This is a genomic window from Pseudomonas sp. S3_G06 (assembly GCF_054667565.1).
Map to the genome: position 1 here is coordinate 4,457,187 of NZ_CP162738.1, position 115,343 is coordinate 4,572,529.

Below are 115,343 nucleotides of genomic sequence, written 5' to 3' on the forward strand. Positions count from 1 at the left end.
AAGATCGCCGAACAGGCCGGGATCACAGCGCTGGCCGTACATGGCCGTACGCGCGCCGATCTGTACACAGGGGAAGCCGAGTACGACACGATTGCCGCGATCAAGCAGGCGGTGTCGATCCCGGTGTTTGCCAATGGCGATATCGATTCGCCGGAAAAGGCCCGATACGTGCTTGATGCGACCGGTGCCGATGGCCTGCTGATAGGCCGTGCCGCTCAAGGGCGGCCATGGATTTTTCGCGAGATCGATCACTTCCTGCGCACCGGCGAGAAATTGCCCGCGCCGGAACTGAGCGAAGTGGAACGCATCCTGCTGGAGCATCTGGCTGCCCTTCACGCCTTCTATGGCGACGTGATGGGCGTGCGCATTGCCCGCAAGCATGTGGGCTGGTATCTCGCAACCTTGCCGGGCGCCAGGGAGTTTCGCGCCCGTTTCAATCGTTTGGATGGTACGGAAACACAATGCGCCGACGTTCGGGAGTTCTTCGCCGAGCGTTACAAGAGCCTGACAGGGGACGAAGAAGGGGTGGCCGCATGACGATGATGACCGAGACTTTAGTGAGTGGAACAACACCCGTGAGCGACAACGTGAATTTGAAACAGCACCTCAACACGCCGAGCGAAGAAGGCCAGACCCTTCGCGGGAGTGTCGAGAAGGCGCTGCACAATTATTTCGCCCACCTTGAGGGCGCGTCCGTCACGGATGTGTACAACCTGGTGCTGTCCGAAGTCGAGGCGCCCCTGCTCGAAAGCGTGATGAACTACGTCAAGGGCAACCAGACCAAGGCCAGTGAGCTGCTGGGACTGAACCGCGGCACGCTGCGCAAGAAACTCAAGCAGTACGATCTGCTGTAAGCATTCAATCAAACCAGAAAGGCGCCCGCGTAAAAAACGGTCGCCTTTTTTGCTGACTTCCTTTGCTTTTGATGGAAATTGAGATGACCGACCAGACTACCCGCCTGCCGATCCGCCGCGCCTTGATCAGCGTTTCCGACAAGACCGGGATCCTCGAATTCGCCAAGGAGCTTGAAGCTCTGGGCGTCGAGATCCTCTCCACCGGCGGAACGTTCAAGCTGCTGCGTGACAACGGCGTTGCCGCAGTGGAAGTCGCGGATTACACCGGTTTCGCCGAGATGATGGACGGTCGGGTGAAAACCCTGCACCCGAAAATCCACGGCGGCATCCTCGGTCGTCGCGGTACTGACGACGCGATCATGAACGAGCACGGCATCAAGCCGATCGATCTGGTAGCGGTCAACCTGTACCCGTTCGAAGCGACCATCAACAAGCCAGGCTGCGACCTGCCGACCGCCATCGAGAACATCGATATCGGCGGTCCGACCATGGTCCGTTCCGCAGCGAAAAACCACAAAGACGTAGCCATCGTGGTGAATGCCAGCGATTACGCCAACGTCCTGGAAAACCTCAAGGCCGGCGGCCTGACCTACGCTCAGCGTTTTGACCTGATGCTCAAGGCCTTCGAACACACCGCCGCCTACGACGGCATGATCGCCAACTACATGGGCACCGTGAACCAGGCCGCTGAAACCTTGAGCACTGAAGGTCGCAGCGAATTCCCGCGCACCTTCAACAGCCAGTTCATCAAGGCTCAGGAAATGCGCTACGGCGAGAACCCGCACCAGAGCGCGGCGTTCTACGTGGAAGCCAAGCCTGCCGAAGTCGGCATCGCCACCGCGACCCAGCTGCAAGGCAAAGAATTGTCGTACAACAACGTCGCCGACACCGACGCGGCGCTGGAATGCGTGAAGAGCTTCGTCAAGCCAGCCTGCGTGATCGTCAAGCACGCCAACCCGTGCGGCGTGGCGGTCAGCCCGGACGCTGAAGGCGGCATCCGCCAGGCTTACGAACTGGCCTACGCCACCGACACCGAGTCGGCGTTCGGCGGCATCATCGCCTTCAACCGTGAACTGGATGCCGAGACCGCCAAGGCGATCGTCGAGCGTCAGTTCGTTGAAGTGATCATTGCGCCAAGCGTCAGCGAAGAAGCCCGCGCCATCGTCGCGGCCAAAGCCAACGTACGCCTGCTGGCCTGCGGCGAGTGGTCGGCTGAGCGCGCCGCTGCCTGGGATTACAAGCGCGTCAACGGTGGCCTGCTGGTGCAGAGCCGCGATATCGGCATGATCAGCGCCGATGACCTGAAAGTGGTGACCAAACGCGCGCCGACCGAACAGGAAATCCACGACCTGATCTTCGCCTGGAAAGTCGCCAAATACGTCAAATCCAATGCCATCGTCTACGCCAAGAACCGCCAGACCATCGGTGTCGGCGCCGGCCAGATGAGCCGCGTCAACTCGGCGCGTATCGCTGCGATCAAGGCTGAACACGCCGGTTTGCAGGTGGCCGGTTCGGTCATGGCGTCCGATGCATTCTTCCCGTTCCGTGACGGCCTCGACAACGCGGCCAAGGTCGGCATCACTGCGGTGATCCAGCCGGGCGGCTCGATGCGTGACAACGAAGTGATTGCTGCTGCTGATGAAGCCGGCATCGCAATGGTATTCACCGGCATGCGCCACTTCCGTCATTGAAGCAGCCGCAAGTTTCAAGCTGCAAGCTGCAAGAAAGAGCAGACAGGTGTCGCTCCCTCTTGCAGGTGCAGCCTTATTAATTCAAAGCCGTAAGCTGTAATTGAGCGCCACGCAGTCGCTCTTACTTGCAGCTTGTAGCTTGCAGCTTTCTCCGAAGGAGTCTCTCTTTGAATGTTTTGATCATTGGCAGCGGTGGCCGTGAACACGCTCTGGCCTGGAAAGTGGCTCAGGATCCGCGTGTGCAGAAGGTTTTCGTTGCACCGGGCAACGCTGGCACCGCTATTGAAGCCAAGTGCGAGAACGTCGCCATCGACGTGCTGGCGCTGGAGCAACTGGCTGACTTCGCCGAGAAAAACGTTTCCCTGACCATCGTCGGCCCGGAAGTGCCGCTGGTGGCTGGCGTGGTCGATCTGTTCCGCTCCCGTGGCCTGGACTGCTTCGGTCCAACTGCCGGTGCTGCGCAACTGGAAGGCTCGAAAGCCTTCACCAAGGATTTCCTCGCCCGCCACAAGATCCCGACCGCCGATTACCAGAACTTCACCGAGATCGAGCCGGCCCTGGCTTATCTGCGTGAGAAAGGCGCGCCGATCGTGATCAAGGCCGATGGCCTGGCTGCCGGCAAAGGCGTGATCGTCGCCATGACCCTGACCGAAGCCGAAGACGCCGTGCGTGACATGCTCGCCGGCAACTCGTTTGGCGACGCCGGTTCACGTGTGGTGATCGAAGAATTCCTCGACGGCGAAGAAGCCTCGTTCATCGTCATGGTCGACGGCAAGAACGTGCTGCCGATGGCCACCAGCCAGGACCACAAACGCGTCGGCGACGGCGACAGCGGCCCGAACACCGGCGGCATGGGCGCCTACTCCCCTGCCCCGGTGGTCACCGCCGACGTGCATCAGCGCGTGATGGATCAGGTGATCTGGCCGACCGTGCGCGGCATGGCCGACGAAGGCAACGTCTACACTGGTTTCCTCTATGCCGGTCTGATGATCGACAAGGCCGGTAACCCGAAAGTCATCGAGTTCAACTGCCGCTTCGGCGATCCGGAAACCCAACCGGTGATGCTGCGTCTGCAATCGAGCCTGGTGCTGCTGGTCGAAGCCGCATTGGCGCAAGCGCTGGACAAGATTGAAGCGCAATGGGATCCGCGTCCGAGCGTTGGCATCGTGCTGGCCGCTGGCGGCTACCCGGGCGACTACGCCAAAGGCGCAGCGATCAACGGTCTGGACGCGGCGGCAGCTCTGGAAGGCAAAGTCTTCCACGCCGGCACCGCGCTGAAAGACGGTCAGGTCGTTACTGCCGGTGGTCGTGTACTGTGTGCCACTGCCATGGGCGCCACCGTCGGTGAAGCTCAGCAGCAGGCCTACAAACTGGCCGCTGCCATCGACTGGGAAGGCTGCTTCTACCGCAAGGACATCGGCTACCGCGCCATTGCCCGTGAACGCGGCGAAACCCAGGAGTAAGCGATCCATCAGGCCCGGCGCGGGATGCCATTCCTCGCCGGGCTGTTCGGTCGTCGCGCATCGTTATATTCTGGCATCAACCTACGAAGGGATTTCGCCGTGCGCTGGCTCAGGATTGCCATAAGCTTCACCGTCACGCTGATGACCTTGCTCTGCATGCTCCCGGCCCAGGCCGCGCAAGGCAGTGGCTGGTCGGTATTGCTTGACGATCAGGGCATCCTGCAACTGAGCGACATCCGCTCCGCTCGCTACACCAATCAATTCAGTCCCATCGAGCTTGACCGCCTGACCGCGGCCGAACCCGACGGCGCCCTGTGGCTGCGCTTCAAACTGGCGCCGGGCAAGCACGAACAAGTGCTGCGCATCTTTGCCCCCGACCTGTCCCAGCTCAATCTCTACGTGCTCGACGGCGACCGGCTGATCGAGCAACGCAATACCGGCAACGAACGGCCCCAGGCCGAACATCCGTTGCCGAGCAGCGATTTCATGCTGCCGCTGCCCCAGGCCGACAAGCCGCTGGACGTCTACGTACGCATGGTTTCCGGCCATCAGCTGCGCCCGCACATCACCCTGCAAGCGGCAATCGAAGGCGCCGCCGATCAGAAGCAGACGCTGATTTTCGGCCTGCTGTTCGGCTGCCTCGCCATGCTCCTGCTGCACAACTTGGTGCGCTACGCCTACTCGCGCTCGCGCAGCAGTCTGTGGCTGGCGATCTGTGAAGGCCTGCTGGGGCTGAGTCTGTTTCTGTTGCTCAACCTTGCCGGTCCGTGGCTGCCGAACTGGCAAGCCATTCAGACGCCGGGCGCTTATCTGGCACTGCTGCTGACGGCTCCAGCCGGGTTGATGTTCGCCCTGCGCTTCTTTGCGCCACTGGGCCAGCACGCGCTGAACAAACTGCTGTGGGGCGACATTCTGTTGATCGTCACGTGCAGCCTGTTGCTGCTGTTCGTCAACACCTTGCCGCTGAACATCATCACCTACGCCCTGGTCGCACTGGCCGGCCTGAGCATGTTGCTGGTGGGCTTCTATCACTGGCAAAAAGGCTATCGCCCGGCGCGTCTGTTCGTCGCCGCCATGGTCGTGTTCAACATCGGCACCCTGGTTATCCTGCCGGCGCTGCTGGGGCTGACACTGGTCACGCCGCAAGGCCTGATCATGACGCTGATGGTGTTCATCTGCATCAGCGGCCTGCTGATGAGCATTGCCTTGGGCGAGCGACAGCGCAGCATCACCGAAAGCCGTTTCAGCATCAGCCGCGACCTCGCGGCAAGCAACGCCGAAATCAACGCCAAAGCCGAATTCCTCGCCAAGATCAGCCACGAAATCCGCACACCGATGAACGGCGTACTGGGCATGACCGAGCTACTGCTGGGCACGCCGCTGTCGGTCAAGCAACGTGATTACGTGCAGACCATCCACAGCGCCGGCAACGAACTGCTGACGCTGATCAACGAGATCCTCGACATCTCCAAGCTCGAATCCGGGCAGATCGAACTCGATGACGTGCAGTTCGACCTCAACGCCCTGATCGACGATTGCCTGAGCATCTACCGGGCCAAGGCCGAGCAACAGAACGTCGAGCTGATCAGCTTCATCCAGCCGCAAGTGCCACGGGTGATCAGCGGCGATCCGACGCGTCTGCGCCAGACCTTGCTGAGCCTGCTGGAAAACGCCCTGAAGAAAACCGAAGAAGGCGAGGTGCTGATCGTCGTTGCATTGGACGAGCGCAGCAGCAAACCGCGCCTGCGCATTGCCGTGCAGGACAGCGGCGTGCCGATGGAGCCGGAAGAGCGCGAGGCGCTGCTGCACGCCGAATTGCACAGCAAGCACTTCCTCTCGGCCAATCGCCTGGGCGGCAATCTTGGCCTGGTGATTGCGCGCCAACTGATTCGTCTGATGCAAGGCGAGTTCGGCATCAAGAGCGGCGCCACTCAGGGCAGCACTTTGTGGCTGACCTTGCCACTGGACCCGGATCGCCTCGAACATCCGACATCCGATCTGGACAGCCCGCTGCAAGGCGCGCGGGTGCTGGTGGTCGACGATAACGACACCTGCCGCAAAGTGCTGGTACAGCAATGCAGCGCCTGGGGCCTGAATGTCAGCGCCGTACCGTCGGGCAAGGAAGCGCTGGCGCTGCTGCGCACCAAGGCGCACCTGCGCGATTACTTCGACGTGGTTCTGCTCGACCAGAACATGCCCGGCATGACCGGCATGCAACTGGCCGCGAAGATCAAGGAAGACCCGAGCCTGAACCACGACATTCTGCTGATCATGCTCACCGGCATCAGCAACGCGCCGAGCAAGATCATTGCGCGCAATTCGGGGATCAAACGGATTCTGGCCAAACCGGTGGCCGGTTATACGCTCAAGACCACGCTGGCGGACGAACTCAATCAGCGCAACAAGGGCCAGGTGGTGTTCCAGCCGCAAGTCGTTACGGCGGCCACAGCGGCCAAGGTGCCGAGCGACTTCCGCATCCTCGTCGCCGAAGACAACACCATTTCGACCAAAGTGATTCGCGGCATGCTCGGCAAGCTCAATCTGCAACCGGATACCGCGAGCAATGGCGAAGAAGCGCTGCAAGCGATGAAGGCCCAACGTTACGACCTGGTGCTGATGGACTGCGAAATGCCGATCCTCGATGGCTTCTCCGCGACGCAGCAACTGCGCGCCTGGGAAGTCAGCAATCAGCGCATCCGCACACCGATCGTCGCCCTCACCGCGCACATTCTCGCCGAACACAAAGAACGCGCCCGCCAGGCCGGCATGGACGGGCACATGTCCAAACCGGTGGAGCTGTCGCAACTGCGTGAACTGATCGAGCATTGGGTCGCCGAACGCGATCAGCAGAACCGGGCCACGACCCAGCCGTCGTAAACCGACAGATTGTCCGGTGCCTGATAGACTCCCCCCGACTCCATCGCCAGTGAGCTTGCATCATGCTCCATGTGTTGTTCAGCGTTTATCTGAAGATGCTGGTGCTCTACAGCCCGTTCTTCGTGTTGTCCTGCTTTATCAGCCTGACCCGTGGCTATTCGCGCAAGGAACAGCGGCGTCTGGCGTGGAAGGTCGCCCTCGCCACACTGATTTCCAGTGTTCTGCTGTATTTGTTCGGGCGGGTGATTTTCGATGTCTTCGGCATCACCGTGGACGCCTTCCGCATCGGTGCCGGCAGCGTGTTGTTCATTTCCGCGCTGGGCATGGCCCAGGGCAAACCGGCGGTGCAGGCCGACAATGTGCAGCAGGACGTGACCATCGTGCCGCTGACCATCCCGCTGACGGTCGGCCCCGGCACCATCGGCGCCTTGCTGGTGATGGGCGTCAGCCAGCCGCACTGGGACGACAAGCTCACCGCAATCATGAGTATTGCGCTCGCCAGTTTCACTGTCGGTGTGGTGCTGTACCTGTCCAATCGCATCGAGCGGATTCTCGGCGATCAGGGCTTGCAGATTGTCAGCCGCTTGATGGGATTGTTCGTTTGCGCGCTGGCAGCGCAAATCATCTTTACCGGAGTGAAGGGTTATCTGGTGCCTTGAGCATTGTCGCAGCGCAACCGCCACAACAAAACGCCGCGTACGGTCACCGTTCGCGGCGTTTTGCCGTGCGGAGCGACCTCAGTGCAGCGCTGCGATCACCGCTGTCAGGCTGACCGTGGCCTCGACACAGCGCGCAGTGGCAAAGGCTTGCAGCCCTTGAGCCAGCGTCAAGGTATGTGGCCGCCCGGCGATGGGCAGCATCAGTAGCAGTGGGCGTTGTCCGTCGAAATTGCGCACGATCAGACTGTGTCCGGAGTCCGGATCGGTCAGCACCACATCGTCATCGACCCGCGACATCCACCAATGCCCGCACTCGTCCAGATCCAGATCCAGCAGGCAAGGTTCTGCCGTTTCAGCATCCGAAGCCTGTCGTCCATCGACCACGATGCAATCCAGGCGCTGGAAGGACGCTTGCGACAGCCGATAACCCGAGGTCTGCGCACCGAAAGTCAGCAGCAGCCTGGCAACGTCATCGGGCAACAATGTTTCGATCTCTGTGATGTCATCACCCACCTCAAGCGCCAGGACTTCGGCGTCGCGCTGGGCATAACTGCCGGGCAGCCAGACGCCGTCGTTCGGGCCGGCGCTGAAAATCAACTGGTCGACCGGGTCGAACAGCATCGGCTGCTTCGACCCGCGCGTACCGAGAAATGCCGACCACTGCCCGTCGCTGCGTCCGGCCAGATCGAACAGCCGGTCAAGTTGCGGCAGGTAATACAGGTAGCGTCCGGTTGCACTTGCCACTTGTATGACAGACGCGTGGGCATGTCCGTGCAACAACGCTCGCAGGCGCGCACGTAACTGTTCATCACTCTGACCCGGCACATGAGACCAGCGATTTTCCACGCCAACGATCATTGCCGGCTGGTTATCCAGCAATTGCAGATGCACCCCGTCGAGGGTCTGCGCGACCAGCCCTTCACCCTGGCGTCGCACCTCAGCAAAAGTCCATGACGTCCAGACCTTTTCAGGCCTGCCGAGCGCCTCCGATTTCAGCAAGCGATGGTCCTCGGCAAACACTCCCCGCAGTGCTTCGATCGCCATCAGCGGCTGGCGATAAAGTTGTCCGGTGCTGATTTCAAGCAACCAGACCGCGCTGTTATCCGGGGTCAGACCGAGCAGCGCCAGCTCCTTGCCCTGACCGATATCGGCCACAGCGATTCTGCCATCGACACACCATGCCGCCAGGAACGCCTGACCTGCCACATCACGTAAACCGAAGATCGGCAACGGCAGCAACGGCGCTTTCGTGGCCAGCGCGGGCAATGCGCTCAACCAATCGGGATGTCTCCGCAGCCAACGCGGCCCGACACCGGCGAACCGCAGAATCGACGGCTTATCGGCCTGATCGAGCCACGCCTCATCGCTTCTGTGGGCAAGGGAAGGTACCCCGTACTGAAACACAATTGCGTCGTCGATCGCTGCCGCTGCCGGCACGTCGACGATATCGATTTCGAACAGTCGGCCGTCGTCCTTGGTGGCGATGAAACGCTGATTGGTCTGAGTGACCTCCACCACATCGCGCTCGATCACCACATTCTGCCAATGCCCGACCCGGGGTTCGATGCCGCGGCTGATCGTCCGCTCCTGCGGGCTATAGAACAGCACCGCGTTGTTTTCCGCGCTGGACGGCACCAGCATCAACAAGTCCTCGGGCCAGGACCGGTCCTGCCCGGCCTGAATGCACTTGCCCGTCGCCTTGTTCAGCCAGGCCCGGTCGCGCAGCCGCAACCCGGCATAGCCTTCCACGACAATGAACGGAGCATAAGACCAGCCGCTGCTGCTGGCGGGCGTGTCTGGCGATTCGCGCCTGAACGGGGCATCGATTTGTCGAAGCGCTTCGCGCGGTTCGAACCGATAATCCTCTGCCGCGAAAGTGATCTTGCAAGCCGTCAGCTCCACCTGCTGAGCGGTGATCCGATACTCGATGGTGGTGGTGCCATGCAACGCTTCTGCCGTCAGCCTCTGCGCAATCCGCAGCGCACCATCGGCTTGTTGTTGGCAGCCAATGATCGTCGATCCCCTACGCGGATTTTTCAGTCGGTAGCGATGCTGGACAGTACCGGTCAGCACATCGACCCGCCATAGCGATGGATGATCGGGATGGTAGAACCACGCATGGCGGGCGCTGACGCCTGCCAGAACCACGCCCTCGTTGACCTCCTGCGGCAGGTTACGTGCGAACAGCACCCGATCCCGCGCAGTGTCGTAATAGCCGGTGGTCACCACTGGCTGGCCCGGCGAATTGAACGGCACTCTGAAGTTACGTAACGGCAAATACGCTGCGGTCAGTTGCCCGCTTGTGACCTGAGCGCGCAGATAGCGCAGAACCGCCGCCGGGATGCCGCTGGCTGCCATGTTGGCGCTGCGCTGCTGATCCGCAGCTTCGTTTTCGTAGTCGAGAACAACACCGATCAGATGCAGGCTGAGGCCTGTCCAGTCGATCCGGAACAGCCCCTCGGCCAGCTCGATGACACCGTCGAAACGATTCAACACCACGCCATCGACCAGCATGTCAGGTGCGCTGTCGATGCTGTCCCGTGGCTTTTCCCGAAAGCTGACCTGTTCCACCCGGGCCCAGGCCGCCTGCACCGTCCACGTCACCCGTTCCCAGCCCTGCGCTTGTTCGAAATTCACCGCCAGCAGGCCTGGCACCAATCGAATCCGGTATTGCCCCTGCGGTGCGGTGATCCGGTAGGCAATCTTCTCGCGCCACTCTGGTGGCAGGTCCGGAACCACCAGTTGGCTGACCTCAGCGCTCAACTGCACCTTGATGGTCGTGGCCTTGAAGACCGGATGCAGCTTGTAGAGGATGTGTGGCGCAAACGGCGTACTGAACAGGTAGAACAATCGGTTACCGAGCGCGTCATATTCCAGCTGATGTGCCAGGCGGTCATGCAACCGCGGATAGAGGGTCGTGGAAAAAGGCACGGCCCCGGCGCTGCCGAGCTGATATTCGTAGCCGTAGTAACAGACGGGTGAACAGGGCAGCACCAGCGCCTCGGGCAAGGTCCCCCAGACGCTGCCGACAGCAGGCCGTTGAAAGGCTCTGGGGATGTTGATCGCGGCATGTCGCCTGGCTGGATCATCGTCGTACTGCGGCAGCTCCAGCGCACTGCCTTTCCAGGGGTAAAACTTCTGCCCCTCGAACGCCACCCTTCTGCTGTGCAGATCCACCTCGGTTATCACGGCCAGAGCGGGGAACTGCAAGACCGCACCAGCGCGTTCGTAAGATTGCTGATAAGCGTCGTGAATCTGCGAGAGGTGCTCGCCAATGGCCGCAGCCTTGTCCATGATCTGCCCGAGATTGCTGGCAATCGCGGTGACCCCGATACCCACGCCCAGTAGCGGCACAGCCAGCGCTGCGGCGAACGCGGCCACCGTTCCGCCCGCTGCCAGGGCGACAAGATCCAGACCCAGCGCCGCCGTGTTGAACGCCAGGGACGTGGAGAACCGCGCTCGCTGCTCATGATTCTCTGCCTGCGTCAGGTTGTAGATGTCGAAGCCGATATTGGCCACGGAAAATGCCACACCAACGCCCGTGGCGGCCTGTCCTGCCAGGCGTGCGGCGAATGAGCCCTGCTGCAACGCCCGCTCGGCCGCTGCTACCTGACGCACCAGTTGGACGATCTGCGCAGCATCGCTGGCGACACCAAAGCCCAGCTGTGCATAACTGACGTACACCTGGATCTGCAGAGCAACGGTCAGCGCCGGCACGGTATCGCCAGCGCGGTAATCGCGCTGGCGCATTTCACTGATCAGCGTCTGGATCGCAAAGGCAAAACTTAGCCGGCTGCCCCCGTCGTGGTCAGCCGTCTGCCCGGGCCTGGCCGCGCCGCCCTGCACGAGTCTTTCGACGTACTGCCTGATTTTCTGAAAGCGCGAATCGCGGGTGATCACCGTCAGGGTGTTTTGCGCATTGCGCGGATCGATCAGGGTAATGCTGGGGCCGCCGTCGGCTTTGTTGCCGAGGGTATCGAGCAATGGCACGTAATCACGCGCCAGGTTGTGCTCACGGCGCAAGCGCTCGGTCGCCTGCTCGAACTCGCTGGCCCAGTAGCGTGCATCCAGTTGCGCGAGACTGGCGCCCAGCCGAGCGTTTTCCCCAAGAGACCGGGTACGGGCCAGCGCTTGCTTGTGCCAGATCGACGCTCCCTGCGGATCGGCCAGTGCAACGTTGTGCAGAAAACTGTCCACGCGCAGATCCGATGACAGCCTGCGTTCGGCGATCGCCGAGGTGTCCAGTTCGATCACGTTGAATGGCGCATTGGCCGCATAGCCCAAGCCATAAAGCTTCGCCAGTGCGTTGTCGTCCGCGCTCAGATAACGCTCTACGCCACGCTGCAACTGCGCGCCATCGGCAAACCCATAGAGAGCAAAGTTGGGGTCGTAGAAGCGATAGGCCGCTTCCTCACCGGTTCGCACTTTGGCCAGCAGCAGGGCGTGGTCGCCAGTGTCGAGCAGCAGCACCGCAGGCGTCGCACTGGCGTCCAGCGCGGCCATGATGCTGTCCATGCGCTGCACGCCGCGAGCGCTGCCGACCTCGCCGGTGGGCAAGGCGCGCAGTTCGTCCAGCGCACTGCGCAACGCCTGCGAGCCAAGTTCGTCGGGACTCGCGCCGGCGTTGGCGACATGCCCGACCAACGCCCTTTCCGCCGGCTCGCCAGCGGCAACGGCGGCGCCCATCAGCAGCGCCAGCGGATAACAGCGGCGCCCCGGGTCGCCTGCGTTGTGCTGCAACAGATCCTGCGGCAACTGCTTGACCGACACCGCGCCGGCCTTGAAAAAGACGTCACGCACCTGGCCGCTGCGCTGCAAGATCTGCGTGCGGAACTCCTGCCGGGCGCTGCGCTTGATCTGGCCGATACGCTCGCCCCACTGGCGCAGCGTCAGCGGCTCGGACATGGCTTGCACCTTGAGTTCGCGGGTCGTCGATGTGGCCGTCGGCAGGTCGCGTTCCAGCCCGTTCTCGAACACCGCCGAGCGGCGCTGGCGCACGGCTTTTTCAATCGCATCGTAGCGCGCGAAAGTGCCGTCGCGGTCGGTGGCGATGGCCAGGTCGCGCACCTGTTGCCAGGTATCGGCGAACCCGCCATCGTCCACGCTCGTCGCGCCGAAAATCCCCCCGAGCACGACCCGCATCGCGGGACTCAGTTGCTCCAGCGGCAGCGTGCCGTGGGCGATGCGGCTGAACAGTTCGTTGAGATGGCTGACGGAATCCGCGCCACGGGAACTCGGCACCACGACAGATCCTTGCGCCAGCACCTGTTGGCGGGTGTCGAAGTCGATGACCACGGCTTGATCGAAGGTAACCTCCCCGCTCAGCTTGTCTCGCATCGCTCGAATGAACGGCTCGCCCAGATCATCCATCAAGCGCTGCAGCACCGCTGTCAACAGCACCGGTTTGCCCTCGACAACAGGCCAGCCGCGCTCGAAGATCAGGCTTCGATCGCTGAGCAGGTCGGACAAGCGTCCGGCATAAAGGGATTTGAGCTTGCCCTCGGCCCAGCGGGCGTGTTCCATCTCCAGCCAGTCTTTTTCCGTGCCCCTGACGATCCAGCCGGAAATGGTCTCTTCTTCGGTATTGACGTTATAGCCCTCGCGCAAACGCTGTTGCGCCAACACCTCACGAGTGAAAAACGGATCGCAATTGGCTTCGATGTATTCATGCAATCCGGCGAGGGCCGCGCCCGGGCCGGTGAGCGTTACCGTTCCCCCCGCGTCATTACGAATGCCGTCCTGGTAATAGGTGACAACCGCTTTGAGCAATTGGTAGGCATAAGCTTCATTCCAGTTGGTGAAGTTCGACCTGACCAACATCTCTTCGATGACTGCCGCAGCGACCGTGGTCAGGGTTTCACTGTCGGCCCACCCGGATTCCGAGTTGGCCATGCGTCTTTCAACTTCAGTAAGCACGTCGTAATTAAGCCGAATGACTTGCATGATCGACATCGTCATGCCGCTGCCCGGCTGGGCGATGAAATGTGCATTCATTTCTTCGCCGATTTGCAGCCCCATGCGAAAGCCGTTCTCACCGGCCTCCACGGTTTGTGGCGGCACGAACAGTTCAAGCACGTCGGGTTTGCTGCGAGCAAAATCCTCGAAAAGTTGTTTATGTTGTTGTGGAAGACTGTCGGTTCTGTCGGGGTAATGCTGTGGATCGCGTCCAGGCATCAACTGCGGGTTATTGTTCAACAGAAGTTGCAGAACCGCGATTTTCTGCGTCTGGCTGTAATCGCTGATATCGACACCGCCCAACTTGTCGAGCAGTGGCGGCAGATAATCCATGTCGGTATAACGCCCGCCTTCACGAAGTTCCGCCTGCAAGCGCACTACATCGCTCGCCGCAGCGAAATTGCCACGCATTGACACTTCGCGGCGGTAGACGTCCGCCAGCAAGTCGTCGGCTAAAGCGTGAGTGACATCGCGCAATTGCAGATCCGGACCCTCCATCGCCAGATGGCTGTCGAGGCAGCGCTGACGGAAAGCCTGCAGCGTCGCGCGGTCCTTGCCATACGCACGCACCATCAGATCGATGCGTGCTTCATCGGTTCGCCCCTTCCACTTCGGCTGGCTGAGGTAGTCGAACATCTGCTGTTTCAACACCCGTGCGCGGTCTTCAATCATCGTCGCCAGTCGCCCGGCATGCTTGAGTGCAGCGCCACCGGACGCCATCGCATCAGCCCTGGCACTGTCGAGAATGACCCGGTTCATCTCGAAAGCCAGCAACGCATCGCTGTCGTACCAAAGGTTGAAGCGGTAACCCTCCGCCGCCATCACCTGGCGCCAGATATTCATGTAATCGCGCTGATTGACACCGACTTCGCTGCCGCCAACCCAAACGAAATGGATTACCTTCGGAACCGGCCGGGTCAGCCCCGACAACATTTCCACGGTCGTCGAAAGCCGTGACAGATAACGTTGCAGCCCGCGCGCAATGTCATCGACAGCCACCGGGACAGGGGTTTTCTTGCGTTTGAGCAGCGCTGCAAGTTGCTCTTGAAACAAGCTCGCCAGGGTCAACAACGACACCGGATCGGTCGTTTGACTGGCTTGCTGGTAACAGTCGTTCAGCGCTTGGTACTGCGCCGAGGCAGAGAACTCCCGCAACGTCCTGGAAAGCACTGAATACTCTTGCGCAGATATGAACGCTCGCCCGAACGAATAATCGTTTTTCAAAGCCATTACACACTCCTTGTTTATTAAATGGCTCATTGACCGCGCACACTTTCGCGCCGCTGCAGAGCGGTAGATTGATTTGAACGACACTCGACAAGTGCTGTGAACACAGCACCCTAGTGGGCGGATACGCGCCACACAAACAACAAGGAATACAAAGCTTGTCCCCGGCAATATCTGATAACACCGGAGCAGTACGCTGTAACGGCAGCGAAATAATTAGCGGACCGGCGCGACCGTCAGGCATAAAAAATGGTCCTGCCCTGTGGGACATGACCATTGTTTATTGCTGGTGGAAAACAATTGAAACTTCAATCGGACTTACAACCGCTCAAACTTTCCCGTCGCTGAGAATTGCATGAGCGGAGGGTTTTTCAGGAAAGCGGTTTTTCACCATACCAACGCGGCGTGTACACCCATTCACCGCCCCCGGCACGGGCGAAGGTGCAGGTGGTCGAAGAGCCGATCAACACCATGGTGCGCATGTCCACCTGTTCCGGTGTCAATGCGCCCAGGGTCGTGGTGCGCAGCGTCTGCCCCGGCCGGCCGATGTCCCGACCAAGGACCACCGGTGTTTCAGGCAAGCGGTGATGCGCAACGATCTCCAGCGCCCGGCCCAACTGCCACGGGCGCGCCCGGGAAATCGGGTTGTAGAACGCCAGGGCCAGATCCGCTTCGGCGGCCAGATCCAGACGCTTTTCGATGATCGACCACGGCTTGAGGTTGTCCGACAGCGACATCACGCAGAAGTCGTGGCCCAGCGGCGCACCGGCCTGAGCCGCAGTGGCCAGCGAGGCGGAAACGCCCGGGAGGATTTCCAGATCAACGCTGTGCCACGCCGGATCGTCCGATTCGTGCAGGGCTTCGAGCACCGCAGCGGCCATGGCGAATACGCCCGGGTCGCCCGAGGAAACCACGATCACCGAGCGTCCCTCGGCAGCGAGGCGGAAAGCATGGCGGGCGCGCTGCATTTCTTCGCGATTGTCGGTGCAGTGCTGCACCTGATCATCGCGGAACGGGCCGGCCATGCGCACGTAGGTTTCATAGCCAAGCACATCGGTGGCGCGGGCCAGTTCGGCTTTCACCGCGGGCACCATCAGTTCGGCGGCGCCGGGGCCAAGGCCAATGACCGCGAGGCGACCACGCGGGCGGCCGATCTGCGCGACGTCCAGCGGTTGCTCGGCAATCGCGATCGCCAGATGTTCCGCGCTGATCACCTTCGCCGCAGGCACTGCAACGCGCGCCAACGTCTGAAGATCGTTCTGCGCCGCGACGAAGCGCAGCGGCACGCCCAACTCGAGCGCAGCTTCGCGCAGATTCGATGCGGCCATTTCAGCGTCCGCTGCCACCAGACACGCCAGTGCCGGCACGGCGACGCTGGCCTGGTGCAACGCAGCGCGAATGGCGTTCGGCAGATCCGCCACGTCAGCGCTCACTGCCACCGCCACACTGCGCGGGTAAATCAGCAATTCATCGGCACTGGCCACCCGCTGCGCACTGCTTACATGAATCGACCGCTGCGCCTGCGGATCCTGCGGCAACTGCGCCTGATCCAGCCACGGCGCCGCGCCTTCGATGCGCACACTGTGCCCGGCGAGCAGATCGGAAACGAAGCGTTTGCCCGATTCCAGATCCGCCAGTGCATAGCCGCTCGGCGGATTGAGCAGGCAGGTGCCAAAGCGCAATTCGCCGCTGGTGGTGATCGCCGGCGCCACTTGCAATGCCGCCGCGATCTCCCGCGCCATGACGTTGACCCCGCCGAGGCCACCGAGCAACGGCACCACCGCGCTGCCGTCTTCGGCCACGGCCAGCACAGCGGGTTCGGCGCCTTTCTCCAGCAACAGCGGCGCCAGGGTGCGAATGACAATGCCGGCCGCGCACAGGGCAATGATCGGCGTGTCCTGTTGATACAACGCGCGCAGGGTCGCGCCGAATTCCTCATAGCGGCTGTCGGCGCCTTCAACCCGTCCGGCAAGGCCATGGATTTGCGCCGCCGGGTAGACCTGCTGAATGCGCCGCGCCGTGGCGAGGCTGCCCTGGCCGAGAATGACGATGGCGGGAGTCGCTTGGCTCATCAACCTTGCCACCGTTCGCCCGGGACGATGATCAGCGAGAAGTACGGCGAGGACATCGGCTCGACCTGATCCATCGGCACGATTTTCTGGTTGGCCATGGTCGCGCGCTCGACATACAGCGCGCGCTCGGCGAGACCGAGTTCTTCCAGCACCTGACGCACCTTGGGAAAGTTGCGCCCCAGTTTCATGATCACCGCCGCATCGGCATCGGCCAGACGCCGCTTCAATTCTTCCTGGGGCAGCACGCCGGAAAGCACCGACAGGCTCTGATTGCGATACACCAGCGGCGCGCCGAGCACCGAAGCGCCGCCGAGCATCGAGCACACTCCGGGGACGACTTCGGCCTCATAACGGCTGGCGAGGCGGTCGTGCAGGTACATGTAGGAACCGTAGAAGAACGGGTCGCCTTCGCAGATCACCGCCACGTCGCGGCCGGCATCCAGATGCTCGGCGACCGCCACAGCGGCTTCGTCATAGAAATCGCTGATGACCTGTTCATACGACAGCGGCGCCGGCAACGCCTCGGTGGTCACCGGATAGACCAGCGGCAGCAGATTTTGCGCCTCGACCAGATGCGCCTCGATGATGCCGAACGCATTGCCCTTCTTGCCCTTGGCCACGAAATACGCGACCACCGGCGATTCGCGCAGCAGGCGCAAGGCTTTGACGGTGATCAGTTCCGGATCACCGGGGCCGACACCGAGGCCGATCAGACGTCCTTTGGCCTGCATCATTCGATCTCCGTGGCGAGGGCATTGACGGCGGCGGCGGCCATGGCGCTGCCGCCCAGCCGGCCTTGCATGATCACGAACGGCACGCCGCGACTGTCGGCCGCCAACGCCGCTTTCGATTCGGCAGCGCCGACAAAACCCACGGGGAAGCCGAGGATCAGTGCCGGTTTCGGCGCGCCGGCGTCGAGCATTTCCAGCAAGTAGAACAGCGCGGTCGGTGCGTTGCCGATCACCACCACACTGCCTTCGAGGTGCGGGCGCCACAGTTCCAGCGCGGCGGCCGAGCGGGTGTTGCCCAGCTCACGAGCAAGCTCCGGCACGCTGTCGTCGCGCAAAGTGCAGATCACTTGGTTATTGGCCGGCAGGCGCGCGCGGGTCACGCCTTCGGAGACCATCCGCGCGTCGCAGAGAATCGGCGCACCGGCCGCCAGAGCATCGCGCCCGGCCTTGCCCGCGCCCTCGGAAAATTGCAGACCGTCGACGGCCTCGACCATGCCGCAGGCGTGGATCACCCGCACCGCAAGCTTTTCCAGATCGGCGGGAATGCGCGCCAGATTGGCCTCGCGGCGAATGATCGCGAAGGAGTTGCGATAGATCTCCTGACCGTCGCGGATGTAATCAAGCATCAAGGGGGCTCCGGGAGCGGGCGTCGAGCAGGGTCGCGGCCGCATCAATAGTAAGGTTGCAGGCGTGCAGCGTGCCGAATCCGGGCTGTGCTGCATCGCGAAAATAGAGGTCGTAATGACCGGGGGCGACGGCCAGCAGCGTGGCTGGCGCGCAGTGGGCGGCGGCGCAGGAGCGCGAGCAGCCCGACAGGTGCACGCTGAGCCCTGCGGGCAGCAAAGGTGCCAGTTGCCGGGCATCCTGCTTGGTGTCGGCAAGGCCTTTGCCGCAGCCATCGGCGCCGGTGCAGGCGATCAGCCTTGTCAGCGGTTCGGCGTCGGTCGTCAGCAGGCCCAACGCCCGCAACTGCTCAAGCACGTTGTCGGTATCCGTGGCTTTCACGTTCGGCAGCAGCAGGCTCTGCCACGGCGTGAAGCGCAGACTGCCATCGCCAGACTGTCGGGCCAGTTGCGCCGCGCCACGCAGCATCGCCGGATCAAGTCGGCCCAGTGGCGGCACCACGCCGACGTAGCAGCGACCTTGCGTGTTCTGCTGATGAGCGCCGATGTGCAGCGCGTCTGCCGACGTCGGGCGCTGCCAGTTGCGGATTGCTTTGACCGATACGCGCTCGCGCAACGATTCAAGAAGCGCGAGCCTGGGCAACTCGTCGAGCAGATGGCGCATCCGTGTTTGCTCTGGCCGGGCCAGGTCGAGGAACAGCTCCAGCGCGGCGACCACCAGCGCGTGAGCGTTGTCCTGAGTCACAGCGCCGAGAGGGCGATCGGTCGGGCAACCGGCAAGACCGAATGCCCAGAGGACTTCGCCGTCACGCTCGAATGCCGACAACCACAGATCATGGGGATGTTCGAGCATCGCCAGCGCTTCGCCGCCATCGAGCTGCACGGCGAACTTGGCGCTCAACTCATGGAAGCGCGGATGGCTTTGCAAGGTGTCGAGGATTTGCCCTGCGAGCGGGCGCGTGTCGATCAGCATCTGCCGATCGATGCCGGCGGCCGGGCTGAGCATCAGATTGCGCACATCGTCGCCGGCAGCGTTCTTCGGCCCAAGGCCAGCGGCCAGCAAGCGCTCGATCAGCGCCGCCGATTGCGCACCGATGCCGCGAATCTGCAGGTTGCCGCGATTGGTCGCTTCGATCGCACCGCTCGCAAACGCTTCGGCGGCAGCGGCCACCGCATCGGCCTGATCGGCACTGATCGAACCGCCATCTAGCTTGATCCGACAGATACCGCCGTCCAGTGCCTGGACGATACGCAGCAACCCCGGGCAGGCCGAGGGGCGTAAGGCAGTGGACATCGGGCGTTCGTTCAAGGGGCTGACCGGTTGCGTGGCAGAGGCGCTTCGCGGGCGAAGGCGCGGTATTATGCCTGCTTTGTCCGGCGGCATGAAAAGTCTGCCCGTCGGAACGCCACGTTTTGAGGAATAAAGATGTCACCCTGGCTGACGATCGTGGGAATCGGTGAAGACGGCTTCAAGGGCCTGGGCAAGAATGCCCGGCGTGCTCTGATGGGCGCTTCGCGGATCGTCGGCGGCCAGCGTCAGTTGGACCTGCTGCCGCCGTGCATTGGCGGCGAGCGGCAATTGTGGCCGAGTCCGTTTTCCCTCGCGCCGGTGCTCGAGTCGCGTGGCGAGCCGGTCTGCGTGCTGGCCAGCGGCGATCCGATGTTTTACGGCGTTGGTGCCAGTCTGGCGCGGCAGGTGCCGAGCGCCGAAATGTCGATCATTCCCGCGCCTTCGTCCTGCGCATTGGCGGCGGCGCGCCTGGGCTGGCCGTTGCAAGAGGTGACGGTTGTGTCGCTGGTGGCGCGTCCGTTGGCGGCGCTCAATGCACACCTGTTCAGCGGCGTGCGTCTGTTGTTGCTGAGCAATGACGGCAGCAGCCCGGCCGCCGTTGCGCAATTGCTGTGCGAACGTGGTTTCGGCCCAAGTCGCATGACTGTTCTGGAACGTCTGGGCGGCGACGCCGAACGACGTATCGAACGCAGCGCCAGCGAATGGGGCGATGCGGCGGTCGCCGACCTCAATGTCGTCGCTGTCGAGTGCCTGGTCGACTCCGGTGTTGCCGGCCTGTCGCGCCTCGCCGGTTTGCCCGATTCGGCGTTCCGTCACGATGGCCAGTTGACCAAGCGCGACGTGCGCGCCATCACCCTCGCCCGCCTGGCGCCGAAACCCGGCGAACTGCTCTGGGATGTCGGCGCCGGCAGCGGCTCGATCGGCATCGAGTGGATGCGTGCGCACCCGAGCTGTCGTGCCATGGCGGTCGAGGCCGACGAGGGCCGTCAGCAATTGATCGAACACAACCGCGATGCGCTGGGCGTACCCGGCCTGCAACTGATTCGTGGCAAGGCGCCGCAAGCGCTGGATAACCTCGAACGGCCGGACGCTGTTTTTATCGGCGGCGGCGTCACCCGTGAGGGTGTATTCGAAACCTGCTGGGACCGGCTCAAGCCCGGCGGCCGATTGGTGGCCAACGCCGTGACCCTGCAAAGCGAAGTCACCCTGGTGCACTGGCGCGAACAATACGGCGGTGAGCTGACGCGCATCCATGTCGCCCAGGCGCAACCGCTTGGCGAGTTCGACACCTGGCGTCAGGCATTGCCGATCACCCTGCTGGAACTGGTCAAACCCCTCGATGCGTGACGAAACCGCCGAACAACCCGCGCCCCTGCGCAGCGGCCTCACCACCGGCAGCTGCGCCACCGCCACCAGCCTCGCCGCCGCGCGCCTGTTGCTCACCGGCATCGCTGCCGACGCAGTGCAGATCACGCTGCCCAAGGGCAAACAGGTGCAGATGCGCCTGGAGTTCTGCCGACTGAGCGAGGACGGCGCCGAAGCCGGTACGATCAAGGATGCCGGCGATGACCCTGACGTCACCCACGGCGCCCTGCTCTATTCACAGGTGCGACTGTCCGCCGAACCGGGAATTCGCTTCAACGCCGGTGTCGGCGTCGGCACGGTGACCCGACCCGGCCTGGTATTGGCCGTCGGCGAGCCGGCGATCAATCCGGTGCCGCGCAAGATGATCAGCGATCACCTGGCCTTGCTCGCCGCCGAAACCGGCTACGGCGGCGGCTTCGAAGTCACGGTCAATGTCGAGGGCGGCGCAGAACTGGCGCTGAAAACCATGAATCCACGGCTGGGCATTCTTGGCGGCCTGTCGATCCTCGGTACCAGCGGCATCGTCCGACCGTTTTCCTGCGCCGCTTACATCGCCTCGATTCATCAGGGCATCGACGTAGCGAAAACCAACGGCTATCTGCACATCGCCGCCTGCACCGGCAACGCCAGCGAAGACACCATGCGCCGGGTCTACAACCTGCCGGAAATCGCCCTGATCGAGATGGGTGATTTCGTCGGTGCGGTGCTCAAGCATCTGCGCAAAGTGCCTGTGGATAAACTCAGCCTGTGCGGCGGCTTCGGCAAGATCAGCAAACTTGCCGCCGGGCATATGGATCTGCACTCACGGCATTCGAGCATCGATTTGCCGCAGTTGGCCGAGTGGGCGGCGGCAATTGGCGCGGAGCCGGCGTTGCAGCAAGGCATTCGCGAAGCCAATACCAGCCAACAAGCCTTGGCCATGGCCAGCGCGGCGGGCATTGCTTTGGGAGATGAGGTTTGTCGCCATGCGCTGAATTTCGCTCGCAGCGTAGTGCCGGCGCAGGTCCAGGTCGAGGTGTTTGCCATTGATCGTCAAGGCGGGATTGTCGGCCACGCCGGAGGTTTTGCATGAAACGGATCTTGCTGCTCGGCGGTGTCACTGAAGCGCTGGCGATTGCCCGCACGCTCGGCCCACAACATATCTACAGCCTCGCCGGCGTTGGCCGGGTGCCGAGCGATTTGCGCTGCCAGGTTCGGGTCGGCGGCTATGGCGGCGCTGAGGGTCTGGCGGAGTTCATCGCCGATGAAGGTGTCGATCTGCTGCTCGACGCTACCCACCCGTACGCCGCACAAATCAGCGCCAACGCCGCCCGCGCGGCACGGCTTGCCGGCATTCCCTGCTGGGCCTTGCGCCGCCCCGCCTGGCAGCCGCAAGCAGGCGATGACTGGCGCGAGGTCAGTGACTGGGCCGAACTGATCACAGCGCTGCAACCGTTCCACCGCCCGCTGTTCACCCTCGGCCGCGAACCACTGCAACACCTCGACGAAATCCCCGCCCACCAGTTCTGGACCCTGCGCGCCCTCGACGTCTATCCCGGCAACCCACGCTGCGAAGTGATCGGCGCACGCGGGCCGTTTCTGCTGGAAGACGAGCGAGCGCTATTCGAGCGCCGACAGATCGATGTACTGATCAGCAAGAACAGCGGCAGCACCGCCACCGAGCCGAAGCTGGAAGTGGCGCGTGAGCGTGGCGTGCCGGTGCTGGTGTTGAAGCGACCTGGGTTGCCGGGGGTTGATAGGGAGTTTGGATCAGTCGCTGAAGTCCTCGCTGCCCTTTCCCACTGAATCGGCACGGCCCTTTGTGGGAGCGAGCCTGCTTGCGAAGACGTCAGCACCAGTAGTCTTCCATTGTCTGACACAGCGCTTTCGCGAGCAGGCTCGCTCCCACATGACTCCGGCTCGGCGGAATTTATGTCTCGATTCCTACAACCCGGCCAGACACCACCTACATAAATTCAAAACAACACCGACTTTCAGCGTTCAGGCACACCACTTACCCTTCGGCCTTTGAACTCAAAGGCGTGATATTCAATGTCAGAGAAATTTCTTCCTTTTGATGTTCGGGACTATCTGAAAACTCCTGCCGATCTTGGCCAGTACATCGAAGGATGTGCACTGGAAGATTCGGGCGATGGGCAACTTAACCGAGCAGCGGGTCGAGACGTTATGCAGACCATACGAGCACGAATAGAGACCGATGCGGATTTCGCCCAGGCATTGCGAATCGAAGCCGCTACACTCATTCATAACGGCGAAATCGAAACGGGGCGCAGACTGTTGCAACTTTTGCAGCAAGCACTGCGACACCAAACCGCACGACGCTTTTTTACTTATCGGCCCTGATCAGGCTAAATGGGCCGCGCCTGATCGCCCACCCAACGGACCTGTCCCATGAACCGACGCCGGTTAGCATTTGCCTGGATCGCCTGCCTTGCAGTGCTGTTCAACATGCTCGCCATGCCGCTGAGCGGGGCGATGGCGCAGGCGGCCAGTTCACCGGCCGAGCAGATACTCTGGAGCAGTTTCTGCACCGGCAGCGGCATGAAGATGGTGGCGATCGACATCGGCGCCACGGATCAGAAGGTCCCGCAGAACGACAGCCATTCGAACATGCAGCACTGCTGGTGTTGCTCAGGTGGGGCGCCATTGCTGGCGCTGCCGGGGCATTCGCCGCAGCTGTATTTCGCGCAATTTGAAAGCAACCGCAGCGTTGCGCCCGCCTCCCTGCAAGCCTCGACGCCGCGCCAGCAATGGCCGAGTCTCAATCCCCGTGCTTCCCCTCTGGTCTGATTTGTTCGCGCCACTAATCCGCGTTTCAAATCGTTCTGGAGAACTGCCATGTTGAAGAAACTCTTCGTCCTCGCTGCGCTGCTTTTGCCGGCGTGCTTTGCCCATGCCCACGAATACAAGGTGGGTGCGCTGGAAATCGCCCATCCGTGGTCGCAGGAACTGCCGCCGAATGCGCCGACCGTCGCCGCCTACTTCATCATTCACAACACCGGCAAAAGCGCCGATCGCCTGCTCAGCGTCGACTCGCCCATCGCTGCACAAGCGCAGTTGCACGAGCACGTGATGCAGGGCGATCTGATGAAGATGCAGCAAGTACCGAGCGTGGAAATCCCCGCCGGCGGCACCGTGACCTTCGCGCCGATGGCTTACCACGTGATGCTGCTCAACCCGAGCGATCGCAGCCTGCTCAGCGACGGCAAGCGTTTCCCGATGACCCTGCATTTCGAAAAGGCCGGTGACGTCAGCGTTGAAGTGCCCGTGCAGAAGAAAGCGCCGGAATCCGCTCAGGGCCACGTGCACGCTCAGTAACCGACCCGGCTGACTTCGCCCATGCGCTCGTTGCGCGCCAGGCCCGTCCCGCATCACCGTCAGACTCAAGCGCTGACGCGTGGCAGCTGGATCGCCCTGTTCGCCATGCTGATGATCTTCATCGGTCCTCTGATTTCTCAGTCGATGCCGATGGATCAACACGCCTCGACCTCGATGCCAATGAGCATGGACATGTCGATGGACACGCCCGGCATGGATCACAGCGGCCATGCAGCCCAGCCTGCGGCCGAGCATTGCCCGCCGCAATCTTCGCATCACGTGCTGTGGGAAAAATGCGGCTATTGCAGCCTGCTGTTTAACTGCCCGGCACTGACCGGCGGCGGCGATTTCGTCGCTTTCAACATCCCGCCACCGAACACCTTCACCCCACCCTCCCCGCGTCTGGGCCATGCCCGCCAACCCTTCTTCCCCGGCGCCCGCACCCGCGCCCCGCCCATCGCCACGTAAACACGCACCTCTGATTGCACACGGTTGAGAAGACAGCTCCAGGCTGCCGGCCGTGGTGTTTACGACTGTTCGATGGAAATTGTCATGTCCAGGTTTACTGCTGTCCCCTGCGCGGAATCTGCCCGCGCGCACTTTGCCCTGAATGAATCGCGGATTCGTTGCAGGCACGCGATTGCCGCCCTTTGCGGCCTGCTGCTGACACCGCTGGCGTTGGCTGATGATCACGCGAGCCACGAAAGTGAATTGAGCCCGACGGTGATCACTGCCATCGCCCCGAGCTCACCACTGACGATCGTCACCAACCCCAGGGATCCGCGCCAACCAGTGCCGGCCAGTGACGGTGGCGATTATCTGAAGACCATTCCCGGCTTCGCTCTGGTGCGCAATGGCGGCACCAACGGCGATCCGGTGCTGCGCGGCATGTTTGGTTCGCGGCTGAACATCCTTACTAACGGCAGCATGATGCTCGGCGCCTGCCCTGGTCGGATGGACGCGCCGACCTCGTACATCTCGCCGGAAACCTACGACAAGCTCACGGTGATCAAAGGCCCGCAGACCGTCCTCTGGGGGCCGGGCGCATCGGCCGGTACGGTGCTGTTCGACCGTGAGCCGGAGAACTTCGGCGAGCTCGGCACTCGCGTCAACGCCAGCATCCTGGCTGGCTCCCACGGCCGTTTCGACAAGGTTGTCGACGCGGCTGCCGGCGGCCCTCAGGGTTACGTGCGGGTGATCGGCAACACCGCGCATTCGGACGATTACCGCGATGGCAACAACGACATCGTCGCCTCGCGTTACGACAAGTGGAACGGCGATGTCGCACTGGGCTGGACGCCGGATGCCGACACCCTGATCGAACTCACCGCCGGCAAGGGCGACGGCGAGGCGCGGTATGCCGGGCGCGGCATGGACGGTTCGCAGTTCCTGCGTGAAAGCCTCGGCCTGCGCTTCGAGAAATCCAACATCAGCGAGGTGCTGGAAAAACTCGAAGCGCAGGTCTACTACAACTACGCCGACCATGTGATGGACAACTACACCCTGCGCACGCCCTCCGGCACCGGCATGATGGCGGGACCGATGGCGTCCAACGTCGACCGACGCACCCTCGGCGCGCGAATCAAGGCGACCTGGCGTTGGGCGGACATTCAACTGATCACCGGGCTGGATGCGCAGACCAACGAGCACCGTCAGCGCAGTGCGATGGGCATCGATACCTACAAGGACCTGCCGTACAGCAAGGACGCCGATTTCCATAACTACGGCGTGTTCAGCGAAATGACCTGGTACGCCGCCGAGCGTGATCGCCTGATCACTGGCGCACGGGTGGATCGCGCTTCGGCCAAGGATTACCGGCAGACCACCGGGTCGGGGATGATGTCCCGTCCCAACCCGACCGCCGACGACACCCGCGCCGACACCCTGCCCAGCGGCTTCATCCGTTACGAGCATGACCTCGCCGACAGCCCGACCACGCTCTACGCCGGCCTCGGTCACGCGCAACGCTTTCCGGATTACTGGGAGTTGTTTTCACCCAAGTCCGGCCCGGCAGGATCGGTCAATGCGTTCGACTCGATCAAACCGGAAAAGACCACGCAGTTCGACTTCGGCATGAACTACAAGAGCGCCGACCTCGAAGCCTGGGCCTCGGGTTACATCGGTGTGGTACGCGATTACATCCTGTTCGACTACACGCCGGGAATGATGGGCATGAGCACTTCGCGTGCCGAGAACATCGACGCGCGGATCATGGGCGGCGAACTCGGAGCTGCCTACAACCTGACCGACAACTGGCAAGCCGATGCGACCCTGGCCTACGCCTGGGGCAAGAACAGCAGCGACGGCTCGGCCCTGCCGCAGATGCCGCCGCTGGATGCGCGCTTCGGCCTGACCTACAGCGAGGCCAAGTGGAGCGCCGGCGCACTCTGGCGAGTGGTCGCCGCGCAGCACCGCATCGACGCGAACAAGGGCAACGTGGTCGGCAAGGATTACGCCCAGAGCTCGGGCTTCGGCGTGTTCTCGCTCAACGGCGCGTACCGCATCAACCAGCACTGGAAGGTCAGCAGCGGCGTCGACAACCTGTTCGGCAAAGCCTACGCCGAGCACCTGAATCTGGCTGGCAACGCCGGGTTCGGTTACCCGGCCAATGACCCACAGGCAATTAATGAACCGGGGCGCACGCTCTGGACCAAAGTGGATATGAGTTTCTGACACCTACCCATGTGGGAGCGAGCCTGCTCGCGAAGAGGCCGGCGCATTCAGCAGTGATGTCGTCTGGCATGACGCCTTCGCGAGCAGGCTCGCTCCCACAGGTAAACAGACAACGAAAAGAACCAAGCCAAGCGGAGCACACGTGATGCAAAAGCCTCAACCCAATTTCTACAACCTGGCCTGGCGCTGGCATTTCTATGCCGGCCTGTTCGTCGCGCCGTTCATGGTGATGCTCGCCCTGACCGGGATCATTTATCTGTTCAAACCGCAGCTCGATTCGCTGATGTACAGCAGCCTGCTCGAAGTACCGGCCGGGCACCACACGGTGCCGGCCGATGACTTGCTGCAACGGGTGAAAGCTGCCTATCCGCAAGGCCAGGTCACTCAGTACCTGCCGCCGGTGAATGCCGAACGCAGCGCGCAATTCGTGGTGAAAAACGCCGGTCACGAACTCAACGTATTCGTCGATCCGTACCACGGTGACATTCTCGGCGAGCAGGATGCCAAGCAGAATCTGCAAGCCATCGCCCGTGCGATCCACGGCGAATTGATGATCGGCACGGTCGGCGATCGGCTGATCGAAATGGCCGCTGGCTGGGGCGTGGTGCTGGTGGTCTCGGGACTGTTTCTGTGGTGGCCGCGTGGTCAGGCGGCGGGCATCCTGTGGCCGCGCCTGAGCAGTCGCGGTCGGCTGTTGTGGCGCGATCTGCATGCGGTCACGGGGTTCTGGGGCGCAACATTGCTGCTGGTGATGTTGCTCAGCGGCATGACCTGGACCGGTTTCTGGGGCAAGCAATACGCGCAGGTGTGGAACGTGTTTCCAGCCGCAATGTGGGACAACGTGCCGACTTCCGACATCGAGGCACGCAGCCTCAACAGCGCGACCCGCCAGACCGTGCCATGGGCGATGGAAAACACACCGATGCCAATGTCCGGCGACCACGCCGAACACATGAATCACGGCAATGCCCATGCCGGTCCCGCTGCACCCGAAGTCAGCCTGCAGGATGTGCAAAACATCGCCAGCGAACGCAAGGTGGAGCCCGGCTACAGCATCACCCTGCCGACCACCGCCACCGGCGTGTTCACCATTGCCGTGTTCGCCGATGACCCACGCAACGACGCCACCCTGCATATCGATCAGTACACCGGCAAGGTTCTCGCCGATGTGCGTTTCGAGCATTACGGCACCGTTGCTCGCGCTACCGAAATCGGCGTGATGCTCCACGAAGGCAAGATGTTCGGCACCTTCAACCAGATCGTCGTGCTGCTGATCTGCCTGATGATTCTGCTCAGCGCCGTCAGTGGTGTAGTGATCTGGTGGAAACGCCGCCCCGAAGGTAAATTCGGCGTGCCGCCGCTGCGCCATGATCTGCCGAAGTGGAAAACCGGCGTGGCGATCATGCTGGTGCTGGCGGTGGTGTTTCCGCTGGTGGGGGCTTCGCTGCTGTTCGTGTGGTTGCTTGACCGGTTCGTCTTGCCACGAGTCGCCCGGCGCACCGTCGATCTACCGCGCTGACAGTGTGGCGCGGGCTCAGTGGCCCGCGCTCGACTCGGCATGCGAATTACAACTCATCTCTGATCCGCACGGCACCTTCGGCCGCCGGCTGTTGCCGACGGATTCGCCAACCAGTGCCCAGGTGCCCGGTATGGCGCCAATACGCGCCTGCCACCAACACCTGAAATTCGCCCAATTGCAGGAGTCGGGAGACAAATTGCCCAGGCGTGAGGCGGCTGACCCATTGCCCGTTTTCATAAACGACCGAACGGGTCAGCAGCAGATCCCGTTCGGCGTCTGAGTACACTGGCGTGTATTTGAGCAACTCATGGCCGGGCGTGGAGTAGTAATACCCACGAATATCGAAACCTTGGTTTTTCAACTCGTGGGTGTGTGCATACACCAGCGCGGGTTCGGCGAAATTACTGCGGATCTGTTCGTTGTCAGCGACCAGCAAGGTATTGCCCGACAGGCTGAATTGATGACTGGCCACGACGGCATAACCGTCAGGGAAGCGCGGTGCAGGTCGGCGCCAGTCGGTCGCAGGGTCCTTGGCGGTACGGAAAAGACGCAGACGAAGATTTTCCTCGTTGGCGAACCACGCAACAGGCTCCAGCGGGACAAAGCGCTGGCCGGACTCTTCCCCGAGAACCGCGCCCTCATAGCCGGTCCGACCGAGTATTTCATTGTCGGTCCGTTGCTGGGCATAGCGGGCAGCATCGTCGGAATGCTGGAAGATCGGTCCCAGCGCCGGAACCGGATGATTTTGCCAATGGCGCTCACGAGATATCTCGGCAAGGCCCGGTTGCCAGCCCTCCCCGACCCGACCACGGCGAGACCAGCAGGGGCTGGTTTCAATGACATGCAGGTCACCGGCTCGCGCCATCCGATTTACGTATTCAACAAGGCTGAAGGTGCCCTTGCTGTTGTTGCGTTCATCAATAGCCGCCTGCTCCATTGACACAAAAGCGTTGGGGCGCAATTCCACTTGCCCGAACCGGTCGAAGAATGTGCCGGGCTCGAACGCGTGCAGTTGCAGCCTCAGCAGCGCTCCGTCGGCGCAGGAGAAGTAGATCGGCTTGTAACCCTGTGGCGTACTGGCCCGTCGACACGCCTGCTGGACTTCGCTGGGCATGATCAGCACATGCCGGATATCCCTGGGCCGTGCGCCAAGCGGCGGCAGGACGGCGCGCAGATAAATCGAATCCAGCAGCAAGCCTGATGGCAGTCGCCCTTGCTCGAAGATCCGGTCCAGCGCCAGCGCAGACCGTTGTGCAGTCAGCGGCAGACTGGCAAGAAACACACCGCCGGCCGAGCGCAGGATGACACCGAAAGTCTGCGTATCACGGCTCACCGCCAGCTCATGGACATATCGAGCGGCCGCATCCGCCTGAAGGTATAACGGGCTGCACACCGCCGCAGCAGCGGCTTTGCTGTAATCCGTCACGATCTGCAGATCGGCGGAGAACGGCACCCAGCGCGATACTTGCCGGGGCAGGCCCCACAGGTCACTGCCGGTGACGACCTGCAAATAACCGGTTCTGGCGAGCGAGTCGATCCAGTCGATCGGTTTCAATTCACCGCTGTAAAGGCGCTGCTTGATGGTCTCGCCATCCAGTGATGCGGGCAGGCTATTGCTTGCCGTCAGGGCAATCGACAGATCGGCGCGCAGACGCTCCCACAACCCAGGCTGATAGCGAATCGTCGCACCGTCCGGCGCAAACAGGTATTCATCCCAGACCACAGGCTTGCGCGTGAATGCCGAGTACAAGGTGTCGACCGACAGCATGTTCAAGTAGATCTGTTTGTCGATGGCCGAAAACGCTACCGACAGCTCCCTCGGGACTCTGGAGCGGTAACGCGCAACGATCCGGCAATTTTCTGGAAACAGTCCGGCAGCGCGAGCCTCGTCGGCGATGATCTCGCTACTGTCGAAATTTTCGCGTGTCACTTCAATCGGCAAGGTAGCGACGTAGAGGCCGTCGGAGCGTTTCAGAATGACACCGCCATAGAGCTTGTCGGTGCTCTGCGGCAACAGCGATCGGGCATGCACCGCCGCATCGTCGGCACTGTGAAAAACCGGCCCCAGGGCGCGTCGCTGCAGATTTGCGTAAGGCTGCCAGGTTTTCTTGACCAAACCCGGCCGGTCCCAGCACAGACTCGTACGCAGCACGTCAAGTTGACCACTGTCGACCACGGTGTGCACGAAGTCGGATGGCAACAGCCTTTGCGCAGCGAGATCGTCCTTGAGCGTTTGCAGCGTCGTCTGCGAGCTGTCGTTGTAGAACAACTTGCTGGAGCTGTTGAACACATACCTGAGCAGAGCACCATCACCAGTGGCGATATACAAAGTTCTGTGGCGGCCAGTGGCGACGACCGGGCGCCGCTCGGAGAGATACATGGCAACGGTCAGCGTCTCTGGCGTGACGAAGTAATGCGCGAGCCAGTCCTGGGGATGGCGCAAGGTTTCCCCGATTCGCTGGTGCATGTAATACACGGCATGCAGGTCGAAGCCATCCGGGTACTGATACCAGGGAGCTGTCCTGCTGGAACTGAACACCGACTCCTGACGAAACAGATTAGTGCCGCTATCGCTGACGGGTATCAGCTCGCTGGCGATGTATTCCTCCCGCCCCACGTGCTTGAGAATGAAGCCGAACCAGGTTTTCTTCTCGTCGTGCAAATGCACGTCAGTACTGGATTGACTCAGTGCTGCCTCGTCCGCCGAGGAAAACACCGCACCAAAGAAAATCCTCGCAGGACGCTTCCACGGCATTGTCGTGGCGCCAGGCGCAGGCACTTGCGTTGGCGGATATGGCTGCAAAGAAAGATCTGGCAATGACGGTTTCGGTAACGTCGGCAGCGGCGGCTCAGACTCGCCTGGTTCAGCCACTGACGCTATTGGCAGGCTCCAGTCAGCGCCGATTTGCCCGCGATAGCCCCACAGTGCGTGATCGATCAGGTTGAACAAGACGCCGGCCTGCGCCTGTTCACGCACAAAGGCTTGTGGCCGTTCAGTGCCGTTGCGCAGCGCACTGGCTAGCTCGCCCGGGTGCTTGCCAGTGCCGAGGCGCCTGGCCAGCTCCCTGGCGACGATGGTGGTGTAGGGCTGGAACCTGATCAGGCTGTCACCGGCACCAGAGCAATACAGAGCGATCCCGTCGACCAGGGTCTGCCGCAGCTCGTCAACGTTGAGCATCTGCACATCCAGCAGAGCCTCGGCACGGGTCCAGCGCAGATACCGGATATGCACCGGGTCAAGTTGCGAAAGCGCAACGTGAGCGACATAACGCGCATGCATGGTGTGGTCGTCTGGAAACACCGGCCGACCGTGATTGTCCAGAGGATAAAGCCGCCCCTGGCTGAGCGTATCGATATCCCCGGGCAAGGGTTCGGTCACCACGAAACGCTTGTCGCTACGCTGAAAAACATACCCCGCGTACTGCTGATCACGGCGAATGCCCACGAGCTCATGGGCATGGCGAACCGCATCATCGGCCGCCAGAAAAGCCCGGCTCAATCGCGGCCAGGGGAAATTGGCGAAGGGCTGCCATTGCACATCCACCGGCCCCAGATGCGCCCACAACGCACTGCCGCGCACGACCTCCAGGGTCCCGGCCAGTACCAGCATCGAAACAAATGCGCGGGTATCCAGTGTGCCGGCCAATAGCCTTGCCTGCACACCATTGTCACTGACCGTGCCGTCCGACTGCGTAACGCTCAGTGCCGCTTCGATCGAATCGCCGCTGAAGCGGTACTTCAACATCGCATGATCCTGCGCCCGCATGTACAGCGACAACGCACGCCCTGCTTGCGCCAGATGTTGGCTGCGGGCATTCGCTTCGATAGCGACGGCGATCTCTCGGGGCGTGAAGAAGTTCTCGTAGAGCCACGGCTGAGCGGGCGGAAACTGTGCAGGGTCGGGCCGCGAGGCGAAGTAAAAGCCCTCCAGCAAATAACCCCTGGGCAGCTGCAATTGCCCCTGGGCATCAACCGGAAATATTCGCTCAGGATCCCATGCCGCCAGTCCGGCCGGGCGCGCATGGATGGCGACATACTCCTCGCCGGTCAGTTTTTTCAAGATCAGGCCTGTCGTCTGCGCGCCTCTTGATTTCAACGCGGCCAGCACGGCGCGTTCGGCATTGACGCATACACGGGTCATCAGCGGCAGTTCGGTGACCACACCTTTTGAAAACGACGCGCCGGCCTTCCAGTCCGCAGGTACGCGCCCCACCGAGTAGCCCCAGTCGGCATTCGAAACAATGACTTTGAGTTCACCCACGGTCGCCAGCTTGTTGATCACCGCCATCACGTCATAGGCCCCAGCCGGATGGCCCGACGGCCCGCCGGACTGCTGCCAGAGGAAGTAGTCGCGTTCCTCGGGCGAGCCGCTCGAGACGTATTTGAGCAAGCTGCCATCCGGGCCTGAAAGGTAAGCGCTGCGGAAAAAATCCCGCGCCGACACATCGCCAATGAAATCGCCGCCTGAATAGAAACTCATGAACAGCCGGAGCAGCGTTTCATCCTGACGGCGATTGCCATTGCGGAACTCGGCATGGATCGGCGGATGGCTGTGAACGCTGGCGACGCACCGGTAGCCCAGCGGATGAAGCATGCCGCCAAGGACATCGGTCTGCACAATTGTGCCGAAGTCAAAACCCGTGGCTTGCCCGGCGATGGGTGAAGTGGCGAGCAATTTCCCGTCCGGACGCAGCAGGATCACGCTGCCGTACTCTTTGTCCGGATTCAGTGGAATCCGCGTATGCACCCAATAGGCGGCGTCCTCTTCAGTCAGAAAGGCCGGGCTCAGTGGCGGCAGCTTGAACGTTGCTGAAGAACTTGCGGTACGACCGGATCGGCCTGAGACATGACTCATAAAAACCTGCGCAGAGAATCGGGATGAGCGCGTGAGTGTGGGCCGTCGGTTTTCACCTGCTGTGGTACATGTTTATCGTTTCTGTATCCGCATCTGCGCGACAGCTGCGCCCCAATCTGGCGCAACTGGACGCACCACCGCCCGACTACCGTCCCCTCCTGGTGCACGCCCACAGCGCGCAAGCGCTCTGGCACGACATTTTCTTGCCTGAACGCGACCGGGCACAGCCTTTGCAAAACACACCTTCAGTCGTCCGCATCTGCCAACCAGAAAAAATCGAATGTTCATGGAGATCGCACAATGAAGCGTCGCAGTTTGATCAAGGCTTTCACACTCACGGCATCCATTGCCGCGATGGGCATGACCTGGACTGTCCAGGCCGCCGAGACCATCAAGGTCGGGATTCTGCATTCGTTGTCCGGGACCATGGCGATCTCCGAAACGTCGCTCAAGGACATGGCGCTGATGACCATCGACGAGATCAACGCCAAGGGCGGCGTGAACGGCAAGATGCTCGAGCCGGTAGTGGTCGATCCCGCTTCCAACTGGCCGTTGTTCGCCGAAAAGGGCCGACAGCTGCTGACCCAGGACAAGGTCGCGGTGGTGTTCGGCTGCTGGACCTCGGTATCGCGCAAATCGGTACTGCCGGTGTTCGAAGAGCTCAACGGCCTGCTGTTCTATCCGGTGCAGTACGAAGGCGAAGAGATGTCGCCGAACGTCTTTTACACCGGCGCCGCGCCGAACCAGCAAGCGATCCCCGCCGTTGAATACCTGATGAGCGAAGAAGGCGGCAGCGCCAAGCGCTACTTCCTGCTCGGCACCGACTACGTCTACCCGCGCACCACCAACAAGATCCTGCGCGCGTTCCTGCACTCCAAAGGCGTGGCCGACAAGGACATCGAAGAGGTCTACACGCCGTTCGGTCATAGCGATTACCAGACCATCGTTGCCAACATCAAAAAGTTCTCCGCTGGCGGCAAGACTGCCGTCATCTCCACCGTCAATGGCGACTCCAACGTGCCGTTCTATAAAGAGCTGGCCAACCAGGGCCTGAAGGCTACCGATGTACCGGTGGTGGCGTTCTCGGTCGGCGAAGAAGAACTGCGCGGCATCGACACCAAACCGCTGGTGGGCAACCTCGCGGCGTGGAACTACTTCGAGTCGGTGGAAAATCCTGCGAACAAGAAATTCGTCGCGGACTGGAAAGCCTATGCGAAGAAACACAATCTGCCGGGCGCCGATAAAGCCGTGACCAACGACCCGATGGAAGCCACCTACGTCGGCATCCACATGTGGGCGCAGGCGGTCGAGAAAGCCAAATCCACTGACGTCGACAAAGTGCGTGAAGCGCTGGCCGGGCAGACGTTTGCTGCGCCATCGGGCTACACCCTGACCATGGACAAGACCAACCACCACCTGCACAAGCCAGTGATGATCGGCGAAATCCAGAGCGACGGTCAGTTCAACGTCGTGTGGCAGACCGAAGGCCCGATCCGCGCACAACCGTGGAGCCCGTTCATTCAGGGCAATGACAAGAAGCCGGATTATGCGGTGAAGAGCAACTGAGTCACCGGATGTCAGTCTCGCGCCTGGCGTGAGGCTGATGCAATTCCCTGTGAGAGCGGACCTTTGTGGTGAGGGGATTTATCCCCGATGGGTTGCGAAGCAGCCCCAACGCCATCAGTCGCGGTGTATCAGATCGATCGCGTCGACCGATATCACGACTGCTTCGCAGCCGAGCGGGGATAAATCCCCTCGCCACAAAGGCTCGCTCCCACAATGTCCGCGTCAAGGCGACTGACTATGCCCACTGCCCTTTTCCGATTTATCTGTGCCATCGCACTGTTGCTGCCACTCCTGGCCCGCGCTGGCGATGCCGAAGACTTCGTCGCGGCCAATCCGATGCAACAGGCCAAACTGCTGGAAGCCTGGGCCGCGCAGCCCGATCCGGCGCGTATCGAATTGCTCAACGCCCTGCAGCAAGGCGAGCTGACGATCGACGGCCAAGCGAAAACCCTGCGCCTGAACAATCGCCTGCGGGGTCTGATCGACACCGCGATGGCCAGCCATCAATTGCTCGCCGCTGACAGCAAGATCCGTCTGGGCGCCGCGCAGCAATTGCAGAAAAGCGCGAAACCCGCGCAGCTGAAATTTCTCGACCGGCAGCTCGCCGGGGAAAAAGATGAAAGCGTGCATGCCGCCTTGAGCCTGGCGCTGGCCAATCTGCAACTGGTCGCCAGCGACCCGGCGGTGCGCCTTGCAGCGGTGCGGTTGCTCGGTGAAACCGGCGACCCGCTGGCACGCACGCGCCTTGAAGGTCTGCTCGAACCGGGCGTGGAAAGCGATGCCGGCGTGCGCACCGCCGCCGAAACCAGCCTCGCGCAGGTCAAGCGCAAATTGCTGATCGGCGAAGTGCTCGGCCAGGCCTTCAGCGGCATGTCGCTGGGCTCGATTCTGCTGCTCGCTGCCCTCGGTCTGGCGATCACCTTCGGCCTGCTCGGGGTGATCAACATGGCTCACGGCGAGATGCTCATGCTCGGCGCCTACTCGACCTATGTCGTGCAGCTGATGTTTCAGCGTTACGCGCCGCAGGCCATCGAGTTCTATCCGCTGATCGCGCTGCCAGTGGCGTTCTTCGTCACCGCCGCCATTGGCATGGCGCTGGAGCGCACGGTTATTCGCCATCTCTATGGTCGGCCGCTGGAAACCCTGCTCGCGACCTGGGGCATCAGCCTGATGCTGATTCAGCTTGTGCGTTTGTTGTTCGGTGCGCAGAACGTTGAAGTGGCTAACCCGGCGTGGCTGTCCGGCGGTATTCAAGTGCTGCCGAACCTGGTGCTGCCGTACAACCGCATCGTCATCATCGCTTTCGCATTGTTCGTGGTGGTGCTGACCTGGCTGCTGCTGAACAAGACCCGCCTCGGCCTCAACGTGCGCGCCGTTACCCAGAACCGCAACATGGCCGCCTGCTGCGGCGTGCCAACCGGGCGCGTGGACATGCTCGCCTTCGGTCTCGGCTCGGGCATCGCCGGATTGGGCGGCGTGGCGCTGAGCCAGATCGGCAACGTCGGTCCCGACCTTGGCCAGAGCTACATCATCGACTCGTTCCTGGTGGTGGTGCTCGGCGGCGTCGGCCAATTGGCCGGTAGCGTGCTAGCCGCGTTCGGCCTGGGCATCGCCAACAAAATTCTCGAACCGCAGATCGGTGCGGTGCTCGGCAAGATCCTGATCCTCGCGCTGATCATTCTGTTCATTCAGAAACGTCCGCAAGGCCTCTTCGCACTGAAAGGACGGGTGATCGACTGATGAACCAGCCTCTGTTAGTCACGGCCACACAAAAGGCCGGGCCAAAAGTCACGCTCGCGGTCGGCGGGGTAATCCTCGCGCTGCTGATCGTTCTGCCGCTGCTGTCACTGCTCGCGCCAGACAATGCCCTGCACGTCTCGGCCTACACGCTGACCCTGGTCGGCAAAATCCTCTGCTACGCCATCGTCGCCCTGGCGCTGGATCTGGTCTGGGGTTACGCCGGCCTGCTGTCGCTGGGCCACGGTCTGTTCTTCGCCCTCGGCGGGTACGCGATGGGCATGTACCTGATGCGTCAGGCGGCCGGCGATGGCTTGCCAGCGTTCATGACTTTCCTGTCGTGGAGCGAATTGCCGTGGTACTGGACCGGCACCAGCAGCTTCCTCTGGGCCATGTGTCTGGTGGTGCTGGCGCCGGGTCTGCTGGCGCTGGTGTTCGGTTTTTTCGCCTTCCGTTCGCGGATCAAGGGCGTGTATTTCTCGATCATGACCCAGGCGCTGACCTTCGCCGGCATGCTCCTGTTTTTCCGCAACGAGACCGGGTTTGGCGGCAACAACGGCTTCACCAATTTCCGCACGATCCTCGGTTTCGGCATCACCGAACCGGGCACCCGCGCGGTGCTGTTTCTGGCCACGGTGTTGTTGCTGGTGGCGAGCCTGTTCATCGGCTGGCGCCTGGCGCAGAGCAAGTTCGGCCGCGTGCTGACGGCGCTGCGCGATGCAGAAAACCGTTTGATGTTCTGCGGCTACGACCCGCGCGGTTTCAAGCTGTTCGTCTGGGTGCTGAGTGCGGTGCTGTGCGGCCTCGCCGGAGCGCTGTACGTGCCGCAAGTCGGCATCATCAACCCCAGCGAAATGTCGCCGACCAACTCGATCGAAGCGGCGGTGTGGGTCGCCCTCGGCGGGCGCGGCACGCTGATCGGTCCGCTGCTCGGCGCCGGCGTGGTCAACGGCATGAAGAGCTGGTTCACCGTGGCCTTCCCGGAATACTGGCTGTTCTTCCTCGGCGCGCTGTTCATCGTCGTGACGTTGTACCTGCCCAAGGGCGTGATCGGTCTGCTGAAGAAACGAGGTGAACAATGAGAGTCACAGCGAGTGCTGAATTCATGCTGGAGCCGGCGTTTTTCCCCGTGGAACCGAACAAGGACGAAGGCACCAGCCGCGACTCGATCGGCCTCGGCCAGCGCGTCGGCCCCGGCCTCGATACGCGCCACGGCACGATCCTGACCCTGGAAGACATCAGCGTCAGCTTCGACGGCTTCCGTGCGCTGAACAATCTCAACCTGTACATCGGCGTCGGCGAACTGCGCTGCATCATCGGCCCCAACGGCGCGGGCAAGACCACGCTGATGGACGTGATCACCGGCAAGACCCGGCCCAGCCACGGCAAGGCCTGGTTCGGCGAAACCCTGGATCTGACGCAGATGAGCGAAGTGCAGATTGCCCAGTCCGGCATCGGCCGCAAGTTTCAGAAACCGACGGTATTCGAAGCCTTGAGCGTGTTTGAAAACCTGGAGCTGGCGCAGAAGACCGACAAGTCGGTGTGGGCCAGTTTGCGTGCGCGCTTGAGTGGCGAGCAGAAGGATCGCATCAGCGAAGTGCTCGAGACGATTCGCCTGACCACCTCGGTCAATCGCCAGGCCGGGCTGTTGTCTCACGGCCAGAAGCAGTTTCTCGAGATCGGCATGTTGCTGATGCAGGACCCGCAATTGCTCCTGCTCGACGAACCGGTGGCGGGCATGACCGACGCCGAAACCGAGTTCACCGCTGAGCTGTTCAAATCGCTGGCCGGCAAGCATTCGCTGATGGTGGTCGAGCACGACATGGGCTTTGTCGGCTCGATTGCCGACCACGTCACGGTGCTGCATCAGGGCAGCGTGCTGGCGGAAGGCTCGCTTGAGCAAGTGCAGGAAAACGAGCGGGTGATCGAGGTCTACCTCGGCCGCTGAAGACCTAGATCGTTCCCACGCTCTGCGTGGGAATGCCGCCATGGACGCTCTGCGTCCGCCGTTATGTGACGCGGAGCGTCACGGGATGCGTTCCCACGCAGAGCGTGGGAACGATCACCGGGGAGAATTTGGACATGCTGCAAGTCGACAAGCTGCATCAGTACTACGGCGGTAGCCACATCCTGCGCGGCCTGAGCTTTGACGTGAAGGTCGGCGAAGTGACCTGCCTGCTCGGCCGTAACGGCGTGGGCAAGACCACCCTGCTCAAATGCCTGATGGGCCTGCTGCCGGCCAAGGAAGGTGCGGTGAACTGGGAAGGCAAACCGATCACCACGTTCAAACCGCATCAGCGTGTGCATGCCGGTATCGCCTACGTGCCGCAGGGCCGTGAGATCTTCGGGCGCCTGACGGTAGAAGAAAATCTGCTGATGGGCCTGTCGCGCTTTCCAGGCTCAGAAGCCAAAGAAGTTCCAGGTTTCATCTACGAATTGTTCCCGGTGCTGCTACAAATGAAGCAGCGCCGTGGCGGCGATCTGTCCGGTGGTCAGCAACAGCAACTGGCGATCGGCCGCGCATTGGCCAGCCGCCCGCGCCTGCTGATTCTTGATGAGCCGACCGAAGGCATTCAACCGTCGGTGATCAAGGAAATCGGCGCGGTGATCAAGCAGCTCGCGGCGCGCGGTGACATGGCGATTCTGCTGGTCGAGCAGTTCTACGATTTCGCCGCCGAACTGGCCGATCAATACCTGGTGATGTCGCGGGGCGAGATCGTCCAGCAGGGTCGCGGTGAAAATATGGAGGCCGAGGGTGTACGCGGGCTGGTCACGATCTAACGCGCCGGTCTAATCTGTAGCTTCCTAACGATAATCACAAAACCATGAATTCGATTGTTGCACCTGCCCTGTTTACCCCGAGCTGGCACGCCGAGCTGGAACTGGCCTACGCGCGTTTCGGCGATTGCACGCGCCCGGTCATGCGCCGTCACCTCGGCCCGCTGCGGGTGCAAAAGCATCTGTACGCCGAAGGCCCCGAGGTCTGCCAGCACATCATCGTCCACCCACCGGGCGGAATTGCCGGTGGTGATCGGCTCGATATCAGCGCGCGCGTCGAGCACAACGCCTGGGCACAGATCACCAGCCCCGGCGCCGCCAAGTGGTATCGCGCGGGCGGGCCGGCTTATCAGCAGCTCGACTTGCAAGTCGCTGCCGGTGCGACTCTGGAATGGCTGCCGCAGGAAACCATCGTCTACAGCGCCGCGCAGGCCGAGTTGAGCACAACGATCGAGCTTGAAGGCGATGCGCGGCTGTTCTACTGGGACGTGGTGGCGCTCGGTCGTCCGGCCAGCGGCGAGCGTTTTGACCTCGGGCATTTTCAGGCGCACCTGGATATCCGCCGCGATGGTCAGTTGCTCTGGCACGAACGGCAGCGCATTGTCGGTGCGGACGGTTTACTCGACTCGCCGATCGGCCTGGATGGGCAACCGGTGTTCGCAACGATGCTGGTGACCGGTGAGATAGACGCCGGGTTGCTGGAGCGCTGCCGCTCGCTGGGGCACGAAGTGCGTGGAGACTTGACCCAGTTGCCAGGGTTGCTGGTGGCGCGGTGTCTGGCCGGTGAAGCGTTACTCGCCCGCGCCTGGCTGATTGATTTATGGCGACTGCTAAGGCCTGCGCTGCTGGGCCGCGAGGCCATGCCCCCCCGAATCTGGAACACCTGAAATGCATTGCCCTGTAGGAGCTGACGAGTGAAACGAGGCTGCGATCTTTTGATCTTGATCTTTAACAGCAAGATCAAAAGATCGCAGCCTTCGGCAGCTCCTACAGATCGCGATCGACCTGATCATTCTTAACTGCCGATATTGGATTCCAACAATGGACCTGACCCCACGCGAAAAAGACAAGCTGCTGATCTTCACCGCCGGCCTCGTCGCCGAGCGGCGGCTGGCCCGTGGCGTGAAACTCAACTACCCGGAAGCCATGGCCTACATCTCCGCCGCGCTGCTCGAGGGCGCCCGCGACGGCCAGACCGTGGCCGAGCTGATGCATTACGGCACCACCCTGCTCAGCCGCGAGCAAGTGATGGAAGGCATCCCGGAAATGATCCCGGAGATCCAGGTCGAGGCGACGTTCCCCGACGGCACCAAACTGGTCACCGTTCACCAGCCGATCGCCTGAGGCCGCGCCATGACTTACAGCATTCGCGATGCGAGCCGGGCCGACCTGCCGGCGATCCGCGACATCTACAACGACGCCGTGCTCAACACCACGGCGATCTGGAACGAACAAGCGGTCGACCTCGGCAATCGCCAGGCATGGTTCGACGCGCGTCAGTTGCAGGCGTACCCGATTCTGGTGATCGCCGACCGTGAAAACGCAGTGCTGGGTTATGCCTCGTTCGGCGACTGGCGGCCGTTCGATGGCTTCCGCCACACCGTCGAGCACTCGGTGTACGTGCGAAGCGATCAACGCGGCAACGGCCTCGGCCCGCAACTGATGACTGCCCTGATCGAACGCGCCAGAGCCTGCGGCAAACACGTCATGGTCGCCGCCATCGAAAGCGGCAACGCCGCGTCGATCCGCCTGCACGAGCGCGCCGGTTTCCGCATCACCGGGCAGATGCCGCAAGTGGGCACCAAGTTCGGCCGCTGGCTCGATCTGACCTTCATGCAGTTGACCCTCAATCCCGGCGCACAGCCGCCGGGTGCCCACAAGGAGTGATGTCGATGAACGCCGCCCAGTTGCGCCGCGTCAACGCTGAAAGCTTTGCCCACTATCGCCAGGGCCTGATCGATCTGCTGCTCGACGCCGTCGGTTACGGCGCCAGCGTCGGCTTCATGGCCGACCTCGATGCCGCCCAGGCCCGCGCGTATTTCGATGAGGTGCAGGACAACATCAACAAGGGCAGCACGCTGCTCTGGGTGGTGGTGAAGGACGAGCAGGTGCTGGCCAGCGTGCAACTGGGCCTATGCCAGAAGGCCAATGGCCTGAACCGCGCCGAAGTACAGAAACTGCTGGTGCGCGAACACGCGCGGCGCCGTGGCCTCGGCCAGCAACTGATGCAGGCGCTGGAACTCGAAGCGCCCAAGCACAAGCGCGGCATGCTCTATCTCGACACCGAGGCCGGCTCGCCGGCAGAAGATTTCTACAAGGCGCTGGGCTACGTGCGCGCCGGCGAAATTCCCGATTACGCCTGCGATCCCAACGGCACCTATCGCCCGACCGCTCTCTATTACAAAGTCCTGCAAGGAGCCCAGCGATGATTCCTGGCCAATACCAGATCCAGCCCGGCGACATCGAACTCAACGTCGGCCGCCGCACCGTGAGCCTGAAAGTCGCCAACAGCGGCGACCGGCCGATCCAGGTCGGTTCGCACTTTCACTTTTTCGAAACCAACGACGCGCTGACCTTCGACCGTGCCGCCAGTCGCGGCATGCGCCTGAATATTCCGGCGGGCACGGCGGTGCGCTTCGAGCCTGGCCAGAGCCGTGAGGTCGAGCTGGTGGATTACGCCGGACATCGCCGGGTGTTCGGCTTTGCCGGCCGCATCATGGGTGACCTCGACTGACGGATCGTTCCCACGCTCCGCGTGGGAATGCATCCCGTGACGCTCCGCGTCACAAAAGGCGGACGCAGAGCGTCCATGGCGGCATTCCCACGCAGAGCGTGGGAACGATCATTGAATCCCAAGGCAAGCACATGAAGATTTCTAGAAGCGCCTACGCCGACATGTTCGGCCCCACCGTCGGCGACAAGGTGCGCCTGGCCGATACCGAGCTGTGGATCGAAGTCGAAAAGGACTTCACCACCTACGGCGAGGAAGTGAAGTTCGGTGGTGGCAAAGTCATCCGCGACGGCCAGGGCCAGAGCCAGTTGCTCGCCGCCGAAGTGGTCGACACGCTGATCACCAACGCGCTGATCATCGACCACTGGGGCATCGTCAAGGCCGACGTCGGCCTCAAGGACGGGCGCATCGCCGCGATCGGCAAGGCCGGCAACCCCGACGTGCAGCCCAACGTGACCATCGCCATCGGCGCCGGCACCGAAGTGATTGCCGGCGAAGGCATGATCCTCACCGCTGGCGGCATCGACACGCATATCCACTTCATTTGCCCACAGCAGATCGAAGAAGCGTTGATGAGCGGCGTCACCACCATGATCGGCGGCGGCACCGGTCCCGCTACCGGCACCAACGCCACCACCTGCACCTCCGGCCCGTGGCATCTGGCGCGCATGCTCCAGGCCGCCGATGCCTTCCCGATGAACATCGGCCTCACCGGCAAAGGCAACGCCAGCCTGCCGGAGCCGTTGATCGAACAGGTCAAGGCCGGCGCCATCGGCCTCAAGCTGCACGAAGACTGGGGCACCACCCCGGCGAGCATCGACAACTGCCTCAACGTTGCCGATCAGTACGACGTGCAGGTGGCGATCCACACCGACACCCTCAACGAATCCGGCTTCGTCGAAACCACCCTCGGCGCATTCAAGGGCCGCACCATCCACACCTATCACACCGAAGGTGCCGGTGGCGGCCACGCGCCGGACATCATCAAGGCCTGCGGTTTCCCCAACGTGCTGCCGAGTTCGACCAACCCGACCCGGCCGTTCACCCGCAACACCATCGACGAACACCTCGACATGCTGATGGTCTGCCACCACCTCGACCCGAGTATTGCCGAAGACGTCGCCTTCGCCGAAAGCCGTATCCGCCGCGAAACCATTGCCGCTGAAGACATCCTCCACGACCTCGGCGCGTTCTCGATGATCAGCTCCGACAGTCAGGCCATGGGCCGCGTCGGTGAAGTCATCACGCGCACCTGGCAGACCGCCGACAAGATGAAAAAACAGCGCGGCCCACTGCCGCAGGACGGCGAGGGCAACGACAACTTCCGCGCCAAGCGTTACATCGCCAAGTACACCATCAACCCGGCGATTACCCATGGCATCAGCCATGAAGTCGGCTCGATCGAAGTCGGCAAGTGGGCCGATCTGGTGCTGTGGCGCCCGGCGTTTTTCGGCGTGAAACCGACGCTGATCCTCAAGGGCGGTGCGATTGCCGCCAGCCTGATGGGCGATGCCAACGCCTCGATTCCGACACCGCAACCGGTGCATTACCGCCCGATGTTCGCCAGCTACGGTGGCTCGCTGCACGCCACCAGCCTGACCTTTATCAGCCAGGCGGCGCAGGAGGCCGGATTGCCAGAGGCCTTGGGATTGAAGAAGCAGATCGCTGTGGTGAAGGGCTGCCGCGACGTGCAGAAAACCGACCTCATCCACAACGACTATCTGCCGAACATCGATGTCGATCCGCAGACCTATCAGGTCAAGGCCGATGGTGTGTTGCTGTGGTGCGAGCCGGCGGAAACGCTGCCGATGGCGCAGCGCTATTTTCTGTTTTGATTAGGGGGCGCGCTGAATACGGACTCGCTGGTTCGTATTCAGCAGCTATCGCTCAGGCGATCACGGAAACAACTTCGCGATGTCCGCGTCGCTGTAGTTGTAATTGATGCGTAATTCGGTTCCTGCCGGAATATCTTCGGTAGCGAAGATGGCGTTGAGAATGAAGTCGCGGGTGACCAGTTCCTTGCCTATCAACTGTTGCGCTTCAACATCGAATGGCACGAATTCGACGTTATAACCATCCGTGGCCTGGCGAACCGGCTTGCCCGTTGCGTTGTACCAGAAATGCGTATTGATCCTGGAGATGATCGTGTCACCGACCATCGCCAGCTGGACGGGGATCAGATATCCAGGTCCTGGCTGGTAACGCACGCCGACCTTCATGGTGTATGACTGCTGGGGGAGCGGCACAAGACGTCCTGGCATGATGGCGCCAGCATAGACGCCGACCACCTCGCCTCGGCTGATGCGCCGGTTGGCAACCACCATGGACTGGCCGACCAGGGCCCGCTCTCCGGGCGCACGCATGTCGGCCTCGGTGAAAAGTCGCCATTGCAGCTTTTCTTCATACAGCCGCGCGACATGCTCGTAGGCGCCAAACTTGATGTACGGCTTGATCTGCTCGGAGGTGTATCGGCCGCCGTCTTCGAAACGCACGAGGGTCTGGAGCTTCTTTATGCGGATAGGCGTGCCGGCGATGTCCCGGAATGGATATTTGCCGTTATTGGCTCGGTCGTAGACCCCGGGCCGATTGCTGAGAAACGAAAAGCGCGTTTCGCTGCGCATTGCACTCAACTCGTCAGCAGTGAAAGGTTTGAAGGGCATCGACTCGGACGCCAGATAGAAATGTTCATCTGCCGCATCGACATCGTCGGGCAGCTCTTCAAGGGCTGACTCATAGTCTTCATCACTCTGCCGCGCCGCCCTGCGGCTTTTACCCGGTACAACGGCGGCGTCCGGCGATGTGCTGAAATCCTCCAGCGAGTACCAGTGCTTGTTCAACGCATCGTAGGCAAGCACAGGACCGGACGGCTGCAGCTCGCTGGACACCCGGGCCCGATGCAGACCGGTCTCGGCATCGACGCCGATCAGCACCGTACCGCCGCCCTGCAAGTCCGCGTATTGGCGCCCCTTGAATAGGCGAAACCCGTCAACGTCCGCTTGCGGTAGAGGGGCTGTCGAGGCAATCAGGTAACGCTCCAGCGCGGAGGCTGCAACCGTTGGGACGGAACCCGACGTAGACGGCGTCGGATGGACTTGCACGCTGTGCGGCGTGGCTGCAATTTCCATTTGCTGCGTGCTACTGCCGGGTTCGCTGGTATCGGGCGGGGTCTTGCGAATGAACGGACCGGGGGTCAGGTGCGGCGACTCGATACCGTGCGTGGCGGAATCCCGGGTTGTGCGCCCAGGGGTGGTGATATCGACTGCGCCCGGCTTGGGCGGCTTGGGTCTGACTGGCATTGACAGGCTTCCTTGCAAAGATTGCGCAGCGCTGGCCGGCCTGGCTGGCGCTACGACCGTCGGCATCCATTGCCAACATGTGCCCGGAAAACTATCAGACCATCCAGCCGGTTCATACCGGGTGAAACACTCGCAAACACTAACCCGGCACAAGCGGGCCGACTCGCGATGAGGCCGAAACAGACCTCATCGCCTCAAACAACTTATTCGACCACCAGCCGCCCCAACCGTTGACGCAACATGCGGTTCTCGGCGCGCAACTGCTTCACCTCGTCCAGCAGATCCAGCGCCAGCGCCACGCCTTCCCACTCCAGTTCCAGATCACGGCGCAGCTTCGCCGCGCGCTTGGCCAAGGCCAATTCGTAATCGGTGAAACGCCATTCCCGGGGCTGCGCGCCCTGAGGTTCGAGGATGCCGTGCTCGACGATTTCGATCACGTAGACGTCCGACAAATCGGCCGCCTCACAGAATTCTGCCAGGTCCAGTTGAACGATCAGGGGGCTGCTCATGATGGGCTACTCCGTCGTCGGGTTCAGAAGTTCTCTCGCGGATTGAAGGCGGCTTTCTTCGCCAGTTCCTGCCACAGCGCCTTGACCTCCTCGTCGGAGGCTTTCGGCATCACGGCCTTGAGCTGCACGAACAGGTAACCGCGTTCGCCGGCCTTGTTCAGCAGGCCATGGCCCTTGGCGCGCATGCGCTGGCCGTTCTGGCTGCCGGCCGGGACCTTGAGGTTGATCTTGCCGGTCAAGGTCGGCACGGCCACTTCAGTGCCCAATGCCAATTCCCACGGAGCCAGGGGCAAGGTGATGATCAGGTTCTCGCCTTCAACGTCGAATTTCGGGTGCGGCGCAAACCGGATGGTCAGGTACAGATCGCCATTCGCCCCGCCACCGATGCCCGGTGCGCCCTGGCCTTTCAGGCGAATCCGCTCGCCGTCGGTAACGCCGGCCGGAATCTTCACGTTCAGGCTCTTGCTGGTGTTGCTGACATGCTGGCCGTGCGCGTTGTATTGCGGCACCTGAAAGGTGACTTTCTTCGATTCGTTCGACAGGGTTTCTTCGAGGAAGACCGGCAGTTCCATTTCCACGTCTTGCCCTCGGCGTCCGCGTGATTGGCGGCTCTCGGCGCCACCGAAACCGGGGCCGCGATTGCCGAAGATCGAACTGAAGAAATCCGAGAAGTCGCCCGTGTCGCCACCGCCGAAGCCGCCACGGCTCTGCCAGCCCGGCGGGCCCTGGAACGGCTGACCGTGCTGGCCATAACGGCGCAGTTCGTCGTATTCGGCGCGCTTGTCGGCGCTTTTCAGCGCTTCATAGGCTTCCGAGGCGTCCTTGAACTTGGCCTCGGCGTCTTTTTCCTTGCTGACATCGGGGTGGTATTTGCGCGCCAGCTTGCGATAGGCCGCCTTGATGGCCTTGTCGTCGGCTGTCGGCTCCACGCCGAGTATCTTGTAATAGTCTTTGAAGTCCATGGAAGGATCACCATCCGTTATCGATTTCGCGCCGAGACCAGCATGCGCCGATTGGCACGTGCCGGGTTGACCGATCTCAAGTTTGTGACCGGGTGGCGCCGCAGAAGTTTATCGGCAGTGGACGACGGCTCTTGCGACCGCCGGTGTGTCTGCCGGCCCATGCCAGCAAGTTTGGGGCGAAGCGGCGCTTTTCAAGCTGTCTGCCGGCGAAATAGCGGATGACCGGCCTTCGAATCTGCCGCGCACTGGCATACACTGCGCGGCCGTTTTTTTGACCGGAAACCGAAAGACATGAAAGACGCCTCTCCAGCCCGTGCCTGCGGCATCGACTTCGGCACGTCCAACTCCACCGTCGGCTGGCTGCGCCCCGGCATGGACACCATGATCGCGCTGGAAGACGACAAGATCACCCTGCCGTCGGTGGTCTTCTTCAACATCGAGGAACGTCGCCCGGTCTACGGCCGCCTGGCCCTGCACGAGTATCTGGAAGGCTACGAAGGCCGGCTGATGCGCTCGTTGAAAAGCCTGCTCGGCTCCAAGCTGATCAAGCACGACACCAGCGTCCTCGGCACGGCGATGCCGTTCAAGGACCTGCTCGGGCTGTTCATCGGCCAGCTCAAGAGCCGCGCCGAAACCGCCGCCGGTCGGGAATTCGAGCAAGTGGTGCTGGGCCGTCCGGTGTTCTTCGTCGATGACGATCCGCTGGCTGACCAGGAAGCCGAAGACACCCTGGTCGAGGTGGCGCGCAAAATCGGTTTCAAAGATGTGTCGTTCCAGTACGAACCGATCGCGGCAGCGTTCGACTACGAGTCGACCATCGAGAAAGAAGAGCTGGTACTGATCGTCGACATCGGCGGTGGTACCTCTGACTTCTCGCTGGTGCGCCTGTCGCCCGAGCGCCGTGGTGTCGACAACCGTCACGATGACATCCTCGCCACCGGCGGTGTGCACATCGGTGGTACTGACTTCGACAAACAGCTGAGCCTGCAAGGCCTGATGCCGCTGTTCGGCTACGGCAGCCGGATGAAGAGCGGCGCCTACATGCCAACCAGCCACCACATGAACCTGGCGACCTGGCACACGATCAACTCGGTGTACTCGCAGAAATCCACGCTGGCGCTGGGCAGCATGCGCTACGACATCGAAGACACCGGCGGTATCGATCGCCTGTTCAAGCTGATCGAACAGCGCGCCGGGCACTGGCTGGCGATGGAAGTGGAAGAAACCAAGATCCAGCTGACCCACGCCGACAGCCGCCACGTACCGCTTGACCGCATCGAAGCCGGGCTGAGCGTCGAGCTGAGCCGCGCGTTGTTCGAATCGGCGATCGAGGCTTTGCTGGAGCGTGTGCGCGGCAGCGTTACGCAGTTGTTGAATGACGCTGGCGTGGCGGTCGATCAGGTCGACACGGTGTTCTTCACTGGGGGCTCCAGCGGCATCCCGGCCCTGCGCAACAGCGTCTCGGCAATGCTGCCGAACGCCCGGCATGTCGAAGGCAACATCTTTGGCAGCATTGGTAGCGGTTTGGCGATTGAAGCGATGAAGCGCTACGGTTCGATGGCCTGATCACAATCTGTGGCGAAGAGCCTTTGTGGCGAGGGGATTTATCCTGTGGCGAGGGGATTTATCCCCGTTGGGCCGCGAAGCGGCCCCGCTCCTGAGCTTGAAAGCAGGGGCCTGCTGCGCAGGCCAACGGGGATAAATCCCCTCGCCACAGATGCATTCAATTCAGTTGCCTGGCCTTAGACCATCCCGCCCAGCTTCAACTCACTCTTCAGATACGCGTAATAAATCGGTCCCGCCACCACCCCCGGCAGGCCGAACGCGGCTTCGAACACCAGCATCGCCAGAAGCAACTCCCACGACTTGGCACTGATCTGCCCGCCGACGATGCGCGCGTTGAGAAAGTATTCGAGCTTGTGGATAACGATCAGGTAGCCCAGCGCGGCGATCGCCACCCAGATCGACAGCGACAGGCCGACGATGGTGATCAGCGTGTTCGACATCAGGTTGCCGATCACCGGCAGCAGGCCGAGCAGGAAGGTCAGCACGATCAGGGTTTTGGTCAGCGGCAGCTTGATGCCGAACATCGGCAGGATCACCGCGAGGAAGATCCCGGTGAACACGGTGTTGAGCAGGGAAATCTTGATCTGCGCGAAGACAATATTGCGAAACGCCTGCACCAGCAGATGCAAACGGTCGAACAAAGCGGCGGCCAACGGCTTGCGCTTGGTCACGTCGGGGATGCGCTGCAGGGCGATGATCGCGCCGAGCACCATGCCAATCAGCAGGGTGACGAACATGTGCGCAGCGTCCTTGCCGACCAGTTGCAGGTCGGCCAGATGCTTGCTCGCCCACTCGCCGATCGCCACGCGAAATTCCGCCGCGCTGGCCGGCAGGTAAGCGTCGATGAACGGCGGCAACTGTCCGCGCGCGCGATCGACCACGCCCATGAATTTATCGAGCGAGGCGCCGGGGTTTTCCGCTTCATGCAGGAGGAAACTGATGGCGCCGGCGAAGATCAGCGCCAGCGCACTTACTACCAGCGTGCCGAGCAGCGCCACCGCCAACCAGCGCGCACGCCGCCCTTCGATCAGCCGTTGCAGTTGCGGGGTGAGCATGTTCACCAGCTCGAACACCAGCAACCCGGCCAGCAGGCTCGGCAGCAGGCGCAGCGGCAGCACCAGCAGCAAACCGCCAAAAATGATGATGCAACTGACCCAGAACACAACATGACGCTGAGAAAACGTTGGCATACAGCCTCAAAACGAACGGCGTGAAAGGATGGGCAGTCTGCCAGCGATCCGGGGTTAGCACTAGGGATATGCGGGGCGTGGGATTGGCGGTGCATTCAGCGACGCTTTCGCGAGCAGGCTCGCTCCCACAGGGGAATGCATTTCAAATGTGGGAGCGAGCCTGCTCGCGAAGAGGCCGGCACGCTCACCACATTATTTACCCTTTCACTTTTTCTTCAGACACTCACTCATGAACGCCTTGCGCGCATCGCCGGTCAGCGCCTTGGTTTTCGCATCGGCATTGCAGGTGGTCATCTTCTGCTGCTGCGGTGTCAGCTCCTTGCCATCGTTGGCTGCGGGTGCCGCTTTCAGGCAGGTGCTCATGAACGCCTTGCGCTCGTCGCCCTTGAGGCTCTTGGCGGTCGCATCGGCATTGCAGGTGGTCATCTTGTTCTGTTGCGCCGTGGCGGCGAAACCCTGGGAACACACAAGCAGCCCGATCATCAACAACGGCACACGCAACATCTTCATGGAGTTTTCTCCTTGTTGCCGCACCGATGGATGCGGCCTCTGTCGTAGTGTAGTCAAAGCTTGTTACACCTTCCTGCCCTCGAGGTGGCTGCGCCGATACTGCTCCGGCGGGCAACCGGCCTGGCGGGCGAACATGGCGATGAACGCCGAGCCGCTGCTGTAGCCGAGGTCGAAAGCGATTTCCTGCACCGAACGCGAGGTTTCCAGCGCCTCGATCGCCGCCAGATAACGCAAGCGCTGACGCCACTCGCCAAAGCTCATGCCCAGCTCGCGGACAAACTGCCGGGCCAGGGTGCGCTCGCTGACATGCACTTGCGCGGCCCAATGCGCCAACGGTTGGTTGTCGCCCGGCGCAGCCTGCAAGGCGTCGAGAATCGTCAGTAAGCCCGGGCTGCTCGCATATGGCAGGTAACATTCCTGCACCGGTGCCTGTTGCAGTTGATCGACCAATACCTGGGCCAGACGCTGATCGGCCTCATGCTCCGGAATCTTCACATCGCGGGCGGCGAAGTCTTTGAGAATCGCCTTGAGAATGTCACTGATCGCCAATGTGCAGGCGCGCGCCGGCAACCGTGCGCAAACGCTTGGATCAAGACACACCGCGCGATAGTTGACTGGCTGATGACTGTAGAAACTGTGCTCGACCTCGGGCGGCACCCACACCGCATACTGCGGCGGCGACATGAAGCGGCTGCCGTCGACATCCATGTGCAATACGCCATGGGCCGCGTATTCCAGCGTGCCCCAAGGGTGCCGGTGTGGCGCGGCATATTCGTGGGCATTGAAATCGGCGTAGCGGAAGTACACCGCTGACGGCAATTCGTTGAAATCGAGCAGATCGATGTGTTTGCTGTTCATGCTGTCCGGATGCAGAGGCAGGTTGTCCGGTTCGCAGTATAGGCCTGCATCCAGACAGGCGATAATCGCCCTTCATCAACGTTCTGGTTTTGTCCCATGCAATACGCGTTTCCCCTGCTGGCGATTTTCATTTGGGCCGGCAACACCGTGATCAACAAACTGGCGGTCGGCGCGATCTTCCCCGCCGAGATCGGTTTCTATCGCTGGCTGCTGGCCGGCGTGCTGTTCACGCCATTCATGCTGAAGAAAGTCATCGCCCACTGGCCGCAAATTCGGCCGAACCTGAGGCGGATTTTCGTACTCGGCGTGCTCGGCATGGCGGTGTATCAGAGCCTCGCCTATTTCGCCGCAACACTGACCACCGCGACCAACATGGGCATCATCCTGTCGTTGATGCCATTGATGTCGCTGGCCATGGCGATCATCAGCCTCGGCCAGCGCCTGACCGCTGGTGCCTTGGTCGGCGCGGTGCTGTCGTTCGCTGGCGTGCTGGTGGTGGTGTCGTCCGGCAGCCTCGGTGCGCTGCTGCAACACGGGGTCAATCTGGGCGATGCGATGATGCTGATCGCCACGCTGGCCTACGCCGTTTACAGCACGCTGTTGAAAAAGTGGCAACTGCGCCTGCCGCCACTGGTGCTGCTGTACTTGCAGGTGCTGGTGGCGATTGTGGTGTTGTTTCCGCTGTTCGCGATGTCGCCCAAGACCGGGCTGAACCTGCAGAACGTGCCACTGGTGCTGTATGCATGCCTGCTGGCTTCGATGGTCGCGCCGCTGGCGTGGATGCAAGCAGTGCAGCGGCTGGGACCGAGCCGGACGACGCTGTTTTTCAATCTGCTGCCATTGATTACCGCGCTGATTGCGGCGGTGGTGTTGAAGGAACAGTTGGCGATGTATCACCTGGTGGGCGGGTTGCTGACCTTGGCTGGGGTGGTTTTGTCGGAGCGCTGGACCACGGTGCTGGGCCGGCGGGTCGGCGTTGCCTGATAAGGCCCCTTCGCGAGCAGGCTCGCTCCCACAGGTATCCGCATTTCAATGTGGGAGCGAGCCTGCTCGCGAAGAACGATGACGCGGTTTGACTGCTAACACCCAGCAGCCTCCAGCCGCGCCGCATGCTCGACAAACAGCCTTACCGGATCCGCGCCCTTGCCCACCAGTCCCAGCGACTGATTGACGATGTCGAAATGATCCAGCGGATAGTCATCACCGATCACCGTGCCCAGATGCGAGCTGTAACGGCCGACCATGCCGTCGCACTGCCCCGGCTCGCGAACAAAGGTCCTGGCGAACAAGCGGCAACTGCGGTTGGTGCCGTCAAAAAGATTGCCGCCACGATCGGTCTTGCCCGGTTGCAGCGTCCCTGACCAGGAGTAATAGCGCACACCGTTGACCTCTTCCGGCCCCTGCCCGCCCCACGTTTCCGGCAGCCCTTGTGGATAACGTTGGTTGAATAATGCAACGCCCGCCGTGGTCAGCGATTGGTGGGAAGCGTGGATATCTACCGGCAGTTTCGGCCCGTGGTAACCAGTGTCGAGCAATGCCATGACCCAGCCGATCAGGCGCAGCAACGCTTCGAGCAAGCGCCCCTTGGCGCTGTTGGCGGGATAGTGCTTTTCCAGATAATCGGCCAGTTCGGAGCCGTGATTCGGCCCGGCCACCGATGTTACCGAGGCGACCAGATCCGGGCGCTTCGCCGCCGCATACCGCGCGGTCAACGCGCCCTGACTGTGGCCGAACAGGTTGACCTTCTGCGCCCCTGTCTCGCGGAGGATTTCCTCGATCCGCGCCAGCAATTGCTCGCCGCGCACCTCAGTGGAGTTGAGCGGCGAGACCTGCACCGCGACCACCGTCGCACCACCACGGCGCAAGGCCTTGATGATGCCGAACCAATACGGATAAAGCACCAGCCGGACAAAGCCGAGCATGCCCGGCACCAGCACCAGTGGATAACGTGTCGACATGGGGTACATCCTTGTGCGCGATGGGTGGATGTCAGACGTGCAAGACGCCCGCCAAGCATCCACCTCGACGATGACAACTCAACGATAAGCCTACTTCAGCCCGCCACGATCCGCTCCACCGAAACCGAATTGACCAGCGTCAGGCCCTCCGGACATCGCAGTCTTCAACAGTTCCTGCACCGTGTCCGGCGTAAATCGCATAAAACTTTTCGCTTCGCTCAAGACTCACACCCTGAGTAGCGACCGCGTCTTCAGAACGTGGCGCCTATCGGATTAGCCTCCAGGAGAATGAAATGAGTGACGTGCATTTGTCTGATGTTCAAACCCTGCGCGAACGCGCGCGGCAACACGTGGAAAACGGCGCGGTCACCGAGGGCTACAACGCCAACCGTGAAGAAATACTGCGTTTGCTCAATGAGTCGCTGGCCACCGAGCTGGTGTGCACCTTGCGCTACAAGCGCCACTACTTCATGGCCAACGGCTTGAAAGCCAACGTCGCCGCCGACGAATTTCTCGAGCACGCCAACCAGGAAGCCGAGCATGCCGATCGCCTCGCCGAACGCATCGTGCAACTGGGCGGTGAGCCTGAGTTCAACCCTGACCTGCTGAGCAAGATGTCCCACGCGCAATACGTGGCCGGCAACACACTCAAGGAAATGGTTTACGAAGATCTAGTGGCCGAGCGCATCGCCATCGACAGCTACCGCGAAATCATCCAGTACATCGGTGACAAGGACCCGACCACCCGCCGCATTTTCGAAGACATCCTCGCCCAGGAAGAAGAGCACGCCGACGACATGGCGGACATCCTCAACGACCTGTAATCCTTAACAGCAAAACATCGCAGCCTTCGGCAGCTCCTACAGGGGGAACGCATTTCAAATGTAGGAGCTGCCGAAGGCTGCGATCTTTTGATCTGCCCTGCTTACTTGCTGGGTTTAACGGTCACCGGCGCCTTGCCCTGCTTCATCTGCTCCAGCAACGGCGCGCACTGATTCGGCTCGCCACCGCTTGGCGCCACCAGCGCCAGCAACCCCGCCGCCGGTGCGGCTATCACGCCCAACGCGACCATCCCCGCCCCGCGCAGCATCAACGGTACGGCTTTGACGCCGGCATCCGGTTTGATGAACTTGCCGCGCACATACAGCGGCGAGCGCAGCGAGATCAGACGCCAGCCTTTGGATTCCGGGGTCACGGTCAGATCGAGTTGCTCGGTGGCCATGTTCGCCGTGCCATCGATGTAGATGATTGCGTTCTCGGTATCGAAGACAAACAGCCGTGTCGTGGCCAGGCCGGTCTTGATGTCGAAGTCCGCCGCCGCGCAATTGATCTTCACTTCCTTGTCGCCAAAGATCTTGCCGACCACGTAGTTGCCGACGTTGAGCCCGGCCAGTTCCATCAGCTCGCGGCTGATCGCACCGTCGTTGATCAGCATCTTCAGATTGCCGTTGGCGCCGCCGAGCAGCTTGGCCACGGAGTTGCCCCGGCCACTGATGTCGGCGTCGCCATTGAGCTCACCGAAACTGGTTTTCATCGGCTCGAAGGTCGGGAACAGCTCTTTGAGTTTGAATTTGCGTGCGGTCAAACGCGCCCGGCCTTCCAGCGGCTCGGTGCGGCCGTTGAGGCGGATCAGCGCATCCAGCGTGCCGCCGGCAACGCCAAAGCGCAGCGGTTCCAGGCTGAGTTCGCCGTCGTTGAGTTTCAGATGGGTATAGAGGTCGTTGAACGGCAGCTTCTCGCTGTGGACGATGCGCTTGCCGGTGAACTCGACATCGGCGTCCATGGCGCGCCAGCGATCGGTTTTGAATTCTTCGACCGGCAGGACTTTGTCTGCTGGCTGCTTGCTCGCGCCGCCACGGGCCTTTTGCTCGGTGTTGGAGTCGGCACCGATCAACGGCGCAAGGTCGGCGAACAGCAGTTGATTGGAAACCATTGCGCCGCTGAGTTTTGGCCGTGGCTGGCTGGCAACGTAGGTCAGGTCGCCGTGGATGTCGCTGTCGCCGATCTTGCCGTTGAATTTCTCGTAAGTGAATCTCGCCCCGGCTTCGTCATGCAGCTTGGCGATCAGGTGGCCGTCGGTGGAATACGGTGGGGTGTCCGGCAGCGTCACGCCGGTCAGCGGATAGAGGTTGCCAAGGCTGTCGCCAGCGAGTTTCAGACGGAGGTCGAGGGCGCCGAGATTCAGCGGGTCGGTCAGGGTGCCAGCCAGTTCAATACGGGTGTCGCCGATCTTCGCCTGGGCCTGCAACGGGAACGGCTTGCTCGCGTCCTGCAATGCCAGCAACCCGCCGATCTTGCCCTGCCCGGTGAGGTTCTGCCCGTGATACTGGCCTTTGACCTTGAGTGCGAAGGCATAGTCCTGCGGTGCGCCGCCCTTGTCCTGAGCGGTTTTCGCCGCTTTGTCGCCGACAATCTCGCTGAATGGAATCGGCTTGCCGAGCGGGTCGATCAGCACATCGAGGTTGGTCTTCAAGGTCTGGTCGTCGAGGGTCACGTGGCCCTTGTCGAAACCGATCGCGCCGATATCGACCACCCAGCTCGACGGCTCGGCGTTCGGGTCCTTGGGATCGAATTTGAACGTCCAGTTGGCGCGGCCATCGGCCAGACGTTGCAGTTCGGCATTCGGCTCGGTCAGGTCGATGCGCGGAATCACCACGCGCTGGGCCAGCAGGGCCAGCGGCGAAATGCGCAGCTCGACGCGTTTCAGAGTGACCATCTGCGCCTGCTTCGACCAGTCCGGGTTGCCCAGGCTCAAGTCCTCGGCGACCACGTGCGGCCAAGGCACCCAGGAGCGCCAGCCGCCTTCTTCCGGCTCACGCTGCCAGATCACCGCGAGGTTGCCGTTGATGGCAAACGCCCGGCGCAGTTCTTCCGAAACTTTGGCGTTGATCGTGGGTTTGATCCGGTTCCAGTCGAAAAACACGATGATCAGAATCAAGGCTGCCAGCAGCAGCGCGAGGATGGCGAAGGTCCAGCTGAAGATTTTTCCAGTGCGCGTCATGCACAAAGCTCCTGATCACGACCGCACGCCGAACATCCCGACGCACAGCTGAAACGGCAGACCGAAGCGGCCCTTATGCAGTCTGTGACTGGCGAAAGGCCCGCAGGTTTAATTGAAAGGCAGTTTAAGCCATAAAAAGCCCGGCAAAACTGACCGATCGGTCGAGCAGTGTTACCGCCACCCGCACTTTTGCGAGGCACGAGTGAGTCGAAAATACCCACGACGGTGCAAAATCGTCGCCCGCAAAGGCGCGATCTAGAGCCTTCGCGCCGAACAATCAATTCTGTTGATTATTACCATTGCGTTTATGAACTTTTATATCGACTTATCGAGAGTAGCATTGCCCTCGTACCCACTTTATCGCCCTCCCAAGGAGCCACTATCATGAAACGCCAATTACTGCTCAGCCTTACCCTGTCGATGCTAGCCAGCACTGCTTTCGCCCTGCCCGCTGCCGATCAGGCTACTCCGCAAGTCAAAGACAGCCACTCGGTGTTTAGCCAAACCGTAGCTTCCGACGGTTCCGAGCGCACGCCACAAGGTCAGACCCTGGCTGAAAACGGCCGCAACCGCCTCGAAGAAAAAGGCCTGGTTCAAGACGGCTCGGATCGCACCCCTCAAGGCCAGGCCCTGGCTGAAAACGGTCGCAACCGCCTCGAAGAAAAAGGCCTGGTTCAGGACGGCTCTGATCGCACCCCACAAGGTCAGATCCTCGCTTCCGACGGTACCGAGCGCACCCCACAAGGCCAGACCCTGGCATCTGACGGTTCCGAGCGCACTCCACAGGGCCAGACCCTGGCTGATGACGGCTTCGATAAAACCCCACTGGGTCAAGCCCTCGCTGAAGGCGGTGGTGACCGTGTGATCGAACGCAACAGCAAATTGAGCTGAGCCCATGACGGCCCGGCAAAAAAGCCCAATCAGCGGATTGGGCTTTTGACTTTTCAGCTTCTGTAAAACCCTCGCTGAACGACTCCCCGTTCGACGCCGACAAAGCCGATTTGCTAGAGTGCGGCGCTTGTCCTGCCGAAGAACACACCCTGCGATGCTGCCCCGCGCCGAACAGAAACAACAGACCCGCAACGCCCTGATGGACGCTGCCCGCCACCTGATGGAAAGCGGCCGAGGATTCGGCAGCCTGAGCCTGCGCGAAGTGAGCAAGACCGCCGGCATCGTGCCTACCGGTTTCTACCGGCACTTCGCCGATATGGACGAGTTGGGGCTGGTGCTGGTCAGCGAAGTCGGCCAGACCTTCCGCGAGACCATCCGCCTTGTGCGCCACAATGAATTCGTCATGGGCGGCATCATCGACGCTTCGGTGCGCATCTTCCTTGATGTGGTCAACGCCAACCGCTCGCAATTCCTGTTTCTCGCCCGCGAACAATACGGCGGCTCGCTGCCGGTACGTCAGGCAATCGGACGCCTGCGGGAGAACATCAGCGCCGACCTCGCGGCGGACCTTGCGCTGATGCCCAAGCTGCAACATCTGGATCTGGCCGGCCTCAGCGTGATGGCCGACCTGATCGTCAAATCGGTGTTCGCCACCCTCCCCGACATCATCGACCCGCCCGCCGAAGCCTTGCCGGAGCATCTGACCCCACAGGCGAAGATCACCCAGCAACTGCGCTTCATCTTCATCGGCCTCAAGCACTGGCAAGGGCTGGGCAGTACCGAGTAATCCCTTCTTTATCTGACACAGCGCAAAGCCCCTGTGGGAGCGAGCCTGCTCGCGAAAGCGCTGGATCAGCTGAATACATCTGTCTGACACGGCGCACTCCCGACCAGGCTCGCTCCCACATAGAACATCCGCCACGGCCTCGCTTTGGTGCATGACAAATCCTTCATGCACCAAAACCTTCCAGAATCGCCGCGCCTGTTGAAAGATCAGGCACGCGCCGACAGCTATTTCCTACAGATCGCCCGATTGGCGCGGCGCTTGCTCTAGCCCAATCAACGTTCATTGCTGGAAGCTTTCCGATGCTGGTGATTCATCGCAGAATCGACCCTCAACCCGCCTGGGCCGCCGAGCTGCACCTGACCTTCGAAGCGCGCAGCAAAAGCCGTTTGCGCTGTTTCAGTGCCGAAGGCGAAGACGTCGGGTTGTTTTTGGAGCGCGGCCAGCCACCGCTGTATGACGGCGAATGTCTGCAGGCCGAAGACGGCCGTGTCGTGCGCGTCTGCGCCCGTCCCGAACAACTGCTCCACGTCACGTGCGCCAATGCGTTCGAACTGACGCGCGCGGCCTATCACCTCGGCAACCGCCACGTCGCCCTGCAAGTCGGCGATGGCTGGCTGCGCCTGCTCGACGATTACGTGCTCAAAGCGATGCTCGAACAGCTCGGCGCCCGGGTCGAGGCTATCGAAGCGCCGTTCCAGCCGGAACACGGCGCTTACGGCGGCGGCCATCATCACTCCCGCCACGGTGACGAAGACTTCAACTACGCGCCGAAACTCCATCAGTTCGGCGTGCGCCTGTGAATCCGGCCTGGGCGCTGCTGCGTCTGGCCAGTCCGCAATTGCCGATTGGCGGCTACAGCTATTCCCAAGGTCTGGAAATGGCGGTGGATAACGGCCGGGTCCACAACCCTGACGGCGCCCGGCGCTGGATCAGCGATCAACTGCTGCTCAATCTCGCCCGCTTCGAAGCGCCGCTGCTGTTGGCGCATTGCCAAGCCGCAGCAAATGAAAACTGGGCCGAATTACGACAACTCTGCGAGAGCCACCGCGCCAGTCGCGAAACCCGTGAGCTGCATCTGGAGAGCCGGCAGATGGGCTACTCCCTGCAGCAGTTGTTGAACGGTTTGCCAGAACTCGATGCGCCCGCCCGCGACTTTCTTGACCAGACCCCAGAACCGCATCTGGCCCTGTGCTGGGCACTGGCGGCACGCGCCTGGGGCATCAGCCCGCAGGATGCTCTTGCCGCGTGGCTGTGGAGCTGGTTGGAAAACCAGCTCGCCGTGTTGATGAAGACCCTGCCGTTGGGCCAGCAAGCCGCCCAGCGCCTGACCAGCGAACTGCTGCCACTGCTGCAACAGGCCCAGCACGATGCGACCCACATCAACCCCGAACACATCGGCAGCGCCGCGTTTGGCCTGTCCCTGGCGTGCATGGCCCACGAGCGCCAGTACAGCCGTCTCTTCCGCTCTTAGGGCTGTTTATTTTGGAGAATGAAATGGATACACAACCTCTGCGCGTCGGCATCGGCGGCCCGGTCGGTTCCGGCAAAACTGCGCTGACACTCGCCCTGTGCCTGGCCCTGCGCGAGCGCTACAACCTCGCCGTGGTCACCAACGACATCTACACCCGCGAAGACGCCGATTTCCTGGTGCGCAACGAAGCCCTCGCGCCGGAGCGGATCATCGGCGTGGAAACCGGCGGCTGCCCGCACACGGCGATCCGTGAAGACGCCTCGATCAACCTCGAAGCGGTCGATCAACTGAACCGGCGCTTTCCCGGGCTGGATCTGATTCTGGTGGAGTCCGGCGGCGACAACCTCTCGGCGACCTTCAGCCCGGAGCTGTCGGATCTGACCATCTACGTGATCGACGTCTCCGCCGGCGACAAGCTGCCGCGCAAGGGCGGCCCGGGGATCTGCAAGTCCGACCTGCTGGTGATCAACAAGATCGACCTCGCGCCACTGGTGGGCGCCTCGCTGGAAATGATGGACAGCGACACCAAACGCATGCGCAACGGCAAGCCGTTCGTGTTCAGCAACCAGAAAACCGGTCAGGGCCTCGAAGAAATCATCGCCTTCATCGAACGTCAGGGCCTGCTGACCGCCGCCTGATCCACTTATCCACAAGGAAGCTTATCCATGACACTCAAACGCATTCTTGGCGCTCTGGCGTTGCTGCTGACACCGGCACTGGCGTTCGCTCATCCGGGGCATGGCGACAGCGGCCTCGTCGCGGGCATCAGCCACCCGATCGGCGGGCTCGACCACTTGCTGGCAATGCTCGCCGTCGGTTTGTGGGCGGCGCAGCAACAAGGCGCGGCGCGCTGGGCGCTGCCGTGCACCTTTGTCGGCACCATGTTGCTCGGAGGTTTGCTCGGTTTTGAAGGGCTGGAGTTGCCGGCGCTGGAGAGCGGGATAGCCGCCTCGGTATTGGCGCTGGGCCTGGCCGTGGCACTGGCAGTGCGTCCGCCGCTGGTGATGGCGGTGGCAGCGACGGCGCTGTTTGCGCTGTTCCATGGCGTGGCGCATGGGCTGGAGCTGCCGGACATGAGCAGCCCGTGGGCGTATGCGGCCGGGTTTGTGGCCGCGACGGCGGTGTTGCATGCACTCGGTTATGGCGTGGTGCGAGTTCTTCCGCAGGCAGCGGCGCCGCTGGTGCGGTTGGCGGGTGCGGCTTCGGCGGCGACTGGGGTGTGGTTGCTCGCAGGCTGATTTTTTATTGCCTGAACTGGCCTCTTCGCGAGCAGGCTCGCTCCCACAGGTTTTGTGTACGCTGCAAATCCACTGTGGGAGCGAGCCTGCTCGCGAAGACGGCCTGACAGACACCGCCTCTCTCAAGCAGTGCTCTCTGCTACCATGTCGCGCAATCGCCCCAGCCCGTGACGCCCGCCCATGCCCCACGCTTCCCGCTCCACCGCCCTGCCCGAATTGACCGCCCTGTTTGGCCAAGTGCAGCAGCACTTCCTCGACGTGATCGTGCCGCTGTGGCAAGGCCCGGGCTGGAATGCCGACATGGCGTTGCCCTATGAGGCGCTGGACGCTACACACCAGCCGTTGCCAGTGCAGCGCTATCGGGCGATGGCCTGCGCACGGCAGCTGTATCTGTTCTCCAGCCTGATCGGGGTTGTGGATAACGCCGAAGTCCGCGCCGCCGCGTTGTTCCGTTCGCTGCAACGGCATTTCCATGATGCCGAGCACGGCGGCTGGTTCTACAGCATCGACGCACAGGGCAAGCCGCTGGACCAGCGCAAGGATCTCTACACCCACGCCTTCATCCTGTTCGCCTGCGCGCATTACTGGGACAAGTCTCGGGATTCGCTGGCCGAGTCGACATTGAACGCCGCGCTGGAAATCATCGGCCGCCGATTCGCCACCGGCGACGGTTTGTACGAAGCCTGCCTTGAGCGTGATTGGCTCACCCTGCAAACCGGGCCACTGCAAAATCCGCTGATGCATCTGGCCGAAGCTTTTCTGGCGACCCTCGCCGTGCGTGAAGACCCGCAAACGCAGAAGGCCCTGCTTGAGTTATGCACAGCCATGCACAAGCAGTTCGTCGATCCGCAATACGGCGTGTTGATGGAGAAGCCGCTGGGTGCTGTGGATAACTGGTACGAGCCGGGACACCAGTTCGAATGGTATTTCCTGCTCGAATCGTCGGCGCTGTTGCGCGATTCGAAACTGCACCGGGCGCTGGATCGGGCATTTGCCTTTACCGAGCAGTACGGCGTGCTGGAGTCCTGCGGCGCGGTGCGGGCGATGCTTGATCTGGAAAGCAATGGCCGGCCCAGGGATTCGACCCAGCGGATCTGGGCTCAAGCCGAATACCTGCGCGCGCTGACCATGCGGGCGGACAGCGAAGCAGTGGTGCTGCGCCAGTTGCAGGCGTTGCAGCAGCGGTTTCTGCATGCCGGCGGCTGGCATGAGTGTCGCGATGAGAATGGAGAGGTCAGCCGCAAGGACATGCCTTCGACCACGCCTTATCATTTGGCGACTTGCTACGTCGGCCTGGCTGAATATCTTCGCTGACCCGTGCAAAGCAGGATTTGGGGCTAGAGGGTTACCGTGGCGAGGGGATTTCCCCGTTGGGGCGCGTAGCGGCCCTGAAAAGAGCGGGGCCGCTGCGCGCCCCAACGGGGATAAATCCCCTCGCCACAATAAATCCCCTCGCCACAACTGTGTTCTCAGCAGACATCCGGATCAGATCAGGCAATCCACTTCTTGTCCCCGGTGAAGCTGATCGTCAGCCACCTCGCCGCATCCGGCTCGCCCAACTGCGCCGATATCTGCTCACGTAGCGCGTCCAGCTGCGCGACATTGCGCAGCGGATAATCCGCCGGCAACACCACATGAATTTCGATGAACCGCGCCCGGCCGTGCTTTTGCACGTAGGACACGTAATCGTCGAAACCATGCTCGACCTTCGCCACCTCCATGACCTGCCTGACCTGCTCATCCAGAGTGTCCGGGGCGATTCCCAGCACATCACGCAACGCCGGGCCGAGGATCTTCAACGCCGGGGGCAGCATGGTCAGCGCCAGCACGATCAGGATCAGCGGGTCGACATACACCGCCCACTCGCCATAGCCCTGGGACTTGAGCAGCAGCGCGGCGAGGAAACTGATCAACAACCCCACCGAGAGCATCGCGTCGACCAGCCAACTGATGTTGTCGAACTGGATCAGGCTGGATTTGAGCGTGCGATTACGCCGGCGCACGTAGAAGAAGTAGGCGAACTCGACGACGGTGAATACCGCCGCGTAGACGATCACCAGACCCAACTCGATATCACGGCCACCATTGATGATGCCGAACACACCGTTGAGAAAGGCGTAGATGGCGATCAACAGCAGGAAGCTACCCTCGATCAGCAGCACCATCGGCTCCAGATGCCAGAAGCCGAACTGGAAACGCTGATTGCTTTGCTTGGCGATCAGCCGGGCGGTGATCAGCATCAGGATTTTGATGAATGTCGCGATCAGCGAAAAAAAGCCATCGAACAGGATGGATTGCGAACCTGAAACAAAACCGGTGACGATCCCGGCAATCGACACCGCCAGCATCAGCAGCGTCGACTGTTTGAGCAGTGCCTGCTCACCTCGGTTACTCACTTGAACTCCTCATGAAACCTTGCACACCGCCGAATGCAGTGGGCTGGTTGAGTGCGGAGTTTAGCTTATCGTCCTGTTTTGCCTGTGCCGGCCTTTTCGCGAGCAGGCTCGCTCCCACAGTTTGGAATGCATTCTCCTGTGGGAGCGAGCCTGCTCGCGAATGGCCTCAGCGCGGTATCAAGCCTTGTTACGCTCGATGGCAAACCCGGCCCAGGTCTGGCTCACCGGCATCAGCTCCAGGCTGTTGATGTTGATATGCGCCGGGGTGTTCATGACCCAGAAGATCGTCTCGGCGATGTCCTGCGGCTGGATCGGCTCGGCGCCGGCGTAAGTGGCGTTGTAGCGTTCCTGGTCACCGGCAAAACGCACCAGCGAGAACTCGCTTTCGCACAGGCCGGGCTCAATGTTGCTGACCCGCACGCCAGTGCCTTGCAAGTCGCAACGCAGGTTCAGCGAGAACTGTTTGACGAAGGCTTTGCTCGCGCCATACACATGGCTGCCCGGGTACGGGTAGTTGCCGGCGATGGAACCGAGGTTGACGATACCGGCGCCACGGCCGTGGGCGATCAGCCGAGGCAGCAGCAGGCGGGTGGCGTACATCAGGCCTTTGACGTTGGTGTCGACCATGGTGTCCCAGTCATCCAGGTCACACTTGGGCGCCGGGTCGACGCCGAGCGCCAGGCCGGCGTTGTTGATCAGGCCACGAAGTTTGGCGAACGACGGCGGCAGGTTGGCAATCGCCTCCTCCATCGCCTTGCGATCGCGCACATCGAGAACCAGACCGTGCACTTCGGTCTGCTTCGACAGTTCAGCGCACAGGGCATTGAGGCGTTCTTCACGACGGCCGGTCAGGACCAGCTTCCAGCCAGCCTCGGCAAAACGCCGGGCACAGGCTTCACCAAAACCGGACGTCGCGCCGGTGATAAACAGGGTGTCGGACATCGTGTTCTCCTTGCTTCGGCCGCCACGGCAGCCCTTGGAATAGAAAATCAGCAGGCAGCATGCCCGCCCTCGCGGATACGGGCAACACTTGCCAGCTGTACAAAAATCAACCAGACCTGCCAAGGCCATAGCCAGCGTGGCCTGTAGCCATGTGCACGCATGTTATCCACAGTCTGCTCCACAGTTTCCGGGGGCAAGTGCAAACGCGCAAAGCCGCGCCACACAAGGCTTTGCGGGCGAAATGGAAAGTTTTTTGCTTGACCGTGAGGCGGGGGATGTGCGGCACAGGGCATTTTGCACGACGGACGGTGCAACCGGGTGATTGCGCGAGGCCAGCAATTACGGCGCTCCGCGAGGTCTTTCCAGAGTTTAGTCACAGACTTATCCACAGGCTTTTACACACAACCGTACCCGACCTGGATGCGCTATAAAAAGGTTGACAATGGCGCCTCACGCCTGCTTGAAACTGACTGATCAAAAAACAATCACAAGCCCGGAGGCCACGGATTACAAGGCCTGCAACCATATACACCCACGTTATTCACAGCCAGTTCCACAGTAACCGGGGACAAGTCAAAACTGTGGAAAAACAGCCATTTGCAGCGTCTATATGTCGCGCTTTGGCAGCTTGGAGAATTTGTTTTCCACAATTTCGGGAATTACCCAATTTACCTGTGGTGGATCCCAAAAATAAAAAACCCCGGGACTCTCGTCGCCGGGGCTGTGTACAACCGCGAGAAGAATCAGTGCCCGCCCAGATAGGCGTTACGCACCTCCTCATGCACCAGCAGTTCTTTGCCGGTGCCGGTCAGGCGAATCTCGCCGTTGACCATCACATACGCCCGGTCCGACAGCTTCAGCGCATGGTTGGCGTTCTGCTCGACGAGGAAAATCGTCATCCCGGTTTTCGCCAGCTCGCGTAGCGTGGCGAAAATCTGCTTCACCACGATCGGTGCCAGACCCAGGCTCGGCTCATCGAGCAGCAACAGCTTCGGCCGGCTCATCAGCGCACGGGCGATGGCGAGCATCTGCTGTTCCCCGCCAGACATGGTCATCGCCCGCTGATTGCGTCGCTCTTCAAGCCGTGGAAACAGCTCGAACATGCGCTGCATGTCCTCTTTGGCGTACTTGTCGCCAATCGGGATGGTGCCCATCAGCAGGTTTTCCTCGACGGTCATGTCGGGAAAAACCCGCCGCCCTTCCGGCGACTGCGCAATACCGTTGGAGGCGATGTAGTGCGAGGACTTCTGCGTGATATCGACGCCCTGATAGAGAATCTGCCCGCCCGCCGCTCGTGGCTGGCCGAAGATCGACATCAGCAGGGTCGACTTGCCGGCACCGTTGGAGCCGATCAGGCTGACGGTTTCGCCTTCGTTGATCTGCAAAGAAACGCCTTTGAGCGCCTGGATCGGGCCGTAGAACACGTCCAGATTGCGTAGTTCGAGGATCGGTTGGCTCATACCAGCTCCTCTTCGTCGGCGCCCAGATAGGCCGCGATCACTTTCGGATCGTTGCGGATCGCTTCCGGTCCGCCTTCGGCGATGACGATGCCGTGGTCAAGAACCACGATGTGATCGGAAATGCTCATGACCATGCCCATGTCGTGTTCGATCAGCACCACGGTCAGATCGTGCTCGTCGCGCAGCAGCCGGATCATCGCGCTGAGCGCTTCGGTTTCCTGAGGGTTGAGGCCGGCGGCCGGTTCGTCGAGGCAGATGATCTGCGGCCGCGTGCACATGGCCCGAGCAATCTCCAGACGGCGTTGTTGGCCGTACGAGAGTTCACCGGCGAGACGGTTGGCGCAGTCGACCAGATCGACCACTTCGAGCCAGTAGAACGCGACATCCAGCGCATCGCTCTCGGCCTTGCGATAGCCCTTGGTGTTGAGAATACCGGCGAGCATGTTGCGGTTGACCCACATGTGCTGCGCCACCAGCAGGTTTTCCAGCACCGACATTTCCTTGAACAGGCGAATGTTCTGGAACGTACGGGCGAGACCGGCACGGTTCACCAGATGAGTACCGCCGAACATCTTGTAGTACATGCGGCTGAGAAAGGATTTCGGCGAGACGAAATCGGTCGGTTTGAACGACTCGCCCAGCAACTGGATGACGTTGGTCTGCTGGCCGCGCACATTGAGTTCGATCTTGCCGCCCGTGGCCTTGTAGAAACCGGTCAGGCAGTTGAACACCGTGGTCTTGCCGGCACCATTGGGTCCGATCAGGGCGAAGATCGAATTGCGTTTGACCTTCAGGCTGACATCGCTCAAAGCCTTGATGCCACCGAAATGCATCATCAGTTTTTCAACAGAGAGTACGACTTCACTCATGGCGCAGTCCTCTCGTAGTGAATGGCACCTTTGCGTGGTTTGACCCCGGTGCGGCTGATGCGGATCAGCCCGCGTGGTCGCCAGATCATCATCAACACCATCAGGATGCCGAACAGCAGCACGCGGTACTCAGCGAAGCCGCGCAGCAGTTCCGGAGCGACGGTGAGCACGAATGCGGCGATGACCACGCCAATGGTCGAGCCCATGCCGCCGAGCACGACGATGGCGAGGATCAGCGCCGATTCGAAGAAGGTGAACGAGGTCGGGTTGACGAAGCCTTGATAAGTGGCGAAGAACACCCCGGCCAGACCCGCCGTCGACGCACCGATGGTGAACGCCGAGAGTTTGACCAGTACGTGGTTCAGGCCCATCGAACGGCAGGCGATTTCATCTTCACGCAGGGCTTCCCAGGCGCGACCGACCGGCATCTTCACCAGCCGATGCTTGACGTACAGCACCGCCAGCACCACCAGGAACAGCACTGCGTAGATGAAGTAATACTTCACGTCGGGGTTGTAGGTCAGGCCGAAGAACTCGTGAAACGGCACCCCGCCATCCTTCGCCCGCTTGCCGAACTCCAGACCGAAGAACGTCGGCAGTGGCGCCGGCATGCCGTTCGGGCCGCCAGTCAGCGACAGCCAGTTGTTCAGCACCAGACGAATGATTTCACCAAAACCCAGGGTCACGATCGCCAGATAGTCACCGTGCAGACGCAACACCGGGAAACCGAGAATGCAGCCAGCCAGGCCTGCGGTGATCGCCGCCAGCGGCAGCACGGTCCAGAAACCCAGACCCAGATATTGATAACCCAATGCCAGACCGTAGGCACCGATGGCGTAGAACGCCACGTAACCAAGGTCGAGCAGCCCGGCCAGACCGACCACAATGTTCAGCCCCAGCCCCAGCAGCACGTAGATCAAACCGAGGATGACCACGCCGAGCAGGTAGGAGTTGGAAACAAACGGCACGATGATCGCCAGCACGATAATCAGCGGGATGATCCAGCGCAGCCGCGATTTGTAATCTGCCGGCAGCACGTGCACGCCGGAACCGCTGCTCTCGAACCCGTCGAGGATCTTCAGGCCCTTGGGCGTTTGCAGGAACAGGCTGAGGGCAAAGCGACCGGCCATGACGATGGCAATGATCCACGCCACGCGGGTCGCTTCGAGGTTGAAGCTGTAGCCGTCGAGGACCACGCCGACAATCGGCCCGAACACGATCAGCGCAATCAGGCCGGCAAGAATCGCTTCGACCAGGCTTTTTTTGATATCGATGGATTTTTCAGTGGTTGCAGACATCGCTTACACCTTCGACACAAGAGGACGGCCCAACAGGCCCTGCGGCCGGAAGACCAGTACGAGGACGAGCAGCGAGAAACTGAACACGTCTTTGTAGTCGGAGTTGACCAGACCGGAGAACAGCGACTCGGAGATGCCGAGGATGATCCCGCCGAGCATCGCGCCGGGCAGTGAACCGATGCCGCCCAGCACCGCTGCGGTGAACGCCTTGATGCCGATGATGAAGCCGGCATAGAAGTCGAACGTGCCGTAGTTCATGGTGATCAGCACACCGGCCAGTGCCGCCATGGCTGCACCGATGATGAACACATAGGAAATCACCCGGTCGGTGTTGATCCCCAGGATCGAGGCCATCTTGCGGTCTTGCTGGGTCGCACGGCACATGCGGCCGAGCTTGGTGTATTTGATGACGTAGGTCAGCAGCCCCATGCCGACGAATGCGGCGATCAGGATGAAGACTTTGGTGTAGGTCAGTTGTACGAAGCCGGTGCCGACTTCAACACGCCAGGCACCGGTCAGCAGCGTAGGCACGCCCTGTTGTTTGGCGCCCTGAGCGATCTGTGCGTAGTTCTGCAGAATCAGCGAAATACCGATAGCGCTGATCAGCGGCGCCAGGCGGGTCGAGTTACGCAGGGGTTTGTAGGCAACACGCTCGATGACCCAGCCATACACCGCCGTGACGACGATGGTGAAGATCAGCGTGCCGAGCATCAGCAGCGGGAAGGATTCGATACCGAAGTAAGCCAGCAGAGCCAGACTGATTGCCGCCAGGTAAGCGGAAATCATGTAAACCTCGCCGTGGGCGAAGTTGATCATGCCGATGATGCCGTAGACCATTGTGTAGCCGATGGCGATCAGGCCATAGACCGACCCGAGGGTCAGGCCATTGACCAGTTGCTGCAGGAAAATACCATCCATAACGCAATCTCACGCAGTGAGAACCTGCGCGCCATCGGCGCGCGGTTCTTCTAGGAAAAATACAGATGTACGTCGGAGCAATGTCGGAGCGTGATCAGCCCTGACCACACGGAACCCCTTTGTGGGAGCGAGCCTGCTCGCGAAAGCGGTTGAACATTCAACGCGGAGGTTGTTTGTCAGTGCGTCTTCGCGAGCAGGCTCGCTCCCACAGGGGATCGGTAGTAATCAGATGATCGCTTCAGCCCTTACTTCTGCTTTTCCAGCTGGTGGTATTTGCCGTCCTTGTCCCACTGGTAAACCACGTAGTCGGAGACTTTCAGGTCGCCTTTGGCGTCCCAGGTCTTCTCGCCCATCACGGTTTTCACCGGGTTGGCCTTCAGCCACTTGGCAGCGGCTTCGCCGTCGTTTTTCTTCGCGCCGTTGAACGCTGCCGCCAGGGTCTGAACCGAGGCGTAGGCGTACAGGGTGTAGCCCTCAGGCTCGGTGCCGGCCTTGCGGAACGCGTCCACTACGGTCTTGCTTTCAGGCAACAGGCGCGGGTCGGCGCCGAAGGTCATCAGCACGCCATCGGTGAATTGCGGGCCGCCAGCGGTGGTCACCAGCTCGTCGGTCACGATGCCGTCGTCGGACATGAACTTGACGTCTTTCAGGCCTTGCTCACGCAACTGGCGAACCAGTGGACCGGCTTCCGGATGCAGGCCGCCAAAGTAGACGACATCGGCGCCGGCGCCACGGATCTTGGTGACGATGGTGCTGAAGTCTTTCTCGCCACGGGTCAGGCCTTCGTACAGCACAGGCTTGACGCCGCGTTTTTCCAGCTGAGCCTTGGTGGCGTCCGCCAGGCCTTGGCCGTAGGTGTCCTTGTCGTGCAGCACGACGACTTTCTTGCCCTTGAGCATGTCGACGATGTAGTCGCCGGCAACGATGCCTTGCTGGTCGTCACGTCCGCACATACGGAACATGGCGCTGAGGCCACGCTCGGTAACTTGCGGGTTGGTCGAGCCCGGGGTGATCGCGATGATCCCGGCTTCGTCGTAGATTTCCGAGGCTGGAATAGTCGACGAGGAGCAGAAGTGCCCGACCACGCCGGCGACTTTCTGGTTGGTGAGGTCCTTGGCGACCGTCACCGCCTGCTTCGGTTCGCAGGCGTCGTCGCCTTTGACCAGGACGATTTTTTCCCCATTGACGCCACCCGCCGCGTTGACCGCATCGGCCGCCGCCTGTGCACCCTTCATGTACTGCTCGCCGAATGCCGCGTTGGCACCGGTCATCGGACCCGCTACACCGATCTTGATATCAGCTTGAGCAAACGCAGAAACACCCAGCGCAGTAGCGACTGCGAGGGCCAGAAAGCCTTTCTTGTAAAACGTCTGGGACATGAGGTGGTGCTCCAAGGTTTTTTTTAGTTGGCACTGCGACTTCACTTCACTCAAAGCTCAGAGCAAGGCCCGTGCCATCGGTTTTTTATTCTTCAGAAAGTCGCTGCGTTGTTGTTATTTCGACTGTTTCGGTCCCATTTTCATTGGGCGTGCAACCGTCTAAACCGCGGAAGGTGAAACCATTTGTTTTTTCAGGCGCAACCCGCACGCGCCATCATTGCAACCGCAGCGGCAAACGACGTGCAACCAGCCTGTAACAGCCCGCGTCACCGAACTGCACACTGCTGGTGCGGGACTGCTACAACCCGCACCATTACAGGCTAGTCGCTGGATGCAAAAGCGCCGCTTGCGGCAACAAATTTCAACACTCAAATGACGATGCGCAGGCACTGGCCCGCGTGATACAGGGAAAACCCGGCCTCGTACAGGCAACTGCGCAAGCCCACTCCGGCCAGGGGCTGCATCGGTGCGAAGGGAATCGGCAGTGCCTGCGGATTGCCGTTGCACAGGTAATCGGCAAAAGCTTTGCCGACCACCGTGCCGGTGGTGACGCCGCGACCGTTATAACCGGTGACGGCCACCAGTCCCGGCGCCGGTTCGAACAGGCGCATCAGGTGATCAGGGGTAAACGCAATGCGCCCGGTCCAGGTGCATTCCCACTCGACCGGCTTCAGATTGGGGAAGTAATGCTGCTGCACCCGATCAGCCCAGGCTTTGAGAAACCAGGTCGGTTTCTGGTTGCCATTGCCGAGGCTGCCGAGCAACAGGCGCCCGTCCTTGTCGCGGCGGATGCTGCTCAGCACCTGACGGGTGTCCCACGAGCCCTGCCCGCCCGGGAGAATTTCTTGCGCAGCGTCTTCGCTGAGTGGCACCGAGGCGACCTGGTAGTAATAGCCGGGAAAGAAATTGCGCTTGAGTTCGGTCCAGTCGCCTTCGGTGTAGGCGTTGGAGGCGATGACCACTTGTTCAGCGAGCACCGAACCCTGTGCGGTCTGTACCGACCACTTCGGCCCGACTCGCTCGAGGCGAGCCACTGGCGAATGATCGAACATCTGCCCGCCGAGCCCGCGCACGGCATTGGCCAGCCCGGTGACATAGGCCATCGGATTGAGCGTGCCGGCGCGGCGGTCCAGCAACGCGGCGGCAATTTTCTGCGTGCCGGTGGCTTGCTCGCAGGCCTTGCCGGTGAGCAGTTCGACCGGCGCGCCACGGCGTTTCCATTGCTGCTCGCGACTGCGCAAATCCGCCTCGCCCTTGGCGTTGTGCGCCATGTGCAAGGTGCCCTCGCGGCGCAACTGGCAATCGATGGCGTATTTATCCACAAGGCTGAACACCAGCGCCGGCGCCGCACCGAGCATGCGGTTGAGCTGACTGCCGACCGCCTCGCCGAAACCGGCCTCGATCTCGTCCGGAGGAATCCACATGCCGGCGTTGACCAGCCCGACATTGCGCCCGGAGCCACCGTGCCCTGCGCGATGCGCTTCCAGCACGCAGACGCTTTTGCCTTTTTCCAACAGATGCAGCGCCGCTGACAACCCCGTGAACCCGGCGCCGATCACGCAGACATCGACCTTGACCTCGCCCTTGAGCGCGGTGTTATCCGGGCGTTGTGGCGTGAGCGTTTCCCACAGACATTCTTCGCGTAACGGCATTGCCAAGCTCCTGTCGGAGCAGCCGCAAGCCACAAGCTACAAGCTGCAAGCCGGTCTGCTTGACGCTTGTAGCTTGAAGCTTGTAGCTGCTTAATCGAATGTAATGCCCTGCGCCAACGGCAATTCCAGCGAGTAGTTGACGGTGTTGGTCTGCCGACGCATGTACGCGCGCCAGGCATCGGAGCCGGACTCACGGCCGCCGCCGGTTTCTTTCTCGCCACCAAACGCGCCGCCGATTTCCGCGCCGCTCGGGCCGATGTTGACGTTGGCGATGCCGCAGTCGCTGCCGACCGCCGACATGAACCGCTCGGCCTCACGCACGTCGGTGGTGAAGATGCACGATGACAGGCCTTGCGGCACGGCGTTGTTCAGGCGCAGCGCTTCCTCGAAATCGCTGTAGCCGACCACGTAGAGAATCGGCGCGAAGGTTTCGCTGCAGACCACGTCGCTCTGCTCGGGCATTTCCACGATGGCCGGCGACACGTAGTAGGCGTTGGGGAATTGCTCTTCCAGTTGACGCTTGCCACCGAACACCCGGCCGCCTTCGCTCAGTGCCTGTTCCAGCGCATCCTGCATGTTTTCGAAGCTGTGCTTGTCGATCAGCGGGCCGACCAGATTGCCTTCCAGCGGATGGCCGATGCGTACTTTCGAATAGGCCGCCTTGAGGCGAGTGACGATTTCTTCCTTGACCGATTCATGGGCGATCAGACGGCGCAAAGTCGTGCAGCGTTGCCCGGCGGTGCCGACGGCGCTGAACAGAATCGCGCGCACTGCCATGTCCAGATCGGCGCTCGGGCCGAGGATCATCGCGTTGTTGCCGCCCAGTTCAAGGATGCTGCGGGCAAAACGCGCGGCGACTTTCGGCGCCACTTCGCGGCCCATGCGCGTGCTGCCGGTGGCGCTGATCAGCGCAACACGCGGATCATCGACCAGCGCTTCGCCGGCATCGCGTCCGCCGATCACCACCTGGCACAGGCTCGCCGGGGCATCGCTGAAATTTTTCACTACGCGATCAAACAGTGCCTGACAGGCCAGCGCGGTCAGCGGGGTTTTCTCTGATGGCTTCCACACCACCGGGTTGCCGCAGACCAGCGCCAGGGTGGTGTTCCACGCCCACACTGCGACCGGGAAGTTGAACGCGCTGATGACGCCGACCACGCCAAGCGGATGCCAGGTTTCACGCATATGGTGGCCCGGGCGCTCGGAGGCGATGGTCAGACCGTACAACTGGCGCGACAGGCCGACGGCGAAGTCGCAGATGTCGATCATCTCCTGCACTTCACCCAGACCTTCCTGAGTGATCTTGCCAGCCTCCCACGACACCAACTCGCCGAGGTCCGCCTTGTACTCGCGCAACACTTCGCCGAACTGGCGCACCAGCTCACCGCGACGCGGCGCTGGCACCTTGCGCCAGTGCTCGAATGCATGATCTGCGCGACTGATGTGTTGCTCGACTTCAGCAGCGCCTTCCCAGTTCACGGAGGCAATTTCGCTGCCATCGATGGGTGAATGCACCGGCACTTTGCCGTTCTGGTACAGGGCCGGGTTGACTCCCAGACGATCAAGCAATGCGGCAACCATCGGTCTCTCCTCAAACAAAAACAGAATGTGTGCGGCCATCCTTCGCATGGCCGGGCAGGCCTTTAGTTGTAGCCTCACTGCGGCGATGCAACAAACGACCTTTACGCCAGATATCATTCCGTTTATTCATGCTGCCTAGCGAAAGACAAGAAAAAGGACTGGCCATGCTGAACAAACGCCACTTGCCCTCGATCACCGCGTTGCAATGCTTCGAGGCCGTGACCCGGCACCTGAGTTTTACCCGCGCCGCTGAAGAGCTGAACCTGACCCAGAGTGCGGTGAGCAAACAGGTCGCGCAGCTTGAAGAACTGTTGCAGCACTTGCTGTTCCGCCGCGTGCGTCGGCGCTTGCAGATGACGCCGGCCGGGGATTTGTATCTGGTCGAGGTCAGAAAAATCCTCAGCCAAGTGGAGATGTCGACGCATTACCTGCGTTCCTACGGCGGCGAAACCGAAGTCCTGCGCGTTTCCACCCCTTCGACCTTCGGCGCCCGTTGGCTGGTGCCGCGCCTGAAAGGCTGGCGCCTGCGCCATCCGTCGATTCATCTGGATCTGTGCAACGAACAGGAAGCCGACGATCTGTTGCAGGGGCGCAGCGATCTGGCCTTCTATTTCGGCCAGGCTTCGCGGCCGGGCACCGAATGCCTGAAATTGTTCGGCGAACAACTGGTGCCGGTGTGCGCCCCGGGCAGCCTGCCGGACACGCCATTCACTGACCCGACACAACTCACCGACCTGGTGCTGCTGCAAAATGCCTCGCGACCGCAAGCCTGGCACGACTGGTTCGACAGTCAGGGCTACCACACCGAACACAGCTACCACGGGCCGCGTTTCGAAACCTTTTACATGTGCATCCGCGCCGCCCAGGTCGGTTGTGGCGTGGCGCTGCTGCCACGGTTTCTGGTGGAAGAGGAATTGGCCGAAGGCAAACTGGTCATACCCTGGCAGCATGCGATGCCCAGCAGCGATGCCTATTACCTGGCCTACCCGGAGCACGCGGCGGAAGTGCCGAAGGTGCGGGATTTTGTGAAATGGATGCTGGAGCAGATCGATAGCCCGGTGTGAGGTCAACCGGGTTCCCTGTGGGAGCGAGCCTGCTCGCGAAAGCGTCGGGTCAGCCACATCATCTTTAACTGACACACCGCATTCGCGAGCAGGCTCGCTCCCACGGTGGATCTGCGGCGCTCTGAAAAAATGCTGGCAATCCCCACCGCCGATATGCGCCACTAGCGCCATCGATATAGACCGCGCAAGGCGCGGCGCAACTGGAGACCCGTTTATGAGCGAGAGTGTGTTTGCCGATCGCATCGTGCAGAACCTGCTCGACACCGACTTCTACAAGCTGACGATGATGCAGGCGGTGCTGCACAACTACCCCAACGTCGAAGTCGAATGGGAGTTCCGTTGCCGCAACGCCGAGGATCTGCGCCCGTATCTGGCCGAGATTCGTCATCAGATCGAGCGTCTGGCCGAGCTGAGCCTGAGTGCTGATCAGTTGAGTTTTCTCGAGCGTATCAGCTTTCTGAAACCGGATTTTCTGCGCTTCCTCGGCCTGTTCCGCTTCAACCTGCGCTACCTGCACACCGGCATCGAGAACGGAGAACTGTTCATCCGTCTGCGCGGGCCATGGCTGCATGTGATCCTCTACGAAGTGCCGCTGCTGGCGATCGTCAGCGAAGTGCGCAACCGCTATCGCTACCGGGAGACTTCGCTGGAGCAGGCACGCGAACAGCTGTATCGCAAGTTCGACTGGCTGACCGCCAATGCCTCGGCCGATGAGCTGTCGCAACTGCAGGTTGCCGATTTCGGCACGCGCCGGCGCTTTTCCTTTGGCGTCCAGGCCGAAGTGGTCAACGTGCTCAAGCATGACTTCCCGGGTCGTTTCGTCGGTACCAGCAACGTACATCTGTCCCGCGAGCTGGACATGAAACCGCTGGGCACCATGGCCCATGAGTGGATCATGGCCCATCAGCAACTAGGCCCGCGTCTGATCGACAGCCAGATCGCCGCGCTCGACTGCTGGGTTCGCGAGTACCGTGGCCTGCTCGGCATTGCCCTCACCGACTGCATCACTACCGATGCGTTTCTTGGCGATTTCGATCTGTTCTTCGCCAAGCTCTTCGACGGTCTGCGCCATGACTCCGGGGACCCGGTGGCGTGGGGCGAAAAGTGCATCGCGCACTACCACAAGCTCGGCATCGACCCGATGAGCAAGACCCTGGTGTTCTCCGACAGTCTGACCCTGCCGAAATCGTTGGAGATTTTCCGCGCGCTGCACGGTCGCATCAATGTGAGCTTCGGCATCGGTACCAACCTCACCTGCGATATCCCGGGTGTCGAACCGATGAGCATCGTGCTTAAAATGACCGCCTGCAACGGCCAGCCGGTGGCGAAGATCTCCGACGAGCCTGGCAAGACCCACTGCAAAGATCCGAATTTCGTCGCCTATTTGCGACATGTGTTTCAGGTTCCTGCCGAATCCAGTCTATCTAGCAAGGAGTGAATTCATGCAAGCCGTACAGCGTGAGATTGCTGAGCAGCTCAAGGTGCAACCACCGTTCGCCGACGACCAGGCCCTGCAGGCCGAAGTCGCCCGGCGCCTGACGTTCATCCAGGATTGCCTGGTCAATTCCGGGCTCAAGACCCTGGTGCTGGGCATCAGCGGCGGCGTTGACTCACTGACCGCCGGCCTGCTGGCCCAGCGCGCGGTACGTGAACTGCGCGAAAAAACCGGTGACGACCGCTACAAATTCATCGCCGTGCGCCTGCCCTACGAAACCCAGTTCGACGAGCACGACGCCAAGGCCTCGCTCGACTGCATCGCCCCTGACGAAATCCACACCGTGAACATCGGCCCGGCGGTCAAGGCGCTGGCAGCTCAGGTGTCGGCGTTCGAATGCAAACCGGCGGCGTCGGTGGACTTCGTGCTGGGCAATACCAAGGCGCGGATGCGCATGGTGGCGCAGTACACGATTGCCGGAGTGGCGGGCGGTCTGGTGATTGGCACCGACCACGCGGCGGAAGCGGTGATGGGTTTCTTCACCAAGTTCGGCGATGGCGCCTGCGACCTCGCCCCACTCAGCGGCCTGGTGAAAAATCAGGTGCGTGCGATTGCCCGCAGCTTTGGCGCGCCGGAAACGCTGGTCGAGAAAGTCCCGACGGCTGACCTCGAAGATTTGTCACCGGGCAAACCGGACGAAGCGGCGCACGGCGTGACCTATGCCGAGATCGATGCGTTTCTGCACGGGGAAAAGGTGCGGGATGAGGCGGCGAAGATCATTGTCGATACGTACAACAAGACTCATCACAAGCGGGTCATGCCGTTTGCGCCTTGATTTTTCAAAGGCATGAAAAAGCCCGCTGAGGAGTGATCCTCCGCGGGCTTTTTCTTTGGCCATCAGTCTTTCGGTGAAGCGGATGGCCTCTTCGCGAGCAGGCTCGCTCCCACATTGGCCCTGATTACTTGACGACGATGGTGCCTTTCATCATCGAGATGTGGCCAGGGAACGAGCAGAAGAAGCCGTAGCCACCGTCAGCCACCTTGGCAACGTCAAAGGTCACCGAATCGGTTTCCTTGGCGCCGATGATCTTGGTGTGGGCGATGATTCGTGCGTCGCCATCTTTCAGGTAGTTCTTGTCGATACCGGCCGCCAGGCCGTCGGTAGCGATTGGCTGCATGTCAGCTTCTTTGCTGATCACCAGGTTATGGCCCATGACGGTCTTCGGCAGGCTGCCGGAGTGGGTCAGTTCGACGGTGAAGGTCTTGCAGCTCTTGTCGATCACGATTTCCTTGGTGTTGAAGGACATCTGATCGGTGGAATCAACGGTGGTTTTGCACTCGGCAGCCATCAATTGGCTGCTGGCCAGCGCCAGCAGGGATACCGCAACAACTTTGGAAAACATGGTGAATCTCCAAGGCAGGGTTAACAAAAACACTAGTGGTGGAAAGACTGCCTGAAATCATCGCAAGTTCATATGACTTGAGTCAAAAATTGTATACAACTTTCAGACTATGACACTCATCGACACAATCTAACGGCCATTTCGTTGGGCCAGGCCTATGATCGGCCCACCTACTGAAACGGAGTGCCAGTCATGTTCTTTAACGGCCTGTTGTGCAGCTTGCTCGCCGCCTACGCTTGTGGCGCCAGCGGTACTTTCGAATCACCCGAACGCGAAGTCTAGTCCTTGGAGCGCAGCGTGCCAGCCGTTACCCTGTGCGACTGATCGACTCAGGAGTAACGCATGTCGCTGAAATCCGTTTGTGTGTTTTGCGGTGCCAACGCCGGTACCGTGCCGGCCTACACTGAAGCTGCCGTGGCCCTTGGCCGGGCATTGGCCGAGCGAAATCTGACGCTGGTCTACGGCGGCGGCGCGGTCGGCTTGATGGGCATTGTGGCTGATGCCGCGCTGGCCGCTGGCGGCGAAGTGATCGGCATCATTCCGCAAAGCCTGATGGACAAGGAGATCGGCCACAAGAGCCTGACGCGCCTGGAAGTGGTCGACGGCATGCATGCGCGCAAGGCGCGGATGGCCGAACTCAGCGATGCATTCATCGCCCTGCCCGGCGGCCTCGGCACGCTGGAAGAGCTGTTCGAAGTCTGGACCTGGGGCCAGCTCGGCTATCACGGCAAGCCTTTGGGGCTGCTGGAAGTGAACGGTTTCTACAGCAAGCTCACGGCTTTTCTCGATCATATCGTCGGCGAAGGCTTCGTTCGCGCGCCACACCGTGACATGCTGCAAGTGAGCGAATCGCCAGATTCCCTGCTCGACGCCCTCGATCAGTGGCAGCCGACCGTCACGCCCAAGTGGGTCGACCAAAAACCCGGTTAACCCCCGGACACCGATACAGGGCAGAATACGCGCCGCTCAACCTCACCTTCGACCCCAGAGGATCGCCCATGGCCAAACCCAATTACTCCTTCGCCAAACGTCAACGAGACCTGGCAAAGGAACAGAAGAAAGAGGAAAAGCTTCAGCGCAAGAAGCAAACCGCTGAAGAAGCGGCACTGAACCCTGACGGTGAAGTGGCGACCGATGATGATGTTGATGCATCCGATGCACCGAAAGATCAGGCGCCCGACGCCTGAGCCCCACCGGGTTTGATGATCGAATCAGACCCTGCGGATTTGTGACGGGGCTGGCAGTTCTGCTGCCGGCCCTCACAGCCCTGCTTTCTCTGACACACCAAAATCCCCTGTGGGAGCGAGCCTGCTCGCGAATGCGATATATCTGTTACAAATCTATTGGCTGACCTGACGCTTTCGCGAGCAGGCTCGCTCCCACATTTGAAGACTCATCAATTCTGAGGCATCACCGTAACCCGCACTTCCGGGTCATGATTACCGCCACCGAGAATCACCCCACGCAGCGGCGACACATCGGAGAAATCCCTTCCCCACGCCAGCGTGATGTGTTCCAGCGCCGGCTGCACATTGTTGGTCGGATCGAAATCCACCCAGCCCGACATCGGACAGAACACCGATACCCACGCATGCGAGGCGTCGGCGCCGATCAGGCGTGGCTGCCCCGGCGGCGGCTGGGTGAGCAGGTAGCCGCTGACATAACGCGCCGCCAGACCGCGCGAGCGCACGCAGGCCAGCATCAGATGAGCAAAGTCCTGACACACGCCGCGTCGACGCTCCAGCACTTCCACCAGCGGCGTCGCCACCTGGGTGGCTTCGGCATCGAAGGTGAATTCGCTGAAGATCTTCTGCATCAGCGCCTGCACCCCGAGCAGCAACGGTCGCCCTGGCGGAAAACAGCTTTGCGAGAACTCGACGAAGCTGCGCTTCAAATGCACATAAGGAGACTGGAACCGGTAGCGACAGGCTTCGAGCAAGTCGGCGGACAACGGCTGACTGCTGTAGGTCAGCGCATCGCGGGTCTGCTCCCACGTTGGCGACTGGTTGAAATCCAGCGCCGGCCGCGCCAGCACCTCGACCGTCAGCCGGGCGTTGACCTGCAATTCGTCATGGGGCCGTTCAAATGCCAGACGCGTCAACGGATTGCCGAATACATCCAGCTCATCACGGCGCATGGTCGGCTCGGGACTGATCAACAGTTGCTGCTCGGTGCAGCGCTGCCAGCCGCATTCGCGCGGCCACAGGTGCGCGAGTTGCTGCGCGAGGGAGACCGGGCTGTCGTAGTGATAACAGGTGTCGTGGAAGATCTGATATTGAGCGCTCATCACACGGACACCGTTCGCTGGCTGACATCATCGACATGGGCGAAATGGCGCAGCGCCAGACGATCCGATACCTGGCCGCTGGCTTCGGCGATTTCCTGCAACAGATCGGCCAGACCATCCAGCGCGGCACGTACGCTGGATTTGCCGAACAGCGGATTCTCCAGGCAACCGAGATCAAACCGCGACAGGCGCTCGACCAGTTGCGGCAGCGCGGTTTCCCGAGGCGCGGCGAAATCGTCGTTCAGGCGTTTCAGCGTGCGGGTGACCAGTTTCAGCTGAAACAGCACCGCGTGAGGGTTCTGCTCATCCAGCAGCAGCAAATCCAGCACCGGAATCAGTTGCGCCACCGCCAGATAGCGCGAGCGATAGGTGATGCTGCTGTTACCCAACTCCAGCAACCACTCCAGCCCGGCCTGATCGAAAGCACCCGCACCGCGCAGAAATGCGGCGAGGCTGCTGCTGAGAAATTGCAGGCGTTCGATGCGTCGGCCAATCATCAGAAAACGCCAGCCTTCGTCGCGGGTCATGTCATCCAGCGCAAACCCCGACAGCGCTGCCAGCGACATCACCAGACGGTTGAGGAAATCCAGCAGTTCGCCGAAGTCCGGTTCATCGACTTCCAGCTCCAGCGCCTCGCGCTGCAATTCGACCAGCGCCTGCCAGTTTTCCCGGGACAGCTTGCCGCGCACTTGCGAGGCGGCCCATTGCAGGCGTTGCAAGTTGGAGCGCAGGCTGAACGACCAATCCTCGCCCAGCAACGCAGCGAGCAGGCGCTCCGGCAGTTCGCCTTCATCGGGCAGCAAGGCCAGCCGCTCGCCGAGATCGACCGCTGCTTGCAGCGCCTGCGGATCATCGCCATCGACGTAACGCGTGAGCATGATGCGCAGCAGCCGCGCGCTGTCGTCGCAGCGTTCGCAGTAGCGGCCGAACCAGAACAGGTTTTCCACCACCCGCGACGGCAGGTACGGATCGCGCCGCACCAGATCGTGCACGCCGACACTGCGTTGCGCCTTCCACTGCTCGCCACTTGGCGCACGATCGCTGAGCACCCAGGTGTCCTTGCTCGCCCCGCCGCGCTGCATCGACACCACTTCGGCATCGGCATCGGCCGCCACTCGGGTCAGACCACCCGGCAACACGCGGTAGCCATCGTGGCTGGCCACCGCATACATGCGCATGCCGATCGCGCGGGGTTGCAGATGACCGTCCTCGGCTTGCCACACCGGCGCCTGCGACAGTTGCGCGAGTTCTTGCGCGACGTAGGCATAAGGCCGTGCCTGCATACGCTGCGCCAGCTCGAGGCGCTGACTGTCACTCAAATCACGGCCGAACACCGGGGCGAAGCTCTGCGACGGGAACGCCGGTTTGATCAACAGCTCCGGAAGTTTTTCCAGCGCCTGCGCCAGCACTGGCGCTTCACCGCACCACCAGGTGGCGATCGACGGCAGGATCAGTTCTTCGCCGAACAGGTATTGATTGATCTTCGGCAGAAACCCCAGCAGCCCTGGCGATTCCAGCACGCCGCTGCCCAGCGCATTGGCGACCAGTACCCGCCCTTGGCGCACCGCTTCGAGCAGGCCGGGGACGCCGAGCGCCGAGTCGGTACGCAGTTCCAGCGGGTCGCAGAAATCATCGTCGAGGCGGCGCATGATCGCGTGCACCCGACGCAGGCCGCTGAGGGTCTTCAGGTACACCGTGGCATTGCGCACAGTCAGATCGCCGCCCTCGACCAGCGGATAACCGAGCTGACGGGCCAGATACAGATGTTCGAAATAACTTTCATTGAACCGCCCCGGCGTCAGCAGCACCACCAGCGGTGCGTCATCGCCCTGCGGCGCCTGACGGGCCAAAGTTTCCTGCAAGGTGCGGAAGAAACCGGCCAGATGCTGAACCTTCAGATCACGGTACAAATCGGGAAAGGCGCGGGAGACGATGGTGCGGTTTTCCAGCGCATAGCCGGCCCCGGACGGCGCCTGGGTGCGATCGGCAGTGACCCACCAGCGACCATCCGGCGTGCGCGCCAGATCCACGGCATACAAATGCAAAAAGGCTGACTCGGGCGGGGCAATGCCCTGACAGGGCCAGAGAAAATTGTTGTGCCCGAATACCAGCTCGGCGGGCAGCAGGCCTTCGCTGATCAACCGCTGCGGACCGTACAGATCCGCCAGCACTGCGTTGAGCAAGCGCGCACGCTGAGCGATGCCGGCGGACAATTGCTGCCATTCATCAGCCGCGATCACATGGGGCAGCAGATCCAGCTCCCACGGCCGGTCAGCGCCCTTGGGATCGGCATAGACGTTATAGGTGACGCCGTTTTCCTGAATCTGCCGCGCCAGCAAGGCCTGACGCTGCACCAGTTGCGCTGGACTGCTGCGCTGCAACTGATCGAACAGGCGCTGCCAATGCGCACGCACTGCGCCGCTGCCGTCGAGCAGTTCGTGATAGGTGCCCGCAGTCAGCGGGTAGCGGTCTAACAGGTCAGGCATGGAAAGCTCGGCAGACAGCAGGGAACGGTCAGACTAACGCAGGCACATGACACGCGGATATACGAAAAATCCGCGTGTTGCGTAGGCTCTAGTAACGGCGCAGGTCGATGGTCATCGGTAGCTCGTCATTGGTTTCTACCTTGGGTACGGGAAGTTTCCCCGGCGTGTGTCCGAGGCGGAAGAAACGCGCCATGCGCCGGCTCTCCGCTTCATTGGCATTGACCGGCAAGGTCTCGTAATTGCGCCCACCGGGATGGGCCACGTGGTACTGGCAACCACCCAGCGAACGCCCCATCCAGGTATCGAGCAGGTCGAACACCAACGGCGCGTGCACCGGTATGGTCGGATGCAGGCAGTTGGCTGGTTGCCACGCCCGAAAGCGCACCCCGGCGACAAACTCACCCACCCGCCCGGTCGGGTGCAACGGCACCGCGACGCCGTTGCAGGTCAGCAAATAACGTTGTGGCGGCAAGCCGTTGAGTTTGACCTGCAAGCGCTCCAGCGATGAATCGACGTAGCGCACCGTGCCGCCCGCCGAGCCCTCCTCGCCCAGCACGTGCCAGGGTTCAAGCGCCTGACGCAGCTCCAGCTCGATGCCATTGACGGCGTAGTCGCCGACCTTGGGAAAACGAAACTCCAGATGCGCCGCGAACCACTCCGCACGCAACGGATAGCCGGCGTTGTTGAGTTCGACGATGACGTCGGCGAAATCCTCTTCGATAAAGTGCGGCAGCAAAAAGCGATCGTGCAGCTCGGTGCCCCAGCGTGCCAGTTTCGCCGGCGCATAAGGCTCGCGCCAGAACCGCGCGACCAGTGCCCGCAGCAACAACTGCTGAGCCAGACTCATGCGCGCATGGGGCGGCATTTCAAAAGCGCGCAGTTCCAGCAAGCCGAGACGCCCGGTGGCGCCGTCCGGTGAATACAGTTTGTCGATGCAGAATTCGGCGCGATGGGTATTGCCGGTGACGTCGATCAGCAGATTGCGCAACAGTCGATCGACCAGCCACGGCGCACATTCCTCGCCCGGTTCCGGCATCTGCGCGAAAGCGATTTCCAGTTCGTACAAGGCGTCATTACGCGCCTCGTCGACCCGTGGCGCTTGGGACGTCGGGCCGATGAAGAGGCCGGAAAACAGGTACGACAGCGAAGGATGGTTGTGCCAGTAACTGATCAGGCTGCGCAGCAGATCCGGCCGCCGCAGAAACGGTGAGTCCGCCGGTGTCGCGCCGCCAAGGACGAAATGGTTGCCGCCGCCGGTGCCGGTGTGGCGCCCGTCGATCATGAACTTCTCGGTGGTCAGCCGGGTCTGTCGTGCCTGTTCATAGAGAAACTCAGTGCGCTCGACCAACTCGTCCCAAGTCGCCGATGGCTGCACGTTGACCTCGATCACGCCCGGGTCCGGAGTGACACGGAAATTGCTCAGGCGCGGATCACTCGGTGGCTCATAGCCTTCCAGCAGTACCGGGCAATGCAATTCTTCGGCGGTGGCCTCAATGGCCGAGACCAGTTCCAGATAATCCTCGACCCGCTCCAGCGGCGGCATGAACAGACACAGCCGCCCTTCGCGGGCCTCGGCGCAGAATGCGGTACGGGTCAGCCAGTCAGCGGACTCATCGATTTTCGGCACCCGCTCATCCGGCGCAGCAGGTTCGCCGTGAAGCCCGAGCTGCGCGGCATCCGGCAGTGCAGCAAAGTCCTGATTCGGGTCAGTGGGATGGATGAAAGGATATTCCGCCGCTTTCACCCAAGGCTGCGACGCCAGCGGCAAGCGATAACCCAGCGGCGAATCGCCTGGCACCAGGCGACAGTGCTCATCACGCAGATACCAACGCCCGCTCTGCCATTGATCGCCCTTGGCCGTGCGCGCCAGTGGCAGCACCTGGCCGATCACCTTGTTCAGGCCCTGACTGAAGACCTTGCGCAACCGGGCGCGCTCCAGCGGTTCTTCCAGGCGCGAATCTTCGGCGCTGACGTTGCCAGGCAACGCGCCCTCGCGCCACAGGTAATAGAGATGATCCTCAAAGGCCGGGAACACAAAGCGCGCAGGCAACTTCAGGCGCTCGGCGACACTGGCCAGAAAACGTCCGGCCAGTTCGCCGTCGGCGCCGTAGTCCTGCTGTTCGTCGGCGATCAACGCGTCGTTGTGCCAGATCGGCTGACCGTCGCGGCGCCAGTAACAATTGAGCGACCAGCGCGGCAACTGCTCGCCGGGATACCACTTGCCCTGACCGAAATGCACCAGCCCCTGCGGTGCATATTGCTTGCGCATGCGTTGAAACAGTTCGGCGGACAGCCGACGCTTGTCCGGCCCCAGCGCGGCGGTGTTCCATTCGGCGCCGTCCGGGTCGTCGATGGAGACGAAGGTCGGCTCGCCGCCCATGGTCAGGCGCACATCGCCTTCAAGCAGGTCGGCATCGATCTGCCGCCCCAGCGCCTGGATCGCCCGCCACTGTTCATCGGTGTAGGGCTTGGTGACACGTGGCGCTTCCCAGATTCGCTCGACCGACATTTCGTGGCTGAACTGCGTCTCGCAAGGCTCGACCAGACCACTGATCGGTGCCGCCGAGGACGGATCGGGACTGCAGGCCAACGGAATATGACCCTCCCCGGCGAACAACCCGGACGTGGCATCGAGGCCGATCCAGCCGGCCCCCGGCAGATACACCTCGCACCAGGCATGCAGGTCGGTGAAGTCGACGTCGGTGCCGGACGGGCCGTCGAGGCTTTTCACATCGGCGGTCAGTTGAATCAGGTAGCCGGAAACAAACCGCGCCGCCAGACCGAGATTACGCAACAGCTGCACCAGCAACCATGCCGAATCACGGCAGGAACCGGAGGCGTGTTGCAGTGTGTGCTCCGGAGTCTGCACGCCGGGCTCCATGCGGATCAGGTAGCCGATGTCTTCGCTGAGGCGCTGATTGAGCGCCACCAGAAAATCCACCGCCGGCAGTGGCGTGCGGTCGATGCTGTCCAGGTAAGCCTTGAACGTTGGCGTCAGCGGCAGGGTTTCGAGGTACGGCGCCAGCTCCTTGCGCTCATCGGCGGCGTAGCTGAACGGGATTCGCTCGGCGTACGGTTCGAGGAAGAAGTCGAACGGATTGAACACCGCCATTTCCGCGACCAGATCGACTTCGATGCGCAGCTCTGCGGTTTTTTCCGGAAACACCAGACGTGCCAGGTAATTGCCCTGGGGGTCCTGCTGCCAGTTGATGAAATGCTGCTCGGGCGAGACTTTCAGCGCATAGGAAAGAATTCGCGTGCGGCTGTGGGGCGCCGGGCGCAGGCGGACGATCTGCGGGCCGAGTTCGACAGCGCGGTCGTAGCGATAATGCGTGACGTGATGCAATGCGACATGAATCGACACGGCGTGCCTCCTGCGAGCCTTGGGCGTATGGGAAAGCGCGCAAGACTTATGCCATGCACAGGCTTGCGCGCTTTCGCGAAATGCTCAAGGCAGTACAGCACCAAAACCGGGCGATGCGAGGAAATGCTTGGACTCAGTTGCACGCAAATGTTGCGGACGCTAATTCTTGCGGTGTTTGATCGGACGCTTTCGCGAGCAGGCTCGCTCCCACATGTGCAATGCGTTCCCCTGTGGGAGCGAGCCTGCTCGCGAAGAGGCCAGCGGCAACAACTTGATCGTTCCCGCGCGGAGCGTGGGAACGATCAGCAAAACGCCAACCCGAAGGTTGGCGTTCTGTTCAGCTCAAGCAGTGTTTAGCGCGGCACGACCGGCTTGCGCGTCGGCTTCGGCCCTTTGCCTTTCGCCGCATCCTTGCGCTCCTTGGCCGCCTGCTGGTTGCGGGCGAATGCCGCAGCCTTGGCCTGTTCACGCTTGTCCCACGGATTACCGCCATCACTGGCACGCGGCGGCAAACCGGTGTGCTGTGTGAGAATCTTGGTGGTCTTCTCTTTGGCGACCTTGTGGCTGCCGGCCGGCGTCGAGTTCTTGCGACGGGCGCTCTGGTAGCTGTCGGTGGCCGGCTGATGCGCCGGAATCAACTGATCCTTGCCCGGCCCGATCAGATCCGCGCGGCCCATGCGGATCAGCGCTTCACGCAGCATCGGCCAGCCTTTCGGGTCGTGATAACGCAAGAACGCCTTGTGCAGACGACGCTGATCTTCGCTCTTGACGATGGTCACGCCGTCGCTCTTGTAGGTGACCTTGCGCAGCGGGTTCTTCCCCGAGTGGTACATCGCGGTGGCAGTAGCCATCGGCGACGGGTAGAACGCCTGCACCTGGTCGGCGCGGAAGCCGTTGCCCTTGAGCCACAGGGCGAGGTTCATCATGTCTTCGTCGGTGGTGCCCGGGTGCGCAGCGATGAAGTACGGAATCAGGTACTGCTCCTTGCCCGCTTCCTTGGTGTACTTCTCGAACATGCGCTTGAACTTGTCATAGCTGCCGATGCCCGGTTTCATCATCTGGTTAAGCGGACCTTCCTCGGTGTGTTCCGGGGCGATCTTCAGGTAACCGCCGACGTGGTGGGTCACCAGTTCCTTGACGTACTCCGGCGACTCGACGGCGAGGTCGTAGCGCAGGCCCGAGGCAATCAGAATCTTCTTTACTCCCGGCAGGGCACGGGCGCTGCGATACAGCTGAATCAGCGACGAGTGGTCGGTGTTCAGGTTCGGGCAGATACCGGGGAACACGCACGACGGCTTGCGGCAGGCGGATTCGATTTCCGGGCTCTTGCAGGCGATGCGGTACATGTTCGCAGTCGGTCCGCCGAGGTCGGAAATGACCCCGGTGAAGCCCGGGACCTTGTCGCGGATCTCTTCGATTTCGCGAATGATCGACTCTTCTGAACGGTTCTGGATGATGCGGCCTTCGTGCTCGGTGATCGAGCAGAAGGTGCAGCCACCAAAACAGCCACGCATGATGTTCACCGAGAAACGGATCATGTCGTACGCCGGGATCTTCTCCTTGCCGTACGCCGGGTGCGGCACACGGGCGTAAGGCATGCCGAACACGTAGTCCATTTCTTCAGTGGTCATCGGAATCGGCGGCGGGTTGAACCAGACATCGAGCTCGCCATGCTTCTGCACCAGCGCACGGGCGTTGCCCGGGTTGGTTTCCAGGTGCAACACGCGGTTGGCGTGGGCGTACAAAACCGGGTCGTTACGCACCTTCTCCATCGACGGCAGGCGGATCACGGTCTTGTCGCGGGTCATGCGCGGGCTGGCCAGAATCTGCACAACCTTGGCTTCCTGCGGATCTTCGACCGGGCCTTTTTCCTGCTCGATGGCGCAGGCCTGAGTGTCCTGGGTATTCACGTACGGGTTGATGATCTTGTCGACCTTACCCGGACGGTCGATGCGCGTCGAGTCGACTTCGTACCAGCCTTGTGGCGTATCACGTCGGATGAATGCGGTGCCGCGCACATCGGTGATGTCTTCGATCTTGTGGCCCCACGACAGACGCTGGGCGACTTCGACAATGGCCCGCTCGGCGTTGCCGTACAGCAGAATGTCGGCGCTGGCGTCGATCAGGATCGAATTGCGCACGCGATCCTGCCAATAGTCATAGTGGGCGATGCGGCGCAGCGAGGCTTCGATGCCGCCGAGCACGATCGGCACGTGCTTGTAGGCTTCCTTGCAGCGCTGGCTGTAAACCAGGCTGGCGCGATCCGGACGCTTGCCGGCCATGCCGCCGGGGGTGTACGCGTCATCGGAACGGATTTTCTTGTCCGCGGTGTAGCGGTTGATCATCGAGTCCATGTTGCCCGCCGCGACGCCGAAGAACAGGTTCGGCTCGCCGAGCTTCATGAAGTCGTCTTTGGACTGCCAGTTCGGCTGCGCGATGATCCCGACGCGGAAGCCTTGCGACTCCAGCAGCCGGCCGATGATCGCCATGCCGAACGACGGATGATCGACGTAGGCATCACCGGTAACAATGATGATGTCGCAGGAATCCCAGCCGAGCTGATCCATCTCCTCCCTGCTCATCGGCAGGAATGGCGCTGGCCCGAAACATTCGGCCCAATATTTTGGATAGTCAAATAACGGCTTGGCTGCTTGCATGTCGACGACCGGTGTTGAAGTGAAAAATCGCGGGCGCGGAATATAGCACAAATTTTGACCAATTCCGACGACGGTGGTCGGTTTCTCTGTGCGCTGCTCTCGCGCCGCCAACCCGCCACACATTACGCGTTTTTGTTGAACGCACGACGCACGAAACGGCAAGGAAGCCGCCCGCCCGTCGCACTCCCAAGAGCAGCGGGGCATTAAACGTAAAGGAAGACAGGCAATGGCACCCAAACCGCCAACCAGAGGCATCACGACCGTCTCGGTTCATAATCCGCGACCCGATTATTCGATAACCCGACCTGGTTTCACGGCGCTTTTCGATGGCGGACCGGGGCACAGAATCCCCGCACGCCCGACGCCGTCAGCGGTACAAACATCGATCGATAGCGGGCTCAACCGCATTATCTCCGTGCCTGCGCAGGTGACGGTCAGCACGACAGCGGTTGCGCAATCTGCTGCAGTTGTGCGCGAACGCCCCTTGAGAGATTACTGGATCACTTCGCTGGTCGAGCTGCCGTTGGCCGATGTCGAAGGGATTTCGACGCTCAAGGGACGTCAGTATGTCCAAGTGCCTGAGGGTGGCACCGTGCAGGTCGGTCTGGACACCGCCAGCGGTCTTTACCGGGCGAAATTGCCCAGCGAATTGCACCCGTCTGGACCGCTATTGCAGTTCGATGCCGACAGCCGTCTTTGGCAACCGATCGAAACATGGGCGCCATCGACCTACCCGCTATCCCCGACCCGGCTGGAGGCGTTTCGCACTGATCTGGATTTCAACACGGTCGAGCCGGGGGAGGATGGCCTGTTGCGCTTCAACGGCAAACTCTATGTGCAGATCGAGAATCACGCCTATCAGGTCCTGCATGATCTTGATGCATCAGCGCCGCAGAGGGCGGTCATGCGCATCGTTCGCCCCGACGATCCTGTCGCCACCGATGCCACGAATGTCTACGTCGCATCCCGTTCCGGCAGATCGGAAGCGATCACTTTCAATGCTCGGTCCGGCTGGCGCGGGACCTCCTTGACAGGCGTAGCCGGAATGCCGAGAGGCGCAGCAGCGCAACCCTCAGACTTATGGCAGCACCTGGAGGTGGCAGTCGCACTCGAGGGTATCAACAAGCGGATCAAGCTGGATCAGGATAAACGTGAACAGCTGATAAACGCATGGCTGGAGGCAAGTAAAGCGCAGGGAGAGCATGCGCAAACCGTTCGACAAGAAACAATTGCGCTGCTTGACCGCGAGATTCACTGCCACAAACAACTGAAACATCTTGGAAAGGCGCTGAAATACTACGAGGAGCAAAAATCCTCGATCAAGCGCTTCCTGAAGCAGGACGATTACATAGAAAACATGATCAGGCTGCAAAAAAAACAGATGCTCGTCTATCAGCAGCTGATCGAATGCGGCCTGACGCGCCACGCCCTGGAGGGTCCGATGATCAGCCTCGACCCGCAGCGGCTTCCGCGAACAGTCAACGTTCTGGGCAGGATCCTGAGTCATCTGAAAAAGCGCCAGCACATCGCCGATAACCTGGTGGAAAAGTGGCGGGTCTCGCCAGACGACTTCAGGGCGGATGTTCTCTCACCAATGGACACCCATAACGTTGTTGCTTCCTGGGTCCTGACCAAAAGTCTGATGCTGGACAATCCACAATCGACCGGCAACGCCCCTCTGGCATCAGAACTGGCGACCCGCTTCGGTCAGGCAACCTTTGTTTACGGAGCGCTTGGCGCAGTTCCCGAGGCTTCCCGCCCTGCCGTATTGAATGGTCTGCTCCAGGAATGCACAGCCATCCGCCAGTGGTTCGAACGCCTTGATCTGGCTGCGGGGGAGCAGCACGCGACTTCACGCATGGAGATCACTGCAGAACTGGAAATATTCGAGCAAATGCTGGTAGGCCGCTTGAACCAGCTGCTCCAACAGGCTGACCGTCCGCTGCTGACGTTCGACCAGCAGGACGTTGATTTCGAGTTCATACCGGCCCAGGACAGAAGCGGCAGCCAACCGCCGCCCAAGCTCATCTTTGGAGCAAAGAAGAACGGCGTCTACAAGTTCCATGTCGGCGAGCGTCGACGCACTGCGCAAAACGAAAAGGTCATCGAGGTCCGCAACCTCCACAATCCCAGGCAGCCGTCACAGACCTATGACCCTGGACGCGGTGAATGGCGTTCGCCCCGGGCAACGCCGCAGAGGAGCTTGCCGTCATTGGTTGCCGAAGCCAATCAGCACCTTGACCGCGTCGAAGCGCATATACGCGCTGCCCTGCGCGAAGAACGGCAAAAAAACCATCCGAACAACATCGTCGAGATGCTTGAAAGCAAAGCCGAGGCATTCAATGACACCGCATTGCAGCTGCAGCGACCGGAACTGGCCCATGGCGAGACAGGCGCGCTGATTCGGCAACTGCAGGACGCCAGTCAACGCCTGCGTGATGAGGGCGAAAACATCCGCCTGCGAATCTATAAAGACAAGCACGTTCTGAACATCGACCGGCTGCTGTACCTGATCGACAAGGGCCACGTGAACGCCCGGAAAGTCGAGAGCCGATTGAAACGCGGTAAAGGTTCGGATCGGGATTATCTCGACATCTATGTAGTCACCGATGCCCGTACCCACGATCCCCTCTGGCACGCACACTTTCATTATGCGAGGCGGGATTCCTCCGACTTGAATTTCAACGTGCCCGGCGCGCACCTGAAAACCCTTGAGCAAAGCCGCATGGGTGTGCGTTCGCAGCGCCGGGAAGAACTGGCGCAGCGGCCACACAGACCTATCTGGCGCGCTCACCTCGATAGCCACACAGCGCAGAAAATTTTCGACCTCGCCGCAGCCTCTGCTCTACCCCATGACACAGCTCAGGCAATGACGCCGAACAGGCCGGCAGCTTCCGTTGAAGAAGCTACCGTGCAACGACTACAAGGAATGTAAGACATGCCAGGCAAAACGCCTTCCAAAGGCACTTCAACCGTTAATGTCCATCGCCAACCGGATACGCCAGGAGCCGCACTCACGCTACGCCCTGACCCTCCCGACATAACCCTGCGACCGGGCTTCGAAAATGCGACGTCGATCGATCCGCAATTCCGACCGGGCAGGCCAACAGACAGCATCGACCACGACGCAATCACTCGAGCTCCTACCGTTAGCGTGCGCCCATTGACGTCGCCGAACGAAACACCACGCGCAGCCTTTCTACCACTGGAGCATTATCGGGTGATGGCCGCTGCCAGCTTGCCGACAGCCAATACCGAGGGTTTCAGAGTTCACAAAGGCCGCCAATACGTCGACGTGGTCGATGTCGGGATCGTGCTGGTCGCCAAAGACGCCGACACCGGACTGTACCGGGCACATCTTGCAAGCGAATCGAAACCTTCCGGCCCGGTTTTGTTCCGCGATCGTGATAGCGGATTCTGGCGTGCAAATGATGACGACGAAGTCAACACTGCCCCTCTTACCCATGTCGGCCTGCAAGCGTTTCGCACGGATCTGGACTTCAGCACCAGCGCACCCGACATCGACGGTTTGTTTCGACACGACGGCAAGCGCTACGCGCTCATTCACGATCATGCTTATCAGGTAATGCTTGATAAGGATGGATCTACGCCGGTGCAAAAGGTCTGGCGCATTGTTAATGCCAAGGATCCCGTGGCCATTGATGATGACAACATCTATCACGCCAGCCGCAGTGGAGAGTCGCGGGCCGTCACACGCAACGCCAACAATACCTGGGTTGCTGTGTCCACCGGTTTGCTGGGAGGCATGCGCCGCCAGGAGGCGATCCCGATTCTGCTGCAACGGTATGAGCCATTCGTCACGCGAATGAACGAGATCAACGAGTCCGCTGAGCGCTATTACGTGCTTGCGGCGCGGGCAAATGCTCTGCCGAGCGGAAGCGCCGAGCGGACGGCGGCATGGATTGCCGTTGAAGTTCACTTGCTCAAGCACATCAAAAAGCAGGCTGACAATTTGCAGTCAATACTCGACCACAAATCCTGGTTGATACATCTGAAAGCCAACGGGGTTTTCGCCGAAGAGTTGCACGCCCTTCGCCTGGATCGGGTGGTATACCTGAACCGACTGATGACAGTCATGAACTTCAGAGGCGAGTCTGTATTCACCACTCTGACTGCTGACAACTGTCAAAAAATCATCAGCTTCATGAACAAAAAGCTGAAGCTTCTCGAAGACCGGGAAGTGGTGATGGGACAGATCCTGAAAGCAGACCGAGGAGCAGCCCCCGCACTTGCAGAACTCCGTAATGAAGTGGCCACGGTCGAGCGAATCAACTTCAACAAGTTGAACATGTACGTCCACCTGTTCGCAGGCACGCCTGACTACCCGCCAAATGTGACCATGCGCTCGCTTCACGCCATCGACCTGATCACCGGCGATCTGCAAAACATTCCCGAAGGCGCGCAGTCGTTGTCACTGATGCTGACCCTCGATCAGATAAGAGCTGAGAGAGGCCGCTTTGAAGCAGAGCTGCCGGCAGGCAGCGTCAAAGCCGAGTACGCCAGGGAGATCCTCGCGCTGACCGATCAGTTCGAGACCGGCATCGAAACCCGCTTGAAAGAAATCTTCGCCTCGTTCAACCGCAATACCGAGCTGCCCAGCCTGGATCAGAACATCGACATCGACTTCATCCCGTCCCGGCCAAGCGATAGCGTGTCAGCCCGACCGCCGTCGCTGAGAAAGGTGTTCCGCACCCGACGGCACGGCACTTCCAGAGTAATGGCTGGCGACACGGAAACCGCCGCAGATGGCAGCGTTATCGTCAAGGTTTCCAACCCGTTCCAGCCGAATGGCCCGGTCGAGCGATACGAAAAAAGACAGGGTGAATGGCTGCCTGTTCGCCCGCCCATCGCCAGCACTCCGCGGCCGGAACTGATCGCCGAGGCCAACCGCTTATTGGTTGACGTTGAAAGGCACATTGCCCAGGCACAGACCAGAGAAACCGCTAAAGACAATCCGACGGAAATAATTGAAGAGTTGGAAAAAGCCATCGACCCGCTCAATGAGCAGGCACGCCGCCTGCAAAACCACGATACAGCGGCCGAGGATGCCGAGATTCAGAACCTGAGCGAGCGTTTGCAAAGAGCTGCAGACACACTGTCCGCGCATGGCCAAAGCGTGCTGGTGCGGATGTACAAGAACAAGGACGTGCTGGACATTTTGCGGCTCAATTATCTGATCGATCACGCTGAGCTGAACGCCGTCAAAACGGTTGACCGCAAACAGCTGGGCAAAGACCGGGACAAATCCTTTCTCGACGTTTACTCGATCAGGGATAGCGCTAACGATGCGCCATTGTGGGAAGCGCATTTTCACTATGAAAAACTGAGCAGCGAGCCGCTGAACTTCACCATCAAGGGCAGTCATCTCAAAACGCTGGAACAGAGCAGACGCGGCATCCAATCCCAACGCCGGGACGAGCAGGCCGGCCTGACCCACGTGCCAATCTGGCGCCAATATCTCGATGGACGCACAGGGCAGAAAATCTTCGACCTGGCCGCCGCCTCTGCTCCCCCCCATGACACAGCCTCAGGCAATGACGCCGAACAGGCCGGCAGCTTCCGTTGAAGAAGCTACCGCGCAACGACTACAAGGAATGTAAGACATGCGCAGCAAAACGCCGCACCCAGTTACTCCCCCCGGTAATTTTCATCTTCGACCGGATACTTCCACAGATACGATTGCGCAGCGTCCCATCCTCACGCCGCGCCCCGGTCTTGACCAAACCGCGTTGAGCGGCCCGCACTTGCGCGCAAACCGGCGCATGGACAGCAACGATCCTGATGCGATCATCCCGGCCCCGAATGTCACAGTACATGCGGCTGCATCAGTGCCGGAGACCGTGGTCAACGCTGGCCACCGTTTCGAACATTACCGCGTCGCTGCAGCAACCGGCTTGCCTGACGCCGACGCCGAAGGCCTGAGGACATTCAAGGGTCGTCACTACGTGGAAATGGCCGACGGCGGCTTCGTGCAGGTGCGCAAGGACGCGCAGAGCGGCCTCTGGCGCGCCGGGCTGGCGAGCGAATCCACGCCCTCCGGACCGCTGATGCTGCACGATTCCGAGAATGGGCGATGGCATGCGCTGGAATTTTCGCCGCCAGGCACCTTCTCTTTATCGGTGGCACGTCTGCAAGCGTTCCGCACGCCGCTCGACTTCAGCACCAGCTCACCCGACAGCGACGGGCTGCACCGCCATGACGGCAAACTTTATGCAGTGATCGATGATCACGGCTATCAGGTCTTGCACGACCCCGATGCGTCGACGCCTCTGGCCGAGGTGATGCGCATCGTTCGCCCGCAAGATCCTGTCGCCGCCGACGTCGACAACATCTATAGCGCGACGCGCCTGGGAAGATCAGAGCCTGTGGTGTTCGATGCCCATCAGGGCTGGCAAGGCATCGTAGTCGGCGGAGCCGGCGGAATGCAGCGCGGCAGTCCCGACCAACCGGCTTCACCGGGGCTGCGGGAACGGCTCAACACCGCGATCAACCGGCTGCGCACACCACAATCGCGACTGCGACAACTTTACCCCTCTCTGGACAGCGAGCAGATCCGCACGCTGCTGAGCCCCCACAGCGGCGATGTACAAGGCTTCTTGACCCGCGTCGAGACTGAATACAAGACCTTGAAGCTGGAACTCGCGACCTGGCTGAAAACCAGTGCGCTGGCCGGCGGGGCGGTCCATCCCTCGGTGGAGCGCGCCGCGCAAGAGATCAAGCGTTGCTGGAAACGGCAGACGGGAACAACGCTGCAACTGGATCTTGGCGACGCAGGCATTGTTCCGCTGTCCGCAGATTTCAGCCATGTACGTACGCTGCACTTGCAGGCGGTGGCATGGTCGGCGGGATCCGAAACTTTTCTCACCGGGTTCACAGCCCTTGAACGCTTGAAAATCAACGCTTCGGCGCTCGATAAACCGCCGGCGAACCTCACGCAGATGCCCGGCCTCAAGGAATTGGACCTGCGAGCGAACCGCATTGAACTGAGCGAGCAAACCGCCGGCGAGCTGGCTTCGCTCAGCCAACTGGAAAACCTTGATCTGTCTGACAACCCGCTGGGCAAAACCCTGGATTTCAGCGGCATGCTCCAGCTCAAGACCGTGAATCTGCGCAACACCGGGCTGGATGAATGGCCAACCGGGCTGCGAGATCAGCTAGCGATAGAGTCGCTCGATCTGCGCAATAACCGATTGCGTGAAATTCCGCAGACAGTCATCAGCCCGGCGAGTGATCAATTGCTCGCCATTGCCAACATCAACCGCATCACCCTGATCGAAGGCAACCCCTTTGCCAGCGGCTACTGGCGCCGGCTGGAACTGTACTGGCAGCGGGTAACGGCCGAATACCCGGCACTGATCACCAGCGCACGCACAGATGCATTCCGGATTGATGGCGACATCCCCGAAGTCGCTATGCTGCTGCAGATGTATCCGGACAAAACGCCACAAACTGCCCGGGAGTACCTGATTGGCCTGGGGGATGGCGCAGAAGCCACCGTCAGCCAGCGTTTCGAAGAGTTCAAGGCGCTCGATGCGCAACTGCTGGCCTACGTCGCCGAGAGCCAGCCGGGAACATCCAGCGTCGCCGGGCGGGAAAAGGCTCGGGCAGAACACATTGCCCGGATCATCAAGGACTGCTGGCTTCAGGAGTCGACGGGCCTCACGCTGCCACCATTGCACGGACCGCTACCACCACTGACTGCCGACTTCAGTCGGTTGAAGTTGCTCTCCCTCGATAGCGTTGTCTGGTCCGACTCTGCCGACACGTTCCTGTCGCGGTTGCCGAATCTGGAAAACTTGACGATCAGCCACTCCGGCCTGGAAAAATTGCCCGCAGGCATCACGGCGATGAGCCGGCTCGCCCATGTGAATCTGTCGTCAAACCGAATAAAACTCGATAAAAACAGCGCAGGTGCATTGAGCGCACTGCACCTGCTGGTCACCGTCAAGCTGTCCGATAATCCACTCTTGGTATTGCCCGATTTCAGCGCGATGTCCGGGTTGCAGACGCTGGAGTTGAGGAACACCGGAATAAGCGAGTGGCCTCTCGGGCTGGCTGACAAGTCCACTTTGACCGGCCTCGACCTCAGCAACAATAAACTGCGCAACGTTCCCGATGCGCATGTCAACCCGCCTGCCGATCAATTGGCCGTGGTCGCGCGGATCAACAACCACACGCTGCTTGAAGGCAACGACTTCCCTTCGCCTTACTGGAGAAAGTTCGACGGCTACTGGCGAAGACTCAACGAACTGCATCCGGAGTTGATGACTCCGGCCCACCCCGCTGCATTCGATAGTGAGAACTCGCGCGCGCAACGCTACCGAAAACTTTTTCCTGGCAAAAGCATCAAGGAATGCCGGGAATTTATCTGGAACCATGACAAGGGCACTGTCGCGACCAGATTGTTGGAGCTTGAGCAGGATTTCGCCGTGTTGAACAACCAGTTGAATAACTGGGTATTTTCCGGAGGCAGCAATCCCGTGCGCTATATTCGCGCCAATCAATTGCAGACCAACACGCAAACCCGCAATGAGCGCATCGAGGCACGGGACCGGATCATCAGTTGCTGGCGACGTGAAACGCCGCAGAAACATGCCTTTGACGGCACGCCAATAGGTCTGGAACTGGATCTGAGTGGCCTGACGTTGCCGACCCTGCCGGATCTGAGCAGCGACTTCAGCCATGTCGGCTCGCTGAAACTCAACAACATGAATCTCACCGAATCCCCGGAAGGATTCCTGACCCGCTTCCGCCATTTGCGCTGGCTGAACATGGCCAACAATCGACTCAGGGATCTTCCGCCGGCCATCGGCGAAATGCACGGAATGACCCGTTTGTTTTTGCAGGGCAATCAACTCGAACTCACCGCCGAGACCGCGCAGATACTGGCCGGGAGAACGACCCTCAGGGCCTTGTGGATACACGACAATCCGCACTTGAACGTGAGCCCGGATTTCAGCGCGATCACCGATATGCGCGAGGTCGACATGTCAAACACCGGCATCGAAAGCTGGCCCACCGGACTGTACGATCAGCCCCTGCTGGGCAAGATCCATCTGAACAACAACCGAATCACGAGGCTGCCCGACTTTGTCGTCGCACCGGCAGCGGATCGCCTGACGCATTCAATTCAAGTCAACAGCGGCACTCAGATAAGCAATAACCCCCTGAGCGCATACACTCGGGAACGCCTGGCCGGCTACAGTGAGCGGCTGCGCCACTCCGCAACATCGCTTTACAATCCTCTGAACCTGCTGACCACTTCTGCCCCGGCAGCCCGCCCACAGCCGGCGCTAATGAACGCTGCGTCGGCCTATCCGCAGTTGACCGTCGGTATGACGGCAACCGAGGCGACGAAGCGCACCGCGCAGCTGGACAGACTGAAAGCACAGGACGGCTCGGATGGCTTTTTCAACATCATTTCCAGACTCGGCCACCACGCCGATTTCCGCCGACAGGTCTGGGACGTGGTTGATGCCATCAGCGAGAACAACGTGCAATCACGCGCTCTGCGCAGAGATATTTTTGATCGCGCCTGCGAAGCCGGCTGCACTGACCTTGCCGCCGCCACATTTACTGACCTGCAAGTGTTGGCCATGACGCATACGGCCAGGGTGCAGGCGAAGCAAGACGGGGATGGCACTCGACTGGTGGATTTGTCCAGAGGTCTGTTCAGGCTCAGACAGGTCGACGAACTGGCCGCAGCAGACATCGCTGCGAGCAGGGCAATCGCCAACGATCCACAGGCTTCTGCGAGTGAGCGCAATACCCATCGCCTGCGCTTGCGCGATCCTCATGAAATGACCATGGCTTACCGCTTTGGCCTCAAGGATCAGCTGCAATTGCCGTTTCAGCCACAGTCACTGTCCTTTATCGGCATGGCCGGCGTCACACCGCCCATGCTGGAAGTCGCCTACCGTAAAGTCATCGCCTTGAACAACTCCCCCGAAGAGTTTCAGGCTCTGGTGTCGATGGATTTCTGGCAGGACTTCATCACGCACAAATATTCGTCCCGGTTCGACGCCGCGCGTCAACCCTATCAACAGAGGCAGGCGGCACTGGATGAGCACGTTGCGAAAAAATTACTGACCCAGGCTGAATACGACGCGCAAACCAATGACGTCACGGCACAGTTGGCCATTAGCGAAGCGACGCTCATCCAGTCACTGACGCGCGAGGAAATTCGCCCCGGTGAGGCAGTTGAAAAACCTGCCAGCAGCGAGACGGCAGTTTCGGCCGATTGAAGCAGGCCACGACAGCAGCCGGATGATCCGGCCTGCTGTCATTCGTCGTCGTCGAAGTTGTAACTGCCCGGTGCGAGGTTTTCGAAGCGCGTGTATTTACCGATGAACGCCAGCCGAATGAAACCGATCGGGCCGTTACGCTGCTTGCCGATGATGATTTCGGCGATGCCCTTGTGCTCGGTTTCCGGGTGATACACCTCGTCGCGGTAAACGAACATGATTACGTCGGCGTCCTGCTCGATCGCTCCGGATTCCCGCAAGTCGGAGTTCACCGGGCGTTTGTTCGGGCGCTGTTCGAGGGAACGGTTGAGCTGCGACAGCGCCACTACCGGACAGTTGAACTCCTTGGCCAGGGCTTTCAGGGATCGCGAGATCTCGGAAATCTCGTTGGTGCGGTTGTCACCGCTGGACCCGGGAATCTGCATCAGTTGCAGGTAGTCGATCATGATCAGGCCGACATCGCCGTGCTCACGCACCAGACGACGAGTGCGCGCGCGCATTTCCGAAGGACTGATGCCGGCGGTGTCATCGATGAACAGTTTGCGGTCGTTGAGCAGATTGACCGCCGACGTCAGGCGCGGCCAGTCGTCGTCTTCGAGTTGGCCCGAACGCACTTTGGTCTGATCGATTCGGCCGAGCGAAGACAGCATACGCATGATCAGCGATTCGCCTGGCATCTCGAGGGAGTAAACCAGGACAGCCTTCTCGCTGCGCAACACGGCGTTTTCCACCAGGTTCATCGCGAAGGTGGTTTTACCCATCGAAGGTCGGCCGGCGACAATGATCAGGTCGGACGGCTGCAAGCCGCTGGTCTTCTCGTCGAGGTCGGTGTAACCCGTAGACAGACCGGTGATCGCGTCGGCGGTGTTGAACAACGTGTCGATGCGGTCGATGGCCTTGGTCAGCAGCTCATTGACGCCGACCGGGCCGCCGGTCTTGGGCCGCGCTTCGGCGATCTGGAAGATCTGCCGTTCGGCTTCGTCGAGGATTTCTTCAGCGGTGCGACCTTCCGGGTTGAAGGCGCTGTCGGCAATCTCGGTGCTGATGCCGATCAATTGGCGCAACGTCGCCCGCTGGCGGACGATCTGCGCATAGGCCTTGATGTTGGCGACCGACGGCGTATTTTTTGCCAGTTCGCCAAGGTAGCCGAGGCCGCCGACTTGCGACGTCTGGCCTTCCTTGTCCAATTGCTCGGCAAGGGTAACGACGTCGATCGGCGAGTTCTGATCGGCCAGTTTGGCGATCGCACGGAAAATCAGACGGTGGTCATGTCGATAGAAATCGCCATCGGAGACTTGATCAAGCACGCGTTCCCAGGCGTTGTTGTCCAGCATCAGACCACCGAGTACAGCCTGTTCAGCCTCGATGGAATGCGGCGGCACCTTCAGGGCAGCGGTTTGCAGATCGTATTGCTCGGGAGCGGAGATATCGTTCATGGCCACTTGAGTATTAGTGAAAAGCAGGGGATTCAGAAAGACAAAGGGCACGACCTGTAAACAGGATCGTGCCCGATGTTAACCGCCTGACGGACAAGCCGCCAGCCGATCCGTGTTGCTTAAGCTGCTACCACGACAACGCGTACGGTGGCTTCAACTTCGGCGTGCAGGTGCACGGCCACGTCGAATTCACCCACGTTGCGGATGGTGCCGTTCGGCAGACGAACTTCGCTCTTCTGCACTTCAACGCCGGAGGCGGTCAGTGCGTCAGCGATGTCGTGAGTACCGATCGAACCGAACAGCTTGCCTTCGTCGCCAGCGGTGGCAGTGATGGTCACTTCCAGCTCGGCCAGTTGGGCAGCACGGCTTTCAGCCGATGCCTTACGGTCTGCGGCGGCTTTTTCCAGCTCGGCGCGACGCTCTTCGAACGCAGCCAGGTTGGCAGCGGTCGCAGCGGTAGCCTTGCCGAAAGGCAGCAGGTAGTTACGGCCGTAACCGGCCTTAACGTTTACTTTGTCGCCCAGGTTGCCCAGGTTGGCGATTTTTTCCAGAAGGATCAGTTGCATGTGAAAATCCTCTAACTTTTAACCTTCACCGTTCGCGCTGTCGGTGTCTTTCGACACGTGACGACCGCGAAAATCAATCAGGCTGTCGACAATGGCCAGAACCACGAGCAACGGATAGATCAGCTGCATGAACAACAGCAGCGTGACGTACAACCCCACCAGCCAGAAACCGGCCAGTCGCTTCTGCCCGACCAGCCCGTGAATCAGGGCCAGCCCGGCGAACACCAGCGGTACACTGCACAACGGCGTCAACATGGCCATCTGTGCGCCGAGATTCGGGCCCAGAAGCATCAACGCCAGCAGTAACATCGCCGGCCCCAGCGGGATGCGGATGGCGCGAAACTCGCGACCGAAACCACCCGGGTTGTACAACAACGCCTGCCAATGCCGCCCGACAATCAGGCTCAGCACGCTGACGATCTGCAACAAGGCCGCAATCAGTCCGGTCAGGACCGGTGCAATCAGGGACGCGAAACGCGCTTGCTCATCAACCGACAATTGCTTGTAGGTCTCACCAAGAAGCGCCGGCATGACCTTTATGAGGGCCTGCGCGAGCATCTCGATCTGGGCCGCAAACGCGACCCCGAGCACCACTGAAAACACCACTCCGATCACTACGCTGACCAGCAGCGTGCGGACCCAGGATTCGCTTGCGCGCAAAACCAACGCAAGCACCGCAGAGCCCAGCAGCACCAGAAGTGCCCGTGGGTCATCGGCATACAGCCACCAGATCAAGGCCGGCAGCAGTCCCAGCGACAGAACGCCCAGGGCGTCCGTCAATCCGCGCCGCAGCAGCACAAGGCTCCCGGCGGCAGCACCCAACCAATACAACAACGGCAATGTTGCACATCCGGCCACCACGAGAGTGGCCTGCATTCGGCCTCGCATGATGAACTCAGCTAAGGCGCGCATGCATTCAATCCTTTGCTACTTGTCGACTGCCCGGTCTCAGCGGCCGTGGCTGTCGGTGTAGGCCAGCAGGGCCAGGAAGCGGGCGCGCTTGATAGCGGTGGCCAGCTGACGCTGATAACGAGCTTTGGTACCGGTGATGCGGCTTGGAACGATTTTGCCGGTCTCGGATACGTAGGCTTTCAGAGTGTTGAGATCTTTGTAATCGATCTCTTTCACGTCTTCAGCGGTGAAGCGGCAGAATTTACGACGACGGAAGAAACGTGCCATTTGATAGGCTCCTTAATAAGGTCCGTGGATTACTCGTCAGCGCTATCGCTGTTGTCGCTGTCATCACTGTCGGTGCCTTCGGCGCCTTCGTGCTCAGGACGGTCGCGACGCTCACGGCGCTCACTGCGGTTTTCTTCAGCCTTGAGCATCTCGGACTGGCCGGTAACGGCTTCGTCGCGACGGATGACCAGGTTACGGATCACTGCATCGTTGTAGCGGAAGTTGTCTTCCAGCTCGGCCAGGGCCTTGCCAGTGCATTCAACGTTCAGCATCACGTAGTGAGCCTTGTGAACATTGTTGATTGCGTAGGCCAGTTGACGACGGCCCCAATCTTCCAGACGGTGGATTTTGCCGCCGTCTTCTTCGATCAGCTTGGTGTAACGCTCAACCATGCCGCCGACTTGCTCGCTCTGATCCGGGTGGACCAGAAAGATGATTTCGTAATGACGCATGAATGCTCCTTACGGGTTGTAGCCTGCCGCTCAAAAACGGTCAGACAAGGAGTGAATGACACTTATGGACTTGCTGGCGCGGGGCACATGCGTGCCTGCCGTCACAGCAAGGGGCGCAATTGTAGAGAAGGGACTGCGGGGGCGCAAGGCAATTGGTGAATATTTGAACAACCACCGGGCGACCCGTGTAGGAGCTGCCGAAGGCTGCGATCTTTTGACTTTGATTTTTTCAAAGCAAGATCAAAAGATCGCAGCCTCGTTTCACTCGACAGCTCCTACAGGGGATTTGCAGCAGGTCAGGACTTCTTCGCAGTAGCCTTGGCCTTCGCACCGCGCTGGCGCTGCGCTTCGAACAGGCACACGCCGGTGGCGACCGAGACGTTGAGGCTGCTGACACTACCGGCCATCGGCAGGTTCACCAGATAGTCGCAATGCTCGCGGGTCAGGCGGCGCATGCCTTTGCCTTCGGCGCCCATGATCAGGATGGTCGGGCCGGTGAGGTCCTGGTCATAAATGCTGACCTCGGCTTCACCTGCGGTGCCTACTACCCACAAACCGCGCTGCTGGAGTTTTTCCAAAGTGCGCGCCAGGTTGGTCACGGCCACCAGCGGAATCACTTCCGCTGCGCCGCAGGCGACTTTACGCACCACCGGAGTCAGCGTGGCCGACTTGTCCTTCGGCACGATCACCGCCAGCGCACCGGCCGCATCGGCCGAGCGCAGGCAGGCGCCGAGGTTGTGCGGATCGGTCACACCGTCGAGCACCAGCAACAGCGGCGCGCCTTCGGTGCGATCAAGCAACTCGTCGAGCATCGCTTCGCCCCAGACCTGGCTCGGGCTGACTTCCGCGACCACGCCCTGATGCACGCCTTCAACCCAGGCGTCCATTTCGCGGCGCTCGGCCTGGCCGACCTGAACACGGTTTTCATTGGCCAGCTCGACCAGCGTCTGCACGCGCGGATCGTTGCGGCTTTCCGCCAACCAGATCTGCTTGACGCGTTTGGGGTGGTGACGCAGCAACGCTTCTACCGCGTGAACGCCGTAGATTTTTTCCAACTGACTCATGACTTCGCCTTCGGTTTACGCGCCCCGCCACTTTTGGCTGGAGCGGAACCCGCTTTGGGCGGGCCCTTACGGTGTTTGCTCGGCTTGGCTGGCTTGCCGTCGGTCGCCCTGTCAGGCGCCGACCGCCCGGTCTTTCCCCCGGACGCCGCTTTACCACCGTTTTTCGCATCGGCCAGCAAGGCCTTCTTCAATTCACGGCTTTTGCGCAGCTCGGCGTTTTTCGCCACGGCGTCGCTCGGGCGATAGGCTTCGGCAACCTTTTCCTTGGCCGGACGACGGCTGGCGGTTTTCGCTGGAGCCTTTTCTTCCGCAGCCCTGGCAGCAGGCGCAGCGGTTTCGGTGCCACGTTTCTTGCGACCGATCGGCGCGCTGATGGTTTTTTCCGCCATCTCGAAGTCGATCTTGCGCTCGTCGAGGTCGACGCGCATGACGCGTACTTCAACGGTGTCGCCAAGACGGAAACTGCGACCGGTGCGCTCGCCCGCCAAGCGGTGGTGCACAGGATCAAAGTGGTAGTAATCACCCGGCAGTGCGGTGACGTGCACCAGGCCTTCGACGTAGATGTCGGTCAGTTCGACAAACAGGCCGAACCCGGTCACGGCGGTAATCACGCCCGGGAACGACTCGCCGACGCGATCCTTCATGAACTCGCACTTGAGCCAGTTCACCACGTCGCGGGTCGCTTCGTCGGCACGGCGCTCGCTCATCGAGCACTGCTCGCCGAGCTGCTCCAGCGCCGCTTCGTCGTAAGGATAGATGCGCGCTTTCGGAATGGTCATCGCACCGGCACGACGAACGTGCGGGGTGTCCTGTTTCGAATGGATCACGCTGCGGATCGCGCGGTGCGTGAGCAGGTCCGGATAACGACGGATCGGCGAGGTGAAGTGGGTATAGGCTTCGTAATTCAGGCCGAAGTGGCCGTCGTTTTCAGCGCTGTACACCGCCTGACTCAACGAACGCAGCATCACAGTCTGGATCAGGTGGAAATCCGGACGATCCTTGATGCTCGCGAGCAAAGCCTGATAATCCTTCGGCGACGGACCGTCCTTGCCTTTGTGCAGGGACAGGCCGAGCTCACCGAGGAACGCGCGCAGTTTTTCCAGACGCTCTGGCGGCGGACCGGCGTGAACACGATACAGCGCAGGAATTTCGTGCTTCTTGAGGAATTCGGCAGTGGCCACGTTGGCCGCCAGCATGCATTCCTCGATCAGCTTGTGCGCATCGTTGCGCACGGTCGGACGGATTTCGGCGATCTTGCGCTCGGAGCCGAAGATGATCCGGGTTTCCTGGGTTTCGAAATCGATCGCGCCACGCACGTGACGGGCGGCCAGCAATACCTTGTACAACGCGTAGAGCTGCTTGAGGTGCGGGACGACGTCGGTGTACTCGCCACGCAATTTGCGCGCTTCGGTAGCCTTCGGCGTTTCCAGCATCGCGCTGACCTTGTTATAGGTCAGACGAGCGTGGGAATGGATCACCGCCTCATAGAAGCAGTAGTCGGTCATTTCGCCGGACTTGGAGATGGTCATCTCGCAAACCATGGCCAGACGATCGACTTGCGGGTTCAGCGAGCACAGGCCGTTGGACAGTTGCTCGGGCAGCATCGGAATCACGCGCTCGGGGAAATACACCGAGTTGCCGCGAACCTGAGCTTCGTTGTCCAGCGCCGAGCCGATCTTCACGTAACTGGAAACGTCGGCAATCGCCACGTACAACTTCCAGCCACCGGAGAACAGGCGCAGCTTGCCCGGTTTGGCTTCGCAGTAGACCGCGTCATCGAAGTCGCGGGCGTCTTCACCATCGATGGTGACGAACGGCAGATGGCGCAAGTCGATGCGCTTCTCTTTGTCTTTTTCTTCAACTTCCGGCTTGAGCTTGGCGGCTTCTTTCACAACCGCTTCAGGCCAGACGTGCGGAATGTCGTAAGTGCGCAGGGCAACGTCGATTTCCATGCCCGGCGCCATGTAGTTGCCGACCACTTCGACCACATCGCCTTGCGGCTGGAAGCGCGGCGTTGGCCAGTGGGTGATTTTCACCTCGACGAACTGACCGATCTGCGCGTTGGCGTTGCGCCCCGGCGTCACCAGCACTTCCTGCTGGATCTTCGGATTGTCGGCAACCACGAAACCGATGCCGCCTTCTTCGAAGTAGCGACCGACGATGGTTTCGTGAGCGCGGGACACCACTTCGACGATCACACCTTCACGGCGACCACGACGGTCGAGACCGGAAACCCGGGCCAGCGCACGGTCACCATCGAACACCAGACGCATTTGCGCCGGGCTCATGAACAGGTCGTCGCTGCCGTCGTCCGGCACCAGGAAGCCGAAACCGTCACGGTGACCGCTGATGCGGCCGAGGATCAGGTCGAGCTTGTCGACCGGCGCGTAAGTGCCACGGCGGGTGTAGATCAGTTGAGCGTCGCGCTCCATGGCTCTTAAGCGGCGGCGCAGGGCCTCGATCTGGTCTTCTGTGGTCAGACCAAACTCTTCGACCAGTTGCTCGCGGGCAGCAGGCGAACCCCGATCGGCGAGGTGCGCCAGGATCAGTTCGCGGCTGGGAATAGGGTTTTCGTATTTTTCCGCTTCACGAGCGGCCTCGGGATCGAGGGACTGCCAATCGGCCATTAGAGAGTTTTCACCTTGTCTATATGCGGGTTAGTTTGGCATAGGCGCCGGGAAACGGGAAATTTCCGCTTCTATAAGGCTGTGCAAGGCCTTGTATCGACGCTCCGACACCGTTTTGAACGCCGCTGGTAAAAAAATTCAGTTTTTTCTGCGGCAGGGGTTTACAGTTAAAAAGACGCTCCGTATAGTGCGCGCCATCGACGACGCACAAGCGCTTTCGATGATGCCCAGGTGGTGAAATTGGTAGACACGCCAGCTTCAGGTGCTGGTGACCTTACGGTCGTGGAAGTTCGAGTCTTCTCCTGGGCACCAATTTCGAGTTTGAGACTAGATCAGTTTCAACACTCACACAAAACCCGCGAAAGCGGGTTTTTTGCATTTGCGGTAAAGCTTTTGCTCACACTGATTTATTAAAACCAAATCAGGGGTTTACAGATCAAAAAGGCCTCCGTATAGTGCGCCACATCAACAGCGGCAACGCTTGCGATGATTGCCCAGATGGTGAAATTGGTAGACACGCCAGCTTCAGGTGCTGGTGACCTTACGGTCGTGGAAGTTCGAGTCTTCTTCTGGGCACCAATTCAAATTCAAGGTTCAGGCCTTGGATTTCACAAAAACCCGCGAAAGCGGGTTTTTGCGTTTCTGGCTTCCTGAATTCCCGCAGGTCTTGAAGGAGCGTGTAGGAGCTGACGAGTGCAACGAGGCTGCGATCTTTTGATCTTGCTTTTGACCCCCTACCGTTTAACAGCAAGATCAAAAAGATCGCAGCCTTCGGCAACTCCTACACAATCACCAGTCGCCCCACAAGGCGCACTTGAGAAACAATATCGTTTATCATTGTTGCAAGTTTTTGCAATGCGACAGTGAGGAACCCTGCGAATGACGTTTCGAAATACCCTGCGCCGAGGCCTGACCTTCACCCTACTCGGCCTGGCGCTCGCCACTCCCCTCACCCAGGCTGCCGATGCGGTTTCCCTGACTCTCTACAACGGCCAGCACAAGGAAGTCGGCGACGCGATTGCCAAGGCTTTCGAAGCCAAGACCGGCATCCACGTCAACGTGCGCAAAGGCAGCAGCAACCAGCTCGCGAGCCAGATCATCGAAGAAGGCGACCGCTCGCCCGCCGATGTGATCTACACCGAAGAGTCGCCGCCGCTGAACAACCTCGGCGAACAGGGTCTGCTGGCCAAGGCCGATGACGCCACCCTAACGGTTTTGCCGGAAAAATACGTCGCCGCCAACGGTACCTGGATCGGCGTTACCGCGCGCGTGCGCGTGGTCGCGTTCAATCCGAAACTGATCGATGAAAAAGACCTGCCGAAATCGGTGATGGAATTCTCCGAGCCGCAGTGGCAAGGCAAGGTCGGCTTCGTGCCGACCAGTGGCGCCTTCCAGGAACAGGCAGTAGCAATCATCAAGCTGCACGGTCGTGACGCCGCCGAAGAATGGCTGACCGGCCTGCGCGCGTTCGGCAAGACCTACAGCAACAACATGGTCGCACTCAAAGCTGTGGAAAACGGCGAAGTCGCTACCGTACTGGTGAACAACTACTACTGGTTCGCCCTGCAACGCGAGAAAGGCAAGCTCGACTCCAAGCTGCATTATTTCACCGGCGGCGACGCTGGCGGCTTGATCACCGTGTCCAGCGCTGCCGTGCTGAAATCCAGCAAACATCCAAAAGAAGCCCAGCAATTCCTCGCCTTCATGGCCAGCGAAGAAGGTCAGCGCGTGATCACTCAGACCACCGCCGAATACCCGCTGCATAAAGGCATGGAATCGGATCGCGGCCTCAAGCCGTTCAGCGAACTGGAAGCGCCGAACGTCACTCCGGCGGATCTGGGCAACGCTGAAGAAGCGCTGGAACTGGAACGCGAAGTTGGCCTGAACTGATGGCAGCATCGTTATCGGCCCCCGCCGCGCGCGGGGGTTACGTGCCACGACGCAAACGGCCGTCAATCTGGCTGGTGCTGCCGGTATTGCTACTGGTGGTCATGAGCCTGCTGCCACTGGCCTATGTCGGACTGAAAGCCTGGCAGGCCGGCTGGGCCGAGGCGCTGCATTTGCTGTGGCGCCCGTATGTGTTCGGCCTGTTGCGCAACACCTTGGCACTGATGGTCGGCGTGACGGTTACCTGCGCCGTGATAGGTCTGTCGCTGGCGTGGCTGCTGGAGCGCAGCAATCTGCCGGGGCGGCGCCTGTGGGGCGTGATCTTGTGCCTGCCGTTTGCGGTGCCGGCTTTTGTCAGCAGCTTCACCTGGGTCTCGCTCAGCGCGCAATTCGAAGGCCTCGGCGGGGCGATTCTGGTGATGAGCCTGTCGAAGTATCCGCTGATCTTCCTGCCAGTTGCGGCGACCCTGCGCAATCTCGATCCCTCCCTCGAAGAATCCGCCCGCACGTTGGGACAGAATCGCTGGGGCGTATTTTTCCGCGTCACCCTGCCGCTGCTGTGGCCATCGCTGCTGGCCGGTTCGCTGCTGATTGCCCTGCACATGCTGGTGGAATTCGGCGCGCTGTCGATCATCGGCTTGCAAACCTTCACCACGGCGATCTACCAGCAATTCGAACTGGAATTCAGCAATGCCAACGCCGCGATGCTTTCGGCGGTGTTGCTGGCGCTGTGTCTGCTGCTGTTGTGGCTGGAGCTGCGCGTGCGTGGCAAGGGCCGGCATGTGCGCACCGGCCAGGGCGCGGCGCGGCAAGCTGAACAGGTAAAGCTTGGACCGTGGGCGGCGCTTGGTCAGTTGTATTGCCTGTTGCTGGCGATTATCGGCAGCGGCATTCCGTTGGGGATGTTGGCGTATTGGCTGGCGGTCGGCTCATCGGCGGCGTTCCCGGTAGCGGCGATCACCGAGGCGCTGCTGTCATCGCTGGCATTGTCATTGGGCGGCGCGGCGTTGTGTCTGGTTTTGGCAGTGCCGGTCGGGTTGCTGGTGGTGCGCTATAAAGGCCGATTGGCAATCTGGGCCGAACGCCTGCCTTATCTGTTGCACGCGCTGCCGGGGCTGGTGATTGCGTTGACGCTGGTGTATTTCGCCCTGCATTACGTGCCAGTGCTGTATCAGACGTCGGGCTTGCTGCTGATCGCCTATGCGCTGCTGCTCCTGCCATTGGCGCAGGCGCCGATCCGTACTGCGCTGAACAAGGCTGCACCGCAGCTGGAAGAAGCGGCGCGGACATTAGGCGCATCGTCGTTCACCGCGTTTTGCCGGGTGACCTTGCCGATCATTTTCCCGGCACTGGGCGCAGCGTTTGCGCTGGTATTTCTTGATGCGATGAAGGAATTGACGGCAACGTTGCTGCTTAGCCCAACCGGACTCAATACATTGGCGACCGAAGTCTGGGCGCATACGGCGAATGTCGAGTTTGCCGCGGCGGCGCCTTATGCGGCGTTGTTGATTGTGGTCTCCGGGTTGCCGGTTTATCTGCTGACGACACGGATGTATCTGAGCCGCTGATACCGTATTCGCGAGCAGGCTCGCTCTCACAATGGGTTGAGTTTCCCTGTGGGAGCGAGCCTGCTCGCGAAGAGGCCAGCCCGGATACCACTAAGCGCGGAACTGCCCCAGGCTGGCTTTCAATTGCGCCGCCAGACCATCCAGCACCTTGCCACTGGCCGTGGTCTCCACCACTGCCTGCGCCGCTTTCTCGGCCTGCGCATGAATCGTTTCGACGCGCCCACGCACTGCCTGTGCACCCTGCGCCTGATGCGCTGCTGCTTGCGTCGCCAGTCCGATCGCCGCATGCACCTGCTCGACCGAAGCCTGCACCGACTGCTGCAACCGCGCACTGTCGCGCAAGACCAGCAAACCTTCGCTGGCCTGCCGTCCGGCCTGACCAATCGCCTCGACTGCCTCACGTGCGCCCTGCTGCAGAGCGACGATGTGCGCTTGGATATCACCCGTCGAGCTCTGCGTTTTGCTCGCCAGTGCACGCACTTCATCCGCCACCACGGCAAACCCACGCCCGGTCTCACCGGCGCGCGCCGCCTCGATCGCAGCGTTCAATGCCAGCAGGTTGGTCTGCTCGGCGATGCCGTGAATCACCGTCAACACCACCTCGATCTGCTCGCTCTGCTGCGCCAGTCGCTCGATAACCTTCGCCCCGGTATCGACCTGCCCGGCCAGCGCTTCGATCAGGCTGCCAACTTTCGCCGAAGTCCGGGTGTTCTCATCGGTGGCCTGACGAATATCGACAACCTGCTTCAGCGCCGCCTGCATTGCCTGGCTTTCCGACTGCGCCTCGTCTGCCATTTGCGACAGCGCGCGAAGGCTTTCTGCAACTTCATCGCGCTGCATTCCGGCAGCCGCATCGGCGCCAGCGTTGCGCAAGGTCATCGCGCCGATTTCCACGCCAGTGCGCTGAGCGACATCACCGGCCTCGCGCACGATCGGCTGCAATTTATCCACAAAGCGATTGACCGCTGAGGCCATGTCGCCGATTTCATCCTTGCTGTTGATCTGCACTCGCTTGGTCAGATCGCCCTCGCCTGCGGCCAGATCGTCCATCGCCGCATTGAGCATTTTCAGACGATTGACCACACGATGACCGAGCACCACGGCCAGCAACAGCAGCACGCCACAACCGACCAGTGCCAGGCCAAGGCCGATACGCCAGCGCAGTGTCGCGGCAGCGTCTTGAACGGTTTGCGCAGTGTTGGCTTTCATTTCGCCAGCGGTGCCCTGCGCCGATTGCAGGCGCGCCTGCATCGCCTTGGCACTGTCCGCCGCTGCGCCTTTGAGGCTGTCACCGACCAATTGATCGCTGCTGGCAATCAGCGCCAGGAAGCGCTTGTCGAGCTCGGCGAGATCGGTTTCCACCGAGGCCGTGGACACACCCATCAGCACTTTGCCGATCTCCACGCCATTGGGATTGATCGAGGCTTCGAGGTAGTAAACCGAAGGATCGTTTTTCGCCGCATCCAACACCTTATCCAGCGCACGCTCGCCCTGACCTTTTTCCAGCAAGGCCTTGTTGATCGGGTTTTCACGGTTGAGGTAACGAGTCAAATGCTGGCCGGTGGCGTCGTCATACACCACGAACAGCACGTTGGGATTGCGCTGGGCGCGACGAGCGAACTCCGAGAGCGTCGGCACGTCGCTGTCCCACATGGCACGCGGCGCTACGGATGCAAGCAACTGCGCCATGTCGTTGGCCGAATCCTTCAGATCCTTTTCCAGCGTCGCCCGCAGTTGCGCCTGCTCTTCTTTGAGGCGTGCGGACAGGCCAGCCGTGAGGCGCTGACGAGTGCTGGCCGATAACGCATCAAGACTTGAAGTGACTTCACGCCCCGCCTGCTCCAGCTCACCGGAGAGTTTCTGGCTGTCGGCACCCAGGCGCACAGCCAGATCGGCTTCCAGCGCGGTCACCGTGCTCCGCGTCAGGGCAACCGCCACCAACACCTGCACCAAAAGGGCGATACCAAGGGTAACGAACACCGGCCGCAACAAACGGCTTTGTAACAGTGAGAGAACGGCTGACACTTTAAATCCCTCTACTTCTGACGCCATTAATTTGATGGCACTCTTGTAGGCAGATTCACAGCAAAGGTCATGCCGTCCAACAGGCATAAACGACAAAGGCCCCGATTAAGGGGCCTTTGTTTTTTACATCAACAACTTATCAAGCGAACGGATGACGCAGCACGATGGTTTCGTTGCGGTCCGGGCCCGTCGAAATAATGTCGATCGGCGCGCCGATCAACTCTTCAACGCGTTTGATGTAGGCACGAGCATTGGCCGGCAGCTCTTCCAGGGTCTTGGCGCCCACGGTCGATTCGCTCCAGCCCGGTACTTCTTCGTACACCGGCTGCAGGCCGACGTAGCTGTCAGCATCGGTCGGGGCAACAGCATTGCCCTGCGCGTCCTTGTAGCCGACGCAGATGTTGATGGTTTCCAGACCGTCAAGCACGTCCAGCTTGGTCAGGCAGATGCCCGAGATGCTGTTCACGTCGATAGCGCGACGCAGGATGACGGCGTCAAACCAGCCGCAGCGACGGGCACGGCCGGTGGTAGCGCCGAACTCGTGACCCTGCTTGGCCAGGTGCGCACCGACTTCGTCAAACAGCTCGGTCGGGAACGGGCCGGAACCGACGCGAGTGGTGTAGGCCTTGGTGATGCCCAGGATGTAGTCGAGGAACATCGGACCCACGCCCGAACCGGTCGCCACGCCACCAGCGGTGGTGTTGGAGCTGGTCACGTACGGGTAGGTGCCGTGGTCGATGTCGAGCAACGAACCTTGCGCGCCTTCGAACATGATGTCCTTGCCGGCACGACGCAGGTCGTGCAGCTCGGCAGTCACGTCGAGCATCAGCGGCTTGAGCAGCTCAGCGTATTCCTTGCACTCGGCCAGGGTCTTTTCGAATTCGATGGCTGGCTCTTTGTAGTAACCGACCAGCATGAAGTTGTGGTAATCCACCAGTTCACGCAGCTTGTCTTCGAAGCGTGGCATGTTCAGCAGGTCGCCGACACGCAGGCCACGACGGGCAACCTTGTCTTCGTAAGCCGGGCCGATGCCGCGACCGGTGGTACCGATCTTCAGCTCGCCACGGGCCTTTTCACGGGCCTGGTCCAGCGCGACGTGGAAGGACAGGATCAGCGGGCAGGACGGGCTGATACGCAGGCGCTCGCGCACCGGTACGCCTTTCTCTTCCAGCTTGGTGATCTCGCGCAGCAGGGCGTCAGGTGCAACCACCACGCCGTTGCCGATCAGGCATTGCACGCCTTCGCGCAGCACGCCCGACGGAATCAGGTGCAAGACGGTTTTCTCGCCGTCGATCACCAGCGTGTGACCCGCGTTGTGGCCACCCTGGTAGCGCACTACGGCGGCAGCATGTTCGGTCAGCAGATCAACGATCTTGCCTTTGCCCTCATCACCCCACTGGGTGCCCAGGACTACGACATTCTTACCCATAACACTTGTCCTCATTCGCGCAAACTTGGTGCCGGCGATGGCCGGCAGGAAAACTCAAGAAGCCAGTGGCGATACTTGCCAAAGCCCGTTCTGCTGAATCAATTGCCGGTCGCAGTCCGCATCACGGGCGGCGGCCAAAGGTTGTCCAGGCAAGGCCTGAACGACACGCTGACCCTCACTGCGCAACTGGCAAACCTGCTGCCAGAGTGCCGCATCCGTACTGTCAGGCATCCAGATACCGCCAGACGGTAGCTCGATCTCAGCACGCCCCAGGGTCACCAGGGTTTTCAAATCGGTAGAGAAACCAGTCGCCGGACGGGCGCGACCGAAGTCGGCACCGATGTCATCGTAACGACCGCCCTGAGCGATGGACTGGCCAACGCCCGGCACGAACACCGCGAACACCACACCGGTGTGGTAGTGGTAGCCGCGCAACTCGCCGAGGTCGAAATACAGCGGCAGCTGCGGGAAGCGCACGGAAAGACGCTCGGCGATCGCCAGCAGATCTTCCAGCGCCGCCAGCACCGGCGCCGGCGCATTGGCCAGACGCTCGCGCGCAGCGCTCAACACTTCACGGCCGCCACACAGATCAACCAGTGCGCGCAGCATGCCCGACAGATCGGCCGGCAGGCCTTCGGTCAGGGTAATCACTTCATCGATGGCCTTGCGCTGCAGGGCATCGAACAACTGCTGCTCGACTTCACCGGACAGACCAGCGGCACGCGCCAGACCACGGTAGATGCCGACATGGCCGAGGTCCATGTGCACGTCCGGCACATCGGCCAGTTGCAGCATGGCCAGCATCAGGCTGATGACTTCGACATCGCTGCTCGGGCTGGCGTCGCCGTACAGCTCGGCGCCCAGCTGGATCGGGCTGCGCGAGGACGACAATGCACGCGGCTGAGCATGCAGGACGCTGCCGGCGTAGCACAGACGGCTCGGGCCTTCGCGACGCAGGGTGTGCGCATCGATGCGCGCCACTTGCGGCGTGATGTCGGCGCGGAAACCCATCTGCCGGCCCGATTGCGGGTCGATGACCTTGAAGGTACGCAGATCCAGGTCCTGGCCCGCGCCGGTCAGCAGGGATTCCAGGTACTCGATATGGGGAGTCACGACGAACTCGTAACCCCAGCTCTGGAACAGATCCAACACCTGACGACGCGCGACTTCAATGCGCGCCGCCTCCGGTGGCAGTACTTCTTCGATGCCATCTGGCAGCAGCCAGCGGTCTACCGTTGCCATTACGCCATTCCCCTTTGATCCGGGCGGCCAGCACTAGGCGAGCCTTGAGTGAAGCAGAAAATGACCGGGGCGTTCAAAACGCACGCGCATGAACGACGCAGCGAAAGGCCGGCTGGCGGCTTCGCCCATCACTTTCCTCGAAAAACGCCCGGGCTATTCAAACCCGATGTCTGCAACAAAAACAGCAATCAAACGTGCAGACGCAAAAAAGCCGGGAATTTCCCGGCTGCCGCATCATACACACGTTTTCCGAAAGGATCACCCCGCCCGAGGTTTTAGCCGCCGGGCGGACTGATTCAGGTCAACGTCGTATCAAGGTTTGGCTTTTTCCAGATAACGGAAGAAGTCGCTGCTTGGGTCGAGGACCAGGACGTCGGATTTGTTCGCGAAGCTTTCACGGTAGGCACGCAGGCTACGGTAGAAACCGTAGAACTCCTGGTCCTGGCCGTAGGCCTTGGAGTAGATCGCAGCAGCCTGGGCGTCACCGTCACCGCGAACCTCTTCGGATTCACGATAGGCTTCAGCCAGCAGCACGCGGCGTTGACGATCGGCGTCGGCACGGATGCCTTCGGCCAGCTCGTTACCCTTGGCGCGGTGCTCGCGAGCTTCACGCTCACGCTCGGTGCTCATACGTTCGAACACACTGCGGTTCACTTCCTTCGGCAGATCGATGGCCTTGACCCGGACATCGACCACTTCGATACCCAGCTCTTTTTCCGCCATCTTGTTCAGCGACGCAGTGATGTCAGCCATCAGCGCATCACGCTCACCCGACACCACTTCGTGCAGGGTGCGCTTGCCGAACTGGTCACGCAGGCCCGATTCGAGACGACGGGACAAACGCTCGTCGGCGATCTGCTTCAGACCCGAAGTCGCGGTGTAGAAGCGCTCGGCATCTTTCACCCGCCACTTGGCGTAGGCATCGACCATCACGGCTTTCTTTTCCAGAGTCAGGAAGCGCTGCGTCGGTGCATCGAGCGTCAGCAGACGCGCGTCGAATTTGCGCACCTGGTTGACGTAAGGCACCTTCACATGCAGACCCGGCTGGACATCGGCCTGAACCACACGACCGAATTGCAGCAGCACCGCGCGCTCGGTCTGAGCGACGATATAGAAGCAATTCCAGCCCACCAGTACCACAACGACGCCAACGATCAGGGCGATCAGCGATTTATTGCTCATCAGCGGGTCTCCCTTGTACGCGTCTGCGGCACGTCGGTGACATGCGGCGTGACGTCCGTGTTGTTGCTGGCGGCCGAACCGGTCACCGGTGCATTACCCGAACTGTTCTGGATCATCTTGTCCAACGGCAGGTAGAGCAGATTGCTCTGGCCGTTCTTGTTGCCGGTCACGAGGACCTTGCTGGTATTGCTGAAGACTTCCTGCATGGTGTCCAGGTACAGACGCTCGCGGGTGACTTCAGGTGCCTTGCGATACTCGGCGACCAGTTTGGTAAAGCGATCGGCCTCACCCTTGGCGCGCGAGATGGTCTCGTCGCGGTAACCGTTGGCATCTTCGATGATGCGCTGGGCCTGACCACGGGCTTCCGGCACCACGCCGTTGGCATAGGTCTCGGCCTGGTTGCGCGAACGCTGCTCGTCTTCACGGGCGCGGATCACGTCATCGAAGGCTTCCTGTACTTCACGCGGTGCCGCTGCGCTCTGTACGTTGACCTGGGTGACGGTGATACCGGTGCGATAGGTATCGAGGAAACGTTGCAGACGCTCCTTGATTTCGCTGGCCATCAATTCACGACCTTCGGTCAGCACCTGGTCCATGGCGGTGGAACCGACCACGTGACGCAGCGCACTTTCAGTCGCGTGCTGCAGGCTGATTTCCGGCTGATCGACGTTCAGCACGAAGTCCTGCAGGTTGCTGATCTTGTACTGCACGGTCAGCGGCACTTCGACGATGTTCTCGTCTTCAGTCAACATCTGGCCCTGCTTGGTGTACGCACGCTCACGCGTCACGTTCTCCATGTACTTTTTGTCGATCGGCGGGAAGTAGATGTTCAGACCCGGGCCGACAGTCTCGTAGTACTTGCCGAAGCGCAGCACCACGGCTTGCTCCTGCTCGTCCACCACGTAGACCGCGCTGTACAGCCAGACAGCCGCGAGCACGACCAGGCCGATGCCGAGCAGACCGCCGAAGCCGCCACTGCTGCGCCCCGACCCGCCGCCGTCATCACCG

86 protein-coding genes and 2 tRNA genes (2 of these 88 cut by a window edge) are annotated in these 115,343 nt (G+C 61.1%); 48 read left to right on the plus strand and 40 right to left on the minus strand.

All coding sequences use genetic code 11. From position 1 onward, the window contains the following. The 6 genes from dusB to AB4N47_RS20030 form a co-directional block, all read left to right on the plus strand. On the plus strand, positions 1 to 537 hold the 3' portion of the coding sequence (gene dusB / locus AB4N47_RS20005; RefSeq protein WP_016771866.1) for a tRNA dihydrouridine synthase DusB. 474 nt of this gene lie to the left of the window's left edge; only the last 537 of its 1,011 coding nucleotides appear in the window; its start codon lies off the left edge, out of view; the stop codon is at positions 535 to 537. Continuing rightward, entirely contained in the window at positions 534 to 854 is a 321-nt protein-coding gene (fis, locus tag AB4N47_RS20010) for a DNA-binding transcriptional regulator Fis (RefSeq protein ID WP_002555375.1), read from the plus strand. The genes dusB and fis overlap by 4 nt, the downstream gene beginning before the upstream one ends. A gap of 83 nt (positions 855 to 937) precedes the next feature. Continuing rightward, positions 938 to 2,545: a bifunctional phosphoribosylaminoimidazolecarboxamide formyltransferase/IMP cyclohydrolase gene (gene purH / locus AB4N47_RS20015; protein ID WP_071174281.1), complete on the plus strand. Its 1,608-nt coding sequence runs from the start codon at positions 938 to 940 to the stop codon at positions 2,543 to 2,545. A gap of 167 nt (positions 2,546 to 2,712) precedes the next feature. Continuing rightward, entirely contained in the window at positions 2,713 to 4,008 is a 1,296-nt protein-coding gene (gene purD, locus AB4N47_RS20020; protein ID WP_341638518.1) for a phosphoribosylamine--glycine ligase, read from the plus strand. A gap of 99 nt (positions 4,009 to 4,107) precedes the next feature. Next, complete coding sequence (locus AB4N47_RS20025) at positions 4,108 to 6,885, plus strand: hybrid sensor histidine kinase/response regulator (RefSeq protein ID WP_038861141.1); 2,778 nt, start codon at positions 4,108 to 4,110, stop codon at positions 6,883 to 6,885. 62 nt (positions 6,886 to 6,947) lie between these two features. Then, positions 6,948 to 7,544, plus strand: a complete 597-nt coding sequence (locus tag AB4N47_RS20030; RefSeq protein WP_016771870.1) for a MarC family protein — start codon at positions 6,948 to 6,950, stop codon at positions 7,542 to 7,544. Positions 7,545 to 7,622: 78 nt separating this feature from the next. Here the strand turns inward: AB4N47_RS20030 and AB4N47_RS20035 are convergent, their stop codons facing one another. The 5 genes from AB4N47_RS20035 to cobG form a co-directional block, all read right to left on the minus strand. Continuing rightward, positions 7,623 to 14,729 carry a TcdA/TcdB pore-forming domain-containing protein gene (locus AB4N47_RS20035; protein WP_341638517.1) on the minus strand — a complete coding sequence of 2,369 codons (7,107 nt, stop codon included), beginning with the start codon at positions 14,727 to 14,729 and terminating at the stop codon, positions 7,623 to 7,625. A 368-nt stretch (positions 14,730 to 15,097) separates the two neighbouring features. Then, entirely contained in the window at positions 15,098 to 16,798 is a 1,701-nt protein-coding gene (gene cobJ / locus AB4N47_RS20040; protein WP_341638516.1) for a precorrin-3B C(17)-methyltransferase, read from the minus strand. Next, on the minus strand, positions 16,798 to 17,532 hold the full coding sequence (locus tag AB4N47_RS20045) for a precorrin-2 C(20)-methyltransferase (RefSeq protein ID WP_373877941.1): 735 nt from the start codon (positions 17,530 to 17,532) through the stop codon (positions 16,798 to 16,800). The genes cobJ and AB4N47_RS20045 overlap by 1 nt, the downstream gene beginning before the upstream one ends. Then, positions 17,529 to 18,155 (minus strand): precorrin-8X methylmutase, encoded by a 627-nt coding sequence (locus AB4N47_RS20050; RefSeq protein ID WP_024011415.1) that lies wholly within the window; start codon positions 18,153 to 18,155, stop codon positions 17,529 to 17,531. The genes AB4N47_RS20045 and AB4N47_RS20050 overlap by 4 nt, the downstream gene beginning before the upstream one ends. Continuing rightward, positions 18,148 to 19,446: a precorrin-3B synthase gene (gene cobG / locus AB4N47_RS20055; RefSeq protein WP_341638515.1), complete on the minus strand. Its 1,299-nt coding sequence runs from the start codon at positions 19,444 to 19,446 to the stop codon at positions 18,148 to 18,150. The genes AB4N47_RS20050 and cobG overlap by 8 nt, the downstream gene beginning before the upstream one ends. Positions 19,447 to 19,578: 132 nt before the next feature. Between cobG and cbiE the strand changes: the two genes are divergently transcribed. The 9 genes from cbiE to AB4N47_RS20100 all read left to right on the plus strand — a co-directional run bounded on the left by cbiE (position 19,579) and on the right by AB4N47_RS20100 (position 28,318). Continuing rightward, positions 19,579 to 20,790 carry a precorrin-6y C5,15-methyltransferase (decarboxylating) subunit CbiE gene (cbiE, locus tag AB4N47_RS20060; RefSeq protein WP_341638514.1) on the plus strand — a complete coding sequence of 404 codons (1,212 nt, stop codon included), beginning with the start codon at positions 19,579 to 19,581 and terminating at the stop codon, positions 20,788 to 20,790. Beyond that, positions 20,783 to 21,880, plus strand: a complete 1,098-nt coding sequence (locus AB4N47_RS20065; RefSeq protein ID WP_341638513.1) for a cobalt-precorrin-5B (C(1))-methyltransferase — start codon at positions 20,783 to 20,785, stop codon at positions 21,878 to 21,880. The genes cbiE and AB4N47_RS20065 overlap by 8 nt, the downstream gene beginning before the upstream one ends. Beyond that, complete coding sequence (locus tag AB4N47_RS20070; protein WP_341638512.1) at positions 21,877 to 22,593, plus strand: cobalt-precorrin-6A reductase; 717 nt, start codon at positions 21,877 to 21,879, stop codon at positions 22,591 to 22,593. The genes AB4N47_RS20065 and AB4N47_RS20070 overlap by 4 nt, the downstream gene beginning before the upstream one ends. 246 nt (positions 22,594 to 22,839) lie before the next feature. Beyond that, positions 22,840 to 23,151, plus strand: a complete 312-nt coding sequence (locus tag AB4N47_RS20075) for a hypothetical protein (protein ID WP_341638511.1) — start codon at positions 22,840 to 22,842, stop codon at positions 23,149 to 23,151. A 48-nt stretch (positions 23,152 to 23,199) separates the two neighbouring features. After that, positions 23,200 to 23,598 carry a DUF2946 domain-containing protein gene (locus tag AB4N47_RS20080; RefSeq protein ID WP_341638510.1) on the plus strand — a complete coding sequence of 133 codons (399 nt, stop codon included), beginning with the start codon at positions 23,200 to 23,202 and terminating at the stop codon, positions 23,596 to 23,598. 48 nt (positions 23,599 to 23,646) lie between these two features. Beyond that, the gene (locus tag AB4N47_RS20085; RefSeq protein WP_341638509.1) at positions 23,647 to 24,126 is read left to right on the plus strand and encodes a copper chaperone PCu(A)C; all 480 of its coding nucleotides are present in this window, start codon (positions 23,647 to 23,649) and stop codon (positions 24,124 to 24,126) included. A 21-nt stretch (positions 24,127 to 24,147) separates the two neighbouring features. Next, entirely contained in the window at positions 24,148 to 24,594 is a 447-nt protein-coding gene (locus tag AB4N47_RS20090) for a DUF2946 domain-containing protein (RefSeq protein WP_341638508.1), read from the plus strand. A gap of 84 nt (positions 24,595 to 24,678) precedes the next feature. Next, positions 24,679 to 26,799, plus strand: coding sequence for a TonB-dependent copper receptor (locus tag AB4N47_RS20095; protein WP_341638507.1), 2,121 nt, complete (start codon positions 24,679 to 24,681; stop codon positions 26,797 to 26,799). Between the two features lie 145 nt (positions 26,800 to 26,944). Continuing rightward, positions 26,945 to 28,318, plus strand: a complete 1,374-nt coding sequence (locus tag AB4N47_RS20100) for a PepSY-associated TM helix domain-containing protein (RefSeq protein ID WP_460154322.1) — start codon at positions 26,945 to 26,947, stop codon at positions 28,316 to 28,318. 46 nt (positions 28,319 to 28,364) lie between these two features. Here the strand turns inward: AB4N47_RS20100 and AB4N47_RS20105 are convergent, their stop codons facing one another. Next, on the minus strand, positions 28,365 to 33,173 hold the full coding sequence (locus AB4N47_RS20105; RefSeq protein ID WP_341638505.1) for a DUF4329 domain-containing protein: 4,809 nt from the start codon (positions 33,171 to 33,173) through the stop codon (positions 28,365 to 28,367). Between the two features lie 300 nt (positions 33,174 to 33,473). On the opposite strand from AB4N47_RS20105, the gene urtA reads away from it, so the two are divergent. The 11 genes from urtA (at position 33,474) to ureC (ending at position 43,820) form a co-directional block, all read left to right on the plus strand. Then, entirely contained in the window at positions 33,474 to 34,739 is a 1,266-nt protein-coding gene (gene urtA, locus AB4N47_RS20110) for an urea ABC transporter substrate-binding protein (RefSeq protein ID WP_056787644.1), read from the plus strand. A 237-nt stretch (positions 34,740 to 34,976) separates the two neighbouring features. Then, positions 34,977 to 36,479, plus strand: coding sequence for an urea ABC transporter permease subunit UrtB (urtB, locus tag AB4N47_RS20115; protein WP_341638504.1), 1,503 nt, complete (start codon positions 34,977 to 34,979; stop codon positions 36,477 to 36,479). Then, positions 36,479 to 37,558, plus strand: a complete 1,080-nt coding sequence (gene urtC / locus AB4N47_RS20120) for an urea ABC transporter permease subunit UrtC (RefSeq protein WP_041480690.1) — start codon at positions 36,479 to 36,481, stop codon at positions 37,556 to 37,558. Before urtB ends, urtC begins: the two co-directional genes overlap by 1 nt. Then, on the plus strand, positions 37,555 to 38,424 hold the full coding sequence (gene urtD / locus AB4N47_RS20125; protein WP_016771888.1) for an urea ABC transporter ATP-binding protein UrtD: 870 nt from the start codon (positions 37,555 to 37,557) through the stop codon (positions 38,422 to 38,424). Before urtC ends, urtD begins: the two co-directional genes overlap by 4 nt. Before the next feature lie 134 nt (positions 38,425 to 38,558). Then, positions 38,559 to 39,257, plus strand: coding sequence for an urea ABC transporter ATP-binding subunit UrtE (gene urtE, locus AB4N47_RS20130; protein ID WP_016771889.1), 699 nt, complete (start codon positions 38,559 to 38,561; stop codon positions 39,255 to 39,257). 44 nt (positions 39,258 to 39,301) lie between these two features. Further along, positions 39,302 to 40,141 carry an urease accessory protein UreD gene (locus AB4N47_RS20135; protein ID WP_341638503.1) on the plus strand — a complete coding sequence of 280 codons (840 nt, stop codon included), beginning with the start codon at positions 39,302 to 39,304 and terminating at the stop codon, positions 40,139 to 40,141. A gap of 154 nt (positions 40,142 to 40,295) precedes the next feature. Next, positions 40,296 to 40,598, plus strand: coding sequence for an urease subunit gamma (gene ureA, locus AB4N47_RS20140; protein ID WP_007937143.1), 303 nt, complete (start codon positions 40,296 to 40,298; stop codon positions 40,596 to 40,598). 9 nt (positions 40,599 to 40,607) lie between these two features. Further along, the gene (locus tag AB4N47_RS20145; RefSeq protein ID WP_341638502.1) at positions 40,608 to 41,141 is read left to right on the plus strand and encodes a GNAT family N-acetyltransferase; all 534 of its coding nucleotides are present in this window, start codon (positions 40,608 to 40,610) and stop codon (positions 41,139 to 41,141) included. 5 nt (positions 41,142 to 41,146) lie between these two features. Continuing rightward, complete coding sequence (locus AB4N47_RS20150; RefSeq protein ID WP_073471741.1) at positions 41,147 to 41,683, plus strand: GNAT family N-acetyltransferase; 537 nt, start codon at positions 41,147 to 41,149, stop codon at positions 41,681 to 41,683. Then, positions 41,680 to 41,988, plus strand: a complete 309-nt coding sequence (locus tag AB4N47_RS20155; RefSeq protein ID WP_016771893.1) for an urease subunit beta — start codon at positions 41,680 to 41,682, stop codon at positions 41,986 to 41,988. Before AB4N47_RS20150 ends, AB4N47_RS20155 begins: the two co-directional genes overlap by 4 nt. 131 nt (positions 41,989 to 42,119) lie before the next feature. Further along, on the plus strand, positions 42,120 to 43,820 hold the full coding sequence (gene ureC, locus AB4N47_RS20160) for an urease subunit alpha (protein WP_071174262.1): 1,701 nt from the start codon (positions 42,120 to 42,122) through the stop codon (positions 43,818 to 43,820). A gap of 60 nt (positions 43,821 to 43,880) precedes the next feature. Here ureC and AB4N47_RS20165 read toward each other — a convergent pair whose 3' ends face one another. The 3 genes from AB4N47_RS20165 to AB4N47_RS20175 all read right to left on the minus strand — a co-directional run bounded on the left by AB4N47_RS20165 (position 43,881) and on the right by AB4N47_RS20175 (position 46,752). Then, complete coding sequence (locus AB4N47_RS20165; RefSeq protein ID WP_341638501.1) at positions 43,881 to 45,281, minus strand: hypothetical protein; 1,401 nt, start codon at positions 45,279 to 45,281, stop codon at positions 43,881 to 43,883. A 203-nt stretch (positions 45,282 to 45,484) separates the two neighbouring features. Next, positions 45,485 to 45,790 (minus strand): chaperone modulator CbpM, encoded by a 306-nt coding sequence (locus tag AB4N47_RS20170; protein WP_016771896.1) that lies wholly within the window; start codon positions 45,788 to 45,790, stop codon positions 45,485 to 45,487. A gap of 23 nt (positions 45,791 to 45,813) precedes the next feature. Beyond that, positions 45,814 to 46,752, minus strand: a complete 939-nt coding sequence (locus AB4N47_RS20175) for a DnaJ C-terminal domain-containing protein (RefSeq protein ID WP_341638500.1) — start codon at positions 46,750 to 46,752, stop codon at positions 45,814 to 45,816. 291 nt (positions 46,753 to 47,043) lie between these two features. Here AB4N47_RS20175 and AB4N47_RS20180 point away from each other — a divergent pair, with 291 nt between their 5' ends. Next, positions 47,044 to 48,318, plus strand: coding sequence for an Hsp70 family protein (locus tag AB4N47_RS20180; protein ID WP_130929365.1), 1,275 nt, complete (start codon positions 47,044 to 47,046; stop codon positions 48,316 to 48,318). A 176-nt stretch (positions 48,319 to 48,494) separates the two neighbouring features. Here the strand turns inward: AB4N47_RS20180 and AB4N47_RS20185 are convergent, their stop codons facing one another. The 3 genes from AB4N47_RS20185 to AB4N47_RS20195 all read right to left on the minus strand — a co-directional run bounded on the left by AB4N47_RS20185 (position 48,495) and on the right by AB4N47_RS20195 (position 50,876). Next, the gene (locus AB4N47_RS20185) at positions 48,495 to 49,508 is read right to left on the minus strand and encodes an AI-2E family transporter (protein WP_016771899.1); all 1,014 of its coding nucleotides are present in this window, start codon (positions 49,506 to 49,508) and stop codon (positions 48,495 to 48,497) included. Between the two features lie 204 nt (positions 49,509 to 49,712). Beyond that, complete coding sequence (locus tag AB4N47_RS20190; RefSeq protein ID WP_016771900.1) at positions 49,713 to 50,018, minus strand: PsiF family protein; 306 nt, start codon at positions 50,016 to 50,018, stop codon at positions 49,713 to 49,715. Positions 50,019 to 50,081: 63 nt separating this feature from the next. Next, positions 50,082 to 50,876: an AraC family transcriptional regulator gene (locus tag AB4N47_RS20195; RefSeq protein WP_341638499.1), complete on the minus strand. Its 795-nt coding sequence runs from the start codon at positions 50,874 to 50,876 to the stop codon at positions 50,082 to 50,084. 96 nt (positions 50,877 to 50,972) lie between these two features. Here AB4N47_RS20195 and AB4N47_RS20200 point away from each other — a divergent pair, with 96 nt between their 5' ends. Then, positions 50,973 to 51,860, plus strand: a complete 888-nt coding sequence (locus AB4N47_RS20200) for a DMT family transporter (RefSeq protein ID WP_341638498.1) — start codon at positions 50,973 to 50,975, stop codon at positions 51,858 to 51,860. A 95-nt stretch (positions 51,861 to 51,955) separates the two neighbouring features. Here AB4N47_RS20200 and AB4N47_RS20205 read toward each other — a convergent pair whose 3' ends face one another. After that, positions 51,956 to 52,834: an esterase/lipase family protein gene (locus tag AB4N47_RS20205; RefSeq protein ID WP_341638497.1), complete on the minus strand. Its 879-nt coding sequence runs from the start codon at positions 52,832 to 52,834 to the stop codon at positions 51,956 to 51,958. A gap of 293 nt (positions 52,835 to 53,127) precedes the next feature. Between AB4N47_RS20205 and AB4N47_RS20210 the strand changes: the two genes are divergently transcribed. Then, entirely contained in the window at positions 53,128 to 53,658 is a 531-nt protein-coding gene (locus AB4N47_RS20210; protein ID WP_016771904.1) for a ferritin-like domain-containing protein, read from the plus strand. Positions 53,659 to 53,759: 101 nt separating this feature from the next. Here the strand turns inward: AB4N47_RS20210 and AB4N47_RS20215 are convergent, their stop codons facing one another. Continuing rightward, positions 53,760 to 55,835, minus strand: a complete 2,076-nt coding sequence (locus AB4N47_RS20215) for an AsmA family protein (protein WP_341638496.1) — start codon at positions 55,833 to 55,835, stop codon at positions 53,760 to 53,762. A 384-nt stretch (positions 55,836 to 56,219) separates the two neighbouring features. Between AB4N47_RS20215 and AB4N47_RS20220 the strand changes: the two genes are divergently transcribed. The 7 genes from AB4N47_RS20220 (at position 56,220) to AB4N47_RS20250 (ending at position 61,536) form a co-directional block, all read left to right on the plus strand. After that, a complete protein-coding gene (locus AB4N47_RS20220; RefSeq protein WP_123443926.1) occupies positions 56,220 to 56,726 on the plus strand; it encodes a hypothetical protein in 507 nt (168 codons plus the stop codon). A 154-nt stretch (positions 56,727 to 56,880) separates the two neighbouring features. Continuing rightward, positions 56,881 to 57,513 carry a TetR family transcriptional regulator gene (locus AB4N47_RS20225; RefSeq protein WP_016771906.1) on the plus strand — a complete coding sequence of 211 codons (633 nt, stop codon included), beginning with the start codon at positions 56,881 to 56,883 and terminating at the stop codon, positions 57,511 to 57,513. Between the two features lie 299 nt (positions 57,514 to 57,812). Then, positions 57,813 to 58,313, plus strand: coding sequence for an urease accessory protein UreE (ureE, locus tag AB4N47_RS20230; RefSeq protein WP_122699778.1), 501 nt, complete (start codon positions 57,813 to 57,815; stop codon positions 58,311 to 58,313). After that, on the plus strand, positions 58,310 to 58,984 hold the full coding sequence (locus tag AB4N47_RS20235) for an urease accessory protein UreF (RefSeq protein ID WP_258710931.1): 675 nt from the start codon (positions 58,310 to 58,312) through the stop codon (positions 58,982 to 58,984). Before ureE ends, AB4N47_RS20235 begins: the two co-directional genes overlap by 4 nt. A gap of 23 nt (positions 58,985 to 59,007) precedes the next feature. Continuing rightward, the gene (gene ureG / locus AB4N47_RS20240; protein WP_016771910.1) at positions 59,008 to 59,622 is read left to right on the plus strand and encodes an urease accessory protein UreG; all 615 of its coding nucleotides are present in this window, start codon (positions 59,008 to 59,010) and stop codon (positions 59,620 to 59,622) included. A gap of 27 nt (positions 59,623 to 59,649) precedes the next feature. After that, positions 59,650 to 60,222, plus strand: coding sequence for a HupE/UreJ family protein (locus AB4N47_RS20245; RefSeq protein WP_016771911.1), 573 nt, complete (start codon positions 59,650 to 59,652; stop codon positions 60,220 to 60,222). Positions 60,223 to 60,402: 180 nt separating this feature from the next. Further along, positions 60,403 to 61,536 carry an AGE family epimerase/isomerase gene (locus AB4N47_RS20250; RefSeq protein WP_341638495.1) on the plus strand — a complete coding sequence of 378 codons (1,134 nt, stop codon included), beginning with the start codon at positions 60,403 to 60,405 and terminating at the stop codon, positions 61,534 to 61,536. Between the two features lie 176 nt (positions 61,537 to 61,712). On the opposite strand, the gene AB4N47_RS20255 is transcribed toward AB4N47_RS20250, so the two are convergent. The 9 genes from AB4N47_RS20255 to amaB all read right to left on the minus strand — a co-directional run bounded on the left by AB4N47_RS20255 (position 61,713) and on the right by amaB (position 72,717). After that, on the minus strand, positions 61,713 to 62,618 hold the full coding sequence (locus AB4N47_RS20255) for a cation diffusion facilitator family transporter (RefSeq protein ID WP_076565455.1): 906 nt from the start codon (positions 62,616 to 62,618) through the stop codon (positions 61,713 to 61,715). Between the two features lie 177 nt (positions 62,619 to 62,795). Further along, positions 62,796 to 63,560, minus strand: a complete 765-nt coding sequence (locus AB4N47_RS20260) for an SDR family oxidoreductase (RefSeq protein WP_016771914.1) — start codon at positions 63,558 to 63,560, stop codon at positions 62,796 to 62,798. Between the two features lie 743 nt (positions 63,561 to 64,303). Then, positions 64,304 to 65,020, minus strand: coding sequence for an ABC transporter ATP-binding protein (locus tag AB4N47_RS20265; RefSeq protein ID WP_341638494.1), 717 nt, complete (start codon positions 65,018 to 65,020; stop codon positions 64,304 to 64,306). Continuing rightward, positions 65,017 to 65,889, minus strand: a complete 873-nt coding sequence (locus tag AB4N47_RS20270; RefSeq protein WP_016771916.1) for an ABC transporter ATP-binding protein — start codon at positions 65,887 to 65,889, stop codon at positions 65,017 to 65,019. The genes AB4N47_RS20265 and AB4N47_RS20270 overlap by 4 nt, the downstream gene beginning before the upstream one ends. Then, complete coding sequence (gene livM / locus AB4N47_RS20275) at positions 65,886 to 67,187, minus strand: high-affinity branched-chain amino acid ABC transporter permease LivM (protein WP_016771917.1); 1,302 nt, start codon at positions 67,185 to 67,187, stop codon at positions 65,886 to 65,888. The genes AB4N47_RS20270 and livM overlap by 4 nt, the downstream gene beginning before the upstream one ends. 3 nt (positions 67,188 to 67,190) lie before the next feature. Then, the gene (locus tag AB4N47_RS20280; protein WP_016771918.1) at positions 67,191 to 68,105 is read right to left on the minus strand and encodes an ABC transporter permease subunit; all 915 of its coding nucleotides are present in this window, start codon (positions 68,103 to 68,105) and stop codon (positions 67,191 to 67,193) included. A gap of 245 nt (positions 68,106 to 68,350) precedes the next feature. Further along, the gene (locus AB4N47_RS20285) at positions 68,351 to 69,484 is read right to left on the minus strand and encodes an ABC transporter substrate-binding protein (RefSeq protein ID WP_041480713.1); all 1,134 of its coding nucleotides are present in this window, start codon (positions 69,482 to 69,484) and stop codon (positions 68,351 to 68,353) included. A gap of 368 nt (positions 69,485 to 69,852) precedes the next feature. Then, positions 69,853 to 71,136 carry an L-pipecolate oxidase gene (gene amaA / locus AB4N47_RS20290; RefSeq protein ID WP_341638493.1) on the minus strand — a complete coding sequence of 428 codons (1,284 nt, stop codon included), beginning with the start codon at positions 71,134 to 71,136 and terminating at the stop codon, positions 69,853 to 69,855. Positions 71,137 to 71,226: 90 nt separating this feature from the next. Next, positions 71,227 to 72,717, minus strand: a complete 1,491-nt coding sequence (amaB, locus tag AB4N47_RS20295; protein ID WP_016771920.1) for an L-piperidine-6-carboxylate dehydrogenase — start codon at positions 72,715 to 72,717, stop codon at positions 71,227 to 71,229. A gap of 164 nt (positions 72,718 to 72,881) precedes the next feature. Here amaB and AB4N47_RS20300 point away from each other — a divergent pair, with 164 nt between their 5' ends. The 3 genes from AB4N47_RS20300 (at position 72,882) to nadE (ending at position 76,051) form a co-directional block, all read left to right on the plus strand. Further along, entirely contained in the window at positions 72,882 to 73,781 is a 900-nt protein-coding gene (locus AB4N47_RS20300; protein ID WP_071174249.1) for a LysR family transcriptional regulator, read from the plus strand. A gap of 214 nt (positions 73,782 to 73,995) precedes the next feature. After that, positions 73,996 to 75,219, plus strand: a complete 1,224-nt coding sequence (gene pncB, locus AB4N47_RS20305; RefSeq protein ID WP_024011382.1) for a nicotinate phosphoribosyltransferase — start codon at positions 73,996 to 73,998, stop codon at positions 75,217 to 75,219. A gap of 4 nt (positions 75,220 to 75,223) precedes the next feature. Further along, on the plus strand, positions 75,224 to 76,051 hold the full coding sequence (gene nadE, locus AB4N47_RS20310) for an ammonia-dependent NAD(+) synthetase (protein ID WP_341638492.1): 828 nt from the start codon (positions 75,224 to 75,226) through the stop codon (positions 76,049 to 76,051). Between the two features lie 124 nt (positions 76,052 to 76,175). On the opposite strand, the gene azu is transcribed toward nadE, so the two are convergent. Further along, complete coding sequence (gene azu / locus AB4N47_RS20315; protein WP_024011380.1) at positions 76,176 to 76,619, minus strand: azurin; 444 nt, start codon at positions 76,617 to 76,619, stop codon at positions 76,176 to 76,178. A 342-nt stretch (positions 76,620 to 76,961) separates the two neighbouring features. Here azu and AB4N47_RS20320 point away from each other — a divergent pair, with 342 nt between their 5' ends. Next, positions 76,962 to 77,549, plus strand: coding sequence for an LOG family protein (locus AB4N47_RS20320; RefSeq protein ID WP_024011379.1), 588 nt, complete (start codon positions 76,962 to 76,964; stop codon positions 77,547 to 77,549). A 68-nt stretch (positions 77,550 to 77,617) separates the two neighbouring features. Next, on the plus strand, positions 77,618 to 77,806 hold the full coding sequence (locus tag AB4N47_RS20325) for a hypothetical protein (protein ID WP_039756918.1): 189 nt from the start codon (positions 77,618 to 77,620) through the stop codon (positions 77,804 to 77,806). A 209-nt stretch (positions 77,807 to 78,015) separates the two neighbouring features. Here AB4N47_RS20325 and AB4N47_RS20330 read toward each other — a convergent pair whose 3' ends face one another. The 4 genes from AB4N47_RS20330 to AB4N47_RS20345 form a co-directional block, all read right to left on the minus strand. Beyond that, positions 78,016 to 78,906, minus strand: coding sequence for a transglutaminase family protein (locus AB4N47_RS20330; protein WP_341638491.1), 891 nt, complete (start codon positions 78,904 to 78,906; stop codon positions 78,016 to 78,018). Further along, positions 78,906 to 81,392: a circularly permuted type 2 ATP-grasp protein gene (locus AB4N47_RS20335; protein WP_243242439.1), complete on the minus strand. Its 2,487-nt coding sequence runs from the start codon at positions 81,390 to 81,392 to the stop codon at positions 78,906 to 78,908. The genes AB4N47_RS20330 and AB4N47_RS20335 overlap by 1 nt, the downstream gene beginning before the upstream one ends. Positions 81,393 to 81,480: 88 nt before the next feature. Then, entirely contained in the window at positions 81,481 to 84,756 is a 3,276-nt protein-coding gene (locus AB4N47_RS20340) for a transglutaminase family protein (protein WP_341638490.1), read from the minus strand. A 353-nt stretch (positions 84,757 to 85,109) separates the two neighbouring features. Beyond that, positions 85,110 to 87,413, minus strand: a complete 2,304-nt coding sequence (locus AB4N47_RS20345) for a YgiQ family radical SAM protein (protein ID WP_016771932.1) — start codon at positions 87,411 to 87,413, stop codon at positions 85,110 to 85,112. 226 nt (positions 87,414 to 87,639) lie between these two features. On the opposite strand from AB4N47_RS20345, the gene AB4N47_RS20350 reads away from it, so the two are divergent. From AB4N47_RS20350 to AB4N47_RS20360, 3 genes are read left to right on the plus strand one after another with little or no spacing between them, the layout of a single operon-like run. Further along, the gene (locus tag AB4N47_RS20350) at positions 87,640 to 90,348 is read left to right on the plus strand and encodes a hypothetical protein (RefSeq protein ID WP_460154323.1); all 2,709 of its coding nucleotides are present in this window, start codon (positions 87,640 to 87,642) and stop codon (positions 90,346 to 90,348) included. Positions 90,349 to 90,351: 3 nt separating this feature from the next. Next, positions 90,352 to 93,000 (plus strand): hypothetical protein, encoded by a 2,649-nt coding sequence (locus tag AB4N47_RS20355; protein ID WP_341638488.1) that lies wholly within the window; start codon positions 90,352 to 90,354, stop codon positions 92,998 to 93,000. 37 nt (positions 93,001 to 93,037) lie between these two features. After that, on the plus strand, positions 93,038 to 97,678 hold the full coding sequence (locus AB4N47_RS20360; RefSeq protein ID WP_460154324.1) for an NEL-type E3 ubiquitin ligase domain-containing protein: 4,641 nt from the start codon (positions 93,038 to 93,040) through the stop codon (positions 97,676 to 97,678). Between the two features lie 38 nt (positions 97,679 to 97,716). On the opposite strand, the gene dnaB is transcribed toward AB4N47_RS20360, so the two are convergent. The 7 genes from dnaB to rnr all read right to left on the minus strand — a co-directional run bounded on the left by dnaB (position 97,717) and on the right by rnr (position 105,002). Next, the gene (gene dnaB / locus AB4N47_RS20365; RefSeq protein ID WP_016771936.1) at positions 97,717 to 99,114 is read right to left on the minus strand and encodes a replicative DNA helicase; all 1,398 of its coding nucleotides are present in this window, start codon (positions 99,112 to 99,114) and stop codon (positions 97,717 to 97,719) included. Positions 99,115 to 99,233: 119 nt separating this feature from the next. Next, a complete protein-coding gene (rplI, locus tag AB4N47_RS20370; RefSeq protein ID WP_003221136.1) occupies positions 99,234 to 99,680 on the minus strand; it encodes a 50S ribosomal protein L9 in 447 nt (148 codons plus the stop codon). Between the two features lie 18 nt (positions 99,681 to 99,698). Beyond that, positions 99,699 to 100,592 carry a hypothetical protein gene (locus AB4N47_RS20375; protein ID WP_122508589.1) on the minus strand — a complete coding sequence of 298 codons (894 nt, stop codon included), beginning with the start codon at positions 100,590 to 100,592 and terminating at the stop codon, positions 99,699 to 99,701. Positions 100,593 to 100,628: 36 nt separating this feature from the next. After that, a complete protein-coding gene (gene rpsR / locus AB4N47_RS20380) occupies positions 100,629 to 100,859 on the minus strand; it encodes a 30S ribosomal protein S18 (RefSeq protein ID WP_002551829.1) in 231 nt (76 codons plus the stop codon). Between the two features lie 29 nt (positions 100,860 to 100,888). Then, positions 100,889 to 101,311, minus strand: coding sequence for a 30S ribosomal protein S6 (gene rpsF, locus AB4N47_RS20385; RefSeq protein ID WP_341638486.1), 423 nt, complete (start codon positions 101,309 to 101,311; stop codon positions 100,889 to 100,891). 296 nt (positions 101,312 to 101,607) lie between these two features. Continuing rightward, on the minus strand, positions 101,608 to 102,375 hold the full coding sequence (rlmB, locus tag AB4N47_RS20390) for a 23S rRNA (guanosine(2251)-2'-O)-methyltransferase RlmB (protein ID WP_095180954.1): 768 nt from the start codon (positions 102,373 to 102,375) through the stop codon (positions 101,608 to 101,610). After that, a complete protein-coding gene (gene rnr / locus AB4N47_RS20395) occupies positions 102,372 to 105,002 on the minus strand; it encodes a ribonuclease R (RefSeq protein ID WP_073471681.1) in 2,631 nt (876 codons plus the stop codon). The genes rlmB and rnr overlap by 4 nt, the downstream gene beginning before the upstream one ends. A 225-nt stretch (positions 105,003 to 105,227) precedes the next feature. On the opposite strand from rnr, the gene AB4N47_RS20400 reads away from it, so the two are divergent. The 4 genes from AB4N47_RS20400 to AB4N47_RS20415 all read left to right on the plus strand — a co-directional run bounded on the left by AB4N47_RS20400 (position 105,228) and on the right by AB4N47_RS20415 (position 108,457). Continuing rightward, positions 105,228 to 105,314, plus strand: a tRNA-Leu gene (locus AB4N47_RS20400). Positions 105,315 to 105,494: 180 nt separating this feature from the next. Then, positions 105,495 to 105,581, plus strand: a tRNA-Leu gene (locus AB4N47_RS20405). A 300-nt stretch (positions 105,582 to 105,881) separates the two neighbouring features. Then, a complete protein-coding gene (locus AB4N47_RS20410) occupies positions 105,882 to 106,892 on the plus strand; it encodes an extracellular solute-binding protein (RefSeq protein WP_341638485.1) in 1,011 nt (336 codons plus the stop codon). After that, positions 106,892 to 108,457 (plus strand): ABC transporter permease, encoded by a 1,566-nt coding sequence (locus AB4N47_RS20415; protein ID WP_341638484.1) that lies wholly within the window; start codon positions 106,892 to 106,894, stop codon positions 108,455 to 108,457. Before AB4N47_RS20410 ends, AB4N47_RS20415 begins: the two co-directional genes overlap by 1 nt. A 90-nt stretch (positions 108,458 to 108,547) precedes the next feature. On the opposite strand, the gene AB4N47_RS20420 is transcribed toward AB4N47_RS20415, so the two are convergent. The 5 genes from AB4N47_RS20420 to hflK all read right to left on the minus strand — a co-directional run. Then, positions 108,548 to 110,482: a methyl-accepting chemotaxis protein gene (locus AB4N47_RS20420; RefSeq protein WP_110602740.1), complete on the minus strand. Its 1,935-nt coding sequence runs from the start codon at positions 110,480 to 110,482 to the stop codon at positions 108,548 to 108,550. Between the two features lie 139 nt (positions 110,483 to 110,621). Then, on the minus strand, positions 110,622 to 111,911 hold the full coding sequence (locus AB4N47_RS20425; protein WP_016771943.1) for an adenylosuccinate synthase: 1,290 nt from the start codon (positions 111,909 to 111,911) through the stop codon (positions 110,622 to 110,624). Positions 111,912 to 111,965: 54 nt separating this feature from the next. Further along, complete coding sequence (locus tag AB4N47_RS20430) at positions 111,966 to 113,153, minus strand: ATP phosphoribosyltransferase regulatory subunit (protein WP_016771944.1); 1,188 nt, start codon at positions 113,151 to 113,153, stop codon at positions 111,966 to 111,968. Positions 113,154 to 113,465: 312 nt separating this feature from the next. Then, the gene (gene hflC, locus AB4N47_RS20435; protein WP_016771945.1) at positions 113,466 to 114,335 is read right to left on the minus strand and encodes a protease modulator HflC; all 870 of its coding nucleotides are present in this window, start codon (positions 114,333 to 114,335) and stop codon (positions 113,466 to 113,468) included. After that, on the minus strand, positions 114,335 to 115,343 hold the 3' portion of the coding sequence (gene hflK, locus AB4N47_RS20440) for an FtsH protease activity modulator HflK (protein WP_024011368.1). The gene runs 158 nt beyond the window's last position; only the last 1,009 of its 1,167 coding nucleotides appear in the window; the start codon falls outside the window, past its right edge — the gene reads right to left on this strand; it ends in the stop codon at positions 114,335 to 114,337. Before hflK ends, hflC begins: the two co-directional genes overlap by 1 nt.

What these genes read in the sequence shown, in the direction of transcription:
- AB4N47_RS20030 (WP_016771870.1), top strand. Translation starts at nt 6,948, where the DNA reads ATGCTCCATGTGTTGTTCAGCGTTTATCTGAAGATGCTGGTGCTCTAC.
- nadE (WP_341638492.1), top strand. Translation starts at nt 75,224, where the DNA reads ATGCAAGCCGTACAGCGTGAGATTGCTGAGCAGCTCAAGGTGCAACCA.
- rlmB (WP_095180954.1), bottom strand. Translation starts at nt 102,375, where the DNA reads ATGAGTCAGTTGGAAAAAATCTACGGCGTTCACGCGGTAGAAGCGTTG.
- AB4N47_RS20210 (WP_016771904.1), top strand. Translation starts at nt 53,128, where the DNA reads ATGAGTGACGTGCATTTGTCTGATGTTCAAACCCTGCGCGAACGCGCG.
- AB4N47_RS20285 (WP_041480713.1), bottom strand. Translation starts at nt 69,484, where the DNA reads ATGTCCCAGACGTTTTACAAGAAAGGCTTTCTGGCCCTCGCAGTCGCT.
- hflC (WP_016771945.1), bottom strand. Translation starts at nt 114,335, where the DNA reads ATGAGCAATAAATCGCTGATCGCCCTGATCGTTGGCGTCGTTGTGGTA.
- AB4N47_RS20425 (WP_016771943.1), bottom strand. Translation starts at nt 111,911, where the DNA reads ATGGGTAAGAATGTCGTAGTCCTGGGCACCCAGTGGGGTGATGAGGGC.
- rpsR (WP_002551829.1), bottom strand. Translation starts at nt 100,859, where the DNA reads ATGGCACGTTTCTTCCGTCGTCGTAAATTCTGCCGCTTCACCGCTGAA.
- cobJ (WP_341638516.1), bottom strand. Translation starts at nt 16,798, where the DNA reads ATGAGCCAAGCGACTCCCGCCATCGTCATTCTCGGCCAGGGCAGCCTC.
- azu (WP_024011380.1), bottom strand. Translation starts at nt 76,619, where the DNA reads ATGTTTTCCAAAGTTGTTGCGGTATCCCTGCTGGCGCTGGCCAGCAGC.
- ureC (WP_071174262.1), top strand. Translation starts at nt 42,120, where the DNA reads ATGAAGATTTCTAGAAGCGCCTACGCCGACATGTTCGGCCCCACCGTC.
- AB4N47_RS20165 (WP_341638501.1), bottom strand. Translation starts at nt 45,281, where the DNA reads ATGCCAGTCAGACCCAAGCCGCCCAAGCCGGGCGCAGTCGATATCACC.
- AB4N47_RS20075 (WP_341638511.1), top strand. Translation starts at nt 22,840, where the DNA reads ATGTCAGAGAAATTTCTTCCTTTTGATGTTCGGGACTATCTGAAAACT.
- amaA (WP_341638493.1), bottom strand. Translation starts at nt 71,136, where the DNA reads ATGCCGTTACGCGAAGAATGTCTGTGGGAAACGCTCACGCCACAACGC.
- dnaB (WP_016771936.1), bottom strand. Translation starts at nt 99,114, where the DNA reads ATGAACGATATCTCCGCTCCCGAGCAATACGATCTGCAAACCGCTGCC.
- AB4N47_RS20070 (WP_341638512.1), top strand. Translation starts at nt 21,877, where the DNA reads ATGAAACGGATCTTGCTGCTCGGCGGTGTCACTGAAGCGCTGGCGATT.
- AB4N47_RS20080 (WP_341638510.1), top strand. Translation starts at nt 23,200, where the DNA reads ATGAACCGACGCCGGTTAGCATTTGCCTGGATCGCCTGCCTTGCAGTG.
- AB4N47_RS20300 (WP_071174249.1), top strand. Translation starts at nt 72,882, where the DNA reads ATGCTGAACAAACGCCACTTGCCCTCGATCACCGCGTTGCAATGCTTC.
- AB4N47_RS20375 (WP_122508589.1), bottom strand. Translation starts at nt 100,592, where the DNA reads ATGCGCGCCTTAGCTGAGTTCATCATGCGAGGCCGAATGCAGGCCACT.
- AB4N47_RS20065 (WP_341638513.1), top strand. Translation starts at nt 20,783, where the DNA reads ATGCGTGACGAAACCGCCGAACAACCCGCGCCCCTGCGCAGCGGCCTC.
- amaB (WP_016771920.1), bottom strand. Translation starts at nt 72,717, where the DNA reads ATGGTTGCCGCATTGCTTGATCGTCTGGGAGTCAACCCGGCCCTGTAC.
- AB4N47_RS20225 (WP_016771906.1), top strand. Translation starts at nt 56,881, where the DNA reads ATGCTGCCCCGCGCCGAACAGAAACAACAGACCCGCAACGCCCTGATG.
- AB4N47_RS20220 (WP_123443926.1), top strand. Translation starts at nt 56,220, where the DNA reads ATGAAACGCCAATTACTGCTCAGCCTTACCCTGTCGATGCTAGCCAGC.
- ureE (WP_122699778.1), top strand. Translation starts at nt 57,813, where the DNA reads ATGCTGGTGATTCATCGCAGAATCGACCCTCAACCCGCCTGGGCCGCC.
- ureG (WP_016771910.1), top strand. Translation starts at nt 59,008, where the DNA reads ATGGATACACAACCTCTGCGCGTCGGCATCGGCGGCCCGGTCGGTTCC.
- AB4N47_RS20170 (WP_016771896.1), bottom strand. Translation starts at nt 45,790, where the DNA reads ATGAGCAGCCCCCTGATCGTTCAACTGGACCTGGCAGAATTCTGTGAG.
- AB4N47_RS20415 (WP_341638484.1), top strand. Translation starts at nt 106,892, where the DNA reads ATGGCAGCATCGTTATCGGCCCCCGCCGCGCGCGGGGGTTACGTGCCA.
- AB4N47_RS20335 (WP_243242439.1), bottom strand. Translation starts at nt 81,392, where the DNA reads ATGCCTGACCTGTTAGACCGCTACCCGCTGACTGCGGGCACCTATCAC.
- AB4N47_RS20355 (WP_341638488.1), top strand. Translation starts at nt 90,352, where the DNA reads ATGCCAGGCAAAACGCCTTCCAAAGGCACTTCAACCGTTAATGTCCAT.
- AB4N47_RS20270 (WP_016771916.1), bottom strand. Translation starts at nt 65,889, where the DNA reads ATGAGTGAAGTCGTACTCTCTGTTGAAAAACTGATGATGCATTTCGGT.
- AB4N47_RS20260 (WP_016771914.1), bottom strand. Translation starts at nt 63,560, where the DNA reads ATGTCCGACACCCTGTTTATCACCGGCGCGACGTCCGGTTTTGGTGAA.
- AB4N47_RS20050 (WP_024011415.1), bottom strand. Translation starts at nt 18,155, where the DNA reads ATGCTTGATTACATCCGCGACGGTCAGGAGATCTATCGCAACTCCTTC.
- AB4N47_RS20090 (WP_341638508.1), top strand. Translation starts at nt 24,148, where the DNA reads ATGCGCTCGTTGCGCGCCAGGCCCGTCCCGCATCACCGTCAGACTCAA.
- AB4N47_RS20175 (WP_341638500.1), bottom strand. Translation starts at nt 46,752, where the DNA reads ATGGACTTCAAAGACTATTACAAGATACTCGGCGTGGAGCCGACAGCC.
- ureA (WP_007937143.1), top strand. Translation starts at nt 40,296, where the DNA reads ATGGACCTGACCCCACGCGAAAAAGACAAGCTGCTGATCTTCACCGCC.
- AB4N47_RS20200 (WP_341638498.1), top strand. Translation starts at nt 50,973, where the DNA reads ATGCAATACGCGTTTCCCCTGCTGGCGATTTTCATTTGGGCCGGCAAC.
- rpsF (WP_341638486.1), bottom strand. Translation starts at nt 101,311, where the DNA reads ATGCGTCATTACGAAATCATCTTTCTGGTCCACCCGGATCAGAGCGAG.
- AB4N47_RS20360 (WP_460154324.1), top strand. Translation starts at nt 93,038, where the DNA reads ATGCGCAGCAAAACGCCGCACCCAGTTACTCCCCCCGGTAATTTTCAT.
- AB4N47_RS20035 (WP_341638517.1), bottom strand. Translation starts at nt 14,729, where the DNA reads ATGGCTTTGAAAAACGATTATTCGTTCGGGCGAGCGTTCATATCTGCG.
- AB4N47_RS20410 (WP_341638485.1), top strand. Translation starts at nt 105,882, where the DNA reads ATGACGTTTCGAAATACCCTGCGCCGAGGCCTGACCTTCACCCTACTC.
- AB4N47_RS20155 (WP_016771893.1), top strand. Translation starts at nt 41,680, where the DNA reads ATGATTCCTGGCCAATACCAGATCCAGCCCGGCGACATCGAACTCAAC.
- AB4N47_RS20280 (WP_016771918.1), bottom strand. Translation starts at nt 68,105, where the DNA reads ATGGATGGTATTTTCCTGCAGCAACTGGTCAATGGCCTGACCCTCGGG.
- AB4N47_RS20095 (WP_341638507.1), top strand. Translation starts at nt 24,679, where the DNA reads ATGTCCAGGTTTACTGCTGTCCCCTGCGCGGAATCTGCCCGCGCGCAC.
- cobG (WP_341638515.1), bottom strand. Translation starts at nt 19,446, where the DNA reads ATGTCCACTGCCTTACGCCCCTCGGCCTGCCCGGGGTTGCTGCGTATC.
- urtE (WP_016771889.1), top strand. Translation starts at nt 38,559, where the DNA reads ATGCTGCAAGTCGACAAGCTGCATCAGTACTACGGCGGTAGCCACATC.
- livM (WP_016771917.1), bottom strand. Translation starts at nt 67,187, where the DNA reads ATGTCTGCAACCACTGAAAAATCCATCGATATCAAAAAAAGCCTGGTC.
- urtD (WP_016771888.1), top strand. Translation starts at nt 37,555, where the DNA reads ATGAGAGTCACAGCGAGTGCTGAATTCATGCTGGAGCCGGCGTTTTTC.
- purH (WP_071174281.1), top strand. Translation starts at nt 938, where the DNA reads ATGACCGACCAGACTACCCGCCTGCCGATCCGCCGCGCCTTGATCAGC.
- AB4N47_RS20345 (WP_016771932.1), bottom strand. Translation starts at nt 87,413, where the DNA reads ATGCAAGCAGCCAAGCCGTTATTTGACTATCCAAAATATTGGGCCGAA.
- fis (WP_002555375.1), top strand. Translation starts at nt 534, where the DNA reads ATGACGATGATGACCGAGACTTTAGTGAGTGGAACAACACCCGTGAGC.
- AB4N47_RS20320 (WP_024011379.1), top strand. Translation starts at nt 76,962, where the DNA reads ATGTCGCTGAAATCCGTTTGTGTGTTTTGCGGTGCCAACGCCGGTACC.
- AB4N47_RS20325 (WP_039756918.1), top strand. Translation starts at nt 77,618, where the DNA reads ATGGCCAAACCCAATTACTCCTTCGCCAAACGTCAACGAGACCTGGCA.
- AB4N47_RS20135 (WP_341638503.1), top strand. Translation starts at nt 39,302, where the DNA reads ATGAATTCGATTGTTGCACCTGCCCTGTTTACCCCGAGCTGGCACGCC.
- AB4N47_RS20105 (WP_341638505.1), bottom strand. Translation starts at nt 33,173, where the DNA reads ATGAGTCATGTCTCAGGCCGATCCGGTCGTACCGCAAGTTCTTCAGCA.
- AB4N47_RS20045 (WP_373877941.1), bottom strand. Translation starts at nt 17,532, where the DNA reads ATGATGCAGGCCAAAGGACGTCTGATCGGCCTCGGTGTCGGCCCCGGT.
- AB4N47_RS20265 (WP_341638494.1), bottom strand. Translation starts at nt 65,020, where the DNA reads ATGAGCCAACCGATCCTCGAACTACGCAATCTGGACGTGTTCTACGGC.
- AB4N47_RS20245 (WP_016771911.1), top strand. Translation starts at nt 59,650, where the DNA reads ATGACACTCAAACGCATTCTTGGCGCTCTGGCGTTGCTGCTGACACCG.
- AB4N47_RS20195 (WP_341638499.1), bottom strand. Translation starts at nt 50,876, where the DNA reads ATGAACAGCAAACACATCGATCTGCTCGATTTCAACGAATTGCCGTCA.
- AB4N47_RS20190 (WP_016771900.1), bottom strand. Translation starts at nt 50,018, where the DNA reads ATGAAGATGTTGCGTGTGCCGTTGTTGATGATCGGGCTGCTTGTGTGT.
- rnr (WP_073471681.1), bottom strand. Translation starts at nt 105,002, where the DNA reads ATGGCCGATTGGCAGTCCCTCGATCCCGAGGCCGCTCGTGAAGCGGAA.
- AB4N47_RS20085 (WP_341638509.1), top strand. Translation starts at nt 23,647, where the DNA reads ATGTTGAAGAAACTCTTCGTCCTCGCTGCGCTGCTTTTGCCGGCGTGC.
- urtC (WP_041480690.1), top strand. Translation starts at nt 36,479, where the DNA reads ATGAACCAGCCTCTGTTAGTCACGGCCACACAAAAGGCCGGGCCAAAA.
- AB4N47_RS20100 (WP_460154322.1), top strand. Translation starts at nt 26,945, where the DNA reads ATGCAAAAGCCTCAACCCAATTTCTACAACCTGGCCTGGCGCTGGCAT.
- AB4N47_RS20250 (WP_341638495.1), top strand. Translation starts at nt 60,403, where the DNA reads ATGCCCCACGCTTCCCGCTCCACCGCCCTGCCCGAATTGACCGCCCTG.
- AB4N47_RS20150 (WP_073471741.1), top strand. Translation starts at nt 41,147, where the DNA reads ATGAACGCCGCCCAGTTGCGCCGCGTCAACGCTGAAAGCTTTGCCCAC.
- urtB (WP_341638504.1), top strand. Translation starts at nt 34,977, where the DNA reads ATGCCCACTGCCCTTTTCCGATTTATCTGTGCCATCGCACTGTTGCTG.
- AB4N47_RS20330 (WP_341638491.1), bottom strand. Translation starts at nt 78,906, where the DNA reads ATGAGCGCTCAATATCAGATCTTCCACGACACCTGTTATCACTACGAC.
- pncB (WP_024011382.1), top strand. Translation starts at nt 73,996, where the DNA reads ATGAGCGAGAGTGTGTTTGCCGATCGCATCGTGCAGAACCTGCTCGAC.
- AB4N47_RS20430 (WP_016771944.1), bottom strand. Translation starts at nt 113,153, where the DNA reads ATGGCAACGGTAGACCGCTGGCTGCTGCCAGATGGCATCGAAGAAGTA.
- AB4N47_RS20145 (WP_341638502.1), top strand. Translation starts at nt 40,608, where the DNA reads ATGACTTACAGCATTCGCGATGCGAGCCGGGCCGACCTGCCGGCGATC.
- cbiE (WP_341638514.1), top strand. Translation starts at nt 19,579, where the DNA reads ATGTCACCCTGGCTGACGATCGTGGGAATCGGTGAAGACGGCTTCAAG.
- AB4N47_RS20185 (WP_016771899.1), bottom strand. Translation starts at nt 49,508, where the DNA reads ATGCCAACGTTTTCTCAGCGTCATGTTGTGTTCTGGGTCAGTTGCATC.
- AB4N47_RS20215 (WP_341638496.1), bottom strand. Translation starts at nt 55,835, where the DNA reads ATGACGCGCACTGGAAAAATCTTCAGCTGGACCTTCGCCATCCTCGCG.
- AB4N47_RS20180 (WP_130929365.1), top strand. Translation starts at nt 47,044, where the DNA reads ATGAAAGACGCCTCTCCAGCCCGTGCCTGCGGCATCGACTTCGGCACG.
- urtA (WP_056787644.1), top strand. Translation starts at nt 33,474, where the DNA reads ATGAAGCGTCGCAGTTTGATCAAGGCTTTCACACTCACGGCATCCATT.
- AB4N47_RS20350 (WP_460154323.1), top strand. Translation starts at nt 87,640, where the DNA reads ATGGCACCCAAACCGCCAACCAGAGGCATCACGACCGTCTCGGTTCAT.
- rplI (WP_003221136.1), bottom strand. Translation starts at nt 99,680, where the DNA reads ATGCAACTGATCCTTCTGGAAAAAATCGCCAACCTGGGCAACCTGGGC.
- AB4N47_RS20205 (WP_341638497.1), bottom strand. Translation starts at nt 52,834, where the DNA reads ATGTCGACACGTTATCCACTGGTGCTGGTGCCGGGCATGCTCGGCTTT.